The sequence below is a fragment of the Paenibacillus sp. UMB7766-LJ446 genome, assembly GCF_030226665.1.
Classification (GTDB): domain Bacteria; phylum Bacillota; class Bacilli; order Paenibacillales; family Paenibacillaceae; genus Paenibacillus; species Paenibacillus vandeheii.
In genome coordinates, this window is sequence record NZ_JASOYM010000009.1 from 1 (window position 1) to 115343 (window position 115343).

The 115343-nt window shown below is 44.7% G+C and carries 104 protein-coding genes and 2 pseudogenes (1 of these 106 running past the window's edge); 23 read left to right on the forward strand and 83 right to left on the reverse strand.

Annotated elements, in window-relative coordinates:
• Nucleotides 1-180: 180 nt before the first annotated feature.
• The 4 genes and pseudogenes from QP794_RS20955 to QP794_RS20970 all read right to left on the reverse strand — a co-directional run bounded on the left by QP794_RS20955 (nt 181) and on the right by QP794_RS20970 (nt 4757).
• Nucleotides 181-1212 carry a cysteine peptidase family C39 domain-containing protein gene (locus QP794_RS20955; RefSeq protein ID WP_285078717.1) on the reverse strand — a complete coding sequence of 344 codons (1032 nt, stop codon included), beginning with the start codon at nt 1210-1212 and terminating at the stop codon, nt 181-183.
• Nucleotides 1213-1507: 295 nt separating this feature from the next.
• Nucleotides 1508-2462: pseudogene (locus tag QP794_RS20960) on the reverse strand (IS30 family transposase).
• Between the two features lie 242 nt (nt 2463-2704).
• Nucleotides 2705-3655: a methyl-accepting chemotaxis protein gene (locus QP794_RS20965; protein WP_285078718.1), complete on the reverse strand. Its 951-nt coding sequence runs from the start codon at nt 3653-3655 to the stop codon at nt 2705-2707.
• Nucleotides 3639-4757, reverse strand: coding sequence for a cache domain-containing protein (locus QP794_RS20970; RefSeq protein WP_285078719.1), 1119 nt, complete (start codon nt 4755-4757; stop codon nt 3639-3641). The genes QP794_RS20965 and QP794_RS20970 overlap by 17 nt, the downstream gene beginning before the upstream one ends.
• A gap of 295 nt (nt 4758-5052) precedes the next feature.
• Between QP794_RS20970 and QP794_RS20975 the strand changes: the two genes are divergently transcribed.
• Both QP794_RS20975 and QP794_RS20980 read left to right on the forward strand, forming a co-directional pair.
• Nucleotides 5053-6153 (forward strand): hypothetical protein, encoded by a 1101-nt coding sequence (locus tag QP794_RS20975; protein ID WP_285078720.1) that lies wholly within the window; start codon nt 5053-5055, stop codon nt 6151-6153.
• A gap of 21 nt (nt 6154-6174) precedes the next feature.
• Nucleotides 6175-7131: a phosphotransferase gene (locus QP794_RS20980; RefSeq protein WP_285078721.1), complete on the forward strand. Its 957-nt coding sequence runs from the start codon at nt 6175-6177 to the stop codon at nt 7129-7131.
• A gap of 160 nt (nt 7132-7291) precedes the next feature.
• Here QP794_RS20980 and QP794_RS20985 read toward each other — a convergent pair whose 3' ends face one another.
• The 5 genes from QP794_RS20985 to QP794_RS21005 form a co-directional block, all read right to left on the reverse strand.
• Entirely contained in the window at nt 7292-8170 is an 879-nt protein-coding gene (locus QP794_RS20985; protein WP_024628672.1) for an amidohydrolase family protein, read from the reverse strand.
• Between the two features lies 1 nt (nt 8171).
• Nucleotides 8172-11324 carry a GNAT family N-acetyltransferase gene (locus QP794_RS20990; RefSeq protein ID WP_285078722.1) on the reverse strand — a complete coding sequence of 1051 codons (3153 nt, stop codon included), beginning with the start codon at nt 11322-11324 and terminating at the stop codon, nt 8172-8174.
• 410 nt (nt 11325-11734) lie between these two features.
• Nucleotides 11735-12052: an AbrB/MazE/SpoVT family DNA-binding domain-containing protein gene (locus tag QP794_RS20995; RefSeq protein ID WP_285078723.1), complete on the reverse strand. Its 318-nt coding sequence runs from the start codon at nt 12050-12052 to the stop codon at nt 11735-11737.
• Between the two features lie 21 nt (nt 12053-12073).
• On the reverse strand, nt 12074-12952 hold the full coding sequence (gene rarD / locus QP794_RS21000) for an EamA family transporter RarD (protein ID WP_285078724.1): 879 nt from the start codon (nt 12950-12952) through the stop codon (nt 12074-12076).
• Between the two features lie 128 nt (nt 12953-13080).
• Nucleotides 13081-13524 (reverse strand): GNAT family N-acetyltransferase, encoded by a 444-nt coding sequence (locus QP794_RS21005; protein WP_285078725.1) that lies wholly within the window; start codon nt 13522-13524, stop codon nt 13081-13083.
• Between the two features lie 196 nt (nt 13525-13720).
• Here QP794_RS21005 and QP794_RS21010 point away from each other — a divergent pair, with 196 nt between their 5' ends.
• Nucleotides 13721-14275, forward strand: coding sequence for a stalk domain-containing protein (locus tag QP794_RS21010; protein ID WP_285078726.1), 555 nt, complete (start codon nt 13721-13723; stop codon nt 14273-14275).
• Nucleotides 14276-14392: 117 nt separating this feature from the next.
• On the opposite strand, the gene QP794_RS21015 is transcribed toward QP794_RS21010, so the two are convergent.
• From QP794_RS21015 to QP794_RS21040, 6 genes are all read right to left on the reverse strand, one after another.
• On the reverse strand, nt 14393-14848 hold the full coding sequence (locus tag QP794_RS21015) for a DinB family protein (protein WP_285078727.1): 456 nt from the start codon (nt 14846-14848) through the stop codon (nt 14393-14395).
• 132 nt (nt 14849-14980) lie between these two features.
• Nucleotides 14981-15601, reverse strand: coding sequence for a hypothetical protein (locus tag QP794_RS21020; protein ID WP_285078728.1), 621 nt, complete (start codon nt 15599-15601; stop codon nt 14981-14983).
• Entirely contained in the window at nt 15598-16329 is a 732-nt protein-coding gene (locus tag QP794_RS21025) for a hypothetical protein (protein ID WP_285078729.1), read from the reverse strand. The genes QP794_RS21020 and QP794_RS21025 overlap by 4 nt, the downstream gene beginning before the upstream one ends.
• Nucleotides 16330-16943: 614 nt before the next feature.
• Entirely contained in the window at nt 16944-17918 is a 975-nt protein-coding gene (locus QP794_RS21030) for a phosphotransferase enzyme family protein (RefSeq protein ID WP_285078730.1), read from the reverse strand.
• Nucleotides 17919-18119: 201 nt separating this feature from the next.
• Nucleotides 18120-19112, reverse strand: a complete 993-nt coding sequence (locus QP794_RS21035) for a phosphotransferase enzyme family protein (protein ID WP_285078731.1) — start codon at nt 19110-19112, stop codon at nt 18120-18122.
• Between the two features lie 352 nt (nt 19113-19464).
• On the reverse strand, nt 19465-19914 hold the full coding sequence (locus QP794_RS21040; protein WP_285078732.1) for a MerR family transcriptional regulator: 450 nt from the start codon (nt 19912-19914) through the stop codon (nt 19465-19467).
• A gap of 171 nt (nt 19915-20085) precedes the next feature.
• Here QP794_RS21040 and QP794_RS21045 point away from each other — a divergent pair, with 171 nt between their 5' ends.
• Nucleotides 20086-20937 (forward strand): aldo/keto reductase, encoded by an 852-nt coding sequence (locus tag QP794_RS21045; RefSeq protein WP_285078733.1) that lies wholly within the window; start codon nt 20086-20088, stop codon nt 20935-20937.
• Nucleotides 20938-21658: 721 nt separating this feature from the next.
• On the opposite strand, the gene QP794_RS21050 is transcribed toward QP794_RS21045, so the two are convergent.
• From QP794_RS21050 to QP794_RS21065, 4 genes are all read right to left on the reverse strand, one after another.
• Complete coding sequence (locus tag QP794_RS21050) at nt 21659-22147, reverse strand: NUDIX hydrolase (protein WP_285078734.1); 489 nt, start codon at nt 22145-22147, stop codon at nt 21659-21661.
• A 232-nt stretch (nt 22148-22379) separates the two neighbouring features.
• Nucleotides 22380-23276 carry an AraC family transcriptional regulator gene (locus QP794_RS21055; RefSeq protein ID WP_285078735.1) on the reverse strand — a complete coding sequence of 299 codons (897 nt, stop codon included), beginning with the start codon at nt 23274-23276 and terminating at the stop codon, nt 22380-22382.
• 244 nt (nt 23277-23520) lie between these two features.
• Entirely contained in the window at nt 23521-23748 is a 228-nt protein-coding gene (locus tag QP794_RS21060) for an XRE family transcriptional regulator (RefSeq protein WP_285078736.1), read from the reverse strand.
• Between the two features lie 78 nt (nt 23749-23826).
• Nucleotides 23827-24678, reverse strand: a complete 852-nt coding sequence (locus tag QP794_RS21065) for an aldo/keto reductase (RefSeq protein WP_285078737.1) — start codon at nt 24676-24678, stop codon at nt 23827-23829.
• Between the two features lie 269 nt (nt 24679-24947).
• Between QP794_RS21065 and QP794_RS21070 the strand changes: the two genes are divergently transcribed.
• Nucleotides 24948-26708 (forward strand): methyl-accepting chemotaxis protein, encoded by a 1761-nt coding sequence (locus QP794_RS21070; protein ID WP_483311934.1) that lies wholly within the window; start codon nt 24948-24950, stop codon nt 26706-26708.
• Nucleotides 26709-26941: 233 nt separating this feature from the next.
• Here the strand turns inward: QP794_RS21070 and QP794_RS21075 are convergent, their stop codons facing one another.
• Together QP794_RS21075 and murD are read right to left on the reverse strand one after the other, a co-directional pair.
• Entirely contained in the window at nt 26942-27175 is a 234-nt protein-coding gene (locus QP794_RS21075) for a DUF3953 domain-containing protein (protein ID WP_285078738.1), read from the reverse strand.
• Nucleotides 27176-27436: 261 nt separating this feature from the next.
• On the reverse strand, nt 27437-28768 hold the full coding sequence (gene murD / locus QP794_RS21080; protein WP_285078739.1) for a UDP-N-acetylmuramoyl-L-alanine--D-glutamate ligase: 1332 nt from the start codon (nt 28766-28768) through the stop codon (nt 27437-27439).
• A gap of 382 nt (nt 28769-29150) precedes the next feature.
• On the opposite strand from murD, the gene QP794_RS21085 reads away from it, so the two are divergent.
• Both QP794_RS21085 and QP794_RS21090 read left to right on the forward strand, forming a co-directional pair.
• Nucleotides 29151-29351 (forward strand): BlaI/MecI/CopY family transcriptional regulator, encoded by a 201-nt coding sequence (locus QP794_RS21085; RefSeq protein WP_285078740.1) that lies wholly within the window; start codon nt 29151-29153, stop codon nt 29349-29351.
• Nucleotides 29352-29366: 15 nt separating this feature from the next.
• The gene (locus tag QP794_RS21090) at nt 29367-30536 is read left to right on the forward strand and encodes a peptidase M56 (protein ID WP_285078741.1); all 1170 of its coding nucleotides are present in this window, start codon (nt 29367-29369) and stop codon (nt 30534-30536) included.
• Between the two features lie 122 nt (nt 30537-30658).
• On the opposite strand, the gene QP794_RS21095 is transcribed toward QP794_RS21090, so the two are convergent.
• Both QP794_RS21095 and QP794_RS21100 read right to left on the reverse strand, forming a co-directional pair.
• Complete coding sequence (locus QP794_RS21095; protein WP_285078742.1) at nt 30659-31339, reverse strand: DUF4367 domain-containing protein; 681 nt, start codon at nt 31337-31339, stop codon at nt 30659-30661.
• A gap of 76 nt (nt 31340-31415) precedes the next feature.
• A complete protein-coding gene (locus tag QP794_RS21100) occupies nt 31416-31817 on the reverse strand; it encodes a hypothetical protein (protein ID WP_285078743.1) in 402 nt (133 codons plus the stop codon).
• Between the two features lie 961 nt (nt 31818-32778).
• Here QP794_RS21100 and QP794_RS21105 point away from each other — a divergent pair.
• The 3 genes from QP794_RS21105 to QP794_RS21115 all read left to right on the forward strand — a co-directional run bounded on the left by QP794_RS21105 (nt 32779) and on the right by QP794_RS21115 (nt 36059).
• Nucleotides 32779-33453 carry a response regulator transcription factor gene (locus tag QP794_RS21105; RefSeq protein ID WP_285078918.1) on the forward strand — a complete coding sequence of 225 codons (675 nt, stop codon included), beginning with the start codon at nt 32779-32781 and terminating at the stop codon, nt 33451-33453.
• Nucleotides 33438-34532 carry a HAMP domain-containing sensor histidine kinase gene (locus QP794_RS21110; protein ID WP_285078744.1) on the forward strand — a complete coding sequence of 365 codons (1095 nt, stop codon included), beginning with the start codon at nt 33438-33440 and terminating at the stop codon, nt 34530-34532. Before QP794_RS21105 ends, QP794_RS21110 begins: the two co-directional genes overlap by 16 nt.
• Nucleotides 34533-34604: 72 nt before the next feature.
• Nucleotides 34605-36059, forward strand: coding sequence for a serine hydrolase domain-containing protein (locus QP794_RS21115; RefSeq protein ID WP_285078919.1), 1455 nt, complete (start codon nt 34605-34607; stop codon nt 36057-36059).
• A 590-nt stretch (nt 36060-36649) separates the two neighbouring features.
• Here QP794_RS21115 and QP794_RS21120 read toward each other — a convergent pair.
• From QP794_RS21120 to QP794_RS21130, 3 genes are all read right to left on the reverse strand, one after another.
• On the reverse strand, nt 36650-37849 hold the full coding sequence (locus QP794_RS21120) for an MFS transporter (protein WP_285078920.1): 1200 nt from the start codon (nt 37847-37849) through the stop codon (nt 36650-36652).
• Between the two features lie 166 nt (nt 37850-38015).
• Nucleotides 38016-39050, reverse strand: coding sequence for an ROK family protein (locus tag QP794_RS21125; RefSeq protein ID WP_285078745.1), 1035 nt, complete (start codon nt 39048-39050; stop codon nt 38016-38018).
• A 203-nt stretch (nt 39051-39253) separates the two neighbouring features.
• Nucleotides 39254-39523: a hypothetical protein gene (locus QP794_RS21130; protein ID WP_285078746.1), complete on the reverse strand. Its 270-nt coding sequence runs from the start codon at nt 39521-39523 to the stop codon at nt 39254-39256.
• Between the two features lie 109 nt (nt 39524-39632).
• On the opposite strand from QP794_RS21130, the gene QP794_RS21135 reads away from it, so the two are divergent.
• Nucleotides 39633-39848 carry a helix-turn-helix domain-containing protein gene (locus QP794_RS21135; protein WP_285078747.1) on the forward strand — a complete coding sequence of 72 codons (216 nt, stop codon included), beginning with the start codon at nt 39633-39635 and terminating at the stop codon, nt 39846-39848.
• Between the two features lie 7 nt (nt 39849-39855).
• On the opposite strand, the gene QP794_RS21140 is transcribed toward QP794_RS21135, so the two are convergent.
• The 3 genes from QP794_RS21140 to QP794_RS21150 are packed head-to-tail and all read right to left on the reverse strand — an operon-like array spanning nt 39856 to nt 43334.
• Nucleotides 39856-41721 carry an AAA family ATPase gene (locus QP794_RS21140; protein WP_285078748.1) on the reverse strand — a complete coding sequence of 622 codons (1866 nt, stop codon included), beginning with the start codon at nt 41719-41721 and terminating at the stop codon, nt 39856-39858.
• Entirely contained in the window at nt 41718-42227 is a 510-nt protein-coding gene (locus QP794_RS21145) for an ABC-three component system middle component 2 (RefSeq protein ID WP_285078749.1), read from the reverse strand. The genes QP794_RS21140 and QP794_RS21145 overlap by 4 nt, the downstream gene beginning before the upstream one ends.
• Before the next feature lie 3 nt (nt 42228-42230).
• Entirely contained in the window at nt 42231-43334 is a 1104-nt protein-coding gene (locus tag QP794_RS21150) for an ABC-three component system protein (protein WP_285078921.1), read from the reverse strand.
• 141 nt (nt 43335-43475) lie between these two features.
• On the opposite strand from QP794_RS21150, the gene QP794_RS21155 reads away from it, so the two are divergent.
• The 4 genes from QP794_RS21155 to QP794_RS21170 all read left to right on the forward strand — a co-directional run bounded on the left by QP794_RS21155 (nt 43476) and on the right by QP794_RS21170 (nt 46630).
• The gene (locus QP794_RS21155) at nt 43476-44087 is read left to right on the forward strand and encodes a TetR/AcrR family transcriptional regulator (RefSeq protein WP_285078750.1); all 612 of its coding nucleotides are present in this window, start codon (nt 43476-43478) and stop codon (nt 44085-44087) included.
• 289 nt (nt 44088-44376) lie between these two features.
• A complete protein-coding gene (locus tag QP794_RS21160; protein WP_285078751.1) occupies nt 44377-45699 on the forward strand; it encodes an amidohydrolase family protein in 1323 nt (440 codons plus the stop codon).
• A 37-nt stretch (nt 45700-45736) separates the two neighbouring features.
• Entirely contained in the window at nt 45737-46027 is a 291-nt protein-coding gene (locus QP794_RS33205; RefSeq protein WP_350338888.1) for a DUF554 family protein, read from the forward strand.
• Between the two features lie 192 nt (nt 46028-46219).
• Nucleotides 46220-46630, forward strand: a complete 411-nt coding sequence (locus QP794_RS21170) for a hypothetical protein (protein ID WP_079350555.1) — start codon at nt 46220-46222, stop codon at nt 46628-46630.
• Nucleotides 46631-46681: 51 nt separating this feature from the next.
• Here QP794_RS21170 and QP794_RS21175 read toward each other — a convergent pair whose 3' ends face one another.
• The gene (locus QP794_RS21175; protein WP_285078753.1) at nt 46682-50170 is read right to left on the reverse strand and encodes an S-layer homology domain-containing protein; all 3489 of its coding nucleotides are present in this window, start codon (nt 50168-50170) and stop codon (nt 46682-46684) included.
• 623 nt (nt 50171-50793) lie between these two features.
• Here QP794_RS21175 and QP794_RS33355 point away from each other — a divergent pair.
• Nucleotides 50794-51870 (forward strand): annotated as a pseudogene (locus tag QP794_RS33355) (DJ-1/PfpI family protein); the annotation flags it as partial.
• Between the two features lie 422 nt (nt 51871-52292).
• On the opposite strand, the gene QP794_RS21195 reads toward QP794_RS33355, so the two are convergent.
• Both QP794_RS21195 and QP794_RS21200 read right to left on the reverse strand, forming a co-directional pair.
• Complete coding sequence (locus tag QP794_RS21195; RefSeq protein WP_024628709.1) at nt 52293-52640, reverse strand: winged helix-turn-helix transcriptional regulator; 348 nt, start codon at nt 52638-52640, stop codon at nt 52293-52295.
• A gap of 159 nt (nt 52641-52799) precedes the next feature.
• Nucleotides 52800-53546: an SDR family NAD(P)-dependent oxidoreductase gene (locus tag QP794_RS21200; protein WP_285078757.1), complete on the reverse strand. Its 747-nt coding sequence runs from the start codon at nt 53544-53546 to the stop codon at nt 52800-52802.
• 508 nt (nt 53547-54054) lie between these two features.
• Here QP794_RS21200 and QP794_RS21205 point away from each other — a divergent pair.
• Nucleotides 54055-55011, forward strand: a complete 957-nt coding sequence (locus QP794_RS21205) for an MORN repeat-containing protein (RefSeq protein ID WP_285078758.1) — start codon at nt 54055-54057, stop codon at nt 55009-55011.
• 76 nt (nt 55012-55087) lie between these two features.
• On the opposite strand, the gene pstB is transcribed toward QP794_RS21205, so the two are convergent.
• From pstB to QP794_RS21285, 16 genes are all read right to left on the reverse strand, one after another.
• Complete coding sequence (gene pstB / locus QP794_RS21210) at nt 55088-55843, reverse strand: phosphate ABC transporter ATP-binding protein PstB (RefSeq protein ID WP_024628714.1); 756 nt, start codon at nt 55841-55843, stop codon at nt 55088-55090.
• A gap of 140 nt (nt 55844-55983) precedes the next feature.
• On the reverse strand, nt 55984-56892 hold the full coding sequence (pstA, locus tag QP794_RS21215) for a phosphate ABC transporter permease PstA (RefSeq protein WP_285078759.1): 909 nt from the start codon (nt 56890-56892) through the stop codon (nt 55984-55986).
• A complete protein-coding gene (pstC, locus tag QP794_RS21220; RefSeq protein ID WP_094938354.1) occupies nt 56889-57857 on the reverse strand; it encodes a phosphate ABC transporter permease subunit PstC in 969 nt (322 codons plus the stop codon). Before pstC ends, pstA begins: the two co-directional genes overlap by 4 nt.
• Nucleotides 57858-57963: 106 nt before the next feature.
• Complete coding sequence (locus tag QP794_RS21225) at nt 57964-58827, reverse strand: phosphate ABC transporter substrate-binding protein (RefSeq protein ID WP_079350563.1); 864 nt, start codon at nt 58825-58827, stop codon at nt 57964-57966.
• Nucleotides 58828-58882: 55 nt separating this feature from the next.
• Nucleotides 58883-60277 carry a stalk domain-containing protein gene (locus QP794_RS21230; RefSeq protein WP_285078760.1) on the reverse strand — a complete coding sequence of 465 codons (1395 nt, stop codon included), beginning with the start codon at nt 60275-60277 and terminating at the stop codon, nt 58883-58885.
• A 283-nt stretch (nt 60278-60560) separates the two neighbouring features.
• On the reverse strand, nt 60561-61427 hold the full coding sequence (locus QP794_RS21235) for an aldo/keto reductase (RefSeq protein ID WP_285078761.1): 867 nt from the start codon (nt 61425-61427) through the stop codon (nt 60561-60563).
• Nucleotides 61428-61502: 75 nt separating this feature from the next.
• Nucleotides 61503-61934 carry an RrF2 family transcriptional regulator gene (locus QP794_RS21240; protein ID WP_179132919.1) on the reverse strand — a complete coding sequence of 144 codons (432 nt, stop codon included), beginning with the start codon at nt 61932-61934 and terminating at the stop codon, nt 61503-61505.
• 96 nt (nt 61935-62030) lie between these two features.
• Nucleotides 62031-62909 carry an AraC family transcriptional regulator gene (locus tag QP794_RS21245; RefSeq protein ID WP_285078762.1) on the reverse strand — a complete coding sequence of 293 codons (879 nt, stop codon included), beginning with the start codon at nt 62907-62909 and terminating at the stop codon, nt 62031-62033.
• Nucleotides 62910-62944: 35 nt separating this feature from the next.
• Nucleotides 62945-63772 carry a sugar phosphate isomerase/epimerase family protein gene (locus tag QP794_RS21250; RefSeq protein WP_285078763.1) on the reverse strand — a complete coding sequence of 276 codons (828 nt, stop codon included), beginning with the start codon at nt 63770-63772 and terminating at the stop codon, nt 62945-62947.
• A 12-nt stretch (nt 63773-63784) separates the two neighbouring features.
• Nucleotides 63785-64792, reverse strand: a complete 1008-nt coding sequence (locus QP794_RS21255) for a zinc-dependent alcohol dehydrogenase (protein WP_285078764.1) — start codon at nt 64790-64792, stop codon at nt 63785-63787.
• Between the two features lie 325 nt (nt 64793-65117).
• A complete protein-coding gene (locus QP794_RS21260) occupies nt 65118-67775 on the reverse strand; it encodes an endo-beta-N-acetylglucosaminidase (RefSeq protein ID WP_285078765.1) in 2658 nt (885 codons plus the stop codon).
• A gap of 98 nt (nt 67776-67873) precedes the next feature.
• Entirely contained in the window at nt 67874-69373 is a 1500-nt protein-coding gene (locus tag QP794_RS21265; protein ID WP_285078766.1) for an ABC transporter substrate-binding protein, read from the reverse strand.
• 58 nt (nt 69374-69431) lie between these two features.
• Nucleotides 69432-70388, reverse strand: a complete 957-nt coding sequence (locus QP794_RS21270) for a carbohydrate ABC transporter permease (protein WP_285078767.1) — start codon at nt 70386-70388, stop codon at nt 69432-69434.
• A 24-nt stretch (nt 70389-70412) separates the two neighbouring features.
• The gene (locus QP794_RS21275) at nt 70413-71318 is read right to left on the reverse strand and encodes an ABC transporter permease (RefSeq protein WP_373456334.1); all 906 of its coding nucleotides are present in this window, start codon (nt 71316-71318) and stop codon (nt 70413-70415) included.
• Between the two features lie 283 nt (nt 71319-71601).
• Complete coding sequence (locus tag QP794_RS21280; RefSeq protein WP_285078768.1) at nt 71602-73161, reverse strand: response regulator transcription factor; 1560 nt, start codon at nt 73159-73161, stop codon at nt 71602-71604.
• On the reverse strand, nt 73158-74945 hold the full coding sequence (locus QP794_RS21285) for a cache domain-containing sensor histidine kinase (RefSeq protein WP_285078769.1): 1788 nt from the start codon (nt 74943-74945) through the stop codon (nt 73158-73160). Before QP794_RS21285 ends, QP794_RS21280 begins: the two co-directional genes overlap by 4 nt.
• Nucleotides 74946-75220: 275 nt before the next feature.
• On the opposite strand from QP794_RS21285, the gene QP794_RS21290 reads away from it, so the two are divergent.
• Nucleotides 75221-78370 carry an alpha-mannosidase gene (locus tag QP794_RS21290; protein WP_285078922.1) on the forward strand — a complete coding sequence of 1050 codons (3150 nt, stop codon included), beginning with the start codon at nt 75221-75223 and terminating at the stop codon, nt 78368-78370.
• Between the two features lie 153 nt (nt 78371-78523).
• Here the strand turns inward: QP794_RS21290 and QP794_RS21295 are convergent, their stop codons facing one another.
• From QP794_RS21295 to QP794_RS21340, 10 genes are all read right to left on the reverse strand, one after another.
• Complete coding sequence (locus QP794_RS21295; RefSeq protein WP_285078770.1) at nt 78524-79846, reverse strand: LLM class flavin-dependent oxidoreductase; 1323 nt, start codon at nt 79844-79846, stop codon at nt 78524-78526.
• A gap of 72 nt (nt 79847-79918) precedes the next feature.
• Nucleotides 79919-81166 carry an MFS transporter gene (locus QP794_RS21300; protein WP_285078771.1) on the reverse strand — a complete coding sequence of 416 codons (1248 nt, stop codon included), beginning with the start codon at nt 81164-81166 and terminating at the stop codon, nt 79919-79921.
• Between the two features lie 142 nt (nt 81167-81308).
• Complete coding sequence (locus QP794_RS21305) at nt 81309-81749, reverse strand: GNAT family N-acetyltransferase (protein ID WP_285078772.1); 441 nt, start codon at nt 81747-81749, stop codon at nt 81309-81311.
• A 45-nt stretch (nt 81750-81794) separates the two neighbouring features.
• Nucleotides 81795-82334 (reverse strand): SMI1/KNR4 family protein, encoded by a 540-nt coding sequence (locus QP794_RS21310; RefSeq protein ID WP_285078773.1) that lies wholly within the window; start codon nt 82332-82334, stop codon nt 81795-81797.
• A gap of 253 nt (nt 82335-82587) precedes the next feature.
• On the reverse strand, nt 82588-83511 hold the full coding sequence (locus QP794_RS21315; protein WP_285078774.1) for a DUF7638 domain-containing protein: 924 nt from the start codon (nt 83509-83511) through the stop codon (nt 82588-82590).
• Between the two features lie 59 nt (nt 83512-83570).
• A complete protein-coding gene (locus tag QP794_RS21320) occupies nt 83571-83900 on the reverse strand; it encodes a GRAM domain-containing protein (RefSeq protein ID WP_285078775.1) in 330 nt (109 codons plus the stop codon).
• Nucleotides 83901-84092: 192 nt separating this feature from the next.
• A complete protein-coding gene (locus QP794_RS21325; protein WP_285078776.1) occupies nt 84093-84908 on the reverse strand; it encodes a purine-nucleoside phosphorylase in 816 nt (271 codons plus the stop codon).
• 128 nt (nt 84909-85036) lie between these two features.
• A complete protein-coding gene (locus QP794_RS21330) occupies nt 85037-85300 on the reverse strand; it encodes a hypothetical protein (protein WP_285078777.1) in 264 nt (87 codons plus the stop codon).
• Nucleotides 85301-85448: 148 nt separating this feature from the next.
• The gene (locus QP794_RS21335; protein WP_285078778.1) at nt 85449-85625 is read right to left on the reverse strand and encodes a hypothetical protein; all 177 of its coding nucleotides are present in this window, start codon (nt 85623-85625) and stop codon (nt 85449-85451) included.
• Nucleotides 85626-85725: 100 nt separating this feature from the next.
• Nucleotides 85726-86901 (reverse strand): serine hydrolase domain-containing protein, encoded by a 1176-nt coding sequence (locus tag QP794_RS21340; protein WP_285078779.1) that lies wholly within the window; start codon nt 86899-86901, stop codon nt 85726-85728.
• A gap of 170 nt (nt 86902-87071) precedes the next feature.
• Between QP794_RS21340 and QP794_RS21345 the strand changes: the two genes are divergently transcribed.
• Nucleotides 87072-87512, forward strand: coding sequence for an Lrp/AsnC family transcriptional regulator (locus QP794_RS21345; protein WP_285078780.1), 441 nt, complete (start codon nt 87072-87074; stop codon nt 87510-87512).
• A 138-nt stretch (nt 87513-87650) separates the two neighbouring features.
• Here the strand turns inward: QP794_RS21345 and QP794_RS21350 are convergent, their stop codons facing one another.
• The 12 genes from QP794_RS21350 to QP794_RS21405 form a co-directional block, all read right to left on the reverse strand.
• On the reverse strand, nt 87651-88811 hold the full coding sequence (locus QP794_RS21350) for an MFS transporter (RefSeq protein ID WP_285078923.1): 1161 nt from the start codon (nt 88809-88811) through the stop codon (nt 87651-87653).
• 318 nt (nt 88812-89129) lie between these two features.
• The gene (locus QP794_RS21355; RefSeq protein WP_285078781.1) at nt 89130-89678 is read right to left on the reverse strand and encodes a hypothetical protein; all 549 of its coding nucleotides are present in this window, start codon (nt 89676-89678) and stop codon (nt 89130-89132) included.
• Nucleotides 89679-89702: 24 nt separating this feature from the next.
• Nucleotides 89703-89963, reverse strand: a complete 261-nt coding sequence (locus QP794_RS21360; protein WP_285078782.1) for a hypothetical protein — start codon at nt 89961-89963, stop codon at nt 89703-89705.
• Between the two features lie 469 nt (nt 89964-90432).
• A complete protein-coding gene (locus tag QP794_RS21365; RefSeq protein ID WP_285078783.1) occupies nt 90433-90780 on the reverse strand; it encodes a hypothetical protein in 348 nt (115 codons plus the stop codon).
• A gap of 65 nt (nt 90781-90845) precedes the next feature.
• Nucleotides 90846-91730 (reverse strand): phosphotransferase family protein, encoded by an 885-nt coding sequence (locus tag QP794_RS21370; RefSeq protein WP_285078784.1) that lies wholly within the window; start codon nt 91728-91730, stop codon nt 90846-90848.
• A 57-nt stretch (nt 91731-91787) separates the two neighbouring features.
• The gene (locus QP794_RS21375) at nt 91788-92270 is read right to left on the reverse strand and encodes a DinB family protein (RefSeq protein ID WP_285078785.1); all 483 of its coding nucleotides are present in this window, start codon (nt 92268-92270) and stop codon (nt 91788-91790) included.
• A 203-nt stretch (nt 92271-92473) separates the two neighbouring features.
• Nucleotides 92474-93025: a GNAT family N-acetyltransferase gene (locus QP794_RS21380; RefSeq protein ID WP_285078786.1), complete on the reverse strand. Its 552-nt coding sequence runs from the start codon at nt 93023-93025 to the stop codon at nt 92474-92476.
• A gap of 372 nt (nt 93026-93397) precedes the next feature.
• Nucleotides 93398-93925: a cysteine hydrolase family protein gene (locus tag QP794_RS21385; RefSeq protein WP_285078787.1), complete on the reverse strand. Its 528-nt coding sequence runs from the start codon at nt 93923-93925 to the stop codon at nt 93398-93400.
• Nucleotides 93926-93971: 46 nt separating this feature from the next.
• Complete coding sequence (locus QP794_RS21390; protein WP_285078788.1) at nt 93972-94394, reverse strand: hypothetical protein; 423 nt, start codon at nt 94392-94394, stop codon at nt 93972-93974.
• Between the two features lie 41 nt (nt 94395-94435).
• Nucleotides 94436-94981: a GrpB family protein gene (locus tag QP794_RS21395; protein WP_285078789.1), complete on the reverse strand. Its 546-nt coding sequence runs from the start codon at nt 94979-94981 to the stop codon at nt 94436-94438.
• A 40-nt stretch (nt 94982-95021) separates the two neighbouring features.
• The gene (locus tag QP794_RS21400; protein WP_285078790.1) at nt 95022-95894 is read right to left on the reverse strand and encodes a GNAT family N-acetyltransferase; all 873 of its coding nucleotides are present in this window, start codon (nt 95892-95894) and stop codon (nt 95022-95024) included.
• A gap of 182 nt (nt 95895-96076) precedes the next feature.
• Nucleotides 96077-97570, reverse strand: coding sequence for a glycoside hydrolase family 43 protein (locus QP794_RS21405; protein WP_285078791.1), 1494 nt, complete (start codon nt 97568-97570; stop codon nt 96077-96079).
• 177 nt (nt 97571-97747) lie between these two features.
• Between QP794_RS21405 and QP794_RS21410 the strand changes: the two genes are divergently transcribed.
• The gene (locus tag QP794_RS21410) at nt 97748-98650 is read left to right on the forward strand and encodes an ArsR/SmtB family transcription factor (RefSeq protein ID WP_285078792.1); all 903 of its coding nucleotides are present in this window, start codon (nt 97748-97750) and stop codon (nt 98648-98650) included.
• Nucleotides 98651-98736: 86 nt separating this feature from the next.
• On the opposite strand, the gene QP794_RS21415 is transcribed toward QP794_RS21410, so the two are convergent.
• From QP794_RS21415 to QP794_RS21445, 7 genes are all read right to left on the reverse strand, one after another.
• Nucleotides 98737-99198 carry a DUF6896 domain-containing protein gene (locus QP794_RS21415; protein ID WP_285078793.1) on the reverse strand — a complete coding sequence of 154 codons (462 nt, stop codon included), beginning with the start codon at nt 99196-99198 and terminating at the stop codon, nt 98737-98739.
• A gap of 86 nt (nt 99199-99284) precedes the next feature.
• Complete coding sequence (locus QP794_RS21420) at nt 99285-99695, reverse strand: DUF6157 family protein (RefSeq protein ID WP_285078794.1); 411 nt, start codon at nt 99693-99695, stop codon at nt 99285-99287.
• Between the two features lie 62 nt (nt 99696-99757).
• A complete protein-coding gene (locus tag QP794_RS21425; protein ID WP_285078795.1) occupies nt 99758-100186 on the reverse strand; it encodes a GNAT family N-acetyltransferase in 429 nt (142 codons plus the stop codon).
• A 221-nt stretch (nt 100187-100407) separates the two neighbouring features.
• Nucleotides 100408-101628 (reverse strand): amidohydrolase family protein, encoded by a 1221-nt coding sequence (locus QP794_RS21430; RefSeq protein WP_285078796.1) that lies wholly within the window; start codon nt 101626-101628, stop codon nt 100408-100410.
• Between the two features lie 102 nt (nt 101629-101730).
• Nucleotides 101731-102432: a DUF1361 domain-containing protein gene (locus QP794_RS21435; protein ID WP_350338889.1), complete on the reverse strand. Its 702-nt coding sequence runs from the start codon at nt 102430-102432 to the stop codon at nt 101731-101733.
• Nucleotides 102433-102837: 405 nt separating this feature from the next.
• Nucleotides 102838-103392 (reverse strand): methylated-DNA--[protein]-cysteine S-methyltransferase, encoded by a 555-nt coding sequence (locus QP794_RS21440; RefSeq protein WP_285078797.1) that lies wholly within the window; start codon nt 103390-103392, stop codon nt 102838-102840.
• Between the two features lie 62 nt (nt 103393-103454).
• Nucleotides 103455-104159: a DNA alkylation repair protein gene (locus QP794_RS21445; protein WP_285078798.1), complete on the reverse strand. Its 705-nt coding sequence runs from the start codon at nt 104157-104159 to the stop codon at nt 103455-103457.
• A gap of 176 nt (nt 104160-104335) precedes the next feature.
• Between QP794_RS21445 and mgtE the strand changes: the two genes are divergently transcribed.
• Nucleotides 104336-105706: a magnesium transporter gene (gene mgtE, locus QP794_RS21450; protein WP_285078799.1), complete on the forward strand. Its 1371-nt coding sequence runs from the start codon at nt 104336-104338 to the stop codon at nt 105704-105706.
• A gap of 159 nt (nt 105707-105865) precedes the next feature.
• On the opposite strand, the gene mmsB is transcribed toward mgtE, so the two are convergent.
• The 6 genes from mmsB to QP794_RS21480 all read right to left on the reverse strand — a co-directional run bounded on the left by mmsB (nt 105866) and on the right by QP794_RS21480 (nt 114231).
• Entirely contained in the window at nt 105866-107029 is a 1164-nt protein-coding gene (gene mmsB / locus QP794_RS21455; protein ID WP_024633156.1) for a multiple monosaccharide ABC transporter permease, read from the reverse strand.
• Nucleotides 107013-108563 (reverse strand): multiple monosaccharide ABC transporter ATP-binding protein, encoded by a 1551-nt coding sequence (gene mmsA / locus QP794_RS21460; protein WP_079350612.1) that lies wholly within the window; start codon nt 108561-108563, stop codon nt 107013-107015. The genes mmsB and mmsA overlap by 17 nt, the downstream gene beginning before the upstream one ends.
• A gap of 22 nt (nt 108564-108585) precedes the next feature.
• Nucleotides 108586-109671, reverse strand: coding sequence for a multiple monosaccharide ABC transporter substrate-binding protein (gene chvE, locus QP794_RS21465; protein WP_079350613.1), 1086 nt, complete (start codon nt 109669-109671; stop codon nt 108586-108588).
• Nucleotides 109672-109965: 294 nt separating this feature from the next.
• Entirely contained in the window at nt 109966-111282 is a 1317-nt protein-coding gene (locus tag QP794_RS21470) for a response regulator transcription factor (RefSeq protein ID WP_285078800.1), read from the reverse strand.
• Nucleotides 111279-113174 (reverse strand): cache domain-containing sensor histidine kinase, encoded by a 1896-nt coding sequence (locus QP794_RS21475; protein WP_483311938.1) that lies wholly within the window; start codon nt 113172-113174, stop codon nt 111279-111281. The genes QP794_RS21470 and QP794_RS21475 overlap by 4 nt, the downstream gene beginning before the upstream one ends.
• A gap of 49 nt (nt 113175-113223) precedes the next feature.
• Entirely contained in the window at nt 113224-114231 is a 1008-nt protein-coding gene (locus tag QP794_RS21480; protein ID WP_285078801.1) for a substrate-binding domain-containing protein, read from the reverse strand.
• 207 nt (nt 114232-114438) lie between these two features.
• Between QP794_RS21480 and QP794_RS21485 the strand changes: the two genes are divergently transcribed.
• Nucleotides 114439-115020, forward strand: a complete 582-nt coding sequence (locus QP794_RS21485; protein WP_024633150.1) for a LysE family translocator — start codon at nt 114439-114441, stop codon at nt 115018-115020.
• A gap of 21 nt (nt 115021-115041) precedes the next feature.
• Nucleotides 115042-115343: the 5' end (the start) of an AraC family transcriptional regulator gene (locus QP794_RS21490; RefSeq protein WP_285078802.1), read on the forward strand. It continues 484 nt past the right edge of the window; the window shows 302 of its 786 coding nt (coding positions 1-302); its start codon is at nt 115042-115044; the stop codon falls past the right edge of the window.

Sequence of the window (115343 nt, forward strand, 5' to 3'; positions counted from 1 at the left end):
TGAAAAGCTACATGATCTATTACAATCATTATCGAGGTCAATGGAACTTAAAGAAGCTGCCGCCTGCGCGTTACAGGTAGTAGCTTGAAGTGGCCTAACCTTTTTTTAATTGTCCTTTACAAGGGGTACATTTTAAATGACAGAGTTCACCTTTTTTAATTTTTTGAGAAAATGACTAATTCAATCTACTTTAGCTAGTTTTTTCTCTACTTCCTCAAGATCTGATAACAGTTCCTGTACTGCATTCCGTTCCTCGTTCTCAATCTTTTCGATCAATTCAATTATATTTTTTATATGATTTGTTTTTTCTGAAATACTGTGCTTTATACACAAATTTCTAAGAATTAAGCATTGCTGTTTAATTTCTTCGTAAGCCTTTTCATGAAAATCAAATCTAGTAATATATTTTTTCTCATCGAGAAAAACCAAACTCCTTAACATCGCTTCTTTATGATCAAAGAGCAAATGCAGAGATCTAATCAGACTAAATTCAAATAAAGCATTTTCTGTAATATATTTTCTTAAAAAACTATAAACCCCTATTCCCCAAGCGTCTGTATCTTTGCCAGGTTCTTCAATCAATTTATAATCGTTAGAGGATTTTTTTTCATGCAAATACTCATGCAACTGTTTAATCAGATAAGCTAGATCAAACTTGAATTTACTTTTTCGTTCATTGAATTGTAAAAGCTGAACTCCTCTGAACCATTCGCCCTCAGAATGAGGACTTAAAAATGCTCTGTTAATGCTATTAAAAGATGCTTTCGAGAAGGAATATTTAGAATTAAAAAAATCAGCTACGTCAAACATTTGGTTTTCTTTGTTATATCCATATATTAGCATATCATGTGGCGTATGCACTTTTCTAAAATTATCATAGGCTGCAATGTAGTATTGATCTATGCTTAAATATACATAATTTTCTTCATCAATTGCATCAATAATAAACTGTGTTATATTATTACACCACTTTACCAAAACGTTCTTATGATAGTGGTGCAATACAAATAATCTATAGTGTTCTCTAAAAGCAGGAGTATAAAATTGTATGTAAACCTCTGGCGTCTCCCATGCTACTAACTGCACATGATTATGACAAAACCACGGAAAAAAAATATCTTCATGAGTACTAAGAATGGCAGTCATGTTTGCATACGCAGGAAGTGAGGTAATCATAGGAGTTTTAATCGGTAGTTCTTTTTCTGTTGGCATCCTTATCTTTCTCTCCTAATCATTATAGTATTTCTAAGAGCTCACTTACAAAAAAAAAAAATTTTCTTCCAATTTTCATTTCTATTATACCAGAATCCAGTCGTGAATGAAAAGGCTTTCACACTTAAACAAAATATCTTTTCTGTAGCTAGGGAGAATCTTCAAACCCAAGCAAGCTACACGATAATGAAAGCCAAGAGGAGTTTCAAGCACACTTGGAATTCCGGAACTGCTCACAAAATATGATCTAGATTAAACGGTTGAATGCACAAGAGATTATGTAATAGACAGATTGTCAAACCAAGTGCGACAGTTCCTCTGTGAAAGATTCGTGAGCCGTTCTCCAACCCAAGCATTTTCGTGGTCTGTGGTTAATTAGATCTATTGAAACGGTGAGATCTTCATCCTCAACTTGAGGGAGATCGGTTTTTTTCGGGAAAAACTCTCGAAGCAAGCCATTCGCATTTTCATTGGAACCGCATTGCCAAGACGAATATGGATCAGCAAAATAAATGTGCAGGTCATGGTTTGTTTCCACGTTGGCATAGGATGCAAACTCCTTTCCCCGGTCAGCCGTGGCTGTGAGGAAAGTGGCTGGGGAATACTGTGAGATGGCTACACCAAGCGCAATTTCCATGGACAAAGCGGTGCGATCGGGCATGAGAATAGCCGTATACAAACGGGTTTTACGTTCAATGAGCGTGGCTACGCATCCTTACTTTTCCCAAGACTCGATACGACGGTATCCAGTTCCCAGTGCCCAAACGTTTCCCGGGAACGAACCTCTTTGGGGCGATCCGAAATCGATCTGCCAATAGCAAATTTACCGCGAGTTTCTGTGGACTTCTGACGCTTCCCTTTGTGCCGAAGGACCTGTAACGTACCTCGAACCAAACGCACGGTGTAGAGCCAGCGATAGATGGTTTTAAAGGAGATCGACGGCAGGCCTTGGATGCGAAAACATTCCGTGATTTGCTCAGGAGACCAGGTGGCCAGCAGTTTTTCCTCCAAGGAAATTGCTAAGTCTTCGGACCATTTACCAGATGAGATAGAAGCTGTACGACGCTCCTTATAAGCGCTCTGAGCCTGCTCTGCATAATAGGGTTGCGATGGAGTAGCACGATCCAATTCACGACAAATCGTCGAGAGATGCCTTCCTATTCTTTTGCGATGGCTCTTGAACTTCGGCCTTGTCGATGGAGGATTTCTAGCTTGCTGCGCTCAATTATGCTAAGATGTGTGTAGCTCATGTTGGATTCTCCTTGTGTGAGTGTGGTGTAGGATCCTTCATTCTACACGAATCCGGCCATGGGCCCTTTTTTATTTATTTCCAGTAGGTGTCGCACTTCATATTACAATTCGTCATAAAAAAACAAACCTCCTCGCCCTTAACTAAACAGGGTTTGGAGGTTCAGTTGTGTGCTAGTTCGAAATGAACCACAAACGTTACAGTTTTAACAGCTATGTGCTACATTTTGTCATGTTCTTGTTTCTATTTTATTTTGAACCGAGATGATTCTTCGGCAAGTTGTTTGGTCAATCCATTAATGGTCTGCACCATATCTGCCAAATGTTCGGTCATGCCGGACTGTTCCTGCATTGTAGCCGTCACTTCCTCTACAGACGCAGATACTTCTTCCCCTGATGCTGACAAATTCTGTGCTGCTCCAATAACGTCATCCTTATCACGTTCAATGGATTCAATCTCGGAAGCGATAGCCTGAACCTGATCCATCATATCATTCATGTTTTGGGTGACAAAAGTAAAGGTCTCTTTGGTCTGGTTAACACTGCTCTTCTGCTGTAGTGTAATCGCCTCGATCGCTTGTACACTGCTATTGTTCTGATCAACATGTTCAATCGTTCTGCCTACAATTCGCTTGATGTCCTCGGACTGTGACGTTGTCTGCTCAGCAAGCTTGCGAATCTCGGAAGCAACCACAGCGAAACCACGCCCATGCTCCCCTGCTCTTGCAGCCTCAATGGAAGCATTCAGGGCAAGCAGCTTGGTCTGATTCGCAATCTCGGCGATGGTGCCTGTGATCTGATGAATGTCGGAAGAGCTCTCAGCGAGTTGTAGAGTAGTTTGCGAGATATTGCGAACTTCGCTCTCGTTCTGATCATTCACCGCGATAAGTGCATCAATAACGGCTTGATTGTTTTTGAATGCTTCGGTAATTCCATCCGCCCTTTGCTTGACCGCCTGGGACATCTCGTTCACATTCTCAATCTTGTTGCCCACGTTCATGAATTTATCCACAATGGCTTCCGTATCATTCGCCTGGGATTCCATCGCCCGTGATATTTCCATTGCGGTCGTCGTTGTATCCGCAATAGATGCCGACGTCTGCTGTGTGGACCTGTCCAGCTCGGTTGTACTTGCATTCAGAACACCGATAGAGTGGTTCATGCTGGAGATCAATTGTTTATTGTCTTCTGCCATTGAAACTCTCCACCAGTTGCTTGAATTCCCCGCTATATGTTCCCTCAGCCTGTACTGTGAGATCTCCGCTAGCAAGTTGTCTGAACAATACAGTCAGTTTCGAGATTGGTTTGGTGACAAGTAGCGAGATTAGTATGCCTGCAATGACAGATACCGCAATGGCACTGAACAATACAATATACATTTTATTGGCCATAGCAACCAAGGGTTTCCGTACATCACTTAACTTATCTTCAACAATAATCGTCCAGTCCGCTCTCGGGATTTTGGAATAGAATACAACTTTATCCTCCGTGCTAATTTCACCTTGTTGCAGCTCTCCATTTGAAGGCAGATCAACCAGTGATTGATATTCACCGGATTCCAGCTTCTGTCCCTCCGTCTTTTCATCTGAGGAATTAAACATCACGGTGCCTACACGATCCAGAATAATGACCTTGCCTTCTTCATTAATTTTGATGTCCTGCAGCTGGTTCACGAAAAATGAGGTCGAGGCCGTAGATGCGAGCACGCCTTCCACTTCCTTGTTATCATTATAGATCGGCATGGCAGAGACGGTCCCCAGTGTCCCCAACGATTCAGAGATCACACCTTCGCTGATGAAGTTCTGCCCTTGCATGGCCTGTTGGAAATACGTACGGCTGGTGCGTTCCTCACCGAGTATTTCAGGATTGTTTGCTGCGACAACGGTGCCTTTTTGGTCCAACAAAATAAGAACGCTGTTGCCCTTCATCCCGGCCAGGCTGTCTCCTAAAATTCCGTTGGCCTTATCCACCAGTTCACTATTTTCCGAGAAAAATGTTTCGTCACTCTGTCCTTCCGTATTTCGAATCTCCAGTAAATCCCGGAAAGTGCGATGCGCTGTAATCAGAAACGTCGATTGTTCTTCCAGCGTTAGTGAGGTAAGCAAACCTGCACCAATCCGGTCAGAAGTTGCTTTAATTTCATCCTTACTTTTGTCCAGCGTAATGATAGCCGCTACGCTGTAAGAGAGTACCGCTGTTACCACCAATACGATTGTTACCAGCAAACTGATCATCAGCGGTAATTTGACTCTGAACGACATGTTGATCATGCGTTCTCTCGCCTTCGCGATTAACAATAAATCCACCTTCCGTTTCTACGATGTTAGTGTCCAATTTTGTATGGGATAACTTTATATCGGTAGATAGTATCTAATCTTTCAGTAAGAAAAACGTTTGCAGAAAATATTTTTTTCTAGAGAAGGCAACGAACATTCCTTATGGCCATTTATTCTTGATTTTTTCATTTAAAATGGTCTTTTTCTCTTTTATTTAAAGACTGACACTCCTACATGGTTAAAAAAAATATATTATAAAGAAGACGATTTTACGTCGCCTTCTAGTATCTTCCCTGATGAAAAGGATGATGAGATCATGAAAAGCAAATTTTTCCTAGCAAAATTCATTTTGGTTATAATTGTTCTACTTCTTCTTGAGGGATGTAGTTCAGGAAAATATCAAGTGAAAGAAGTGAACCCACTTGAAATGACAACTATTGAGCCACAAGTCAATGAATATATTTCGATTACGAACACGGAATATGTGAATGGAACAGATACCAGTGACGGCATGATCATGAATGTATACACCTATGACTTTCTTACTAAATCTATAACTAAAACGGCGGAACTACCTTATAACTCCCAATACCCCTTAACCGTAGCTTCTTTAGCCGATGAAACCATTTACTATTCAGGAAGTGGAGAAGGTAAGGGTGATGAGTTATTTTCTTATGATCTAAAGACAAAAACGACTCAGCAGATGAGCTCAGGCTTATTTGCAATCAATACGATTATTCCGAATACCGTTGACAATACATTAGTACTAGCTGCAGTAAAGAAGGGAGAACGTCCCGTCAAAGTCATGTTCTTTGATAAAGAAAGTCATGAAATAACTATATTAAATGACAATGACTCGGATACAACCACATGGGAAATTACATATAATCCGGAAACGAGCAAAACCTATGCCATTCAGTTCTCAGAAGAAGAGCAATTTCATCAGATGGAAGAGTCTAATAAAAACCAAACGCCTATGGTTCCTCCAAAACATACCATCATCGAGATTGATGGAATTTCGAAACAGACACGTAAGGTTGTTGAACTGGACAAGGAACAAATTCTAACTCTATCCGCAAGGGGAGATCAGATTCTGATTGCCACGGCAAAACATATTAACAAATATCCAATTGAATACAGTATCGTTGATATTAAAACAGGACTACGAAAGAAGATTGACCTCCCGATTAAGGCTAGCCGTGGATTGTTCTTGTCTAAAGACGGACAAGGTTTCTATTTCCTAGGGGAAAATATTCAAGCAGATGCAGGTACAGATCCGAAACGAGGAATCTATTATTATGATATGAACACTCAAAAAATGGAAGCCATATTCCTTCAGAAAGATGGATTTATTAATAACTTTATGCTTATGGCAGAGCCAGTCCTCTATAATAATATTAAAAATGCTACTAACTGACCGACAGAAAGGAGATCACAGATGAGTATGGAACCTATTACAATACAACCATTAATAGAACAAACGATTAATAAGTATGTATTCTCGGATGCTCACATCCTAAGCATGGAAAGTAACTCTATCCAAGCAGGATTTCAGGCCGTAGAATTGCTTCGACATCATATTGAGCTCATAGTAAATGGAGTAAAAACAGATCTTTCTCTCGTTACGAAGAAGGCTACGTTCATTGAACGCTCCGCCTTGTCCAGATTATTTTCACAAGGGGCTAATGTGCCCTTTAGTCTATCAAATGAACCTCATACTGAAGATCCCAGCTTGATCTGCATTCAGGATGTGGACTACCAAACCGATTATAGCCATCTGGATATGGATCTGCTTCAGAATAAAGAATTACGAGCGCTGGCTTACATACATGGAACGAATATGGGGTCGAAAAAAGAACTGCCCTGGATACCCACTGTGGATCGAAATCATATCATCGACATGATGGAAAATCGTTGGAGACCTTCGTGGAACACCGCTATAGAAAGTCCGGCATTCATTGAGGAATTTGGATTACCGATCATATCAGATATTGAAGCTGTAGCCAGTAGCATCGTTGATGATCTTGAAGTTCTAATCAAAGATGAACATATGCATACGATGCTCCATAATGATCTGAATCCCGGAAACGTACTGGTACATAACAATGAGAATGTTTATTTTATCGATTGGGAGGAAGCAAGGTATGGCTCCCTGTTCTTCGATATTCCTTTACGCTGTAGCCACTTAAAACAAGTAGTGATATATCGGGAGGCTCTAAGTTCCCACGGATACGATATTCCACAAGAGCAATTCGAAAAATACTTCTCCCTGGCGTCCCGTTATCTTGGCATCCGTTATATGAGTTGGAGCCTTGGGATATGGGAGCAACACTCACATGCAAAAGACGACTTAAAAAAATATATGAAGATGGTAACTCAACCTTTGTTCTCCTGATCCTTTACTCATTCCAAGTTAGCCGTTCACTGTTTCTGGATAAAAAAGCTCCTGCCACCGGAAGTGTCAGGAGCTTACATGATAGGAATCCAGCATCAACATCGTATGCCTCCATGACATACACGGCATACATTCCCCTTAGATTCTAAAGATCTGGTGCCTAACCCAGATCTGCAATTCGCTGTTTAATACGCGGAAATAGTCCAAAAGCATTCTCGTAGAATACCTTCTCATGATGCTGCTCCGGCACAAGTCGGCGGACGAATTCGGCATACAGATCGATCGGAGCAAGCGGCCAGTCGGTTCCGAACAGCATTTTCTCGTAATGATCTGAATACACCAGCGCCCGGCGGAAATGATCCATGAACAAGGGTTCGTTCATAAACCGTTCAAATTGGGGCCGATCACCGACCACAAGACCAGACAAATCTGCGTAAACGTTCGGGTTCTTCGCCACTACTTCAGCAGCATCCATCACCCAAGGATCTCCCAAATGACAGATCATAAAATTCACACCGCGCTGTTGAAAGGCTAATTCGTCTACGGTCAGTGGATGAGCATACTTGAGCAAACCATTCATGGAGTACGTATCCCCTGTATGAATAACCACCGGCACGTTATACTTGGCTGCCAGTTCATAGACTGGAGTGTAAATCTTGTCATATACGTAGTGATGATAGTACCCCGCATATAGTTTGATTCCGGCTACCTCAGGAGCTTGCAATCGTGCTTCAATCCGGTCCAGCTCGTCCTGAGCGTGTTCACCACCAAGCTGGTTTGGATTAATGCCGACGCATTCCATGAGGAATGACGGAACCGTTTCTTCCAAATCAAGTCCCATCGGATTGGGAGAACTGGAATCCGGGAATGCTCCCTTCGTCTGCTCCGTAACCCCCATGCCGATGCCAAGAATAACGTCGTTCTTATCAAACTCCGCCTTGAGGCCAGCGGCAGAGTAATCCACTTTCGACAGATCGATCGCCGTACGATGAAAGCTGTCGATGTCCGACAAATGAATATGAATATCAATAATCGGCATGTTAAGCCTCCTTTTCACCTTTTGAAGTTGCAAAGTTTAGCTGCAGAAGGCCACGTACATCCTCTGGATTTAGAGGAATTTGCCCCAAGATCAGATAGGTCGGCTCTGTCCAGACCGTTTCTCCGTTCAGCAGTGGCAGATTGTGATACACACTGTGACCAAGCACCACATTGTTCACAAATCCCGCAGCGTTCTGATTAGGATAACGATTCACTGCATGCAGCATGTCTTTGCGCGAAACTGCACCCATTCGCAAGAAACCCTTAGACTGAAGATATCCGTCTACCTTTCCGAGAGGGTACCGCCCTTGCTCGGGGTGTTCCAGCCAACCATCAGCAAAGACAGGCGAAGGTTTGAAGAAATGCTCCTCCGCTAGGGAGTAATCCAGGGCCAAGCCACTATCGTTTGTAACTGAATGCATCTCACAGAGAACAGGAACGCCGGGCAGCATGAGATAATGCTGCTGTACCGTGATTCCCCGATTCGCTTCATGCTTCTCGATGCGAGTCGTGATCTGAATCCCTTTCCAGACGTTACCGTATTCATCCTTCCGCTCCGTCCAAGCCGCGCTTCTTTGTTCCAACTGACGGCTGAAACCGTTCATACCAGGGATACCCACACCAAGTCCGCCGTACCATGGATTCCACCATGAACGTGGAGCTGCTTCCGGATACGTACTGTCCAGCCATTCTTCACCCTGGTACTTCAAGGAATGCACGACACTTCCGAAGCCAGGGGCAGCTGCCAACGAAAGAACTCCGTTGCTCACCGTGTACACAGGACCTGCTGGACCTTCTTCAATCACGCAATCAACGGCTGTTCCTATCTGCGGATACCAAAGGGCGGTCCGTTCATGAATCCGATCCTCACCTCGATATATGGCCCGAACCTTCCAGCCAAGATCGCGTTCTTCGGTCGTACTCTTTTCCTTAGGGGAGAACTCCAATTTAGCAGAGTGCAGATCCTGCTCTCGATTTAATTCCATATCACCAGCTAAATGCTCCCTTGCGCCACCATTCTGCACGTACAGTTCCAGCTGTCCGGCGAGCGGAACCATTTTCCGTTCGATCAATTCTGCTGTCAGCACATCCTGGGCGAACGGATTACCACCACCCAATTCCAGCTCAAGATGGTTGTCCAGCGCCGGTACAACAGTGATCGGCTGTTTACGAGCGAAAGCTCGGAAATCATGCCATTTGGCAAAGGTGTTCAGAGCAAATACGGTCGCCTTTGTTCGTACAACGGCTCCTGCTGGAATTCGTCCAAACTCATGCTGCAACCCCAGTGTCTGTTCCGGACGAAGCAGCTTCAGGGAAGGGTCCCAATAGATACCGCAAGCACCGTACTCTTCCTTACAGAACAGCCAGTTCTCTGTAATTTGGGAGCTGTCCCAATGGCTCGGATCTCCAGAGTATGCATCGCCCATATCCACATAACGGCCTTGGTACGGGAGAATAAGCCGATTGCCGAAGAAACCGAAGTTCGTCATCAAGAACATATCTTCTTCCAGCTCTGTGCTGCGAGTATTCCCAATCTCGTGGTGAAATTCAGCGATTCCATTGGCAGACAGCTTGGCGACGGACTTGATCTCCAAACCAGGGAAGTCTTCCGATACATAAAGTGCTTCAAGAACCTGATTTTCTCCTTCGGAGTAAATCTTCACTTCTCTAGGCTTCTTCTTGGAAAACTCTTCTGCAAATGGCTTACCCAGCTTCGGATAGGTCCACCAGAACGTGTGAACCGAGCCAGGGTATTCAATCCACATGTTGTTCTCTTGCTTACTCATATGGAGGGAGAATGCACCGTTCACGGCCACCCACTGATCTCCGTTTTCCCCGCCATAACGTCCTTGTGTACCTTTCATCAGAACAGACAGCTTGGTTGTGAAAGAGACCGCCTGTCTATCCGTCGGAACAGCCGTTACCTCTACTTCTCTCGAATAGAGACCATACGAACGCAAGATGAAGGTTACCGGTACAGATGCTTTGCCTTTTGCAGGGACCGTGAAGCGCACCGAACGTTCTGGCCATTCCAGAAAATCATCCTCCGGCAGGTCAAAAGTAAACTCCGCTTCGGAATCAAAATTATTCTCTACGTTCAGGTACAGCTCGGCCGGGATGCCTGTATAGAGCTCTTTTGCGGGCAACGCCGTGTTGATCTTGGCCGGGAATTTCGGGGCAACGCCCATACGAAACTCGGCCTTTTTGCCACCGATCAGCCATGTGCTCGTGACAACGGGATGCGTCTTATTCTGGCTTTGCTCCTCTTGAACCGGATCAAGGTGGAACTCACCCTCCACAATTACCGTTTCTCCCGAAGCAACCGTTCTTGCAACGTCCAACGCAAAACGAATATTTTTGTTGTCCTGGCCCTTGATCTCGAATTTCAACTCTGAAGTTGAGCGGTTCGTGATCCGGTAGCGAACCTTGTATGCGGAACCAAATACGAGATCATGATCGTCGATCTCTGTGGAGATTTCGTAATCTGGTGTTTCGAGAGCCGTCAGCCCGCGACCAGACTTCTCGAATTCGGCTCGCAAGGAGATATCTCCCTTTTTCCAGGAATAATCAAAGAAATCGAAACCGCGCTCCCGTCGGCCATCCGGCTCAATGACGAGTTCACGCGTGCTGTCTGCGTACCAATCCAGCTCCTCAAAATAAGGAGCAAGTGCTTCCGTCTGCAAGATGGTCGGGATGAAGTTCATCAGATGCACGTTATCATCTTTTTTCTCCCAGAAGAATCCGCATTTCTTGTACATCGGTACAGCCTTGGTGTTGCCGGCCCATGTGAACAGATCCAGGCGAGGCCATCCCGCTTCCACGGTCTTGCGAACAGCGTTCAGGATCAGATTACGGCCTACCTTATAGCCGTGATAATCGGGGCGGACATTCAATAGCGGTACATACAGGGCATTCTCGTCATAACGGTAGTGGGCAAAGCTGCAGAAGCCAACAACTTCTGTCTCATGAACGGCAAGAAATACATGAAGATTGGACGAAGTCTCCATCTCCCGGCGAACAGTATCTTCTGTTCTCTGGTTGGTGCCGCCTCCCCAACTTTCGTTACTGCGGTTCCACATATCAGCGACTGCGGCAGCATAGGAGGGATCGTATTCAATAATTCGGATTTGTTCCATGATCGAAGTTACTGTCATATTTGGATCTCCTTATCTTTATCTATAGGATGGTCTTCGTGGTCATTCGATATGGCCTTTGCCCGTTAGCCGCAGAGATAATATAGGCCATGTTTGAAGAAGCTAACGATAGTCTTATCATACTATAATTGGAAAGAATTTCAGAGGATTAAAAATCTTTCTTTTCAACTTATAAGTGCATTTCGGCTCTTGTTCGAAGCGTCAAGGATAGACGAATCTATTTAGGTATGTAAAAAAATCCACGTCTCTGAGTTAGACGTGAATTTTGGTAAACGAACAGCTAATAATCTTAAATTATGCCAAAATAGAACGGACATTGCGTAGAACTGATTTCATAGGGATTGGCTCATTAAGCGACATACAACAGCAAGACCCGTTACTTCATCGGTGGGTCGCCTCGCTGGGAATGATTAAAGTAGCTCGTTCCCTTCCGTGCCAAAGTCTATTACTTTATGTCTTGTATCCTGTTTCACTTTAGAGAGCAAATTCTTTAGATGGTTACGTAGTTCCTCATTGGACTCTTCAGGCTTGGTTTTTGGACGTAACAACAATTCATTATCTGCTGTCACCAAAATTTCAATTTCCGAGCCTTCTTCCAGATTAAGATGCTTAAGTAATTGGTTAGGAATGCGAATTGCACTGCTATTTCCCCATTTGCTAAGTGTGGCTGTAATCATGGTAATCCCACACCTTTCATTTGATTGATGCTCCAGGGCTTTCCACTTCATCCCTACTAAGGTCCTTTATCATCAGCTCGCCTTCGCGAGTTTCGTGCCGCGAATCGATGCTGTAGCGTATACAACAAGCGCCGTCCAGATGAGCGCAAAGCCAACGAGCAGAACCGGCGAGACCGATTCCTTGAATACGAATATGCTCAGTAACAACATGATCGTCGGCCCGATGTATTGAACGAAGCCGAGGGTTGACAGCGACATCCGGGCGGCTGCACGCGCAAAAAAGAGCAGCGGCAGCGCCGTGACTACGCCGGAAAGAAGCAATTCGATGAACGTCGGTGCAGGCAGCGTCCATGCCGTCGTTTTCCCCACGACGGCCAAATAGATCCAGTAGCCGAGCGCGACAGGCAGGACTACAGCCGTCTCCGAAAATAAACCGATAGAAGCGTCTTGCTTGATCTTCTTCTTCGCCAGGCCGTACAAGCCAAATGACGCGGCCAGCGAGATAGCGACCCAGGGAAATCGTCCATAGTCAATCGCGATGATGAGTACCGCAACGCCAGCGATGGCAATCGCAAACCATTGGCCGCGATTTGGCTTCTCACGAAGGAAGAAGACTGCTAACAACACGTTCAGTAACGGATTCAAATAATAGCCAAGGCTTGTCTCGACGACATGGCCGTTGTTGACTGCCCAGATGAAGATGAGCCAATTGGCAGCAATCAGCAGTCCGCTCGCGGCGAGCGACAGCAGGAGCGAGCGATTAGTCGCAACTCGCTTTATATCACCCCAGCGGCGCTGGGCGGCGACCAGAATACCCATGAAAACGAATGACCAGACAACCCGATGCGATAGAATCTCGCCTGCCGGCACTTCGCTAAACAACTTCCAATAAAGCGGGAGAACCCCCCACATAATATACGCGATAATAGCGTTGATCAACCCGTTGTTCATAATCATTTTCCCCTCTTCTTACTCTGGTGTCTGAACGGATTATACGTCTCGATCTCCTCTTAAGTAAAGGAAAAATAGTTTCTAAACTAATTATATATTCAAAATTAGTTTGATTTAACTATTACTTACTAGTCCAGGTTAATACTCTTATCAAAGCAGTATGAATCCTTGTCATAACCATTATGCTCATAAAAAGCATGAGCGTCGGTTCGCTTGAATCCGCTGCATAAAATAATACTAGATATCCCGAGTTCTTTAGCATAATTTTCAGTGTGTCTTAATAGTTTTGTACCTACCCCACGATGCTGAAATTCCTTTTTTACGGCAAGAGCTTGTATATGTAAATAACCAATCGAAACCCCTATAGCTAATGCCTGAACTACAGTTACAAAACCAACCACATCATTTTCAAATAATGCAACAAATGTTTTGTAATTCCCGTCCTCATTCATTTTTTCTGTAGTAACTCGAAAGTTTTCATCATTAACATTGCGAATCTCAAGGACATCGTTCCATAAGAAAACAACTTCAGTATAATCATTCGCTACAATTTCTCGTATCTTAATTTCCATGCCTAACCCCCTTAATAGAAATGTTCATTAAAGCATTCGATAATTGATAAAGCAATCCTGCCCATTAGAATAATGGATAATTTTTCGTTTTGGAAAAAAAAGATATCACCGTCATAAAATTGGACTTTAAAGGAAACCTTTTTCTGGCTTGTAGCGTTTATGTTACGTGAATAACAATACTTAAGGAGGAATCAAGATGAAACGATTAGTTTCTCTATTGTTGATGTCATCTTTAGTTGTGGGTGTAGTGTCGGTTGCATCTGCTAAGGACCAACCTTTAAAAGATCTGCCTTTTAAGGAACGTGCCGCGTATACATATAATCCTTCATTAAAAAAGATAGAACTAAATATCACAAAGAACCACAAGTTGACTACAACGACGTATAACTCCATTTATGTTCCAGTGAAGGATGTCTTTAAAGCATCCGGAGCAACAATTAAATGGGATGGAAAGAACAAACTGACTACGATTAAAAATCAAGAACAGGAATTGATTCTTAATTTCTCTGGTAAGAGCATCGCAGTGGGTAAGAACCAAGTAGCTCTTCCCCAAGATTGGGTACAATTGATAAACGGAGTCTCGAGTATCGATGCCTTTGTTCTAGCATATATTTTTGAAGTAGCTGCTGATGAGTCCGACCAAGAAAGAGTGGACTGGGAAGAAAAACTTAAATTTTTGGATATCAAAGAAACGACCGGTCTTCCAGGATTAGATAAGTATATGCATGTGTTTGTTGAGTTTAATGATTAATTGAAATCTATATTTGCTAATCCTCTTTCGGTTATCCTCGGGATAGGTTTCTTTTCCTCTTATTAAGAAACCTATCTATGAATATCCAGTCCTCTATAGGCCACGCTATCCTGCCCGTTAGAGCCTCGCGAACGTGATGTAATCGATTTGGACAGGCTCTGCCGATTCGACCCGAAGTGCCTGGTTGATCTGTCCCCGGTGATATTGTCCATGTAAGAGGACCTGCAACAGGATGTCCCGGACGGATGTTCGGAACGGAACACCACTCTGATTCGCATAGTCGATCATTTCGTCCAACTCAGATTCCTCAAGCCCTTCAATATAGACGCGATATTGCTCAGCGTTTTCTTCGAACATCGTCCGGATAGCCGTCAGGTCTTCCGATTCCTCCCACAACGAATATTGCGCACTTCCCTTGCCCTGCAATCGAGACAGCCAGACTCGTTCCGCGACCACAACGTGCCGAACGAGTTTCAGAAGGTCCTTGTTCTTCGTCTCACTCTCTTCCAGCGCGTCCAGGATACGTCCATCTGCCCAGTACAGGTGGTCCATCATACACTTGATCGTCTTCATTTCGATTTCCCCCTCTTCGTCTCATTGATTAATTTAACCTGCTGCCATCCGATGGTTTCATCAATGAAGCTTTTCATTTGATTTAACTGATATTTGACCAAATGCCGTACTGTCTTGGTTGAACGCCATTGTTTAACGTAAATCCGTAAGGACTCGTTTCGCATAAGCATCCCAGTCTGCTTCAACCGTGTTAATCTCTAAAGTTGGAATCGATGATTGTTTCGTAGCCATTCGAAGGTTTTCTTGATTATCTAAAAACGTTTCACATACTTGGGGAGCAGTAGACTTTCCCATCACATATGACTTCCAAGCTTCACCGCGACTTTCAATAAACCTAGTCTCAACAGCATCCTTGTTCAAGGTTAAGAGTACACAATGTGCATTCATCCTGGATAAACGTTTCTCAAGCAACTCGATCTCAGGAGAGGCTTTAAATGCGGCTCTATGATTTACATGAAACCTCTCTAAAAGAAAAAATATACCTTTTGATGGTTTGGAATGACCAAGAGAGTTAATCCAATCGTATTGTTGTTCAAGATAATCAACATGTCGATTTAGAAGTGAGATATGTTCATCCTTATTCATTGACCTTAAAACACCTTGGTATGAATGCAATACTTGTGAATAGTGTTCACTTATTGCAATTATAGTTTTTTCACTATTCGGTGTTTGACTATGTAGTCTCTTTATAGCAGAAAATAATGATGTTTTTCCTACAGTAGACATCCCTTCAATAATTACACCCCGAATCATCTTCCTACTCCTCCTAAGCTTCGTGGTATTCTGTCCGTTAGTTGAACAAAAAGCAGCCGATCACGTTGGTCAGCTGCTTTCTTGGTTTTACCCGTTAGCTTATGGATTACAATGAGTCTTGCCCATATTCGTTCCAATATTTTTTTTAAATGCTTTTGTAGCGCAAAATCAAGATCAACATTATCATATTTCACTTCAACTTCGGCAGACATAATTGCCGTTCCCAAAGGTCCGCTGAGTCCTCTAGAACCTCCACTCATGCCAAGCTCAGGTAGCAATTCAGCTTGGGAGTACCAGCGTTCTGCGTAATCCTTGGTACCGCCTGCATTTCTAACGATATATAGTCGATGCAGAATGTTAACATCATCCCGATAGCTATAGTAAAAATAACCTTTTTCCTTAAGAGCATCCGTAATATTGATTTCTTCACTGTTGACACTTACAATGAGCTGTTCCGAGGACTCTTTGACTACCCAATCGCCATCGTTTTCGCTACCCATGGCGTCTGTATGGTTTTCTGCAACTTCATAGTGCAGGGAGGTTCCATTAGCAAAGACAACAGTCTGTCCTCTACCTTTGAAAAACCTCGCATAATCAGTAGCGGTTGCATTTTCATATGCTTGACCTTGTTCGCTTGATAATTGTTCACCATCTTTTGTAACAGAACAAGCAACAAGGGTTAACACTAAAGTTGATAGTATAGTTATTTGTAACACTTTTTTCATCATGACTCGGTTCTTTATCTCCCTTTTTCTTCTGATTGCTTAAATTATAATCTAGCATTAAACATCGGTATTGTATATCCTATAACTTACCTAACCTGCCTATTAACTTAACAAAACAGCCGTTCACAATGATCGACTATAAAGGTATTAATCAAACCGTGACGAATAAGATTAGGTTAATAATTCATTGTTTCAGGAGGGCACATGCTTAAAAAATATTTATCGAAGTATCCTCTATGGTTTACAGTTATATGGTGTTTGACTGCCTTAACTGTACTTTTAAATTTGCTGTTTTGGAGAAACGTTTTAATAATTCTCTTTTCAGTGATTGTTTTATATGTGGCTAACGGATTTCGAGCGTGGAATAGTGATCGAAAGTTATCTCTTGTATCGTTTGTATTGACATTCGTTTTCTCTTATATCTTTTATCGATTTTTGACTTTGTAGACGCTGCGGAAAAGCAATATTGCTTCCCAAAAAAATTGCCAAAAATTTTGATATTCGGTACAAAGGCTTCTTTTTTCTGGATATTTGACTATCCTGCCTATTATTTGAACAAAAGCAGCCGATCACATTGATCTGCTGCTTTCTTCATATTATTGAACTATCGTTTCCCGTTAGTTTAACAAAAAATTTTCTCCTTTAAGATATTTCCTAAAATAGTTTTGAATAACTGATGGAAAATTTTTCGCTAAGGATTGTTGTTCATTTGAATTTAGAGAATGGAATGCGAAAGTCCTAATTATTGACCAAATAAAAAATGCTTCTAATAACTCGAAATAATTCTCTTGTAGTTGATTTACTTTGCTATACGATGAAATAAATACTTTCCTATTCTCAGATGAAAGATGCATAAATGTTTCAGCCATATCAAATAAATAAAAGCCATAGCCACAATTCGAAAAATCTATAGGTCGAGGAGTATCTTCATAAAAAACATAGTTACTCTCATGAAGGTCAGAATGAATAATTCCCCAGTTACTCGGCACTCGTTTATGATTTTGTATCACATTTGCTATTTTATGTGCTGACTCTTCCACATGAACAAACGCTTTGCTTGAGATAAGCTCTAAATTTACTAACTGTTTTAATTGATTAAGTGTTGAATATAAATGATCGGAATTGTATATTGGTCTATTAAAGCCTTCAGGTGCACTCCACTGCATAGAATGTTTATGTAGAGCCGCCATTAAGAGAGCCAAATTTTCAGTTTCATTACTTGTTGGCTCTCTTTTAAGCACGCTTCCATTAATCCAATGATGAATAGTCACCATGAATGTATTTTCGCTATGATCAGTTGATATTTCTGTTACCAGATCACCTTGAAGATTTCTGACAGGTGCAGGTACAACGAGATTTGTATCTTTAACCAAAGCTTCAAGCCAAATAAGCTCTGATGCGATATTACCTTTTGATTGAATGGAAATCGTTGCGATATGGATTTTGATAAGAAACTTTTGATTATCATCGTTGGTCTGAACTCGAAATGTAACATTATCACTCTTTCCGAGATACACAAGTTTTTCCCAAATAATTGGGTATTGACGTAAAGCTTCTTTCGCCACCTTCGCATAATCTTTTTCAGAAAGCATAGTATCCACTCCAGTTAATGTGATTTTCACTTCACAATTTTACCCAGTAAACGTTATTTTATGGTGACAAAAGTTGATTATAACTAAACTTTACTGCCGGGTAGTTGAATAAAGGCCGCCGATCCTGTTGATCGGCGGCCTCCTTTGGTTTAATGGAACTATTGTTTCCCGTAGCTCAATGAGTACCCTCCATTTAGTGGTTCAAAACTCATCGATCAACGAGATACCTTTAGTAATCCTCATTCTACTATCTTGCAAGAAATCGCGGGTCCAATCATCTGGTTTGCTTAAATTCCAGCTCCGATGCATACCGACAATCACAATGATTTCACGAAGTCTAAGGAAAAGCTTCAACAAATCCTTCCAGTTGTCTGGCATTCGTCGGCCATCCTCTGTATAGCCTAGCTCGAAGTGCTTTATGAAAAGTTCATACTGGTCCTTTCGTTCGAACTTCGAATCTTCTCCGAATACATATAGCAAGTAATACAGCTGGATAGCAATATCCTCGACATACCAACTGTACTGGCACTCATCGAAGTCAAAGAGAGTTAATCCCCCAGCTTCATCGATCGTGAAGTTTCCCACATTAATATCTCCGTGGATCAAACCAAAATTATCCGCATTAACAGGCAGACTCGCTAATTGTCCTTTAAGTTCATCAAGGGCAATAAGGATTGGTCGAAATTCTGACGGCAAATAATCCTCGGCTCGTAAAAGGTATTCATTAAACTCCCAAGTGTGCCTTTTGGCTTTGATAGGCTTGTAAAGCTTCGCTAATTTATGAAGACGGCCCGTTATACGTCCACACTCTTCATAAAGTATAGAATTGCCTAGACATTCTGGATATCCGATTTTACAGCCTGGTGCATATTTAAAGGAGGTTACGTAAAAATCAATTGTATTTCCTTGAATTAATTCGTAATACTCTCCATTAATTGAATAAATCGGTTCTGACACTGATATACCACTCTCTGAAAGATAACGAATCCAATCTATTTCTGCTACAAGTACTTCCGACGTGCGAAGAGTGCTCGGAGTGAAACGGAGAATATATTTGAATTCATCGCGATCATAGGAATAAATAAAGTTTTGAAAGCCTCCAATGAAAGTGAGTTCCTTTTGGCTGACTCCATAACGCGCGGCGCCTTCTGCGGCATGTTCGTCCAAGAACAATAATTTTATTTTTGGGTCCATTAGTTCTCCTTAGTAAAAAAGATTAAATTATGGCCTACTCACTGCTGTTGCCTAAATTTAATGAATGCCTGGTGACATGCGAAAGCCCCACTTTCAGATTTTTCTATTCCATAGCAATCATACTAATCCAACTTTTTACAGTCAACCAAAATGGTTGATCTATTGCGTTAACCTGCCCGTTAACTTAATAAAAAGAGCAGGGTACCGAAGTACCTGCTCATTAATGTATATTATTCCACTAACGTTTCCCTTTAGTTCAATCTGGACTGACATGAATCTTGTTCATTGCAAGCCAATCAAGAGTTTTAAACCGAGGGTTTTCTCTAAACCTGTTGATGTGCTTGAATATCGCTCACACCTTATGAACAGAGGGCGAGTAAAATACATCCGCATGCATATGTTGAATTTTGTCCCAGTTACCAGGATTGGTTGTGTCTGGAGTGCGTTGGTCCAAAATGGCCTGATATAGCACGGTCTTTTGTTCTAAGTGTGCAATATGCCGTTTGGCTTCTTCTAGCTGAACGAGGGCCGCTTCTTTATGCTCCATCATGAGTGCGAAGCGTTGCGGGATGGTCGAGTCCCCTTCGAGACATAGATCTATATACTTTTTGATAAATTCAATTGGCATCCCGGATTGCTTGAGACATTTTACGCCATGCAACCAGTTGATCGATTCATCGTTGAACATCCGAATGTTGTTTTGATTGCGCTGTACGCTCGGCACCAGGCCCTTATCCGTGTAAAAACGCACGGCGTGCTCAGTGAGTCCCGTTATCTTGGCGGCTTCTTTAACCGTATGCATGTGAAACCCTCCTTGAAAAAAAATTTATAAGACGCTTGCCTTCGTGTAGCACGAAGGTTCTAAGCTTATTGTAATGCAAATTCAGCCGTATGTGGAATTAGCGTTGCAGTGCCCGATTCCCGGGATACGCGCCGTTTGCTGTTTTACACTTAAACCCTAGGAGGAATTACAATGCAAATCGTAACATTAAACAATGGTGTGAAAATGCCGATCATCGGCTTTGGTGTCTACCAAGTTCCAGATGCTGAAGAATGTGAGAACTCCGTATATGAAGCGCTGATGGCCGGTTACCGTCTGATCGACACCGCCTCCGGTTATCTGAATGAGGAAGCGGTCGGACGCGCGATCAAGCGCAGCGGCATACCGCGTGAGGAGCTGTTCATTACGACCAAGCTCTGGGTTCAGGATGCCGACTACGAGCGCGCCAAGCTGGCTTTTTCCAAATCCTTAAAAAAGCTACAGCTCGACTATCTCGATCTATATCTTATTCACCAGCCGTTCGGCGATTACTACGGCGCTTGGCGTGCGATGGAAGACCTGTACCGCGAAGGTAAAATCAAGGCGATCGGTGTCAGCAACTTCCTACCCGACCGTCTTATGGACCTTATCGTGCATAATCAAATCGTGCCTGCCGTTAACCAGGTCGAAACGCACCCGTTTTATCAACAGATTGAGAATGGTGCTTTTATGAAGGAGCAGGGAGTGCAGCACCAGTCGTGGGCACCATTCGCAGAAGGAAGGGGCAACCTGTTCGGCAACGAAGTGCTGACATCGATCGCGTCAAAACACAATAAGTCTGTCGCCCAGGTCGTGTTGCGTTGGCTGGTTCAGCATGAAGTCGTTGTAATTCCAAAATCGGTAAAAAAAGAGCGGATCGTCGAAAACTTCAACATTTTTGATTTTGAGTTGAGCGCGGACGATATCGAACAAATTTCCACCCTCGATACGCGGGAAAGTCTTTTCTTATCGTACCGCGATCCCGAAGTCGCCAAGATGATGGGAAACTGGAAAATCGATTTGTAAACCTTGATCGACCGAAACTCATCACGTTTTAAACTCTTTTATTAAGAAAGAAAGGACAACTTTCTGCCCCTTAGTTTAACAAAAAGCAGCCGATTACATAAATCGGCTGCTTTCGCGTTTTTATTTAACTACCCTTTCCCGTAAGCGTAATGATGTATTAATTCATCAATGGGAATTGAACCATCATTATAACGATAAGAGTAGAAATAAAGCTTAGTATTGCAAGGAGAATATGAAGACAACTGAATGAGATTTTTTCTAGAAAAATTCTTTCTTTTCTTTGAATGAAGTATGAGTAAATTAACACAGTGATCACAATGGGGAAATATTGATGAAGATCCGGTCCATCCTTACTCGGTAATACTTTATTAATATATCCACCTATTGTTTCATCAATGATCATAAATGTATATATAACTCCGATTAACGCTGAAATAAAAAACTGAAATGCTATCTGAATTATTCTATTCTTCAAAAGGAATGGACCACGTTTCCGGTATAGGTCATTGAACATTATATATTTGTTGCCTCCTCAATATTTTTGAATACTTCTCCTATATTTTACCACACAGTTCGTTCTAGTGATCTAGCGCAGTGAAATCACATTCGAACTAACCTGCCAGTTAGCTTAAAAAAGGCAACTGATCGCTCTGACCAGATGCCTTCTCTTCTTTATTCAACTCTCGTCACCCGTTAGTTCAATACACGATCCCTTGTACAACTAAACACTCCTTTGAAGCTTGACATTAAATTCTGTTGTTGACGCAGTGACATACTCCATATAATTCACAGAGCCGTTAAAGTTCAAATAAGCTTCATAACGCATGCGGATTCCAGGTAAAGTAATCAAATCCAGAACATTTTCCTTTGGAACCCACCTGCATTCGCTCGTTTCATTAGAAGTAGCTAACTCTCCACCCACAGCTTTACACACGAAATCAAACATGACCTTCGTAGGGACATCAGTCACACCGTCGTACCACTTATGGATTGCTGTATTCGAAACAACACTAATTAAATGGCTAACCGTGGCGTCTATTCCACTTTCCTCTTTGATTTCACGAATCACACCATCAATCAGGTTTTCTCCCACTTCAGTTATCCCACCAGGATATACCCAACCATCGTCATGGGCTTTTACTAAAAGGATATTTCCAGTTCCATCTTCAACAATTCCGCCTGCAGATACAATATGTGTCGGAAACGCCATTTTACAACCTCCAAAAAAGATAAAGTTGTATATTTATTCCACATGATTTGCATCCTTTCCTGCCTTTGTGAGTTACTATGAGGTACTCTCGACATGATTGAACTAACCTGCCCGTTAACATAATGAAGCTGCCGGTCCAACACAGGCAGCTTCATTTTCGTCGTTTAATCAATTATAGTTTCCCGTTAGCTGAAAAAAATTTTGATTTAATTAATTAAAAAAGAAGACGTTCTTATACAATCACCTTATTTATTTTCCTTACTGCAAACCATAGCTCAACAAAATTAAGCCCGTCTTTACCTCCTGTAATCTCAAATTCCATTCCATCGACCTGTTCGTATCCAGCAGTAGGAAGCCATTCGGAGAAGAAGCGTTTATATAATGTCTCAATTGTTTCATCAAATTTATTCCATGTGAACAGATCAGATGGGAAAATCGCCCATGTTTGAGCTGGTATTGTTATACTTGTGTACCCATCAGTTTTACTTGAATCCCCTTTAAATGCGGACAGCATATACAAAAAACTATTCTCATCTGTTTTTTTGCAACTACAAACAGCATGCACTTTATGATAGTCCTGATTTAAAAACGCTGGTAAATCGCCTGCATTGTCCGAAAGCCTTTCAACCTCGCCGTTAGCATGGCTTTGCTTCCATAATTCTGCTGGAGTATCTACTCCGCTTAGTTGAAACACTTTTTCAATTCCGAATACTTGAAAGGATTCTTTTGTCTCGATACGGTAGTTCATAGCCTTTTCCCCTTTAATTGAAATAAGGAAGGAAAGCCGAGGATAGGCTTTGAGAGCTGTCCCTTCTTCTCGAGCCGTTGCTGGGTTAACACCGTGCAACGATTGAAAAGCCCTTGCGAAAGAAACTGGAGATTCATAACCATACTTTATAGCAATGTCAACAACTCTTATATCACTATTCTGCAATTCAATTGCAGCGAGTGTAAGCCGTCTTCTCCTTATATATTCCGCAAGAGACACCTCAGTAATGAATGAGAACATTCTCTGGAACTGATGTGAAGAACAACAAGCACATTGAGCAACTTCCTTCAATTCGATCTTTTCGGTTAGATTCAATTCGATGTAATCCAACGCCCGATTCATCCTCATAAGCCAATCCATCCTATCCCTCCTCTTAACAGAAGTATAGTTATGCTACGTTTTCATTTCGCAACTATTTGTGCACAATTAAGTTTCCTTGGAGAATTCATGTCGATTCCAATAATTAATTACAATATAACGCAAAGATGTACTTATTGAAGGTAATTCTGAACGTTAAGATAATCTTTTATGCTAACCTGCCCGTTAGCTTAATGAATCACATATGTAGCCTTAATGCTTGCAACCTACCACTATTCCATTAATCTCACCTTACTTCATAATCATTCGGAATTAACTCATACAAGGCACGAACATCACAACCGACGGAATCGGCGATCGATATGGCAATTTTGAGTGGCATCACTCTTTTGTTTTCAATAAAGTCGTAAACTCGTTCCGGTTTAAAAAGTAATTCTTTTGCCAGCCATTCTGCTGACTTTCCGGATTCCATCAATCGTTCATTCAGTAAGCAACGTCCTAGTTCAAATTTCAAAAAGCGATGCCCTCCTTCATAAGATCACATTTAACCTTAAGCGTAGTCCATTAACAGCATGAATATACTTCCTTTTTTTCAAAATGGGAAGTGATTCTCAATCTGGTCAATATCATCTTTTTCTAATTCCCATCCTAAGGCATTTAGATTATCAACGATGTGTTCCTTGTTCGCAGCTTTCGGGATCGTAACTAATCCTTGCTTTCTTAAAACCCAGTTTAATGCAACTTGATATGCTGTTTTACTGTACTTGTCCCCTATTGTGTTCAATATATTTCTTTCTATTGAGCCCACTTCAGGGAAGCCTTTCATACCAAATGTGTGTATATGAGGAGCAAATCCAAAGGGTGAATATCCCATAATTGTGATCCCATTCTCTTCTGCAAAGGGTAAAATCTGATTCTCTATGCTTCTATCGTTTAAATGGTACGGTACTTGATTACATATTAAAGGCACCGTTCCTAAATGGTACTGAGCTTCATTCATTAATTGAATGCTAAAGTTACTCACACCAACATATTTGACTAATCCCTTATTGACTAATTCAGCCATAGCACCCATCGTCTCTGAAACATCATGTTGTTGACTAGGCCAATGCTGTAAATACAAATCAATATGGCTTGTTTTTAAGCGTTCTAAACTTGCCTCTGCCGCTCTAAGGACACCTTTGTAAGAACAATTTTTTGCAGAGACTTTAGTCACAAGAAAAACATCATCTCTAATACCATGGATGGCTTGACCAACAATTTTCTCTGCTCCTCCATCCCCATATTCTTCAGCAGTGTCAATCAGATTAAGTCCATTCCTAAAACCAAAACGCAACGCCTCAACTTCCTCTTTTTCTTTCTGCTTATCTTCACCATATTTCCAAGTCCCTTGACCTATAACAGGAATGCTTACTTCCGTGTTACCTAGCTTACGATATAGCATCTACAAAACCTCCTAACAATAATGATAACTTATTCATATCCTAACATTTTTTTGCTATTACTTATTGCTATACAAAAAACAAAAACTAACACAAACTCCCAGTCGTAATGTTTTTAGTAGGTCAAGTGGATTTAGAAAGAGGAAAGGCATAGATCAAGGACTTCATTTTACAGTATATTTTTTCGATATATTATGTACAGACTTTTACTTTAAATTTTAACTATTGAAGTTATGGGAGCTGTAAATTGTTGTGTTGAGGGGGAAATACAGTGAAAACAAAGATTGTATCCATACTAAAAATGAGATCTTTGAGAACAAAGTTAGTCACTCTATGCTTGGCTATACTAATTGTGCCCACGATCGTGATAGGGTTCACTTCGTATACGGTTTCGAAAAATGAAATGAATGAATCAGGCAAGGCAGCACTTGAAAATAGTGTGAATATGGTTATTGGCATGATTAGCCTCCTCAATGAGCAAGTAGAGAGCGGAGATTTAACATTGGAGCAAGCACAGGAAAAACTCCGCGTCGAACTGCTCGGTGAAAAAAATGCAGATAATAAGCGGCCTGTAAAAAGTGAATATACTGTAGGGGAAACAGGATATCCATGGGCAGTTGATAAGGGTGCTCATTCCGTGATGAATCCTTCCAATGAAGGTCAGGATTTGACAGATGTCGTAACGGAAGATGGCGTGTATTTGGGAAAAGAGCTTGTTAAGGTTGGATCAGCCGGAGGGGGATTTGTCACCTACAAGTGGGCTCTACCCGATACAGGTGAAGTAGAAACGAAAGTTTCATATGTTGAAATGGATCCACATTGGGGCTGGATCATCGGTTCAGGTGCATATTTAAGTGAGTTCAACAGCGGTGCAACGCAAGTTCTTTATCTTGTAATAATGGTTACGGCAATTGCAGTTGTTCTCGGATCAGTTATCGTCAGCATCGTCTCAGGGCGTCTAACGAAGCCTATCCTTATGATCGCAAAGCGACTGAAGTCAGTTGCGGACGGTGATCTGACCGTTGAAGAAGTCAAAATGAAGTCCAAAGATGAAATAGGTGAGCTGTCTAAAGACTTTAATGAAATGATTAAAAACATGAGATATCTTATTAAACAAGTCGATCTCTCCACAAAGCAAGTAGCTTCATCCTCCAAAGAATTGAACCTTGGAGCAGAGCACACCAGTCAAGCAACTGAGAATATCACCATTTCGATCCAAGAATCAGCAGTCGTTGCACAAGAGCAACAAATGATGCTTCAAAGAACAACCAACTCACTCGAGGAAATATCAATTGGTATCCAGCGAATAGCGGAAAGTTCATCAACTATTGCTGATTCTTCTGTCGATGCGATGGAATTAGCGAATATAGGTAGTACTGCCATAGAACACACAGCGAAGCAAATGAACCTGATTAACCATTCCGTTAATGAAACCGATGTAGTCATGAGGATGCTTGATGAACGCAGCCAGCAGATCGGTACAATGCTACATGCCATTACGGATATCGCAAACCAGACTAACCTTCTGGCTTTAAATGCTTCGATTGAGGCTGCCCGTGCAGGAGAAGAAGGCCGCGGTTTCTCCGTAGTTGCTTCAGAAGTAAGAAAACTTGCTGAACAATCGAATCAGTCATCCGGGCAGATTTCCACGTTGATTCATGATATGCGTACAGATATAGAACAATCTCTTAAAACATTGGAACGAGTTAAACAGGACGTCGACTCAGGCATACAGATTGCTAGTGAGACAGAACAACAGTTCAACAAAATTGTGGGGTCCACAAACTTTATCGCGCAACAAACGGAAGAACTCGCCAGTGTTACACAGCAGATAACTGCAAGTGTACAGGAAATAACAGCGGGTCAAGAGAAAGTCTCCAATCTTGCGCTTCAAGCTGCAGACAATTCACAAAATATAGCTGCATCTTCAGAAGAACAACTGGCTTCAATGGAGCAAATTACGAGTCTAGCCACAACCTTGTCGGATATGTCACAGAAGTTAGAGCGTTTGACAATCCAATTTAAATATTAAACTCTACAATTTGCAACTGCAGATTCAATATTTAACAGGAACTTCATTTTAAGCTCCCAATGCAGTAAACTTGCAGTTATGAACTAACCTGAGTTAGTTGAACAAAGGCAGCCGATCACGTAAACTGCACCCCCATTGCTAGATGGTATCTTACAACAGGGGTGCAGTTTACAATTGATTAGCTGCTTTCTTATTTTAATTTCCCTTTTACTGAACTTCTCTACTGAAATTCTCTAAAACATCATAAAACCTCGTATAGATACGAATAGAGAAAATGCAAATATGATCATCATTAACCAACCTTGCCGCTTTTTATTTTGCTTAAATTCTTGTAGCCCCATCACTAACATTGATAACCCTAAAGCTAGAATCATAAATGGTTGAAAATCAAAATTGTTTGACATTATTCCATAACCTGCTATTGCTACTGCGATAATTGAAAATAGTATCCGCAAAAAAATTAACAAAGCCTATGCCCCCTTTAATGTTAAGCGCTCATTTCTTGCTTTGGTAAGCAGTTATCTTAATTATACCAAACGATTACTTACTGGTAATGTTGACAAGCGATTAGCTGCTATAGCTTAATGGTGGCACGTTAGAAGACAAAGTTGCCAACACTATCTCACTAACGAGTTATCTCCTTGCATTTAATAAACTAATGTTTCTCGTTATTAAATGAATAATTGTTAGAGGCAAACAGGATTTCCCCGAAGGCCCCTGTGTCTTGTTTAATCTTTTCCCTCTGACCGGTGCAACGCCTCAACCAAATCTACAAAGTGACGCCCGCGCTCTTCAAAGTTACGGTACTGGTCAAACGCAGTGCATGAAGGACTAAGCAGCACAGTGTCTCCCGGGGAGGCCAGCTTGTGCGCTTGCGCCACTGCTTCGCCCAGGCCTTCACAGTAGATAATAGGCGGGTAGCCCGGCACTTTACGCGCTGCAGCCTCGATTTGACTTGCCGCTTCGCCGATCAACAGCAACACCTTAACATGATCAGGCAGTAGCCTAGCTACCTCGTCAAACGGTACTTTCTTGTCTCGTCCGCCGGCGATCAGCAATACTCGGCCCTCATGAGCGTGCAGCGTGGCGACGGTGCGAGCGGGGCTGGAACCGATTGAATTGTTGTAATATTGGATACCGCACACCGTTGCCACCCACTGGTTTCGATGCTCCACGCCCGCAAAGTTGCGCACCGTCTCCAGTATTGCCTCATCTGACACGGTCCCCCGCACAGCACTCATGGCAGCCATCACGTTTTCTACGTTGTACCACCCCGGTAAACGGATGTCACTGATAGGTAAAAGACCGTCGATCACCCCGTCGTGAACAGTATGCCCGCCGAAATACTTGGTCCGCCCCCGTCCGCGCAGTGCAGCAGTCGCCGGATTATCCCCGTTTAAGACGGCAAAGTCAGCAGCAGTCTGAAAATCCAATAGGCGGCGCTTCGCGGCGGTATATTCATCCATGTCGTGGTGCCAGTCAAGGTGATTGGGCGAAAGGTTGGTTATCACCGCTACATGGGGTGAGCGAGTCATGCCCATCAGCTGAAAACTGGACAGCTCAACCGCGCACGCATCCAGAGGTGACATCTCACCCACGCGCGTCAGCAGTGGCGTGCCAATGTTGCCGCCCAGATGTACTGTACGTCCTCCGTCAGCCAACATGTCTGCAATCAGGGACGTGGTGGTGGTCTTCCCATCCGAACCGGTCACACCGAAAATGGGGCATGGACACAGCGCGAAGAACTCCTCCATCTCGCTGGTCACACGGCTGCCGCCCGCGCGGGCCGAATCCAGCGCCGGATGGTCTGGGCGCATGCCCGGTGTACGGAACACTATGTCTCCCCCGACGAGATCCAGGTAATTCTCCCCTAAATGCAACATAACCCCCAGATCATCCCACTCCTCTCGGAGAAGGTCCTGGTTCCTATCACGCACTGTGACGCGCGCCCCGGCCAAGCAAAGCATACGGATCAGCGGTGCGTTACTGACGCCGGCGCCGACGACTGTCACGTCCCGACCGGCCATTGATTGGATATAGGTGTCAAACGCAGGATTCATAATATAAGCACCTCCTCTTAGGAATTTTCAATACATGAAATATACCACAAATTGGAACCAACCTATCCAATAATTGAATAAAGGCAGCCGATCACGTTGATCGGCTGCCTTCATTCAATTATTGAGTTATCATTTCCGTTAGTTCAGGGCGGTTATGATACGGTTTAGCTTAACGGATCTATCAGTAAAAATAAGTTTTAATTTAAGGTTTTCCTTATTAGGAAATAAATCCATACCACTTTCCTTTCTGCAACTGTGACTGTGAAGGACACTTCTTATGTATCGGAGAGTTCGATTTACTCTTTGACATGTTACGTTTACAATCGTAAACTTTACATACCGTTCACAAGGGTAACAAAGAAAAATTAGGAAGGTGAATTCGATGCATGAGTCTCCACACATTTCCGAGACCGAAAGCGAAGTGATGAAGCTCCTCTGGCAAAAGGAGCCTTTGTTCATCAATGAGATCATTTCCGAATTAACCCATAATATGCAATGGTCAGATCAGACAATTAAATTAAAACCTATTCTCAACAAGCCTCTCCTCAAATCAGCCTATTTCATTTGGGGGACAACAATATGAAGCGAAACGGGAACGATGATGATCACCAAGTTTAAGAAAGGTTCATACAAGCTATCCGTCGTTACTATTCTCTTGGTTATTGTCTTGAGCGCCATCTTGCTCAATAATGCGTCGGATGCTAGGAAGAGTGCCGAGCTAGATACTGCTCCCCAAGCAGCTAACCATAATTTAGGGTTTTCCCCTGGGTACAGCGATTCGTTTAGATGGTTTAGTAGTCTCGATCGGGCACTCGATTTTCCGAAGTATAACTATAAAGTACCCGATTATCTTCCTGAAGGTTATCAGTTTGAGAATATATTATATGATAAAAATTTCTCCAAACCCAACGATGTCGATCTTATTGATGTAGCATCCATTACTTTCGTTGCTAACTTTGGCACGGAAAATGAACAAAGCATAGAGGTGAAAGCCTCCAAAGGCAATGGCAATTTGTTGGAGCACAATCAATTGCGGGGGGCTAACGACACTTCTGAATACCTGCTGGAAGCTGTTACGATTGGCAATGTCAAAGGCACTTTATTCACGGATAAAAGACGCTATAAACAAAGGCCAGAAACAGGGAAAAGCTTTTACTGGCAGGATGACAGTTTTTGGTACGCAATCAATTATTATAGCGAGCACATCTCGCAAGAAGAGCTCACAAAAATGGTGCAATCCTTTGTTTTACCGCAGCAAGTTCAGCATGTCCGCTACGACGGAGATGGAAATTCATTTCCTCTTTATGACGAAAAGGATTTGCTTGCAGCGAAGAACATTCTCGGCTTTAAGGTGAAAATCCCTTCCGAATTGCCCGGGCTTAATCTGAATAGTTCAATACTGCTTAAAGCCGACGATCAGAATACCAGGTATGCGTTCAGACAAGCGACGGACGCTCTATGGACAGACTATTACGCACCGCTTAATTCTTCAATCTATGAGGTAAACGATAATTTCTCACTTTATCAGAGCAAGGAGCCGCTTTTTGACACGTCCAAGCTCTCGCTCACTCGGTTGCTGAAGATTAATGGCGTCGAAATTTCCGCATATGAAGACAAGAACCATGTTTACTTCGCATCCAGAAAAGAAGTGAAATTGCCTTATTACTTGTGGAAACAAGACGATATTTATTACACTGCCATTTTCTCTAGCATGGACAAGTACCAGGAAGACAACCTGAAAGCTATAATTTCAGCTCCTGTGCAATAGGTCCGAGGGGAGAACGTTACTCGGAAATAGACTGAATACGCAAGCCCCTCTCTATCATTTTTCGAGAGGGACTTTTCATGTAATCTTCTGCAATATAGTTCGCCGTTACTTTGTGATATGGTTCAATTCAACATTGATTTTGCTAACGCGATCATTTCCTCTTTAGTTAACTCTCCGCTGTCGATTTCAATGAAAGTATCCTTTTGTACCCATCGTAGGTATCCTCCTGGTATATGGTTAGCCCAGGGTTCAAATCGCCCTTCGATTCCGTTTATGTTAATTTTCTCTCCACGTTCATTAAATTTAAATTCTTCGACTATAGTTCTTGTTGTACTTGTTCGATTACGAACATCGATGTTAGTGACAACTCGGTTTATTTTATATCCAACCGCCTTATGTTCTTCAATTCCAAACAAATAGGTCTGTCCTGATTTATCAAAGAAATGAAGTCTAACTTTTGAAACTGCTTGATTAAGAACAAACGGATATGGTTCCTTAATTTCTAATTTGTAGCTTTGAACTGAGTAAGACGGTGCAAGTAATTTGAAATCTGCAACAGTTTTCAGCTTTTCCAATTCAACATTTGAAAAAGCTGGCGTATGTTTAGCTGATGCGATGAGTAGGTCATTGTTAATTCCAACAGAAAGCGTAAAGATAAAAATTAATGAAACAATCCATCTAGGCAAAGGCATTCCCTCCAAATTTTTTGGTAATATTATGTCATTGTTTAATTCAACTATTCTTCCTTTTACCTTAATAAAGTAAATCAGTGAAAGTAATTCCTTCTTGACTAACCTATCCATAAACAAAAAAAATCCCAGAGTCGGTTACTCTGAGATCTCCGCCATCATTCGAGTTGATCAGCTTAAATGTTATTCTCTAACTCTCTCCAGCGTCATCATCTACTCTGAGGTATACCGATCCAAACATAGGAATCATTAATTGTTTAGTCTTATCGTTGATTTGATTTAATTCAAGGGCTATTTCGGATTCGTTGAAAATTGTCTGTTTTTCTGCCCATGCAAAAGTACCATGTTCTGTAGATATCTGAGCATTAAATCTGAATTTATCCGGATCTAAGTGTGGACTTAGATCCGGATCTTGTACTGGTTTGCTAGAACTTGTTGATTTTAGTTCCAAGTCATTTTTAGCCTCTGTAGGTTTTAATATCGGAGTTAATGGATGAGATTGAACATGATGTTCTTCAAATAAATTTGTAGGCTGCGTTATTCCTGTGATCAGCATTATTACAGCAACATTTAAAAATATTTTTAGTAACATACTTATTCACCTCCAGGTTAGACTACTAAAACAAATTATTTCCATCTAGCTCTTAGATATCCATGAAATTGGTCACACAGGTCAAATTATTCCTGAATAAGTTGCAAAAAAGATACGAAAATTCGAAGTGATTTTCGGATCAGTTTAGTAGGGCAGATGAGCATCTAGCCGACCACAAATGAACTACACTCCAATTGTTGTTAGATACCACTTGGCAATCGGAGATGCAGTCCAACATTGATCGGCTGCCTTTTTGTTTTAATTCAACTACCCTTTCCCGTAAGCGTATTGATGTATTAATTCATCAATGGGAATTGAACCATCAATATAACGATAAAAGAAGAAATAAAGCTTAGTATTGCAATGAAAATATGAAGACAGCTGAATGAGATTTTTTCCAGAACATATCTTTGTTTCTTTTGAATGAAGCACGAGTAAATGAACACAGTAATCACAATGGGCAAATATTGATGAAGATCAGGTCCATCGTTACTCGGCAATATTTTTTGAATATATTCATTAATAGTTTCATTAACAATCATCAATGCATATATAACCCCGATGGTCGCTGAAACCAAAAACTGAAATGCTAACTGAATTATTCTATTCTTCAAAAAGAAAGGACCCATTTTTCGGTATAGGTCATTAACCATAATATATTTGTTGCCTCCTTAATTGTATTGATATTCCCCCTGTATTTTACCACATATATCCATTCATACAGCTCATTTTTTTCTAAATAGGAAGATGGCAAGAAGTAAAGCTATGCTTACAGCGGCAAAACCCAACCAATTCAATTGGATTGCCATTGATCCTTTCACCCCAACCGCATGTGCCGTTAGAATATCGGTATCCCAACGTCCTCTCCCTTTGTTAGATCCCTCAATCTGATTGAGATTTTAATTTTTGTAGATCTTTGCTATGCTGAGTTAAATATTTGGATACGGGAGACTGAGCATTGATGCATAAAATACTGATTGTCGACGATGAAGTAGACCTTCGAAAGTTGTTGTCCGATTATTTTGAAATTAACGGATATTCCGTCCTAACGGCCAAGGATAGCAGAGAAGCGCTGAGGAAAGTGGAACAACAACCTGATCTTGTTTTGCTAGATATCAACATGCCTAATCAGAACGGCCTTCAATTATGCGAGAGGATCCGAGACTTTGTATCGTGTCCAATTTTATTTTTAACAGCTAGAATTGAAGATAACGATAAAATAGCTGGATTTCGGGCCGGGGGCGATGACTATATCCTAAAGCCATTCAGCATTCACGAGCTGGGGGCCAGAGTCGAAGCGCATTTGCGCAGGGAGCAGCGAATTCACACCAAATCTTCGGTAAGGTTTAATAATGATTTGGTTATTGACTACACAGCCCGGGAGCTTTATTACCTAGATAAGCAAATTCCACTGGCTAAAAAAGAGTTCGACATTATCGAGTTGCTGTCCACTCATCCCAATATCGTGTTCGAAAAGGAACGCATGTACGAAAAAATTTGGGGGTTGAACAACCAAGGAGACGCAAGTGTAATCGCAGAACATATTCGTCGGATTCGCTCTAAGTTAAAGGAACACGGCTGTGATGACCGAATCGAGACCGTTTGGGGAGTAGGATACAAATGGCCAAGCTCATGAATGGACTTCTGCTCAAGCGATTTACCTTACGGCAATCTTTTATTCTGTTATGCGTAGTTACGCTTATTGCCGTGCTTGCTGTTATAACTCTGGAGTTCACCTGGGCGGAAAAGCTACGGTTGCATTTCGGTGAATCGGATTGGGTGCTTCCCTCTCTCGTCGCGGCGGTTATGCTAACCGTGGCAACCGGAATTCTCACCATGGCCATTCTATTTTACAGATGGAAACTAAAACGTCCGCTGGAGCTGTTAAAGCAAGCCTCCGAGAAAATTTCGGCTAACGATCTCGACTTCAGTATCTCCTATGACAGCCGGGACGAGATGGGCGAGCTGATCACGGCATTTGAAAACATGCGCTCAACATTGGAGAAAAACGTAAGGTCACTATGGCGTTCAGCTGAAGATCGCAAAAAAATCAATGCAATTTTCGCCCATGACTTGAGAACGCCGCTGTCCGTGTTGAAAGGAAACACCGAGCTTCTCGCCGCCTATCTGCCCGAGAAAAAATTGTCAGAAGAAAAGGTGCTGGAGCTTATCCATACCATGAATCTTCACATCGTGCGTCTGGAGAGCTATGCGGAGGCCATGAACTCGATTCAGAAATTGGAAGACGTCCCAGTACATCGCCAGCTGACAGATATCATCTCGTTGACAACTCTGCTAAACGGCAGTGCCGAACAAATCGCAAGGCAATCCGGCAAAACCTTCGTATCATCTATGGAATATGATAATGCAGCAATTAACGTGGACTCCTATATCGTCATGCAAATTTTCGAAAATATGGTGGCCAACGGGGTTCGATACGCTAACAGTCAAGTGACCGTTCACTATGACATTCAGAAAAACTTCATGAAAATTACCGTCTTAGACGACGGGCATGGTTTCTCAGATGAAGCACTTCACAAGGCTGTGCTCCCTTTTTACCGCGGCGAGGTGTGGGATGCGACTGAACATCGCGGGCTGGGCCTTTACATTTGCAAGATGTTTTGCGAAAAACATGCTGGGAGCCTGCAGATCGAAAACGGCCCCTACGGCGGCGGGAGTGTTACTGCAAGTTTTGGGATCCAAGTTGATAAATAGTTGAAAAAGTTCTGATAGCATTTCCTTATCTTGAATTCTAGGAGTGCTATGATGCTAAAATTGAAAAAAAGAATGTTTATTGGAATCAACTGTTTACTATTGTTATGTGCTCTTTGGCCAAATCCTGTATCCGCCGCGGGAGCCCTTGACAGGTCACAAATTCTGCAAGACATTGACGAATACATGAATCGGAGCATGAAGGCCAATCACATCAAGGCTGCTTCACTGTCTATAGTCAAGGGCGATGGGGTCTACTACGCAAAAGGCTATGGAACATTCGAAGATGACCAGAGCGTTATGAACGACACTCCTTTCCCCATTGCTTCGTTAAGCAAATCCTTTACCGCATTGGCTGTGCTGCAGCTAGCGGACAAGGGACAGATTGACCTGGATGCGGCTTACGATTCTTACTTTCCAGCGCAATCTCCACAGGATCCTCGCGTTCATGACATCACAGTCCGCCAGTTATTGAATCAAACCAGTGGCCTCAATGACAAAATAAATCCCGATATGACGAGATTACCGCAATTCCAAACCTTGCATGAAGTGAACCGGTTGTTAACCGAGGTGCAACTTGCCCATAACCCTGGAACAGTCTACAGCTATCATAATCCCAATTATGTGCTGCTGGCGAACCTCGTAGAAGGCGTAAGCGGAGAGCGCTTTTCGGATTATCTGAGCAGCCATATTTTCAAACCGCTAGGAATGGACCATACCTTCAGTGTCAGCACGACGCAGCAATTCTATGGGAATGGAACTATTCCGCTAGGACATTACTTGATTTTGGGACGTGAAGTAGGCCAAACGGAACCGCTCTGGTTCATTGACGGCCCGGCCGGTATTGTTTCAACTGCGGAGGACATGTCCTTATGGATGCTTGCCCAATATCACAGCCCCCTACTTTCTCCGACCCTATTGAAACAATATCACGCAGCTGGCGCCATCGGTCCCTACGGCATGGGCTGGCTTGCAGACCAAGACGAATCCGGGGGCCGAATGATCTCCCATAGCGGCATTCTCTGGACATACAAGTCCGAAGAAAAGATTTATTTGGATGAGCAGATGGGTATTGCGGTAATGTTTAATTCTGGTTTAAACGCTTTTGTGGATTACTCGACTTTTATCAATGAAATCGCGAATATTATGAGGGGGAAGAAGATTGAAACCTCATTTGTGAATGGTCAGAACTTGGAAATGATCATGATTGCGCTGATCTGCGCTACGCTCGTATGGGGCGGTTATGCCTATTTTCGTATCCGCCGGAGGAACACAAGCCTAACGATCAGCAAAATGATTCTGATAACCGTCGGAAAGATGATCCCGCTCCTAATTCTCTTGTCACTCTCCCCATTGATGACATTTATCGGCGGAGGACGCGTGCTGCCTTGGTTCGGCATCTGGACGACTCTGTCGTCTCCAATCTTATGGCTTGTTGTATGGTCGCTTGTCAATGTTGTGCATTTGACTTGCTATTATTACGTTTATGTTCAAAATAAAAAGAACGATCGTCATGACCTACCTCAGTAGACTATGTCATCAAACGCTAGGATAACAAACTCATTGCCTGTTTGTTGAACGAAAGCAGCCGATTACGTTGATCGGCTGCTTCCTTAAATACTCATTTTTGTTTCCATATTATCAAGTGATCACCCACATTACTAAAAATCCGGTTATCGGCATTGATTTTTCCAGAATAGGTTATTTTGTAGACAGCTTAGCGATAAGCAAGTTCCTGACACAAAGGGAGATGTGTTTTAATGGCAACTACTTATATTGTAGTTTCATCTTAAAACTGCATAGTAGGCATATGCGAAAAAAGCGGGATAACGTCCGTAGTATTTGGTATGCCATCCAAATTAACCTTTCGTGAATATTGCTGTTTGCAGATACGATGAAGGTCGTATCTTTTTTGGTCCTGATGCCGCGTGACAGCAGCTTCTTTAGAGGCTGCTGTCACGCTCCAAAAAGTCTATGAAATGAAAACCAGCCCGCTGGGTTAACCCTAAAAAAAGAACCCCCCGATAACCCTTGAATCTAGTGGGTTTTCGGGAGTTCTTTTTCATACTCTTTTACCATCCTGCTCATCAACGACATTATTCACCTATCTAAAAAGAGATCTAAATCAGTTCCTGCTTCCGCTTCAAATACCCATACAACACCACTCCAGATGCCGCACAGATCACAGCGCATATGCCGATAAATCCATACCCCGCCTGAAGTCCGCGCAATAGCCCCAGCTGAGTGGTTGCACCATACGCCTTCTTCACGCCCTCAATCACCCAGCCAATGGCATAGTTGCCAATAACGCTGCCAATCCCCATCAGGGTAACCGCGAACGTAATAGCAGTGTCACTGCCATTCGGATATCTGCGTGCGATAAATGCCATGACTGTTGGATAGATCATCGCAATACCCGCTCCCGATACAGCAAAGAAAAATGCCAGCCCCTCTCCGCCCGCGATCGCGATGAACGTGCATACTGCGGAAAAAGCAGAGAACAGAATCAGTGACAATACGAATCCGATCCGGTCCGTAAGCGGCCCTAGCAACAGTCTGCCCAACGAGAAACTGAGGAAGAACGCAGACAGCAGCCCAGATGCTTTGACCGTGTCCCACGTATAGGCTTTCTCCAGAAAGTTAACAAGCCAACCCCCAACCGCCAGTTCCGATACCACGCCAAAAGAAAGAATGAGCACCATCAGCCAGATGGCTGGATCACGTGTTAATGTCTTGAGTGAAGTCCGATCTTCATGAGGAAGATCATCCCCTGGAAATTTGCTGCGGAGCGCCGCGATGATCGGCAGCAGACAGAGGGACAACATGACCAGATACATGCCGCGCCAATCCAGTACATGTCCGAACACGCTCAACGACATCACACCTGTCGCCAACAAAGGCGCTACCGTTGAACTCAACCCATAGAAGAAATGGGACAGGTTCATCATCGTACCTGTGTTTTTCACAAAGATCCGTGCACCCAGAATTGCCAAGGCAATTTCCAGCATGCCGTTACCGATATACATGAAGAAGTATGATGAAGCAAAGAGTGGATATGTATGAGACACATAAATGAACACACCCGAGAGGATCATCGATGCAAACGATATGATGCTAACCGCTTTGATTCCCCATTTACGCACCAGGATGGCGGTGAAGGAGCAGGCGATCAGATACCCCAGTGCGTTCAGGGACAATAACGTTCCGAGCTGTTTCTCATCCAGATTGAAGTCAAACTGAATGCGCGGAATGGCTGGTCCCTTAATATTTTCCGATATGCCGAATACGATAAAACCAATAAAGATCGTCGCCAGTTGCATGGCATACAATTTGTTGAACTTTTTCTTGTTTCCTTCTGTACCTGCTTGCTGATTCAAAATAAGTACCTCCTGTTAGTTCAGAAAAAAATATCACACTTTACCACTACGATTGCCGTCCCTCTTCCGATCGCTTGTACGTATAAACCCAGGTTCATTTATGCCTCTCCTACCATTTTTTCTCGATCAGTTGGATACGGTAGGTCAGGCTCTCCAACGTGACAGCGATCAACCCGGCAAGATATTCGCGCCGTGTGTCATTCTGAATGATGAGTTCCGGCATATGCTCCTGTGGTATGGTATCCAGACAACCCCGGGTCAGATCATCCAGCATGGAAGGGTCCATCGTGTCCCCTGTAATGACGATTGCTGCCGGGTTAATAATCACCATGATGGACACCAGCGTCTTGACCACAAGATGATGCAGTCCCTCAGAAGTTTGTAGCAGCTGAAGCTGTTCTTCTGATGACACACCAAATGGCAGATAGGACACCTCACCGCTAAAATGCGTGTTCCCTTTCAAAGGATGGCCGTCAATGATGAAACCTGCTCCGGGAAAGTGATTTTTCGGAAAAGTGACAACCGCAAAGTTCTTCTCTTCCTCAAAATGCTGCTCGTTGTACAATCCGTACACCGTCAGATTCATGTCGTTGTCAATGATGAGTTCCACGTCATCAAAGCGCTCCTTGAGCCTCGGCCCTAGCGGCTGTCCTGCCAGCCCCGGCAAATCGCAGATACCAATAGTTCCGTTGTGCGCCACTCCCGGTATCCCGATGCCAATGGCCTGCACATTGTTGTACTGCTCGATCAGCGTTGCAGTCAAATCTTCCACCGTTGCCACAGTAATCTCATCCAAAGTAAGCGTCTGTTCATTATTGATCTCGCCATTCAGATTGGCCTGTATATGCGTGATCGAGTGAACGCTGCCCTCTGTTCGAACAATCAGACAGAGCACACTGGCGAAATCGGCATTGAATTGATAGCGGCTGGCAGGTCTCCCCCCGCTCGATTCATCCGGACCCAGATCAATAATCTCTCCTGTCTGAAGCAACTCGTTCAGGATGGTGCCACACGTAGCCACACTGAGCTTCGTCAGGTTCGCAATGGAAGACTTCGTGCCCACACCCGTTGATCTGAGTGTGTTCTTCACCAGTTCCACATTGATTCGCTTGACCTGCTGGGTGTTGTGTGATGTAGGTAACATTCTGAGATTTACGCCTCCTTCCATATTGGTTTAGAACAATTCCTGATTGTTTTTAAAAGTATTTTAATAATTGAAGTGTAGGGGGATTAGTGGGGAAAGTCAATGCTTATTTAGGGGTGGAAATAGTGCTGGTGAAAACGTAAAGGGACAGTCTTAAGATCACCCTAAAATGGTCCTAAGCTGTCCCTTATTCAAATGTGATTTTATGTAGATTGGCTCATTCGGTGCGCTAAGATGCTCTTCTCCAGTCGGACTTTAAATAACTTTCGGTTCAGATCCTGTTCCATGGCATGAAGGTGATAAGCAGCCTGTTTCACCGTATCCATCTCAAGCACACCTGCCTGCTTCGCGATGATGTCCATGGCGTCTAGGATGAGTTTGTTGCATGTGACCAGTTGGTCTACATAATCGTCTTCTTGTTGAACGAGTTGTGCGTACTGCGAAGATAGGTCTTCGCTGTTGGTACTTGTCATGTCACCACTCCTAAAATTGGTACGCATAAGAGTACCAGATATACAAAAAGTATATGGTACGCTCATGCGTAACGTCAAGACCATATGGAAATTTTAGGAGTGATTCGAGATGGCAAAGAAAGTCGTTGTTAATATTCATAAACTCACGGAAAAACATAATATCTCACTGCGCGAACTGGCACGATTGTCTGATATCCGTCACGCTGCGTTAAGTGAGTTGCAGTCCGGTAAACGAGAGAACATTAACTTTGCTCATATTGAGCGGATTGCTGAGGCGCTGGGTATTGATGATATACGGGAGATTATTGAGATTCGCAATTCCTAATCTGATTCTACTCACTATAATTCCCCTCTATAAAACCATATCTACCTTTATTTTTAATTTTCGAAAATTCAATATAATTAATTTTTTCTATTACTTGTTTTGGAGGAGTTTTGTTCTCAAAGATAATAACTTGTTTTGAAGTAACATCTTCTGATATAAATTCAAAAAATTTAGTCTGAAGATCCTCAGATGTTTTATCTTCAGCTTCGTCTTCTTCCTTGTAAGAAGTTACTGGTGAATCAAGCACCACTATTCCCGGATGTGGAAGACCTTTAATATTACAATATCGCATTAACCCTAATATAAAAGCACTGTAAGATATTGAACGATAGCCTTTACCAAATAACCTTCTGGGCTTACCGGAAATTAGTATATCTTTCTCTTTCATATCAAAGCTAATTTCTTCGTAGCCTGGATACTCCCATCCGGCTAAATAATGTTTAATACACTTTGAAAGCTCCTCATAATTGTTATTGTGATCAATTAATGTTGGCACAGTTGATTTTCTATCTGAGTCAAATTCAACATCTGTTCCTAGTATATTTTGTATTTTCTCTTTCTCATCTAATAATCTCGTTAATATAACATGCTTTTGTTTCAGATCGTTGATATCTTTCTGCATTTTTAGAACGCTTCGCAATTCTTCTTCTAGTATATAATTTTGAGGTGCTAATTGCTCATCTAGTATTCTACTTAATTTTTGATAGCTAGCTTCTTTTTCGTACAATTCCTTTTTTAAAATCTCTAATTCCTCATTCATTGTACTAATTGTATTTTTTAGATCCTCAAGATGAATCAATATTTTATTAAGCTCAATTTTATAAGATTCTTTCCTCTGCTCAACTTCAAAATGGGAACAATCTAGTTCAGATTTGTTCGTCTGTTGGCTGCAAAGTGGACATCTCTCAACACTTAATAAAGAGAAATAATGATCTCCTTCTATTAGAAAGTGTATTCTATCTATATCTGTCTCATACTGTTTTTTTAGCAAATAAAACCTATTTAATAATTCTGTCGTTGACAATATTTTTGAATTAACTTGTTGAATCTCCCTCCACAAAGTAATCCTTGAATCAGATAACTCTTCAATCTCAGAGCTAATTCCACTTCTTTTTGAAATTAATTTTTTTATTTTTTCTTCTAAGTTTATCTCTGTTTCTTCTGGGACTCTCGGTATATCCAATTCCAAATCATCAACTAATTTTTCTAATAGCCCAATCTGTACTAAATGCGTTGAATCTAATCTGTTTAGATCTTTATCTTCTGTCAAACTACTATCATCTTTTCCAGTTAGAATCAACCTGAAAGCAGATTCCTCTGATGTTTTAGTTTTATTATTATCTGAATGAACTGGCGACTGTTTAGAGATTATATCAATTTCATCTATTAGGATGAAATCATTATAATTTCTATATGTAAATCTATTTAATTTATTTAATTTGTTTTTCTTAATAAATAAATCGGTGTTTTGATAACCCGATAAAGACATAAGGAAATTTGAAATACTTTCCTTATTCTTACTATGTCTAGTGGAGAGGATTTCAGGTTCTACCCCATAATGTATTTCATCTATAGAACAATTGTATTTTTTTACACTTTTCCCTTTTATATCTCTTTCTATTGTATAATTACGTCCCTCTGTGTTTTCTAATTCTAAAAGAATAAGATCATAGTCATTTGTTACAACTTCTTCAATTGGATCAGGTACATCTTTACCGCCAAACATAAAGTTAATACATTCAAATATAAAAGATTTCCCCGTGTTAGTAGGTCCAACAATGACATTCAAGCCCTTTTTAAACTCAATCTCTGAAAATAATCCATTCTTATTGATTAGACGCAATCTACTAATAAAAAAGCCTTTAGTAGTCATTCAACACCACTCCTGACATATGCCTCATACATAAACTCTCCGCCCCATTTTTCAATGTTGCTTTCAATGAAAATCTTGAGTTCTTCTTCTGAATATTCTGAGAAATGATTCATAACCCATAAAGCATTTTTTCTAAGTTTATGGCTGTAATTAGAAATAATTAAATCAAGAAATGGTTCTGTTAAATGAGAAGCTGCGTATGATACTCCCTCATTATTAAATATGATATCTATAAGGCTCTTACTATACATTAAATCTAAACCGACTTGCATTGCTTGTCTTCTAACAACTAGGCCACCTGATCTATGAGGAATATCAGGATGTAACGAAGGTGGACAATTTTTTACACCAACATCATTAGAGTGCAGAATTAAGTAATCATAATAAATAAGCCTTTGAAGATTAAGACTTCTTGGTGAATTTACAACAACGATTGCTAAAGTCCTTAATCCAACCTCAAATGGAGAATTATATCCCTCACCATATCTTATTTCCTCATTAATCATTATTCAGTCCACCCAACTTATTTTATCTTCATTCGCTAAGTGATGACATAATCCGTTTAAGTCATTTCCTTTAATTGAGGTATATAATGGATAACTCGGCATATTAAGATTTCTGGCAGATTTGCATACCTCTTTAACTCTCACAAACCCATTAGAATGGTCTGACTCAACGATATCAATTATCCCGTCATAAACCTCTTGTTTTAAATCTTCGAAAGCATCTACTCCTGGCGGAAGAGTGTCTCTTTCAAACTTCATTAACGACTCCGCAGAGTAAAAACATTTACGTTGCCTATTAAAATGATTAATATAATTAGAATGAGCTGATAGATGAGAAATATCTTGAATGACAGATTTATGGTGATCAGAGTACGCTTCAAGTAATTTCTTGACATAGAGTAATTCATCAGGAAATATCTTATCTGGAGGCTCAATAGCTTCTGGGCGTGTCCTATGAATCCCCCCGAATCTATAGTAATAATATTTTGTTTTTGAATGTTGTTCAATCAGTTCTTGAGGATCGATATCATTAATAATTGAAAAATCGAAGTTTTCAACGTATGTAAGAAAATCATCAATTAATTCTATCTTTTTTCCTGATGTAATGTTATTTTGACATTTATTTACCCATTCTTTGATCAGCCCTTCTTTTAATTTATCTGGATTATCAATTAAATTTGAGAGCTTTGTTGATATACCTTTAGGCGTTACAAAGTAGTATTTTCTTGGAACTGGATATTGTTTTTCGAAAGTATAATAACACAGTTTTCCCAATTCTATCCAAACTGCACTTGGAGACAATGGTGAATTATAGTGTTTACATTGATAGTTGTCCCATACTAAGTTCTTCCCTTTTTCATTATTCACATAGGCAATAACGTCTCTGCCCATATCCCCAGCTCCACCGCACCGCTTTACTTTTACATATGTATCTTTTAAATAACCACACGACCACTCTCTAACTAAATCTTCAAAATCAGTGTCGGAAATAACTTGAAGTCTATTAATAGGTTCAATAGGCTTACCCAATAATAGATCGGTATTCGACAATTTAGTTTGTAATATTGGTTCATCAATATCAAATATATTTTCCCCTTCTTCTATCATTCCATTCACCCACACTCAATGATTTTATGTAACCAAATGATAACACAAAATCTATTTTCCATATATGGGAATTTGACACCCCCCACAAAAAGGTCTATCCTAATAACGAATCATCCATTCACTATTAAGGAGTCGTTCCCGATGGTGCAAGCCAAGAAAGACGAAGTAAGGAAAGAAATTGAATACGCGGCGCTCAAAGTCTTTTTTGAAAAGGGCTATGTAGATGCCAAAATGAGCGATATCGCGAATGAGATCAACATTTCGGTGGGCAATATCTACACCTATTTCAAGAACAAGAAAGAACTATTCTACGCCGTCGTGCCGTCGGATCTGGTGGATTATTTGAAAAACGTGCTGGTGGAGACGATTCACTTCGATAACCAGACCTTGTTCGAGGAAACGGATAGCGAGCGAAAGTCGGCGCTGTTGCAGGAACAGGTGGATGTACTACGGAAGTACCGGAATCAGATCGTGATCATTTTCGAAAAAAATAAAGGTACGATCTACACCAACGCCAAGAATGAACTTGTCGAGCTGATGATCGAAACCAAGAAGGCCTATCTGAAGAATCAATATAAACGATACGAGATTGGGACCGAGGAGAACTTGATCTTACTGAACATTCTCGCACACAATGTAATCGACATGAACCTGGATCTGTTGAAGCGGGATATGAGCGAGGACAGCCGCAAGCAAATATTTGAAGCGTTGTATGTATACCGACTGTACGGCATGAAGAGTTTGAATGAATAATGCTCGAAGGCCCACAAGCCCATTTCCTACGAAAGATCACCAGTCGTCGCACAGCGTGCAGATCAGATGAATTTCGACTTGGTTTGCACGCAAAAAATAAGCACAACGATTCACTCTATTTTTTTGTCCCAAAAATGAATTTATAATTCACTTTTAGGACAAGAAACTGCTCTCTACCATTTACCAACCTATACAAGCTACTGTCCTATCCAAACTAGATGAGTTGAACCTACATGTACAAGATAAAGGACTTATATAGCCTCACCCACATCCAAAGGAGGAACACTATATGAACACCGCTTATGCATTGAAAAACGTAAATCTGATCCATGGCGACTCAAGCCGCAATCTGCAAAAAAACATGACCATACTAGTCAATGAACAAGGACTTATCCAGGATATAGACCGAGATCATGATCTGAATATCCCAAGTCACTACACAACCATCGACCTCTCAGGGAAATACGTGATGCCTGGATTGATTAATGCCCACGTGCACCTCTTTGCAGATGGTAAACCGTTCAGTCTCTCGGTCAGTGAAGGCATGTTAAAGTTCGCATATGACCGAATCCTGAATACCAAATTCGGCAGAAACGTTTTGAAAAAACGGATGAAACGCAATGCGCTAACCGCACTCCATGCGGGTATAACCACGATGCGTAGTGTCGGCGAATTCTTTTACACCGATGTCCAGCTGCGGGATGAGATTAATAGCGGTGAATTCGTTGGTCCAAATCTGCTTGTCTCTGGATTTTTCCTAAGTGTAACGGGAGGACATGGTGCTCCATTCCTGGCTCTGGTTGGCGATTCCCCTTGGGAAGCCAGAAAAAATGTACGGATCAATGTGAAACACGGCGTGGATTGGATCAAAATCTGTGTGACGGGCGGTGTGACGGATGCAAAAATGGTCGGCGAAGCTGGCCGTTTACAGATGACAGTGGAGGAAGTTGCAGCGATCTGCGATGAGGCGCATAAAATCGGTTTGCGGGTGGCTGCACATGTGGAAAGCACGGAAGGCGTAAGGGTCGCGTTAAAAGGCGGCGTCGATACGATTGAGCACGGCTCCGAGATGGATGATGAGATTATCGGCTTGTTCAAAAACAATCCAAATGCCCTGAACGGCTATACTGCGCTTATTCCTACCTTTCTAGCTGCTTTTCCATCTGCTTTACTCGATACCAGCGTAACGAAGGTGAGCGCAACCGTGAAAGAAAACTCCAGACTGGTGTATACCTCCATGTTAAAAGGTGCCCAACAAGCCATCGAAAACGACATTACTATCGGTCTTGGCACCGATGCCGCGATGTCGTATGTGACTCACTATGATATGTGGAGAGAGATGGACTACTACATTAAACAGGCTAACCTTAACAACAAGCAGCTGATCGACATGGTCACACGTAACAACGCGAAAATCTTGGGTGTTGAGGACGTTACAGGTACGGTCGATATCGGAAAACAGGCAGATCTGATCGTGCTGGACCACAATCCGTTAGAACACATTGAAGCTTTATCCAATGTACATATGGTTATGGTCAAAGGAAATCTAATTCAAACACCATCTGTGACGAGAATAAAAGAAGTAGACGATGTTCTAAACTCAGTTTGGTGAGAGTTCAGAATTGAGAATAGGGATCAGAAGTGAAATCATGCTAGGAATATTAGTCAATTGCTTTTCCATTATATGCGGAAGTACCCTTGGAGCCATCTCCAAAAGGTTCATGAATGACGGATACAAAACCATACTCAATCAAGTAATTGGGATCAGCGCGCTCATCATAGGCATAAGTACAACCACGAGCAGCATCTCCACCAGTCAATATCAGATTATGTTTATCATTTTCCTAACCTTAGGCGGGATCATTGGGCAATTTATTAATTTCGAAAATATCTTATCCAACATGATGAATAAGTTCTCGTCCAATGGATTACAGGATTAACTGTAGCCATATCCTTGTTGTCGTGCCTGCCTTATTTGTTCCTATCTTTTTGTTATAGAATTAATTATTCAATCCCTTGCCCCCAGGATTGGCTGCATATATTTCTCTATTCGTGACACTTTCGTTTTGGATTGCTTTCACTTACATAATAAATGCTACATACTGCAAGTACATTGAGGAAGGATGAAAAGATTGAAAGCAAAAAAAATTGGGCCCTTTGTCTGGATAAGCAGCTTTGTCGTGATGCTTCTGGTAGTTGTCTATTTTGTATTTTTTTCGGATTTTATGAAAGGATGGCCTTCACCAGCAAAGGAACAACAATATTACACAGGCACCGTCGTTGAAATAAAAGAGCAAAACAGTAAAGTAGACGGAGACAAGGTACTTTACTCCATCGTCCTGGATAATGGGGAATATCTGAATGTAACGAAAAATTCGAGGTTTTATGTTACTTCGAGTGACTTCTATCAAGCAGATGCAAAATTCAGTAAAATGCGAATCGAAGCTGATTTCAACGATGTTAATGTAGGTGATAAAATTGAAAGTTGGACGAGACAAGTAAATAATCATTTATTTGAAATATATGAGTTAACTATAAAATAAACAAAGGCCATCCCTCTCAGGTGGCCTTTGTTTTTCATTCTTTTATTAAAATTACACGTACATCGCCATCAACAATTTATAGATCATTGCTGCGGCTTCCGCACGGGTCGTCATATTTCCAGCACGAACCGTATTGTCGGTATATCCGTTCACAATCTTGGCCTGAACGGCTGTATTCAGTGCTTCTTGTGCCCAAGACGGCGTTTGCGTCGCATCAGTGAAGCTTGGTTTTACAGTATCTCCACTCGCTCCCGACTGTGCATCTGCACTTAACTTCAGCGCATTCGCCATCATCACAGCCATCTCGGCACGAGTGATCGTCTGATTAGGCTTGAATGTGTTATCTCCATAGCCCTTCACGATTCCGGCTTGTACTGCTGCGGCGATGTCGCTCTTCGCCCAGTCTGGCAGATTGCTTTGGTCTGCAAATGTCGTATCCGACTGCACAGACTTCAAGGCCAGTGCCTTACTGATCAACGTAACAAACTCTGCCCGTGTAATCTTTTTGGATGGTTGGAATGTACCATCTGTGTACCCCTGGATTACGTCCATGCCAATCAAACGATCTGCATAGTCGGATGCCCAGTGTCCGTTCAGATCGGACAAATTGGCTGGTACGTAACTAGACACCACGAAGGTTCCCAGATGATTCACATTCGTCGTTACCGATCCTGCTGCGTCTGTCTTCCCGCCAACAAATACCCAGCTCTGACGAGCTTCATTATAATAGTAGATTGCTGGCTGTGTTCCTTGAGGTAGTTTGGAAGCATCATATTGCAAGCTAAGTGCTGCCTGCTCATTCAATGTCCGTCCGCCAGTGCGGCTGATTTGTACCGCTTGACTCAATACGTTCAGCGAAGCTGCATTCTGCAATTGGTTCTTGGACACGACAGATAGCTGCAATGTATCTTTTTCCCCAATGGCTCCAGCCGGAGCGTTGAATTGCACGATGTCTTTGAGACCCGTTTGTACAGGTTGATTCGCTCCTACCTCTACTTTCACTTCAGTTGATGAATCTGACCCCGTATCCGGGTTGGTTGGTGTGGTTGGAACGGTAGGCGTTGTTGGCTCACTTGGTGTGCTTCCCCCAGAATTCCCGCCTGAGTTGCCCCCATTACCATCGCCCTTGCCCGAACGGGCTTGCACGGTAACCGTACGTGTCACTTCTTGTGCCGCATTTCCAGCAATATCTTTCACGTTATAACGAAGGGTGTAGATCCCCACTGCTTGTGTGTTCACTGTGCCGGCAATCTGCACGGAACCACGGATGCCCACATTATCGGCAGCCTGTGCTCCAGGCTCGTTATACGTATCTCCCACCGTTAATGTCATCTGGCTGCTGCCTTGCAGGGTGATGACAGGGGTTTCGCGGTCTATTTTGACCACCAAAGGTAAAGTATACGTTTCGTTCAAATCGTCTGTCGCTCTGAATAACAGCTTATGCTCTCCAGCCTCGGTTATCTCCAAAGGTGTATTCTCCGTATACGGCTCATACGTCTGACCTCCGTCAAGAGACAGCTCGATCGTCGCCGAAGTGGCTGGCGCGTATACTGCGCTGGTTACACTAACCGTTACGGACTGGTTTGTCCATGTATCCGTATGATACGGCTGGCCGTCAGCAGTGGTCATGTTGCTTTTTAACACTAATACCTGATTATTTGTTCCTTCCACAATGACAGTGAACGTTCTGGTATCCGTTTCGCTGCCACGTTGTACCGTTGCCGTCAATTCCAGTCGCTCATTATTCTCAGGCTGTGTAAGTAGTTTCCCCTGTGCATCCATCAATTCCGGGTTGGAGCTGGACCAGCTAATCGTGGCTCCATGTTTTCCTTCAACAGGAAGGGTAAGGTCGGAAGTGACCGCGTTCAGATCGCCCAGATCAATCGCTTGAAGCGTATCCGTTACCGCCTGTGCATCACTGTAAGGTGTGGCACTCACGAAGATCGGATTGGAGTAGAACCACAGATCGCGATAGTTCTGATCATTGATCTCGTTGAAGCGAGTCTCTGCATCAGCTGTTGTGATTTTGGGATCAAGCTGCGGTTCACCGTTTACGGTCTCACCAATAACGTCCATTCCCAGGTTCGTACCGCGCAGGCGGTAATATTTATCCTGGTCTGTGGCTTTGATCTTGTACGTGATGACATTGTAACCTTCGGCATCTGTTGTCCAATCGTTGGACGTGAAGGTTGCCAGCACTTTGGTGGAGTCGTTAGTGTCTTTGGAATAGGCAGCAGTGCCCTTCTCCGCCTTGCCCGTCACATCTCCCGCGATGAGATCTACGTGATCGACCACCGGAATTTGTCCAGCGGACGTGCCGCTGTTGATAGGTTTTTCATAGTTGTTGCTCGTGGTTGGACTCTTGAAACGGATTTTCAGTTCCACTTCGTCGCCTTGGGTCACACCCAGGTCTCCGCCCATTTCAGCCTGAGTGCCCGCGCCGGAAGCCGTGAAGTCCAGTGCGTTGATCAGATCACCGAATACGGAAAATGATTTTCCCGAACGCAGTCCTTCCAGCACGGCTTGCATTCCTGTACCATCAACCCACGAATAGGTCTTGGCATACTCGCCCGGAAAATAACCGCTGGAATTCGTGCCAATCGTCTTGAAATGGTAGTCCGAATTGCCGTAGTTCCAGAAGTGACGCCCTTCTCCCAGCAATGCATCCCACAGACCGCCCACCTTGGCGACCATATAGTCCACACCGCCGTATGTGCGGTATTTGTATCCATCATCTGCTGTTGGATTAGCAACGTTGTATGTTGTGTTATACCCGCCGCGATCCGGTTCCATTTGGTTGCCCAGCATGCCTTCGATCCCGAATACAACTTGCGGGGCCAGATCGTTGAACTCACGGAAGTCCGCGATAGTATATTTGTTTTTGCCGCGTGAAGGATGGTTGATCATCGCATAACTTGTCGTTGGATACTTGGTTGCCAGCCAATTGATAGCAGCCAGTGCATCCTGATGAGTCGTATAGGCACGTCCCCCCGTCAGATTCCAATTCGCTACGTCAGCCGCATCGAACAGATTCGCATCCCGATTGGTAAAACGATACTCAAATTCGTTTGCAGCTTCCAGCGCTTCGGTCGAATTCGGCTCATCCGTCAGAATCCCCACCCCAACGTGTTCATGCGTCGGCATGTCCCATTCGAAACCGGAGAAAATCGTCTTGCCTGCGTATTTGCCTGCTTCCTGAAGTGCTTTGATCTGTGGCACCTGATATTCGTTCATCCCTTGGGACATCGGAATCGATCCGCCTGGAATGTCTACTCCGTTGTGATCCCGCTTGGATAACCGCAAATGATCCGTAAGCGCGATCCAGTCCAGACCATACTTCGTCAGACCCGCGTCGAGTACATTTTCCAGCGAATTCTGCGCATCATCGGACTCAAAGGTATGTACGTGCAAATCTCCCGTTTGCCATGATCCCGTACCCGAGCTGCTTGTCAGCAAGTTATTTCCCGGATCCGCATACGTTACTGCAGCAGGAAAAGCACCCATAACCAGGCCTGTAGCCAGTGGTATAAGCGTAAGCATAGCGAGCATTTTCTTTCCTTTATTAGTGAACAAAATCATCCCACCACCCGTTCTGAGTTGTTGTGTCGGAGTAAATATAAGAGACTTTGGGGGCAAGGTCAACGCAATGAAAGCGCCTATTAAAAATTTGACATATATCTGCATGGCTTTACATTTCGTTAACGATGTCTTTTGTTTTGTATATGAAGATTATGCTCAGTCTTACTCCATATTAAGGTCTTGAAATGTGCTAGAGAGAAGTTGCAAGGGGGTGAAGAAAAATTCAGAATTTGTTCACCATTCAGGAAATTTCCACCACTGCTAGCGGACGATTAGGAAGATAACTGACTGGCGTATACATACTGTCCGAGGACAAGAACTTGTACCGATTAACGCGTCCTTTATACAATCATTCATCCCAATAGAGAAAGACCGAAGTCATCAAATTGAAAAACCTTTAGCACGGCGGAATATGAATGTAGCCCTATCGGGTCTTGATTATAAAAGGGAATAGACCAAAGTCCAGTACTCCCCTCCTGCGGTAGCCAAGTCCCCCACCCGACCGCAGTCCAGGTGTGTAGTTGATTCTGAATTGGTATATCTTTTGAGGTAATGATTTTAAATTTGGGAAGGGGAACTGGTAAGTGAAAGTTGTACTACGAATCTTGATGTATGTCCTCGTTTTTATCATCATTGTGGGAGGGGCAGGCGCCGTCGGTTTCACCCATACAACGAATGCTGGAATGTCGCTCTATAACAAGAATACTCCTGCATTGGATCATGTAAAGATACCTACATATGATGCTGACAAACCAACCGTAGCTGTTTTGCTGGCAAACGAGGTAACAGAAGTTTTTGATTTTTTTGTCCCGTACGAAATGTTTGCCCTAACGGGAGCTTACAATGTGTTCAGCGTGGCACCTGATCACAAGATTAAATCTTTAACCGGAGGACTGGATGTTGTCCCGCATTATTCGTTTGCTGATATGGACCTGATGCTTGGCAAAAGTCCAGATATTATCGTCATACCGTTTATGCCTATTTTAGATGAGAAGAAATATGCACCAGTCCGTGAATGGATCCGCAAGCATTCGAGTGATAAAACCATTCTTCTTTGTATATGTAACGGCGCGGAAAATTTGGCGGATACCGGCTTGCTGAACGGAAAAATGGCTGCGACTCACTGGGGAGATATCAATCGTCTAATCAAAAATTATCCTGAGATTCAGTGGGTGAATGAAAGATCAGCGTTATGTTTCCCAAGGTAATATCATCTCCTCTGCCGGCCTTACATCGGGAATTGACGCGACCCTTCACGTGATTTCCCAGCAGTTGGGCGAGTCAGCTGCGAAGAAAGTGGCAAGTGAAATTAATTATCCCTCTTATCATTATGTAACACAGCCTAAAATGGAACCATTCACGGCAGGGTTGAGTGATATCACGTATATTTTAAATCAAGCTTATCAATGGAAGAAGGACAAAGCAGGGGTACTGCTATATCCAGGTGCAGATGAATTAGATTTGTCCGCTGCCTTACCTATGCCGCTTCTGGAACGACGACTACATTAACTGTGTCTCGTGAAAATAAACCGATTGTAACCAAGCACGGCCTGAATTTGGTTGCACGTTATCAGATGGAAGAGGTCCCCGCATTATCAAAGATGATTATCGTCGGTACTCAAGCCGAGTCTGTAGCTGCTGAAGATATCCAACAGCAAAATTTGCTGCCAAGCGACTCGAATATCGCGCTACCGACATATCGAATGAACTCTATAGCGGAACCATCTGTTCAATCCGGAATGAAACAGGCTATCACATTGAATGTCTTATATTGATGTCCACCTATTTGCGGCACCTCGGATTCCACCTACTGGTTATGACCATTCTAACGTTACATAAATTCCTAGTAAAATGAGGAAAATTCTTCGCCTTAGTGAACTCCCAGCGCCTGTATATATTGCTGCGAAGTTGGTCAATCTACTTATCCACATTTTCGAGAGATTCTATGGTTTTCGGCTAAGCTCTCTAATCTCTACGTTAGTCATATTTCTCTACATGACTTCTCCTCTCATTTACACATCTTATTTCAGATAGAGTGGGGAAACCGGGCACACAAGCGCCTCATTAATCCGCTCCGAGAGACTTAATCTAGATACAAAATCTCAATCTCGCCCGGAGCATAGGATTGCCCTGCGTAGTTCCCCCCCCAATCACAAAGCGATCTCAAAATGGGTTCAAGTGATTGACCCAGTTCCGTTGTTGAATATTCCACCTTAGGCGGTACTTGATTGTACATTTTTCTGCGAATTAATCCGTCTGTTTCCAGTTCCCGAAGTGTTTGAATCAGCATCTTTTGCGATATATTATTAACGAGTCTCTTAAGCTCCCCGGTCCGTTTAGGTCCTTTTATTAAATAGTACAGAACAAGCCCCTTCCACTTTCCTCCGATAACCTCTAATGTAACTTCCAGTTCACAGTAAAAAGTTTTCATATCAATGCACCATCTCCCAACCTGAGAATATCCCCTTCATGTATCGCTTAATCCTTCAAGAATCACTGACGGAAAAATTGTATGTTACATGGAGGGGATAATGCAAGCGCGTTAAATTTATTTATAAATCTTTGTCGTTTAATAATTATTATGTCCTGGTTAAACTTGAGCCACTCCGCCATCTACGAATAATTCAACGCCGTTCATATAACTGCTTTCATCAGAGGCTAGGAACATGACCGCATTTGAGATCTCTTCAACCTGTCCGACTCTGCCGAGCGGAATATCATTTTTTGCCTGTTCCAGGAAATAATCTAGTTCGGAGCCAAATAACTCATCGTACGCCGGCGTTACGACTGTTCCCGGACTAAGGATGTTCATACGAAGTTCGGTCCCTTTCATATCAAGAATCCAGCTGCGGACGAGCTGTCTGATCGCTGCCTTTGAGGCACCATAGATACTAAACGCTGGCATCCCCGTCGAGCCGGCAGTGGATCCCGTTAGTATAATCGAACCTTTTTTATTTGGAAACAAAGGTAATGCCTTTTGTACTGTAAAGATGGTTCCTTTCACGTTGACATCGAAAGTCTTGTAGTATTGTGCTTCTGTAATTTCTCCTAATGGAAGCAATGACCCTAGTCCGGCATTTGCAAAGAGAATGTCCAAGTGTCCCTTCTCTCGCTCTACTGTTTCGAACAATTTATCTAGATCTTCTGACTTTGATATGTCACCTGGAACACCTGTAACATTCTTACCGATCTGCTTTACTGCTTCATCTAGTTCACGTTGTCTGCGTCCCGTGATAAAAACGTAAGCTCCTTCTCGTACGAACTGCTGTGCCGACGCGAGACCGATACCGCTTGTACCTCCGGTTATAACTGCTACTTTTCCGTCAAATTTCCCCATTCTATAACACTCCTATTATAAATTTTTATATTGTATAGGATGCTCTGTCTACCTCATGAACTTCCTATGAACGATAGTATGGAGGAAAAGTTACAAGAAAAACAGTACCCACTTTTTAGTGATATAGTCACCAAAAAGTAATAATTGAGGCGGCACAAGCGTTTGTTTTATCCGCCTAGTAGATGGAAGTAAACTCCGTTAAGTTTGATATGGTATATGTTCTTTTAATTTCTGCCGGAATTTTCTACCTCTACAAGTCACCTATTAGTTGTTATTTATTTCTAATATGGCTAATGTAGTTCATAAAGCAGGTACTCTGGGTTTGACTGGATTTTGATTTAGCTTTACATGTTTACTTCTGTGAAGGGGAAGTAAATGGTTTATCAAATATAGGGTAATCTCTACTTTATATTTAAACTAGAAAAATTCTCCCAATAAACCGATAATGATGAAGATGGCTCTGGCTCATTATACATAGATCATAATACATAGAAGGAGTTGCACACTTTTGAGAAGATTATTTCAAGGTTTGGGGCTAACTATTATAGCTTTAATTTTACTATTACTAAGTTCTACTACAGCAGAAGCAGCATCGAAGAAAGTAAATTTAAAATTGTCAGATGGAGCGACGTTTTATGGTGAAGTTTTAAACGGGAAACCTCATGGTAAAGGGACAGAGAGATGGGGAGAAACCGAAGTGTACTCTGGGGATTGGGTGAATGGTAAGCGGCAAGGAAAAGGCAAGTATACATATAAATTAGTCGAAGGTGCGGGTGTACCCTTTGATGATTATGATGAATCTAACATGGGTAAAGGAACAGGTGAATTCACCACAAAAACCTACACCGGATCGTGGAATAATGATACATATCATGGAAAAGGAAAAGAAATTACGCAATGGTTAGAAGTACAGTATCTTACTTCTGATGACAAGGTTTATCCTATACCTGGGAGTTACATAAACACCATTAACGATGGAACATTCAATCAAGGCAAGATGTCTCAGGGTTATTACGCAATCCACTCCTCAGATATTGTCTCACTAAGATATACAGATTACACGACGACACTCACCCTCGAAAACTATTATTTCAATGGAAAGTTAACCGGGGACCAGTACTTTTTTGACACGATTATCAATTATAAAAAGAAAGACGGCTCTTCAGAAAAATATATTGGAATTAAACCTTCCGAATTCTCCAAAGGTACATTAACTAGTGGCAAATTCACGGGGTTTACGCATCTAATCGATTATGGTAATTCAGTTAGTTATTCTAAACAAGTTGTAAAGAGCGATAATGTATTAAAAGAGAATTACATAACATCAGCTGCCTTTGATAAAGATCGCAAGAAAATTCTTAATGAATTCATTCAAGCGATTAGACCTTATTCAGTAAAACTCAAATACATATCCAACGAGATCATGTCATTAAAAGACATGAACTATATGGGGATGATTCCCTAGGTAGTGGAGATCACAAAATGAGAAAAAAGCCTTCCAGATAACAATCTGAAAGACTTCACCTCTTATCAATCCACCCTCAACCAAATCGGCCACTAATATAGTCCTGCGTACGCGAATCAACGGGCTCGGCGAACATGTCTTGGGTAGCGGAGTATTCCACGACCTCCCCATTCAGGAAAAACACCGTCTGCTGGGAAACCCGAGCTGCTTGCTGCATATTGTGCGTAACCATCACGATGGTATAGCGTTCCTTCAATTCATGCGTCAGTTCCTCAATTTTGAACGTCGAAACGGGATCAAGCGATGCGGTAGCTTCATCCATCAGTAGAATGTCCGGCTCGACCGCGAGTGCACGTGCGATGCAGAGGCGCTGCTGCTGCCCTCCGGACAGGCTTAGTGCTGAACGCTTCAGGTTATCCTTCACTTCGTCCCACAGGACAGCGGATCGAAGGCTCTGCTCCACAATTTCATCCAGCTTCTTTTTGCCATGAATACCGTGCTGTTTTGGGCCAAAGGCTACATTTTCATAGATGGATTTCGGAAAAGGATTCGGTTGTTGAAACACCATTCCGATTTTCTTGCGTAAGGATTCCACGTGCACTTCACCATTGTAGATATCCGTTCCGCCCACAGCCACCTTACCTTCGATCCGTGTTCCAGGGATCCGGTCATTCATGCGGTTGAGTGTACGCAGCAGCGTGGATTTCCCACACCCGGACGGCCCGATAAAAGCGGTAATAGCCCGCTCCGGGATTTCAATGGAAACATTCTTAAGCGCTTGAAACTCGCCGTAATATAAATTCAGTTTGTTGATTTCAATGATTGGCTGCACAACGTGCCCTCCCGGTGTTGAATTAGAATATATTGCTGGATGAATACGGTGAGCTCCACATGATTCTTATATTCTGTTGGTATGATGCGTCTATTGAATGCGATGCACCCGATAGGTCTGATCCGTACGCCTCTGACGTCTTAAACCTGTGTTTTGCGTGCATTCAGCCAAAGGGGCACACGGAACAAAATATTAATGAGCAAGGCCACAAAAATCAGCACTGCCGTAGCCTTCTGGGCAATTTCCTCCGCATCCGGCACAATCGCTTCCGATTGGATATACCATAGATGCACGGCAAGGGTTCCGCCCGGCGACAACAGATTAAAGTCCCACATCTCCCCGGAAGTCGATACCCCCGCAGTCAAAATGATGACGGCACTCTCTCCGAACGCTCGACCAGCGGTCAGGCAGATGCCCGTCATAATGCCGTTAAGGGCGACCGGCAGCAATACATGGCGGATGGTCTGAAGATGCGTTGAGCCTAACGCAAACGATCCATTACGAAGTTCAACCGGAACCGCACGGACCGACTCCTCCGTAACCCGGGTCAACACAGGCAGATTCAGAAAGGCAAGACTGACCGCTGCGCCCAGAATCGTAAGACCAATCTCAAAATACTCGACAAACAGCGCAATCCCAAACAATCCGAAGATGATTGAGGGCACCGAAGACAGACCCTCCACGCAAATTCTAACGATCTCCATGAGCTTGTTGTTTGGCGCAAATTCCGCCAGATAAATCCCGGCTGCCATACCAATCGGAATGGAGATGAGCAGGGAGAGAATCAACACATAGAACGAGTTGAACAGCGCCGGGCCAATTCCGCCCCCTTCTTCAATCTCGCTCGGCACCCCGTACAGGAAATCCCAGCTCAGCAAAGGCAGCCCCTTTTCCAGAAGCAAGAACAACAAGCCGACGATAAATAAAATGACGATAATGCCTATACCCCATACCAAACCTGTAAAAAGCTTGTCCATGAACATGGAACTGCTCCGCCGTTTGGCAAATGGATAGGTGGGGACCGGAGTTGCCTGCTTTTTTATACTCATGAGGAGTGTCCCCCTTTCTTCTGAAGCATTCTCACTGCTACGATCATCAAGATGGAAATGGCGAGCAGGATAAAGCCCATCATGTACAGGCCATGATTCCAGGTCGAATCGAATTCCACACTAGAAATCTGCATGACAATATTGCTGGTCAGCACTGCGGTGGGCGTGAACAGACTGTTTGCAAGCTGTGCCGTATTTCCGATAACCATTACTACAGCCATCGTCTCCCCAATGGCGCGGGTCATTCCGAGAATGACAGCATACATAATCCCGCTTCTCGCAGCAGGCAGAACCACACGGATTACAGTTTGAAACCGGTTGGCACCGAGTGCATATGCAGCATCCCGGTACTTGTTCGGTACAGCGGATATGGCATCATCACTGATCCGGCTGATTGTGGGCAGCACCATGATCGTAAGAACGATGGACGCCGCAAGTAAACCGTCCGCCAAGTCATGCCCACTGAGATTCCGGAGCCAGGGAATGAGGATTGTCAGTCCCAAGAAACCGTACACCACGGAAGGAATACCAACCAGCAAATCCAGGACAGGACGCAGCGTTTGGCGAAGCCATTTTGGCGTCATCTCGGCCAAAAATACGGCAATAATGACGGAGATCGGAACGGCAAACAGCATGGTAAGACCGGTCAAGGCCAGCGTTCCCAGGATAAAGATTAGCGCCCCGTAATGTTCATTTTCCGGGTCCCAGTTGGTGGAGAAGAAGAACTCGGTCAGTGAAACGTCCGCAAAGGTGAGCACACCTGTGCGAAGCATAAGAACCAGAATGCATAACAGGACCAGGCAAACAAACAGTGTACTGCCGATGCAGACCATACGAAACAGTTTGTTGGACCACCTTAAACGGGCCTTGCGGTCGAACCTTGTTCCCGAACCGGGAGCCTTGCCAAGGCTCGAGCCGAGCTCACTCGGAGCAGCGCTGTTCGAGGATGGATTTAAATCGATCATGAAGGACTCTTCCTTTCACATAGAGAAGCCAGCTTGGCGACCGTGCGCAGAAGCTGGCTATCCCTTTCCTTATGAAATACACAAATGGCGAACGTTCGCAGCCTAGTTATTTAACAGCAGCAAGCGGAATGAATTTCAGCTTTTTCAGGGAACCGTTCTGGAACTTGCTGCTTTGGATGTACTGGATGAACGCTTTGGTTGCTCCCGTAGGTTGACCTTTGGTCATGTAATATCCAATACCCCATACTTTATATGTTTTGTTCAGGACGTTTTTCTCAGTTGGTGCCACGCCATTGATCGATACAGCCTTCATTTTGCTAGTTACATAAGGAAGGTCAATATAACCAATCGCATTAGGTGTCGTTTCAATCGTTGTTTTCATATCACCGCTGGAGCCAACTTCTTTGTAGTTATCTCCTTTGCTCATGAAGTCCTTACCATCCAGTGCTTTTTGTTGGAAGTTAACTCGTGTGCCGGAACCAAACTTACGGTTAACCACAACGATGTTGGCATCCGATCCGCCAACTTCCTTCCAGTTTGTCACTTTGCCGGAGAAGATGTCCTGCAGTTGTTTGGTTGTCAGATTGCTTACACCCACATTGCTGTTCACAACAGCCGTGAACACTGTTACAGCTACCGGATTGGCTACCAAGCCATCAAATTTCTTGAAGCCAGGTACATCTTTGGATGCATCCCAGTCCACTGCACCAATGTCTGCGATCCCTTTACGAACGGATTGAGGACCTGTGATGGAACCTGCTGCGGAAGCGGAGATTTTGACTTTTGGATTATCTTTCTTGAATTCACTGGCAGCCTGAAGCGTGAGCGGAAGCAGCGCTGAGGAACCGTTAATGACAATTTTGCCTTTCTCTGTGCTCTTGGCAGCAGATGCCGTCGTTGCGCCACCAAGTCCACCAATTAGAGATACAGCCATAAGCATTGCTGTGAAGGGTTTGATCCATTTTTTCATGTTAATTAAACTCCTCTCGAATTAAAAAAGCTTTAATGTTACTTCATGTCAAACCTTACTTCGTAACAGCTCTCCAGCTGCCGCCAGCTTGTACCAGAACTCGGCCGTTCTCCACCACTGAGATTTGCGATCCGGCAACGGAAATGGAGGATACGTCAGAAGATACGGTGTACAGCTTGGTTTGTTTGCCAGTTACCGGGTCAATCGAAAGGATCACACTATTGCTGTCATCCTGGGCAGCAAGTACATACAAGATGCCACCCGACAGAATCGCTTGTTCTACATCGTACTCGGCATACACCGACGTAGACTTTTGAGATGAATCCACAGACAGCAATGATGCTTTACCATCTTCGGAAGGTACACTCACGTAGTAAGCTTTTTGTCCGTCAGCAGACCATACAAACACCTTATCATCGGTTGATGTTGTAAGCTTCACAGCCTCTGGTTTCGAACTATCTGTGTTATACGAAAATATTTGCTGTTGGTTGGATGAAAAGTCAATGGAGACATTGTCTTCATCTACATTGGTTGTATCCGAAGTTACTGTACCAAGCGTCGTTACCGTATAGATGAATTTCTTGCCATCAGCAGAAACATTCAGGTTTTCCTTATAGTCCACCTTGTCTTCGACCACTTTCGCAATCGCGCCATCGGCCAAATTCAGCTTAGCAATGACGGAACCTTTATCCCCTTGCAGGAAGTAAATTGCATTCCCGTCAGCAGACCATACCAGTTCCGGCTTAATGCTGTTGTCGCTCGTGATCAGTTTGGAAGACTTGGTCTTCAGATCAATGACGTATACGGCTCCTTCGGCATTCGTATAAGCCGCTTGATCACCGCTCGGAGAAGTGACGAGATCTGATCCACCATCTGTAGTTAACAACAGATCGTATTTACCGCTTGTCGTATTCACGAGATAATCCGTTCTGCCATCGTTGTTGCTCTTGGAAACAATCAACTTGTCCGCTCCGGCAAAACGTGGATTCTCAACTTCTTCGAGCAAGGATACCGTGCTGATTTCAAGCAGTCCGTTTCGTTTGACGATCGTACCGCCAACGCCCGACACCAGTGGACGAAGTGCAACGTAACTTGTACCACCAATAATGGTAACTGGTTGATTCAAATTTACTTTGGCGCCATCTACAACGATTTGTTTGCTTTTGTTTTGCAGTGTTACGGTGTGATCATTCAACTTGATCACTGTCGTTCCACTATTTACTTCTGCTTGCGCGCCAATGGCTTTGATCACATCACGAAGTGACACGAGAGTCTCGCCATTTTTAACGATGGAACGGACGATGATACTGCTACCGTTTATTGTAAGCGTGGAATTTTGTACCTGGGCTGCACTAGCCGCAGGTTTGACTGCAGGAGCAGCCGATACTGCACTAACCACAGAAGTTCCTAACACTGTGGCTACCATGGACACTACTAACGCCTTTTTCATTGACATTATCTCTTGTCACCCTTCTCTATTCCATTTAATTTGACTTGTTTTGTCGTGCCCTGCTGTCTGGTATTCAATGCATGTATCGTCTTTATGAGAGCTTGTCCGGCTCATCCCCCCAAACTTCCACGTTCATAGTAAAAATTACCTATCACGATTGTAATTATAGGAGAGATTTGTAAACGGGAAATCCTGGAATTGTTAACGAATTGTCAATGTTTTCATAACACACAAAAAAGAGTCGCTGGAATACGACCCACGACTCGTTTTTTGTCTTATTTTCCTAGATAAAAAGTTTCATTAATGTATTAAAAACCGGATTCACAATATAACCTGTCGGTTGGATCGAATACCTCTTGCCCGAATTCAGACGACTAATCTTCTCCATTTCCTCGACCGACAGTTCAAAATCAAAGATCTCACTATTTTCTCTGATCCGCTTTGGATTGGATGATTTGGGAATCAAGATGACGCCCCGTTCCAGATGCCAGCGCAAAATGACCTGAGCCACCGTTTTGTGGTGATGATCAGCGATTTCCTTCAATACAGGATGCTGCAACAATACCTTGTTCCCCTGCCCCAACGGACCCCACGCCTCATGTAAAATCTGATGTTTGTCCATATAGGCACGCAGTTCGTTTTGCGGAAATTCCGGATGCGTCTCGATCTGATTGATCATCGGCAAGATTTTCGTGTGCTTCCTTAATTCCTCCAGATGCTGAATCTCAAAGTTGGCGACCCCAATGACTTTGATCTTGCCTTCCTCGTATAATTCCTCCATCGCTTTCCACGTTTCAATATACTTTGGCGAGGCAAAATGGATTAAGTACATGTCAAGGTAATCCACACCCAGTTTGTTTATCGTTTTCTGGAAAGCGTTCTTGGTCGCTTCATAGCCATGATCCGTATTCCAGACTTTCGACGTAATAAAGAATTGCTCACGCGGGATCTGGCTATGCCGGATCTCTGCCCCCAGCGCTTTCTCATTCCCATAGATTCGGGCAGTATCAAAATGTCGGTACCCGACCTGAATGGCCTCGCGAATCGCTGTTGTAAATTCTGCTTCTTTCGTTATTTTGTATACCCCAAAACCCAGTTGGGGAATGGCAACCCCATTTTTGGCTTCAACCACTTTGGTATGCAAATTCATTTTGACCGCTCCTCTCAAAAATAAATCGTAATATACTTGATATATATTATATCTAGTTAAATCCAAAAAAAGAGGTTAACCCTTTTTCTCTTCATGGAACAGATCGGTTAACCGTATTTCTTTTAAATAATTGTGCATTGCGATCTCCGCACCTTCAAGATGATGAATGACCTTTCGTTTCACGTCGTCCACGTCTTGTCCCTGGAGCTTTACATCGGTATGAATTTTAAACAAGTCTTTGCCGGGTTCAACTGCCAGGAATACATCCAACATTGTGATTTCCGATAAAGGCTGAGCAAGCAGTATGCCGCCCTTGGCACCTTCTTTGGCCATCGTCAGTTTGGCGTTATTCAGGTTGCGAATGACTTTAACCGTCGTAGGAACCGGAATATTTAGCTGCTCCGATATCACTTTGGTCGATAGATAATTGTAACAGTTCTTCTCGGTATAGGAGTGAACGTAGAGAAGAATAGAGATTCCCTGTGATAAGGCTGTAGAATATGCCACTTTGATTCATCCTTACTATTTCTTTTCTGAATATACTATATATCTTTTATGTTTAGTTAGCAACTACGGGATCTCCATCCCTTAACTTTACTGAGTTTACTCTACCCTCGATTTCATCGCTGCATATTTACTGGGCGTGATGCCTACAGCAGCCTTGAAAGACCGACTAAACAGATGAATACTCGAAAAGCCAACCTCCTCGGCTATCCGGGTTAAATTATGTGTTCCTTCTATAATTCTTTTCTGGGATTGCTCTATTCTGATATGTGTAACATATTTGTGAAGGGTAATCCCCAGCTTGCTTTTGAACAAATGCGATAAATGGTTCGTCGATACACCGACATGTCTACTGATGGCAGCATTATTTAATTGAGGGTCGGCGTAGCATTCATGAATATAACGAATCGACTTTTCAATGAATGCCCACCCCTTGGTCATGTTCCCCTCTTGGTCCTGATCTTCGGATTGATTTTTGAAGAACAGATGCAGCAACTCCAAACATATGGATTTCGTGATTAACGAAGATCCTCCCCGCTGCTCCTGAAATTCCTTATGCATGAGCGCAAATCTCTTTTTCCATTCGATTCGATCGGCTAGCTGCAAATGAGAGATGGGACGTATGGAAGCCAGCTTCATTTCCCTATCCGCCATATCGGGTCTATCCTCATGGGTCGCACTCGTGTTCTTCAATAAACTTCGCTCTTCATCATAATACAGATCAAAATGAAAAATATATTGAATCAATGGCTGCGTGGAGGTGGACCGAATGATATGAGACATGAATGGATGCATCAGCACCATATCGCCTTCTTGGACCAGGTATTTCACACCACTCAAGAAGAACTCTGCTTCCCCTTGTTCAATGTATGTATACACATGATCGTGGTCTATCCATTCCCCTGCCAAAGAAAATGATTCCGTCATTCTCGCCGCCCTTACGAATGGCGAAATGTTATTCATCCATGGCTCATACACATGTATTCCTCCCTACTGCCTTCTCGCTGTCTGATTTATATCTTGGCAAATACGCTATCAAAGCCTGCTTTGGACTTGGCAAACAATTCACTTGTATCAAGGGTTGAAGCTGGTGCCAGCACCTCTTGCGATACGACGCCTGTGTAACCAATCGCTTGCAGGTTCTTCAAGAACCCCGGCAGATCTATTACTCCCTCTCCAGGGTATAAACGCTCATAATCCAGCAATTCTTCAATGGGCAGATCATAGGCATCATTAATATGGACGTGCACAACTTGTTCCTTCTTTAGATTCAACACTTCTTCGATCGCTAAACCGTTCGTATGCCAATGGTAGGAATCCACCAACAAACCTACATTGGGAGCATGGATCGTTTCGATCCAGTCCAGCGTATCCCCCACACTCCAAATAAATGGATTCTTCCATTGGGTTCGCAGATGATGGCAACCGACAAACTCCAATCCCAGTCGAATTCCATATGCGTCCAGAATATCTGCACACAGTCTCAATCGTCTGGTAGCTGCCGCCATAAACGATGCTGCTGGCTGATCCGTGGAAGGTAAAATATAGGTACAGCAGCTGTAACAGTTCAACGAAGCAGCGGCTTCTGCCATTTGAACCAGAGATTGAAGTCCTTCGCGGAATTGTTCATCTGTGGTTCTCCAATCTACGGTCAGATCGGATGAACCGATGATCACCTGATTGCTTTCCAACAGATGTTTGGCCTGTTCCTGACCCACCTCTTGAATCAATGAGAGCGGATTCAAATCTACAGACTGAAATCCGTATTTTGCAGCATTCGTAATATATTGTTCATTGGACTCGATATTCCCCAACCCAGCTCTTGTTAACCCTCTAATCATTCCAATCTCCTCCTAGGACCAGTCAAACAGTACACCGTTATACTGGTCTTTATTTATTCTTAGGCCTTCGTATGCTTCTTGCGCTTGATCCGGCTTCATCACATGACTGATCAATGGCTCGATATGCAGCTTGTTCTTTAACATCAGTTCAAATACAATGTTCGAATTTCTCACCAGGGAATGCTTAACGAATTCGTTCGGTTCCACCGGGAAGCGCCATTCATGTGCCCCCTTAAACGTAATGCAGCCTCGTCCATACAGGTGGCAGTAGTTCAATATATCGGTGACATCCGTGTTATATTCGCCTCGTGGACTGCCCAGGAAAATAATCTCCCCCAGCTTTGCGATCCACTCCAGACTTTGAACACCTACACTGGGCACACCCGTCGCCTCAATGTGGGTAGAGACACCTGTTCCATTGGTGATGGCGTGTATCTTGTCTTTTACTTTATCTTCTCCGCCATGAAGCGTATAGTCAACCCCACATGCCTGAGCTGTACGGATTCGTTCCGGTGACAGGTCCACACCAATCACCGTTGCACCTTGCAGGCGCGCCAATTGAGCAGCCAAGTTCCCTACCAATCCGAGCCCCGTCACGCCGACAACATCCCCAAGTTCAATATTGGATACACGAACCGAGGTGAACGCCACGGTTGCCATACGGGTGAAGGGAACCCACTTCAAATCCAGCTTTTCAGGTACCTTGATGAAAACGTGCTCTGTGGATACCACTTGATATTCAGCATGTTGACCATAATGGAACACAGCGTCCCCAGGCTGAACATGGTGTACACCATGCCCCACCTCGATCACTTCACTTACACTCGCATACCCCGGACATACGGGAAGCTTGGCCCACTCTTCTTTTCCCGATAACATCGCCAGCTCCGTTCCTGGACTGATAAGGGAGTAGATCATTTTTACCAATACTTCCTTCTCACCTAGGGCTGGCAAAATAAAGTCCCCTTCTACCGTCTCCACTTGGAGCGGACGAGCAAACATGATCTTTCTATTCTTCATCACCTTCACTCCCTTCTTATCATTTTAACTTCAATATAAGACTTTTCATTAGCCATGTCTTTGATTGCAAAACCGATTTTTTATCTAAAACAACGATTTTAAAACCTTTGTAAGTGAATCCAGCATAAACGTAAAAAGACTCACAAGATCCAATGATCTGTGAGCCTCAAGTTCAATCCTATTCAGCCGTGGTGTGATGCGGTGCCGTACACTCATTAGAAGACAGGATACTTCAGGGATATCCAGCCGTCATTGAAACCGTATTGGCCGCATGGTTCCTTTTTTGCTAATTTCACAGCTACACTTGTCACTTCTCAACCGCCAACTACGGCTGCAACCCTCGAATCTCAAACTCATAGATTCGGGCTGCCGTATCGCCGCCCTGCGTTGGTTTCACCACATTCAGCTTCACATAACGAGCCTTAACCAGCGCAATCGCGTCCGACGTTTCGGCTGCCGTGTTCCCCCGTACTTGAACTACATCGGACCAGTTCACACCATCAGCACTGACCTGGATGGAATAGTCGCTCGTATTAAAACCGGACCACTCCCCACCACTCTCCGCATGCTTGATGACAAAACCACTGATCTGATGTTCATTGCCGAGATCAACCTGCAACCAATGCTGCTGATTCCCCAGTGCGCACCACTTGCTGTTGTCTGTCACCTTGCCGTCGATCGCCTTTCCCGCGCCTTCAGCAGGTCCGCAGGCATGGTCCGCAGTCGCCGTTTTGCCAAGTGCGACATTCTTGACCCCGGAAGCGCCCTTGCTGACGGTGATCAAAGCTTGCTTCGTTACCGTATCCTGCCCCGAGCTGTTGGTAGCTGTAAGTGTCACACGGTACGTGCCTTCCTTGTCATACGTTACCACTGGATGCTGCTCCGTGCTGATCCCTGGACTGCCGTTCTCGAAAGTCCATGACCAGCCTTCCGTCACCTCGGAAGAGAGATCGGTGAAATGCACCTGCTGACCCGGTCCGATAAGTGTTGCATCGGCCTTGAATCCTGCTTCCGGCTTCGGATACGCTGGCCACTGGATGGTCACGCTGGCAGCTTGGCCGCGCTCATATTTTGCATTCACTGCCACGACTTTCAGTACAGTCGCCTGTTCCGCATTGATTCTCTTCAGCTCAGGCACATAGAACACGTTATTCGCGGTTGCACCAACCCAAGTCTCTTTGCCGTCGGGCAGCACGCGGTAAATCTCATATTGTTGAACTTCCTCGTCCAACGCTTTCCATTGCAACCTGGCATCGCCGTAAATGCCCCCGCGGAAGTCGGATTGGATGACATTTAATTCTTGAACTGCTTCAAGTGGCTTCACTGGATTAGAATTGTTATGAATGGAAATCTGACCGATATGGATGTCATAATCCGATATGATTTCCTTGCTGTCAAAATACAAAGACAGTGCCACAATCCGCTTTCCTTTGTAAGGCGTCAGATTCAAGATGTCCGTCGTCCAACCCGATGCCATTTTGTCTTTTACATCCAGAAAGACGAACTGGTCAGGATGGTCTGCAAAAGCTAGGCCAACCTTCATGCTCGGCTTGTTCTGTGTTTTGTACGTGATCGACAGCTTGGTAGCTGGCTCAATCTTCAGATCGGTTTGATACAGCTTTAGATGGGTGGTATTTGCTGAACTTAGCGTACCCGCTACCTTGAGGGAACTGCCGCCATAGTAGGCATCCGACCAATCGAGAGAAGGCTTCAACGCCGTGCCTTTACTCTCTGCTAACCAGCGCCATGTCGGAAGCACATCCTGCAAACTGCGGTTATTCCATCCGGTCTCCCGCACCTGCGTGCCATCCACATAAAATTTCTCGCCACCGCCCGTATTGAAGCTGGTGGTGAATGGCAGCTGATCTATCGGCGATGATTCAACCACATTGTTCGCAATCCCTTTCCAAGCCTGGCTTGTCGCCGTATTGGCCGGGTTGCCGTTCTGTCCTACCCAGAATTTATTTTCACGGGCAAAGAAATCAGTCATGCTGTCCGCGCTGTTGAACGACCAATCCGGTCGGTAAATGCCGAGGGAAGTCACAGCCGGTTTCCCCTCAGGAAACAGCGAATTCCATTTCAGACTGGTATCGTATCCTTTAGCTTCGACATCGATGCCTGCGAACAGTTCGAATGGTGATCTGCCCAGGCTCTTGGCTTTGGCAGCTGAACTGCCAAGGTCATTCCACCAAAAGTTCAGGAACATGCTGTCTGATACCTTGTTCCCGTTATCCTGAAGGAACATCGCGTTCCGGTCCGTCAGCGCATTCTGCCAGGAAATATTGCCTTCCTTCGTCATGGAATCATACCAGATGATCTCCATACCCGCGGGCTTATGATCCTGAAGATAACGGAGGAATGCCTTCATCAACTGTGCGTCTGCGGCTGTTCCACCCTCGGTTTCCTGGTTGATAAACCAGCCGTCAAAACCGTAGTACTCAGCGACCTCGATCAGTTTATCCGCCGCCGGGAAGGAACCGTCGCTGCTTTGCTGAAGCATTTGCTTCACCCACTCATATTTGCCACCGTACACCGATGGCGGGAAGAACACCGTGCCCATGATCGGCACTCCGTTCCGGTGTGCCGCATCAATCGTATCAGCGCTTGGCGGCACAATAATACCTTCTCCCGCCGAGCCGCCCCAATATACGAGCTTGTCGACATACTGCCAGTAAGAGAACGTATTCGCAGAGAATGTATCCGAGCCCTGCGATGGAACGCCGCTGGTTCCCTGGTTCAGCGCAGACAACGCCATTACTTTCGCATCTTTCGTTGCATTCGGGTTAACCCCCTCCCCCGTGAAACGGCTCTGGAGCGGAACAGTGCTCCGGTTGAAGGCCGCATCCGGGTCAGAAACCGGATTCCATTGGAGCAATTGATCCGGCAACCAATACGATGAATAAGGTTGCTTCGCCAATGCCGCTGAGGAAAGAGCAGCGCATACCATTATGACCAATATGAGACTAGCACCAAGCTTTTTCATGCCATACCCTCCAATCCAATTTTGGCAATCCAATCAGGGTAAAAAGAAACGCCTGTCAAACCGGACAGACGTTTCCATGTCTACGTTATAATTCAGGCTTATTTTGGATTTGCAGCTTGCCATTCATCGTATTGCTTTTGTGCTTCTGCAATCACTTTATCCAAACCTGCCGCTTTCAACTTCTCGATCGCTTTCGGCAGATGCTCATCCGGATCAACCGCACCCGTCATGATGGATGGGTAGAATTCCTTCACGATGGCGGAGATGGAAGCTACTTCCGTCTTCACCGGGTCAGGATTGAAGTTGAAACCAAAGCTTGGAGCAACCGTCGCGGAATTGTTGAACTCTTTGAACGCTTCCCATTTATCGGCTGGATCTTCCTTGTGCATGTAGGTCAGGAACAGGTTACCCAAGGCAAAGCCAGGCATCTGGAATCCGTCCTTCATCGCTGGCAGGTCCTCAATGACGTTATCCGAAATCTTTTTGTAATGTGTACCTTCAATGCCGTAGTTGATCAGGTTCCGCAGATACGGATCGGTATTCAGCAAGTTCAGGAACATCATGGCCCGTTCCGGGTTCTTGGAGTTCGCCGAAATCGCATGCATAGCGCCTGTTGCCGAGCCGGTGAAAATAACCGGATCCTGCATCGGTGTAGTCACGATATCATAGCCCGCGCTTCTGGACCATCCCAGTTCGGCGTAAGGCTGAGTCTGTTCACGGTCAACAAACCATTTACCCGTCTTGATGTTGTCGATGCCTTCCAATGTCGCTACATCCTTGCGCAGATAACCAGCTTGATAGTATTTGCGGATGGTTTTCAAGGAACTCTTCAGCTCTTCGGATTCCAGCACATTAACGTATTTACTAGTGTCACCGTTCATATTGATGCCGACTGGGAATTCGTCACCCAACAGGAAGTCGAATGCCAGATAAGGCTTAAAGCCCTTCGGAACAGCCAACGGAGTGATGTCGGCCGGCTCATTGTCCTTGATTTCCTTCAGGTAAGGCTCCAGATCCTCTAATGTACGAATCTTGGTGATGTCCATGTTGTATTTATCCACGTACTGCTTGTTGAAGCGCCATACCCATTGCGAAGCCAACTCTTTGTTAACTGGCACGGCATAGTTTTGACCACCGATCTGTGAGCCTGTAAGGAAGCGTGGATCAAGCTGTTCTTTAATGCCCTGACCATACTTATCCAACAGATCATTGATTGGCAGGAATGCTCCTCTAGTAGCATTTGGCAGATAGTCATAAGCCCACGAAGACGTGAAAGCGATATCATAATTTTCGCCCGAAGCGGTAATGACCGGCATCCGTTTGGAATAATCACCCCAGTCAATCATCGTGATGTCGACGGTTGTATTTATTTTCTCCATTAAGTATTTGTTCATTTCTTCCTGTACCATTGGCAGATCGCGTTGTGGACCACCAATCAGATATACCTTGAGCTTCACTGTGTCCTTATCGCCGGATTCTCCCCCGGATGCCGCATTCCCGCTTGTATCATTGGTATTACTGCCACCGCAGCCTGCAAGCATCGTAGCAAAAGCAAGCATCAAAGCAGCCATGAGCAGAGCGATTTTTCTTGTCTTCATGTGTATCCCCCTTATTAATGTTATTGTTACTGCCCTTTGGGGGCAGGCATAACCAGACTTATTCTTTGACCGAACCAATGGTCAAACCCTGTATAAAATACTTTTGGAAAAACGGATACGCCAGTGCAACAGGCAGTGTAGCCAAGACAACCATCGCCATGCGGACGGTCTCCGTTGGCAGTGTCGAGGCAATGTCGTAGGACACGACCCGGCTGCTGTTTTGCACAACAAAATCCATATTGTTCTGTATTCGAATCAACAATGTCTGGAGCGGAATCAATTTCGCATTGTCGATATAGAGCAGCGCATTGAACCAATCATTCCAGAATCCTAACGTACTGAACAATCCGATAGTCGCAATGCCCGGCAACGAAATCGGCAGTACGATGCGCGTATAGATACCGAATTCAGTAGCTCCGTCGATTTTGGCCGACTCAATAACTGCATCCGGCACGGTGGTCGTGAAAAATGTACGCATAACGATAATGTAAAAAGCGTTCATGATCGACGGCAGGATCAGCGCCCATATCGAATCCCGCAAGTGCAGCACCTGCGTAACCACAATGTAACTGGGAACGAGACCGCCGGAAAATAGCATGGTAAAGAAGGCCAAAAAGCTGAAAAACCGACGCTGTGCAAAATTTTTGCGCGAGATGGCATACGCATACGTAGTGACCAAATACAGTGTCAGCGCGGTTCCGACAACCGTCACCGTTAAGGTAACCCCAAATGATTGTGCCATCTGCTGCCCGGATTCCATAAGGAATCGGTAGGCATCCAGCGTCCAGACTTCAGGGAACAACTTAAATCCATTGATCGCCAGCGTCTTCTCATCGGTAAATGAGATGATGATGATGAACAGAAATGGAAAGATACAAGATAAGGCAAACAGACCGATGGCTATATTAAAAATCACATTGGATAACGGTGAAATGGCATTCAGATCTTTTGGTTTCTTTCTACTCCTCTTCGCAGGGGCAGATACCCGCTTTATCGGTTCGCTTAAGTTACTCATGGATAGCACCTCCCTTGCCGCAGCCTAGAATACGGCATAATCCTTCTCAATTTTACGCACAGCATAATTAGCCAGCAGGACAAGAATCAAACCAACAACCGATTGATACAATCCTGTAGCCGTACTCATTCCCGTATCGCCCATAATGGTTAAGCCGCGGTATACAAACGTGTCGATGACATTGGTGACCGGATACAGTGCACCGGAATCTCGCGGAACCTGATAGAACAATCCAAAGTCGGAACGGAAGATACCGCCAATCGCCAGAATGGTCAGAATGATCATTAGCGGCCTGAGCAGTGGCAGCGTAATGTACCTGATCTGTTTCCACTTGGTAGCGCCGTCGATCATCGCTGCCTCATAATAAGAGCGGTCGATACCCGCGATTGCTGCCAGATAGACTACGCTGCCATAACCTGCACCTTTCCACAGGCCGAGCAGAATGAGAAAATACGGCCAATACCCTGTCTCGCTGTACCAACTGACCGGATCTCCTCCGAAATAGGTAATGATCTGGTTGAACACACCCTTTTCCACACTCAGAAACGAAAAGACGAAATAACTGATAATAACCCAGGACAAGAAATAAGGCATAAACATCGCGGTTTGGTAGATCTTCGCCAGCCGTTTATTCAGCAGTTCGTTCATAATGATCGCAAGCGTCACTGCGAGCACCAATCCGAGAAAGATGAGACCCAGGTTATACAGAATGGTATTACGTGTGATGATATAGGCGTCACTGGTTGAGAACAGAAACTCAAAGTTCTTGAACCCGACCCAATCGCTTTTTAGAACGCTTTCAAGAAATCCGCCCGGATGAATCCGGAAGTCCTTAAAAGCAATAATCGTTCCGAACATTGGCAAATAGGCAAAAATGATAAACCACGCTGCTCCCGGCAGTACCAGCAGAAGAAACGCCTTGTTCTTCATCAGACTTTTGAAGATGCCCAGCACGGCTGTCCCTCCTTATAATCGCATTCACTGTCGCTTAGCTGCACCCAGTATTAATCCCCTATAACCAACACTGGCGATCTAAGCCCTCTTGGTGCTTTGGATTCCTCGTTCACTCCTTCCTCCATTATGCAAGCGCTACCAATTTGGGGATAGTTGAAAAACCCAATAAATTGATGGATTAATTAAAGATCCAACCTTTCTTCCGCAACAAAAAACACACCCGCACGGGGTGTGTCTTCATTCTGCCGGCAAGCCCGGCTTATTTTTTCATGTAGATGGAGCGCAGTTCCGTGGGAGAAACACCCGCATATTTCTTGAACTGTCTGTAAAAATAAGTGGAGTCCCAGTAACCCACCTCGCCCGCGATTTCTGCCGTCTTTTTGTCCGAATATAACAGCAAATGAGTGGCGCGCTCAATTCGGTACTGGTTCACATAATCGGAAAAAGTGGTGCCGACCTCTTGCTGAAATAATTGGCCGAGGTAGTTCGGATGGAGCTCCAGCCGCTGACTGAGCGTCTTTAGTGAAAGCTCATCCTGATAGTGATTCTTCACTACCTCCAAGACAGCCATGATATGCGGGCTGTACGTTTTCTCGGCGGTATGATATGTATTCAGCGTACGATGAACGGTTTTTCTCACCAATTGTTTCAGTTTGCTGAGCGTATGAATTCTGGACAATGGTCCGAAGATTTCCCCGTAGTCAGGTGTTTTCTCCAATTCCTTGGCAGCCAGCATCAGCTGGATGGCAGAATTAAAGAACGGTGTTCTCGGGAAGCAGCGTTCCTTACCCTCAACCATGAAGAATTCGTCGATGAACCGATCCACCTCTGTACTTTCCCCATCCCGCAGCAGCTTGTGGAACTGCTCCATCGCTGGCCCAGGCTTCTCCTGATGCGGATTGGCATCTTCTTCGCTCTCCACTCGCATGATGAAGGTATCACCATCCATAAACAAATGATTCTGAAGCCACAGCTTTACAGACTTGCAGCTCTTCGGAAAACCCAGATAGGTCGACTCCGATTGGCCGATGATCCCCCATGCACGTGCACCTGTGTCCTCGGCGACCACTTGCTTCATCCTGCTGAGTGCCTGAAGCTGCCATTCATCACGATCTTCCGTACGGGCTGAAACGAACAGCACCATGATATCTCCTTCTTGATCGGGAAAGCAGATTACCCCGCAGCCATCCGGAAGGCCTTGATTTCCGAGCAGCTCGCACTTCTCAGCGATTCCCGCAAGGTGTATCTGTGGATCATTCCCTTCGTCATCCCCTACAATCCGCAGAGCGGCTGCACAATAACTGGACTTGTTCATGGGAATCTCCAGCAGCTGCGCACGCTCCCGAAATTCTTTGGCGTCAATGGTCTCGTTCGCCCACCGCTGCAAAATATTGTTGCGCAGAATTTTCCAGCTCTGATCCATCTGAATCTGGCGGATTTCCTCCTGCTCCCAGTCGCGCTGCATATGCTTGATGGTTGCTTCCAATTCGTCCATATTGACTGGCTTCAGCAGGTAGTTCTCTACCCCCAGCGAGATGCCTTCCCGCACATATTTGAATTCTTCGTAACCGCTCAAAATAATGAATTTGGTATACGGATTGCGCTCTTTGATCTCCCGGATCAGCTCAAGTCCGGTCATTTGCGGCATCATGATATCCGTAATAATCAGATCGACATGGCCTTCGTCCATCATTGCTAGCGCTTCCAACCCATTGCAAGCCGTACCCGCAATCTGCATATTATTCTGATCCCAATCAATGATGGCTTGCATTCCTTTTACAATGAGCGGCTCATCATCGACCAACATTACACTTCTCATCCCGCTTCCTCCCTTGTGACTGGAATACTGATCGTCACCTCACATCCTTCGCCCTCCACACTGTTCAGGTGAAGACCATAATCACTGCCATAATTCAGACGTATGCGGTCGTGGACATTCTTAAGACCCAAAGATTGATCGGATGTCCCAGAAGTTTCATCGCCCGTGTGCAGCGCGTCTTGCAGTTCAAGCAACCTCTCCGCAGAGATCCCCTTTCCGTTATCCTTTACACGAATACGGATCACACCATCTGCTTCTGCGGCGGTGATGGTAATCCGGTTATCATCATCATTCGTACGAAAACCATGCACAATGTAATTTTCAATGATTGGCTGGATTAACAACTTGACGATCATGCTTCCCGCCGCTGCATTTTCAATATGAGTCTCCACTTCCAACTTGTCCTCATACCTGTACTGAACCAAAGCCAGGTACATGCCGCACAGCTCGATTTCCTCTGCCAAGGTTACATGCGTCTGCTTTTTGATCAAATGCCGGAACATCGTGGCAAGAATATAAATCATCTGTCCAACATCCCTGGCTCCCATGCTGATGGCTTTCATACGGATGCTTTCCAACGTGTTGTACAGAAAATGGGGATTGATCTGGGCTTGCAAAGCCACGAGCTGCGCATTCTTTTGCTTGATCTCCGACACATATACCGTCTCTATGTAAGACTCCAGTCGATCACACATATGGTTAAATCTCTGCGAAATCTGCTGTAATTCATCTTCACCCTCCATCTCGATCCGCTTACTCAGATCCCCCTCCTGCCAGCGCCGCATATAAAGGACGAGCCTGTGAATTTTTTTGGAATATCGGCGGATGATGGTGAACGTTACCGCAAAACTAACAATGATGCACAGGATAACAATCCCGATAAGACTGAGACGAATCGCTTGAAGGCTCTGTTTAATGTGCGACTCCGGAATAATAGCAGCCACGACCATTCCTGTATTTCCGATATTCAGCAGCTGCACCTTGGAGCGTTCCTCCAGATTCACCCAATCTTCCGGTAAATTCATCTGCCCCCAATAAGGGTAGACGGTGTTATCATACTTGCCCTGCGAATCGAAAATCACCTGACCTTCCCCGGTCATCAGCATGATCCTGTTGTCTTTGCCGTCGAGTCTGTCTCGCAGCAGCCCTTTGATCCGATCTGTATTCAGTTCAAACATAATTGCACCATACTGCTTCAATGTCACGGAGTCCTTGAGCACATTGGCGTAGCTGTATGGGGTAGGGACATCATCTATTTTCCCTTCGAAAAGCGGTTCACTGCCCATGTACTGCCACGGTGCACTTCGCAGCCGCTGGAACCAGTCCTTATGCCCTGCTGACAGCTTGGGTTGATAATAAAAGTGCTGGGTCTCCCGATTGAGAACATAGAAGAAATCCTGATCCGTGCTGTATAACATGACATTTGCAATCGAGGCTTCATCCTTTAGCAGCAGACGCAATTGATAATCAAAGTTCCCACGCTCCGTACGGTAGCTGTAAGCATATTGATTCAGGCGCCAATTGAGAAAATCCTCATATTCATGAGTCAGAAAATACTTCAAATCGTCGCCGATCATAGCGTCGGTATAAATCTGCTGCACGGCGTTATACAGTCGTTCGTACTGCTGGTTCAGATTAATACTGACAATATCCAGTTCCTGCAGACTGGCATCCATCTGTTCCTGTACAACCCGTTGCTCATAGTACCGGTAGGCCAGCACGGAGACACTGATGAACAACAGGACCATGACCATGGAATAAAACAACAGAATTTTGTTAAACATTTTTTTCTTCAGGTAATTTCTATACATGGTTCGTATCCTGGACATTCGTGCCTGAACACCTCCTTCAGACCCATTTCCAACTCAGTGTATCACCGTTTGGTTAAATTCGACAATCACCTGCTCCCAGGTATGTAATCCATATTTTGGTTTGTCAAAAGCGAATGGAAGCGCTATAATGGGCGCATTCCCCTATGAATATATGTAATACATACTCGCTTTGGATGCTCTCTAACTATGGATCACTCCCCGATAAAATGTACTGGGGGTTCTTAATGATGTTTCTTACTGAAAACAAACTTCAAGCACGTATCAATGAATTATCCGATCTCCGTTACCGGGATCGTTTACCTTTACATGCTTTTCTAGCCTGCGAAGACCGTAGAGAAGAGATTAACCCTGCCCTTCCGGGGGACGATAGCGATTGGAAGCCTATGCATACAGGAGAGAACTGGACTGGTCGAGATCTCTATTTGTGGCTGAGAACAAAAGCCGAGTTCCCTTCCTCTTGGAAGGATAAACGAATTGTCGGCCTGTTTGATTTTGGCGATACCGGCGGTGGTAACAATTCCGGCTTTGAGTCGCTGTTCTACTGGGATGGCAAGCCTTATCAAGGCGTGGATTCCAACCACAAGGAAGTGTTCTTTCCAGCCTCTGCAGCAGGCAGCACCAGCGAGTTGGTCTTCCGATTATGGTCTGGTCTGGAAGGTGGCGGTCAGCCCCGCAATCAGACACATACGTTCAGACAGGCTGAACTGTGCTGGCTGGATGAAGCTGTGGATGATCTTGTATTTACAGGGTCAGCGATTCTGGAAACGGTCCGAATTCTGGATGCCCATGCACCGGAACGTACGAAGCTGCTTCATGCGCTCCAGCAATCCTTCCGCCTCATTGACTGGTCGCAGCCTAAGTCCGATGTCTTCTATACTTCTGTGCATGAGGCAAGGGATGACCTGAGTGCCCGATTGAGTACGATGGACAAAGCCTCTGATGTGACTGTCACCTGTATCGGCCATACTCATATTGACGTCGCCTGGTTGTGGCGGCTGAAGCATACGCGTGAGAAATGCGCTCGCTCCTTCTCCACCGTTATGCGCCTGATGGAAATGTTCCCGGAGTACGTTTTCCTCCAAACACAGCCTCAGTTGTACGAATATGTGAAAGAGGACTACCCGGAACTGTACGAATCCATCAAGGAACGTGTCGCTGAAGGTCGCTGGGAAGCGGGCGGCGGCATGTGGCTGGAGGCTGACTGTAACCTGACCTCGGGCGAATCCCTGGTCCGACAATTGCTGATTGGCACTCGTTTTCTTAAAGAAGAATTCGGGACGGATTGCCGATATCTCTGGTTGCCCGATGTATTCGGCTACAGCTGGTCTCTGCCGCAAATTCTGAAAAAATCCGGCATTCATACGTTCATGACGACCAAAATCAGCTGGAACCAATACAACCGCATGCCATTCGATACATTCCACTGGCGCGGAATTGACGGCTCAGAGGTGCTGACCCACTTCATTACTACACCCGAGCCTTGGTCCGAGCCGGGGTCATGGTTCTATACCTATAACGGAAAAATCATTCCGAAGACGGTCAAGGGTATTTGGGATGCCTACCGCGATAAGGAGATGAACCAGGATCTGCTGCTGTCATATGGATATGGCGATGGCGGAGGCGGAGTTAACCGCGAAATGCTGGAGATGAGACGGCGGCTGGATCAACTGCCCGGACTGCCCAAAGTCAAGACAGGGCGCGCGGATGATTATTTTGAGAAGCTGCAGGAGACGGTGGAGAAGACCGATTCGTACATCCATACATGGGATGGCGAGCTGTATCTGGAATATCACCGCGGAACGTATACCAGCCAGGCGTACAACAAACGGATGAACCGCAAGCTCGAGCTGGCTTACCGTGAAGCGGAATGGCTGAATGCATTGCAAAGTATTGTGCACAATGACTGGAATCTGTATCAAGCGAAGTCCTTGACCGAGGGATGGAAAATCATTTTGCGCAACCAGTTCCATGACATCATTCCCGGTTCCTCCATCACGGAGGTGTATGAGGACAGTAGAATTGAATATGCAGAAGCTGAGCAGATTGGCAGTCACGTAGACACGCAGGCTCGGATGGCTATCGCTGGCAGCGGAGAATCTCCGCATACGTATACCATTTGGAACTCCTCCCCATGGGTCGTTACAGAGATCGTGAGCATTCCTGCGGCTTCAGGCGAACCGGAAACAGGGGCTTGGCTGAGCGATTCCGGCGCAATCCTGAACGCTCAATACCAGGATGGAGATTGGTCCGTTGAGGTGAAGGATATCCCTTCGCTGGGGTATACCACAATTCACTTCCAGAACAGTACGGTAAACGACAGCTTTGTGCATTCTTCATTCACCCATACAACGAATGGGATCGAGACACCGTTCTATCAGCTCGAGTGGAACGAGGATGGACAGTTGACCCGCCTTTACGATAAAGAGTCACAACGTGAGGTGCTTGCCAAAAATGCAAGAGGCAATGTGCTTCAGGTATTCGAGGATAAACCGCTGGCCCATGAGGCCTGGGATATTGATATCTTCTATCAGGAAAACATGCGAGAGATTACGAAATGCACCAGCATTGAAGTCATAGAGACTGGACCGCTTCAGGCCGTGATCCGCTTCGCTTGGGCATACCTTGGCTCGACCATTACGCAGAACATGACTTTATATGCCGGGCATCGGCGGATTGATTATGACACTGAGGTGGATTGGCATGAACAACAGCAACTGCTGAAGGTTGCCTTCCCTGTCGGTATCCGCTCCACCGAAGCCACCTATGACATTCAGTTCGGCAACGTTAAACGGCCAACGCACTGGAACACAAGCTGGGACTGGGCGCGTTTCGAATCCGTTGGCCATCAATGGGCCGATCTGTCTGACAGAGGTTATGGCGTCAGCTTGCTGAATGATTCCAAATACGGTTATGACATTAAAGATAACGTGATGCGGTTAACCCTGATGAAGAGTGCGACTCATCCTGATCCACATGCCGATCAAGGACTGCACTGCTTCACCTATGCTCTTCTTCCGCACCAAGGGGATTGGCTGGTGGGTGGAACCGTGCAGCAGGCCTGGCTTCTGAATGCTCCACTTCGATATACACAAGGCCAATCAGAGCAGCCAAGTCGCTCCATGTTCACCTTGTCCGGCAGCACAGCCATGATCTCGGCGGTCAAGAAGGCCGAGGATTCCAATTGTGTCATCGTACGCGTTCATGATTATTCCGGCAGCATGAATACGCTGGAATTGACAAGCGATCTGCGGATTCACGCGTGGAGAGAATGCAATCTAATGGAAGTGCCGGATGGCGAACTCCTGCATGATACGCCGGTAACTTTTACACTTGAGCCGTATGAGATCAAGACGTTTGAGATTGATCTGAGAGTATAATCGTATAACTACAACAGCTTAACCAAAGAAACCAGCAAGTCCCCGATGATGGGCGACTTGCTGGTTTCTTCGTACTGTCGTTATGATAGGGTCTCTATGGATCGCCTTTAAAGCATTCTGAACTGGAAGCAAGTTCGATGAGCCATGATTGATTTATTTTACCGTCTCCAATGAATAACGATTGCGTGGAATCTCAAGACCCAGATTACCCCGCAGTGTCTCATGCTCATACACGGTACGGAACAGCCCGCGCTCTTGTAAGACAGGCACGACCAGATCCACGAAGTCCGCCAGTCCGTTCGGTACGACCGTACGGATATTGAAACCGTCTGCGGCTTCGCCTTCGAACCACTCCTGAATCTGATCTGCGATCTGATCCGGTGTACCGATAAAGGATGTGCGAGGCGTCGATGCAAGCAATGCGACTTGGCGGAGGGTCAATCCCTGATCTCGTGCCTGCTGCTTGATCTTGTCCGTTGTACTGCGGAAGCTGTTACTGCCCAAATCACCAATCTTCGGGAAAGGCTCATCCAATGGGAATTGGGAGAAGTCATAATGATCGAAGTAACGGCCCAAATAATTCAATGCCTGATCGATGCTGACCAGCTCCGCGATCTCCTGATACTTACGCTCGGCTTCTTCCTCCGTTCTGCCCACGATGGGACCGATGCCAGGGAAAATCAAGATATCTTCTGCCTTACGCCCATAAGCCACCGCTCTTGCCTTCACATCACGATAGAACTCCTTAGCTTCCTCCAGCGTCTCATGCCCCGTGTACACAGCATCCGCTGATCGGGCTGCCAGATCCTTGCCGGATTCAGAAGAACCTGCCTGGAAAACGACCGGGTGTCCCTGCTCCGAGCGCGCCACATTTAGTGGCCCCTGAACGGAGAAATGCTCTCCTTTGTGGTTCAGCGTATGTAACTTGGATGGGTCGAAGAAAACGCCGTTCTCTTTATCTCCAATAAACGCGTCATCCTCCCAGGAGTCCCACAGCCCTTTGACCACATTCAGATGTTCTTCTGCAATTTCGTAACGCAGCGAGTGGTTCGGATGTTCGCCTTTGCCAAAATTCAGTGCCGAGCCTTCCAGTGGTGAAGTCACTACATTCCATCCGGCTCGTCCTCCACTAATCTGATCCAGAGAGGCGAATTGTCTTGCGACTGTAAACGGTTCACTATATGAGGTGGACAACGTCGCAACCAGCCCGATGTGTGAGGTTGCCCCCGCGAGAACGGAGAGCAGGGTCAAAGGCTCAAAACGATTTAGAAAATGCGGATTGGATTTCTCGTTAATAAAGAGGCCATCCGCAATAAAGAGCAGATCGAATTCCCCCTCCTCGGCCTTACGCGCCTGCTTCTTGTAGAAATCCAGATTAACACTGGCATTGATCGGAATATCCGGGTGTCGCCAAAAAGAGATGCTATTGCCGACTCCATTCAAGTTTGCTCCCAATCTCAATTTTCGTTGTGACATATGAATTCCTCCCTAAGTTATGGTGATGACCCATTCAGTCCGAGTATCCTTTTTTCACTGAGAGTCGTTTCATCATTTCTTCATGCTGTTTCCGCCTGCTTCTACTGGTGCCATGCCTAATCCCATTTTATTCGCCTGGTTCCTACCGCTTACTCGGACTGTCCAAGCTGCTCCCAGAAGGACAATGCCTGTTAAGAGAAAAACAAAAGGAATCCCCGTCCACCCGCCCAGAAAACCGCCGAGTAACGGGCCGAGTACAATACCGAATTGATTCGCGGTCTGACTCAGACTGACAGCCCTTCCCCGAAAATCACGATCCGCATATTGGATAATCAACGCATTTAAGGCTGGATACACTGCAGCGAAGAACAGGCCATAGACAAATCGCAGACTTCCAAAATAAATGAGGTTATACGCCGTCAATTGCAGCAAACTGCCAATGCCGCCGCCCAGCAGACCGATAAACAGCGTTTTCTCGTAGCCGATCTTCCCGCCAATTCGTCCCCAGCGTGGACCCATAATGACCGTTGCCACGCCAATGGCCGAGAAAACGATTCCTGCACTAAGTGTTGCACTACTGACGTCTCCGCCAATCTGAACCACATAAAGCGTCAGCACAGGTTCGATAATGAGCACGGAAGTCGAAACGAGTAAAATCAAACCATAGATTCGCATTAATCCGGGAGTGGAGGCTGCTTTTTTCAGATCACCAAGAATACTTGTGCGAACCACAGCACGGGGACCACGGGCTTCTTTTACCCATATCACCATCACGGCTGAGAGCAGTGTAATGATTCCCGAGGCGATAAAACAACCGCGCAGCCCAATCCAATGACTTAGAACACCACCCACAAGCGGTCCCAGAATTCCCCCGGCAGCCGTGGATGTGGAGATGACGCCAAGCGCATAACCTACATGCTTTTCCGGTGTATTGGTGCCGACCAACGTAATGGAGGCGGGATTGAAGCCGGCCATGAGTCCCTGAAATATCCGCACAGCAATAAACGTGTAAGGATCATAAACGAAATAATTAGCCAGGTGAGCAATGGCGAGACCCACACCCGAACGAATCAGCATCAGTTTGCTGCCGTATCTGTCAGCCAGCGATCCCCAGAAGGGAGCACATAGTCCACTGATCAGGAAGCTGATTGAGATCGAAATGCCAGACCAGACTTCTAACCCGCTCTGAATACCGAGATCATTTTGCAGAAACAGCGGAAAGAACGGAACAGACAAGGTGTAAGACATATGATTGAAAAACAGGCCAAACCACAAAATGTACAGATTTCGCTTCCAATGCGGCATCTTGGCATTCTCCATACTATATAATTCCTATATTAAAAGTAGGTTATTCTCCATATTAGGATACCGTCACTGGAAAGTATAATAGAAAAGTTCAATAGACCCATTCAACAATTAAATGAATGGATCTGTCTTATGTTTATTATTTGGACCGTAACGATTATTGTACTTGAACGGACATGTACACATCCACCTCATCTTCACTGTCCACCACAAATCCAAAGCGTTCATACAAACGCCGAGCAGGACTGCCCTGTAATACATTTAAAATAACACGTTTGCCCCGGACCACATCCCTTTTCAGCAGCATGTTCAGCACTTGGGTGCCTATTTGCTGACCCTGAGCATCGGGATGGATATAGAAATGTTCCAGTAGCAGCTCCTCCGACTTGGGCTTCAGAGCTACACAACCTACAAAAGAACCCCCAAACTCAATAATCCACGTGTGGACAGGGTCGAATGTATTACGGAAACGTTCGCGAACTCTCACCTCATCGTACCTTCCCAGCCTGTGTAGATCATCATACAGAACCAGGGCTCGCAACTCAGCAAGACTCTCCTGATCTGCCTGCTCGGATTGACGCATCGTGATCTGGATCATTGGATGACCTCCTTTTCCAAATTGATATACTCTGGATTCGACTACCTACGTTGCTTCGTCTTCATCCTCTTCTTCCATGCACTTCTGAATAAATTCAAATAAACCCGCAGCCTCAACCGACCGATGTCCCCAATCATGCCAAAAATATAGTACCTGTCCCACCGTCCCCGTTCCTGACGGATCGGTATCCAGACACAGATAATCCCCACCGCCATTTTCAGCAACAGGTATCCATTTGGGGTTCCACAGCTCGGGCTTAATGGCAGCATCGTCAATCTCGGGTTCCATCTCGTCCGGGTCGAATTCCTCCTGCAAAAACACCCAGTTCTCCTTCACCTGATCCAGAGGTGACAATGTCAGGTTACGAACAAATGGAGCTACGCCTATATTCCAGGCTTGTCCGTTATGCACACGATAAAGAGCCTTCATCTCTTCAGGCAATGTCACACCAAGTTGATTTTCCACGGATTGAATATCTTCATCCGTCGCACCCGGCTGGAGATTGAGCGTAACTCTACCATCTGCATTTGCTCCCGTCCCTTTTGCAATAATACGTTCCCACAGCAGTTCTGCTTGCTTGATCATTCTCCATCCTCCTTCTTGTGCGCTTTATAGATTGTCTATATCAATTGAACTAAAGAATATTTACACTTGCCACTCCGATGACAGAACAACCTTCCGATCGCTGTTATCCCCAGATTTTTTTGAAATCCCTTATATAAAGGGGAAAATCCGGTGATAAAGGCGAACGTTCCGCTTCTTCAGGTTATTTCTGTCCTCTCCGTTATCGTGTATATGTTTAGTTCAATTTTTTATATAGTCTAATAATATAGAAAATCTAGACTTCACGTTTTTCCTCCGGGGTATAGATAATTCGCTGATAATCCATGTCCTTGGTATCCATATCGCCCAGGTACATCCGTTGATGTTCAGGCACCTGTTCATATTTCTCCTTCAGCTGAGCCCGGTTAAACTCACTAGGGTCTTCCAAAAACATATGGTAGGCGTGGCGGCACTCCTCCAACGTCGTTTGTGCTCCACTCAGTTTCTTGTACATATCCAGTAGCTCCAGATACTTGTCATCCACATTTTCTGCGTAGCTTTCCTCCGAGAATGTAACCTCTCCCAAATCCAAAATATTGATAACTATTGGGCGTTCGATGGTTGTAAAAAAGGTTCCGTTCTTGAACCAAACCGCTAGGTCATCGATTGAAGCCATCACTGGATTTGGCAAGTTATAGATGGCCACCTGACCATCCTCATACACAACCAGAAGGACCAGGTAGTGCTGACCTTCGTACGTCATGAAAATGGAGAATCCATCCCCTTGTATCGTTTTATAGAACAATTCGCTCACAACTGCAAAATCAATCGCTTTAGGCGAATGTGAAATTCTTCTTGTCTCCATCAGTTGCTGCTGACGTGGTGTGATTTCAGCTATATTTCGGAATTCCGGATTGAGCATTCTGATCTTACACTGTATATGTTCGTAGTAGTCATTTTCGTTATACGCCCAGTTCGCGTGTTCGACTAGGTAGGCACCCAACCCATGGATGGAAAGCAACTCTCCATTCGGTATATGTGAGCCTAACCAGTAATCGTCAATCTTCCGCTTCAATCCCTTCAAATCAACCAGTTCCCAGCAATTAATCATCCCGTCTTCATAGATCTGCACCGGAATGAGAAAATGCTGGCCGCCATTATGTATGATGCCAGGGGTCGTTGTGCCCTCAATCTGTTTTGTTCTTCTAATCTTTTGCATCCATGGCACCTCACTTTATTACCCCACATTTTTTGGTTTATGTACTTCATCTCAAACTCTTACATTATTTCGTTATTAATTCTCTTGGCTTGTACAATCTCCTTGATAATCTTAGAACGATTCCATACAACAAACTTGAAGACATGTCCACTGTCTAATGTAATAGTAATTCCATTCGGGATTAGTCCCCATGTCGCACTTTTCTCAATCTTAGTCATAGCCCAAATCTCGATTTGAACCCATTCCGTCTGAAAATTAAGGCCATGAGGAATAAAAACTAATCGTTCATTAGTTAGAAAAAGCTTTCCTCCGACTCCTTCAAAACCTCTTAACCAGTTTGCATGAATCCTTTCAAAAATGACGTGTTCATGAGGGCCCAATTCTTCCATTTCTATCAGTCTCCTTCTTCAGTTTATAGCCGATCCTTTTTGCTTGAATCTCTATTATTATAGGTCGTTTTGACCGATATAGGAATATTTTGCACATGTTCATTTGTAAAAAAAGCACTGCCCAACGGAAATACTCCGTTATGGACAATGCCTCATACACGACTGCTTTGAAAGCACCCTCTCGATTACATATTACATCTCTTTCAAAATACCTTTGACCAGTCCGATGAAGGTTGTTTTCACTTTTGCCGCGACTTCAATCACTTCATCATGACTTAACGGCTGGTCCAGAATGCCGCAGGCCATATTGGTCAGACAGGAAATGCCCAGTACCTTCATGCCGCCATGAATGGCTACAATCGCTTCAGGTACCGTCGACATGCCCACAGCATCCGCGCCCATCGTCCGAATCATGCGAATCTCCGCTGGGGTCTCATACGCCGGTCCGCTCCACCATGCATACACACCTTGCTGCAAACTTACATTCTGCTCTTCTGCAACCTTCAAGGCAATGCTGCGCAGCTCACGGTTATATACATGTGATACATCCGGGAAACGCACTCCCAGCTCGGCGTTATTCGGCATCAGCGGATTATTGCCTACCAGATTGATATGATCGGTGATCAACATGAGCTGTCCAGGTTCGAAGCTGGTATTGATCGCTCCACACGCATTAGTGATAATCAGCTGCTCCACACCCAGTGCTTTCATAAACCGAACCGGGAACGTTACTTCATCCAGCGTAAACCCTTCATAATAATGAAGGCGGCCTTTCATAGCAACGACGGTCTTGCCCATCAGTTCTCCGATAACCAATTCGTTGGCATGACCGATAGCTTCGGATTGAGCGAAATACGGAATGTCCGTGTATGGAATGACGGTAGCATTCTCGATTTCTTCCGCGAGCGCTCCCAGACCTGAACCCAGAATCATGCCCACGACAGGTTTGGCGTTAATCCGGTTTAATATGTAATCTCTGGCTTCCTGAATATGTGCGGATTGATGCATGAATATATTCCCCCTGATAATCCGAGTTTGGATTTAAGTAGTAGCTATAAACCAAGTGTAATGAACAATAGACATGATGTAAACGGGAGCCGGATAAAGGAGGACTCTGGCTTGCTACCATAAGCCGATTAAGCTTTTAGTCCGGACTGTAACACCTCGAAATATTCTCTCAAAATCTCATCAAAAACAGACTCGTCATATTCCATTTGTTTTGATGCCCATACAGTCACCTGACCGATAGCATACTCGGACTCATGAACAAATCCGGTTGAAGGATCAGGGATAAGTTGTTCATCGACGTCCCCCTGTTTGGCCTGCTCCGTTGAGATACCCAACGATTGCAATCGTTCCGCCTGAAGCTCTGCCCATTGATTAAATTGGTTTCGAATCATATGAAAAGCTTCCCCACCTTCTGACTTGACCAACCTTCAGATCATTCATGCTTCAACATTACACAAAAAACCGATCCTCTGTCGAGAATCGGTTTCATTCATTAAAATAGACAAGGTATTTCGCACCAAAATGTAATGGCAAGCTGGCTCACTGCTGCTCAAGCGAATGCTGATTTTTGCTTTTCATGAAATCCATCCCCATACTCAGCAACAGCATCAGTGCAGCGAATATTATAGATTTTCCAATAGTTCTTTCAGGAAAGATCATATAGGCAACTGCAACGTTGCCTGCAATAACAAACAGGTAACTGCGGACGCGATCCATTTTCTCATCTCATTTCGGAATCAAATTCAGGACTCACTGTAACCTACTGAACCTACTGCTCTACCTTATCATATTTTTCCATATTAATCCAGAGTTCAACTTACTGCTTTCCACCGATTCCCTCATAGACAGCCTCGCATAGTTCAGTTGTGAACCTGCCCGACATGCCCTCCAGAGCCGTATTTGTGAACGCGACAACGCTCAGTTCTTTTGCAGGATCAACAAACCACGAGTGACCATAGGTTCCGCCCATGCGCCATGTTCCGGGGGACTCTGATGTGTTGGCGGCGACCGGATCTTTCAGCAACGTGAACCCCAGGCCAAATCCTCTGCCCGGCCAATAAGGCATCGTAAGATCGCCAATCTGATTGGTCGTCATATCGGTGACCAGCGCTTTGGGAAGAAGCGAACCTCCACCTTGACGCAGCGTTTCAAGCAATACAAGAAAGTCTCCTGCACTTCCTATCATCCCCGCACCACCTGAGAGATAGGCCGATGAATCAAGGTATCTTTCTGGAGCAAGACGGAAGCCCGCCGTTCCTTCAATAAAAGGAACATGGTCCTCATCACGCAAGCGACGTGGTTGCCCAGAACTGTCGGCATTGTCTGCATAGGCAGCTGTTATTCTCTTCGAATCTACAGCAACAAAATCCGTGTCCTTCATGCCCAATGGATGAGTCACGAGCAATTGTACCGCCTCTCGCAGCGATATCCCGGTCACCTTCTCAATGACTGCTCCGAGTATATCCGTTGCAATCGAATATCTCCACAGGGTCCCGGGCTCATATAGCAGCGGAGCAGAGGCAATCCTCAACACATTTTGTTCTAGCGTAATCCCAGCGAGATCCATCCCATCCGATACTCCCGCAAGTTCATAGGCTCCCCCGTTCTCCTGAAAGAAACGATATGTCAGGCCTGCGGTATGCGTCATCAGATGACGTACCGTTATCGAAGCAACCTCGCCATCGGGCTGTTTGGGGCGAAATTCTGGCAGCCATTTGGCGACCAGATCATCAAGCTTTAATTTACCTTGGGATATCAGCACCATGGCAGTTGTGGATACAATCGGTTTAGTTACGGATGCATATCTGAATAATGCATTTTGCTCCATGGATCTGTTTTTCTCCCGGTCAGCAAGGCCCGCAGCGCTGTTATAAACTAGCTCCCCTTTCCAGACAATCTGAACAACAGAACCTACAATTCTTTTTTCTTCCAATGTACGGTGGATCACTTCATCTACAGATGAAGGATTAAACTTCATTTCTTTGTCTGACATACTTCTCTTCCTCTCCAGGCGCTATCCGCTTGATTATTTATAGTAAGTGTGTTTATTATATAAGTGATTTCATCGTTGTTACATAAGGCGATTAAGTTATGCGGATCAATTCCCAATGAATATAAAGGTATTTACACACCATATCCTATAATTTAAAAGGAGGTCGTCTCTTGGACCAAATCGATACCAATATCCTCTTCCATTTGCAAAACCAGGCAAGGCTATCCATGACCGAATTGGGCAAATTGGTAGGATTGTCTCAACCAGCCGTAACGGAACGCGTGAAACGAATGGAAGAAAGCGGAGTGATTGAGGCTTACCGTACAGTCATTTCTCCACAAAATGTGGGGAGGTCGAGTACATCCTATCTTCTGTTTCGGACAAGGGAATGTCATGCCTTTCTTGATTTTTGCCGCTCCTCACCCGAAGTGGTGGAATGTCATCGTGTGAGTGGAGAGCATAATTACTTATTGAAGGTGATGACGGATTCAATCGCAGGTCTGGAAGCCTTTGGAGATCGATGCGATCAATACGGCACCTATACCACCCTCATCGCGATGTCTTCACCTATTGCACATAAGAACTGGATCGAGGGAACGAATATGCTGTAAACGGGTGTACTGTAGACGAACGAACAGCTGATCCTCTAAGCCATTTAAAAAAGGCTGTGCCTTACGAAGAATTACTTCTTCATGGCACAGCCTCTTTCATAATCTCCTTATTGGCGCTCACCATGTAACAGCCGGCTCTTAACCAGACTTAGGAAAACCATGCTTTCTGGCGCACCAAGCAACGATCAGAGCCAGAACCAGCAACAGGATTAAGGAAATCGGCAGAAAACGAGCACCCATCTGATCCAAAAGGACAGCTCCGACGATCCCGCCTCCCCCAATTCCCAGATTCCACGCTGTCACCAGCATGGATTGAGCGATATCGGCACTCTTGCCCCCGGCCTGTGCCATGGCAGTCTGCAGCAACGTCGCCGCCCCTCCAAATGTAAGCCCCCAGGCGATCACTCCAAGGATGATGATGAATGGTTGATGAATGAATATCCCCATGGCCAGAGATGCCAGTGCAAATATGACTAGACTGAACAGGACCAATACCCTCATATAACGGTCAATCAACAGCCCAGTCAACCATATACCGATCACCGAAGTCACTCCAAAGATCATCAGCACGAGATCCACCCGTTTGGACAGCATCGTCTCGCCCAGATAAGGTGAGATATACGTATACAGAATGTTATGGGCCAATACCCAGGTCAGAACGACAAACAATATGGGACGGACTCCCGGTATAACAAAAATCCGATGAAGCGCAAGCTGATGACGGGCAGGCTCCCCTTCATAGTCAGGCACTTTCCAAAGCACCCACAATACAAGCACTACCGTTAATAATGAGACAGTTCCGAAAATAAGACGCCATCCTGCATAATTGCCCAAAAAGGTTCCCAATGGAACGCCCAATGCAAGCGCGAGCGGTGTGCCTACCATAGCGACAGCCATCGCTTTTCCCTTTAAGGAGTCTGAAACCAACAGACGTGCGTAACCCGCAGTAATTCCCCACAATACCCCAGCAGATACACCCGCCATAAAACGGGCAGCAAGTGTCAAACCATATACCGAAGATACAGCCGTAATCGTGTTGAAAATCAGAAAACCAAGAATACATAAAAGCAACAGCGGCCTGCGTCTCCATCCACGTGTAGCTGTCGTCAAGGGAATCGCTGCCAGAAGAGATCCCACCGCATATAATGTGACGAGCTGGCCAGCCAAACCTTCCCTGATCTCCAGATCTTGTGCTATTTGCGGCAGCAGCCCCGCTGGCAAGCTTTCTGTAAGAATGCATATAAATCCAGCCATGGCCAAAGCGAGCAGTGCCGACCAGGGCAGGCGTTCTTTCGCCATTGTGTTAGGGTTCACGAAAACTCTCCTTTATCCTTTATTTTGGTATAGTCCAAAAGCCTGCGGTCTACAGAATAAGCTTATAAAATCGAGTCCACATTTGGCATACTTAATCAACGGCAGATCGATCATTTTAAGAGGATAATTCAGTTAATTTCGACGTTTCACTTTGAATTTCAATGTAAACGCTATTAAACATTCATCATGAGATGCAAAATCACTAGAGATTTGCAGCAAAAATAAAAAAACAGGCATGTCATTTACACAAGGAGATAGCGATCCACCTCCAAGGTAAAGACTTGCCTGTTTTATTTAATTTTTTCATTTTAATGTATAGCCCCCGAGATAGGTTTCCATCAGTTCATTAGAGAGCTGAATGGCTTCGGAACGATTCGTTGCGGGCATGGATAGCATAAGACCATCTTCGGAGCTCCAGCTTTTACTGTTCTGCTCTCCGTTCGAATCCTCCTCCGAAATGGCGATGGTGAGTTTGCTGAATGCTCGATCTACGAATAGTGTTCCGTATACGAAGATATCCGTTTTCTCATTTTCAGAAATGATGTATTCCATCAATCCGTATCCTTTATGAAAACGAATTTCGAGCCTCTTTTGATCTTCAGGTACGGGTAAAGGTTCACCTTCAATATCAATGGTTCCTCTGAATATGTAATCACCCGAGGTCGTTAGATAACGCTTTCCATCCATGTTGATATGAACCGTTTGCTCTGGTTCCTTGTTGTCTTCTCCCAACCGATATTTTACAGCCTCTCCATCAAGATGAATCGTTCTGGGCAGAAATAGCAGAACCACACTGATCACAATCATCAATACCCAGATGGCAAGTATAATCGAAATGATTTTTTTCTTCATGGTCCATCTCCTCAACTCATCGTTCTACAACTTTTGAAGATATACAGTCTCTTTCTGATCTTCATTCCATTGAATATGGACAGGGATAGGGAAGTCTTCATTCTCCAGATATTTCGGACCCGAGGATTGCTTAATATCCCGGAAAGGCGTACCCAGATTTTCTACCAATCCGCTGGCTGTTAGATCTTTACCGCCAAATTGATAACCAACATCTTGCACCATATTTTCATCACCGATGTATCTGATCGTAAATTCAACCATACCGGTTTGAAACCTGTTGGTCACCTCAACTTTCCAATGATCACTTTCCCCTTTCAGAGATATTATCCTGTCAGAACATCCTGTTAGGATAAACAAGAGCGTAACAAAAGCCAAGTACTTAATCTTCATTTTCTCCCCTCCTTATCGAAGATGGTACATGAATTAATTACAGATTATAACATATAAACTACTTGCATAACGGTTTAAAGCAATTCGCTTACTTTCATTACGGCACTAAATCAGGCCTATGCTTACAGATGCCTTAAAACGCCCGGCTGAAATTGGCACACAATTTTGCATACAACAAAAAAACCGGCCACATCGTGACCGATTCAATCAGCTCCTCGGGGAGCGTTGGTGTATATGTGTAAATGAAGTAGTAGTCTATGATTGATACTGCTTATAATGATGTGCCAAAACGACTCCTTGGGCTGTAGTTGCTGATCGAACATAAAGACCAGTTTTTGCGTCCACGCACGGGGAAATTCTCCGGTTACAACTTGTCCACCTGTAATATAGTTACCGGCTTCACCGTACAAGCTGGACTAATCTGCTCTTCCGTCAGTATGTTCAGCTTGATCAGGCTTTTCAGCTTATGACTGTCCACCTTGGACAGCAGTCGCCAGATGTCAGGATCGGGAAGAGAAGCGTACAGCTTCTGATCATCATATTCCTTGCGGTGCTGAAGCACCGTTTTGACGGCGTATTCCCCAACCTTCGTCTCATAGACCCCCTGCTCCTCACAATACCCTACAATCTCATCTCGTAGTACAGAGAGCTGTTGTTCAATTTCTTTTTGCTGCTGCTTTAATTCAAAATAGGTTTGCACTTTCTGTTCCATACCTATCACACTCCTCTATACCATAGGTATGCTAATGAGGACGATTTAGGACAGGACCTTGAGGTTTATTTCAATGACTCTTGATGAAATAAAAGTGCTTCATTTAAATAGGGATTATTTTCAAGGATTGTTCTAATTCGCTTTATTACACCTGGTCCATCAGGGACATATGCCACTCGCTTCAAAAGAATCCAGCGCAAACAGGCCATAGCTTCAAAAATCTCCGCATCGTCTGGTGTGTATTCCGTCAGACTCTTGAATAGAGCACTGTACATCTTACCGTTTCGTTCCCCCGTATAGATCGTCATCAAAAAAATGGACCACGCCATATCGTATCTGGGATCACCGCGCTGCCCGTTTGTCCAATCGATGATCGTATATTGATCACCTGCCTCCAGAACATTCCCCAGGTTATAATCACCGTGGATCAACGTATCCTGTCTAAGCTTAATCCGTTGAAGAAGGCTTGTCAGAATCAGATGCATATCCTCATGAAGTTCAATGGAGGGAAAGAAATAGCCAACAAAATCATATTGTGGTATGAAATTTGCATCCGCGTTACCCGTATCATTTACATCATAACCATGGACTTGAATTAACTTTTGAGCCAATTGCTTCAGCTTGGCTTTGCTTAACTTGGCTATAGGCTCACCGTCATAACTGGTTAGTAAAACTTGATTCTGATCTTTGTCAGTACCCCAACCGTAGGGCTTGGAAACGTGTATTCCACTTTGATAAAGTTCAGATAAAAGTCTGTATTGATTGCCAATATCGGGTCTGGAGTCCTTATTCCATACCTTTAACACGTAAGAGCGGTCAGCACATTCGATCTTCACAACGTCTGCTTCAAGCCCTGGTGACAGGGGTAGCATCTTGTATGGTTTTTCTAGCAGGAAGCGAATCTCTTCATTCAAATCAACCCAACGGATACTTTCCAGAGCTACAATCATTTTGCCCGACCCTTCTTTGTAAATTTAGAATTTGGATCATACTGTTTCCTCTTCACTCTAGTTATAAGGAGCAATAAGTCCTTTACCAATGAAATTGGCAGATACGGGCTTCTTGTCCAATTCTCTGGACCATACCGATAATTGCCCCATATGGTGAATTTCATGAGCAATCACGTGACGCATCACTTCTCCCCACGATTCCTTGACGACGGCGCTATCCAATTCGGGATCGATGAAAGGTCTCTTTTCCATGCTGGGGACCCAGGATAGAACAAATGCTTCCACATCAGGTCGCAGCTTGCGATCGAATTGTCGTACGGCCTCCAGTGTTTTATAATTATCAAAATTCTCCATACCATCCGGTTTGCCCTGCAATAATTGAAGCCAGCTCCACTCTATATCGATGATATGAAAAAACGTTTGCAATATATTGCCTACTCCGCCCGTCCGAGGCCGAAGCAGCTCTTCAAGCGGCACATCCTCACACCACTGAAACCACTGCTCACGCACGATCCAGTTATAACGAAAGAAAGATTCCATTTAGCCATTCTCCTTTACTACATAATTGAACTAAAGAATATTTACACTTGCCACTCCGATGACAGAACAACCTTCCGATCGCTGTTATCCCCAGATTTTTTTGATCCCTTTTTCAACGGGGAAAATCCGGGGATAAAGGCGAACGCTCCGCTTCTTCAGATTATTTCTGTCCTCTCCGTTCTCGTGTAAATGTTTAGTTCAATTTATATATCATGCGTTTTAAGAGCTTTGATCAGTTCCATATTGGCAAAAGTTTTGTCCGAATGTTCAAGGTCTCCGTATATCCTGCTAATCTGATCAAATCCCGATTTGGTCCAAAATCGTAATGCAGGCCAATTTTTGAGTGCCACGTTGATTCGGATTTCCATATAACCAAGCTCAGAAAATAATTGGGTCAATGCATGCATCATTTCTTGTCCATAACCTTGCTTCTGAGTCTCACTATGGATATACAAAAATTCGAGGTAAACGGAATCCTCTTTGGGGTAGCCATGGTACAGGCTCAGCACACCTATACTTTTGTTTTCCTTACTCGTACGAATGGTCTGAATTCGGTAGTTTTCCAACCTTCCCCCAGGAGGCAGATCGCCTTTCTCAAAGCACGTTCTCACATAATCCGGCTCATGATCTCGTCCGTCCCATTCCTGCACATAGCTACTCGTTCCAACAATGTATTGAATATCAAAAATCTCAGATTCTTTCAAATCGGACATGAAGAGTCGGTCTGAATTCCATGCTGCTGGAATCTGTTTCATATCATCACTCCACTCTATTCGTGCCTTCTATCATAACCCATGATATGGTAAAAACAAAAGAGCCGCGATCCTCGCATCTCCCTACTCTTTTGGCGTCGTCATTCTCTTCTTTACATAGAGTAAAACATGAATTCCAGCGTAAATAAACAGGACATTAAATAAATACATAAGAGCATTCACATGTACATTAGAAAGGAACCATATTGTATCATCAGGTTCCTTATAGTGATAATCAGTAAAGAATCGCAATGGAAAACCATACTCTGTTCGTAAAGGCCCCTCCGTATAGGCTGTTCCGGGAATAAAAATGACTGCCAACACTGCAAGCCAGGCTGAAAGATTAAATATTCTTTTATTAAACGTCAATTCATCTCATCCATTCATGACATTTTCGCTATCCACCACATTCGCAAACATGCTCAGAACCGAATTGTGGTGTTCTATTATCTGCTCAGCTTGAAGAATGTTGGAATTCCATGTACTATGAGCATCTCGAACCAAGGTTACTGCATAGCCAAGGCTGCTTGCTCTGCGACAAGTCGTATCCACGCATATCTCCGTCTGCATGCCAGTCAGAATAAGATCCTTCACTTCGTTTTCTTGTAATTTCAGATCCAGATCTGTTTCGTGAAACGAGTCCGGTGTCTGCTTTTCAATAACAAGGTCACCAGTAATCGGCGCAATGGACGGGTGAATCGCCCAACCTGCCGTTCCACGTTCAAGGGGACTCCCAGCTCCTTCACTATGCTGAATGTAGATGACGGAGTGACCTTTTTGCCGAGCCTTGGAAATGATGTGTTGTATTCTCTGAAGCAATAAGTCCCCTTGATATACGGGATCTACTTCATCGAACATGGCTACCTGAACATCGATTACAAGAAGTGCACAGTGGGTTGGCATCTAATATTCCTCCTGACAAATGATATTACTCCAGCACTTGATATAACTACGTCTTCCGTTTTCGTACCTTTAACAAACTTTCCAAACCCAGATCGACCAGTACAAACAGTATAGCAGCCATGACGCCAAATAAGGTCAAATTTAATGACTCTCTAAAATTTAAAATCTCTTCGCCAGCGCCCATGAGCAAATAATAGATATACATCCCTAGTACTCCAGCACATCCATAGCCAAGTATCCTCGTAGTTAGATACAAGACATAATTGGCGAATTGAATTCGGCTCAACAAATAATCCAGCAATAGGGATAAAGGTAGCCCGATAAATAAGATCAGGGGAGTCGCGTATACAAAATAAGCAATAATATAAAAATCAAAGCTGTAGGAATCATTCATGGATATTATACTTGCAATTAAAGTAAAACTAATGATGGTTAACACGGTCGTCAGCAGCTTTCTTCCAATATTCATCTCACCACTCCCATTAGGTTACTTGTATTCGTGGAATATTCCTATGCATCAGATTTTGCCGGTTGCCATCCGATTTCTTGGGACCATATATGAGCCTTCTCTAATATGTTCCACACCATCGGTCCTTTGCCTTCCATGTACTTGGTCCGCTGGTCTTTGTATAATGACATAAGCCTGTGCTTCTCTTCTGCATATTTCAATCGATCCTCTGGATGTACTCTCAAATAATCTCTAAAAAGCAAGTTCATCTGCTCAGAGAAACTCCCGGCTTGTCTTACATGTACATGCGTTCTCCTGCATCCGGGTACTTCGCGAAAATATCGCTTGGTTTTATCCGGATTTTCTCCTCTGAATATGAAGCCGACCGCTTCGATTTCATGCTTGTAATTTAGCAAATCATCATAATTAGATACGGAAATTTGTATATCTATGATCGGCTTGGCATCCATTCCAACGATGGAAGTTGATCCAACATGATCAATCCGCAAAGCCTTTTCACCCAACGCTTCTCTTAATGTCATCCCGGCTACAAGGAACAACTGCCTCCAAGCAGGATCATATGATGCAATTCTCCATTGATCTTCCATGTAATCCTCCCTTCAATTCCATTAAGTATAGTTTCTATCATCATCTCTCTGCACGATCTCTATAAACCAAGTGAGATGTTTCCTCTCCTGAAAGAAAACCTAATTTGGTATATAAATACTCAGCCTTATTTCCTATAGTAACGAACAAACGAATGGTTGGAGAGAAACCTTCCAGAATAGAAATCGCCTTGTATAACATATATCTGCCCAAACCCTGATTACTATAACCCGGCTTAACCGATATATCATACACAAGAGGCATATCCTCCCACGTCGAAATCAAACAAAATCCAACGACCTCGTTCGTCTTTTTATCTACTAAAACCGATGATGCATTCAACAGCTCATCCTGACGGTTATGTTCAAAATAATAACTCACGTCATTCCGATATGTATCCAGGCTTCCTTCATCCATTCCTCCACGATATGATTCGTTCATGACTTGAACCATGCTTGGCAAATGCTCCAATTTGGGTTTAATAGAAATAAAATCAGTATGGAGATTATTTTCAATCTTCTCTGTAGGTCTAATCATACATTTTCTTGTGTTTAACACTTCAAAACCAGCCGACTTCAACACATCAATATGTTCAGCCAGAACATTGTACGCATCTACCTTTGACTGATTCCCTGAATTTTGAATGGCATAATTCTTTAAGAAATGAACCATATCTACAGTCAATGTAGACGGAGGAATCATGAAGAAAGATCCGAGCTCACTGCTCGTCAAAGAAATCCCGCCCACTCGTTGATTGTCTTGATAGATCCAATAACAATCTCTTGCGTCTAGTATCATTTCTTGAAGTGATGCCCAGCTGGGTCTAAACCAGATATTCTTTCTATACGTCGCAAAGTACTTGGCATAGCTAGTTGGATTCGCTGCGACTAACGAATATGAAGTATTATCATTCATTGCTTTCTCCCTCTCATTACAACTTAAACATTCTCGGTGGTTTATCCAAATGCAGTGTATTATGTATTCTATTCTTAGCATACGGCTACATAATACTAAACAAGTGCTACTACACTTTTGTTTGAGAAATCACGAGAATTCACAAAAAAAGAGAAGGAACAAAAGTCCCTCCCCTTACATTTTCAAAGATAATCGCACTTAAATTTAGAAAACTCAGCTACAGAACCTGCACCACTCGCGTACAGACCAATGAGCACCCCTGTAAATCCTCCAGCAACTTCCGAGGAAAGGTATTTCGTCTGAGCTGTACCTAAGAGGATGTCCTTGCCATCTGCATGAATAAGGAAGCTGTAACGTTCATGACTTGCCTGTATAACCAATGTGGCATGATGATCACTTCCCAGTTCCACTTCATTTTCTACTGATTTGATATCCCCAATATTCAGACGCTCAATCACCTTATACCCACCCTGCTCTTCTTTACGAATGGCCAAGTCATAATGGTGCTGTTCATCCATGTAGATGGTGATGCCTGCCTCTCCGTTCGTAAGACTAACATCAACAGAGATGGTCACGTCAAAGTCTTTTTGACGTAAGCCAATAAATGTCGGGGATGCTGGAACATCCAGTGTCACTTCGGTTCCTTTTAACTTTATGTTGCCTTGCTCTAACAAATAATTTTCTGTATTGGGATGACGAAGATAACACCAGTCCAGATTCCAATCTGTGTTCTCAAATGTATAGCTTTTCTTCTCTTGTTGAATGACTTTGTCAGAAATACGATCGGTTTCAAAACTCATAAGCGTCGTACCTTTATGTCCTGCCGTAAACCAGCCTTCCTCGTCAAAGGTAACTGGCGTAAGGAATACTTCTCGTCCGAGATGATGATACGTAAGCCATTGCCCACTCTGACGGAATCCCAAATGGAAGATCCACCAACTGCCTTCCTCGTCTTGAATCAGGTCGCCATGTCCAACCCCTTGTAGTTCATAACCGCCCAGATTACGGTTGGTCAGAACAGGATTCTTGGTATAGGGCTCGAAAGGACCGGAAGGAGAATTTCCACGAGCATATGTGACCATATGACCGTATTCAGTTCCGCCTTCAGATGCCATGAGGTAATAGTATCCATTGATTTTATACAAATGTGGGCTTTCCAGATAACGTCCGCCTGATCCTTGCCATACTGAACGACTGGGGGTCTTTTTGCCACCTGTTTCAATGTCAATCTCACACTGAACGATCCCCCCAATTCCTTCATCGTCAGTCCCATTGCTCATAAAGAATGCCTTATCGTCTTCAAAATACAAATCCGGATCGATTCCCCCTTGATCCACAATAATTGGTTCTGACCACTCGCCGTATATATCATCAGTCCATATGTAGAAATTCTGACGCGTGGTATCATTGGTCGTGGTCATATAGAATCGTCCGTTGTTGTATCGTATTGTAGGGGCAAAGACGCCACCTGAGCTGCTCACCGTCTCCAGATGAATCTGGCTTTTTCGAGTTAAACAATGACCGATTTGGGTCCAATTCAATAAATCCTTGCTTTCAAAAAGCGGGACACCCGGAAAATACTGGAATGAACTGCACACTAGATAATAAGTGTCATCCACCTTGCAGATGCTCGGATCTGGATAGAATCCTTTAATGACCGGATTATTGTATTTCATTTGAGCCACCCCATTTTCTATAATTCACATATTTAAGAATCCAGCTTCATAAGCAGATAAAAAAATTAAACACTATCGCAAACATACTTTCAATGCGTTAGAGTTGAAGGATCAAGTTAATTTTATTAAATGAATATATATATGATTTCAATAGATCCGGTTAGGAGATTGTTCAAGATGATCAAAGCGAACGGAGAAGCAAAATTCATACCGTTATATGAAGCACTGGCAAGCGAGGTTAGATGGAGAATCATGGATTTGATTGCAGATAGCGAAATGAATGTAAAGGACATTGCCGCTGCGTTAGAACTTAGCCCCTCCATCGTCACGATGCACATACGGAAGCTTGAGCAAGCTGGACTGATCGATAGCCGCAGGATACGCCTGAATGGAGGCACGCACAAATTATGTTTCCTCAAACAAAACAACATCGAAATTGAGCTTCCATCCGCCAACCGGACAGCAAGGATTAGAGAGCAGACAATTTCAGTGGGTCACTATACTGCATTTGAAGTCCATCCTACCTGCGGTCTTGGAACGCATGAGAAAGAAATCGGTGTTTGGGACGACCCACGCTACTTTCTCGATCCTGAGCTGGTTCACGCTGCCATCCTCTGGTTTGGAAGGGGGTATGTCGAATACAAAACGCCTAACTATATGCTTCCTGATGAGACTGCCAGTACCATTGAAATTTCAGTGGAAATAGCTTCTGAGGCTCCGGGTTTACGAGATCATTGGCCATCGGATATCTTATTTACGTTTAACGGAATTTCGCTTGGAACCTGGACAAGTCCCGCTGATTTCGGACGAGCTGCTCGTGGCAAATATACGCCAACATGGTGGCACCGAAATGTGAATCAATATGGATTATTAAAGACGATTCGTGTTGATGACTCGGGTACGTATATGGATGGAGAACGAATGTCAGACGTGACGATCGAGGATATCAAACTGGAGGAACCGTTCTGGACACTTCGTTTCACGGTTGACGAGGAGGGGGCTAACGTCGGTGGATTAACACTCTATGGTTCCGGGTTCGGCAATCATGACCAGGATATTGTCATACGCGTACAACGCTAATCTTTCTTTATGTATTAAAGAATAAGCCCGTTCTTCGCTTCAAAATATATACCCCATTTGAATGAACGGGATACTGCTTAACGTAGTTAAAGACGCTTTCTATACTCGACCCCATGAACATGAATTAGCACGTTCTGTGCTGCCAACTTTTCAAAAAAATCCAACATATCCCCAAAGGGATTTTCAAAATACGTAATCAGGTGTTCATAGTTTGTAGTGGATTTCAAAAAGTTATAAAAAAAATAAGGGTCCATGTTTCCCACATCATCTTTACTGCCGAGAGAAACCTCCAACGTTTGCCCTGTTACTGCATTCTCGAACATGCAATGCTCTCCATGAACATCAAAATGCCATTTACCACTCAGATGGTCTTCACCGTTCAAGACTTCCTCATTGGAAAGCAAGTAGTAGGCTCCATCGATGATCTCTGATTTCTCAGCCTGGCTGGTTTCCGAGATCAATTTGTCGATCAGTTCTTGTGCAATTCTTTTGTACGTGTCCATCGCTTCCAATAATGTATCTGTTGTTTCTTTGGTTAAAGCGTGCATTTCTTACCTCCTGCCTGTAACGGTTGTCTTGAAATCCCTTCAATATAGCCATATCACTTCTAGGCATTGAAAGTTAAATGATAGAGCTATTGACGGCTCGAACGCATCGCCTTTACATGTTTTAAACTACTATCATTTAAAAAGTCTTTATATTCTTCCGATTCAACAGCGTAGATCGCCACTTTTCCTTGTGAATTATGATGAAGGCCCCAACCATAACGTTTACCCAACGAAGAAGTGCGAAGACAGGGTTGTCCCTTGGAGAAAAACTTGGTTCTCTCTATAGATCTTTGTTCGTCTGGAATATCATTGCGCTGCGCGAATACTTCAAACATAACATCCTCTTGTGTGTATTGATAAGGATGGTTTGCAATCATTTCATACTGTAGAACTGGAACGGTTTTGCCGCCATTTTTGGCTTTGGGGATCTCTGCCACTTTAACAGGACAATCTTCTGCTACTGCAATAAAAGTTTCATAATAGTTCATGTCTTTCATCTATATATCCTCCCATCTTCATTAAAATATTGACACGAATATACAATTAAGCTTGAGCTGTTTTATAAATATTTCTTAAAAGCCTTGCTGGATTCCCCATGGTACCCTAACTTCGTATAAAAGCCATGTGCCTCGTATCTGGATGAACCACTGGTGAGAAATACCTTTATACAATTTTTCTGTATGCATACATTTTCTATATACTTCATAAGGTCAGATCCATATCCCTTGCTCTGCACATGCTCCGTAATGATAACCCGCTCAACTACGCCAAACGGTCTATTCTCCACCAATGCATCCAGACAAATATGTAAATGCGCAGTCCCGATCACCTGATTACCAACTTCGTAAACAAATAAGAAGCTGTTGGGATTATTCCTTACTTCTTCAATCCGCTCAGCCAGTACCTTCGTATTCAGGTTGTTCGGTAATAATTCATTGTATAGCCTTTCAATTACCTCGACATCTTTGGCTTCGGCCTCTCTGATCATCAGGTACCACTCCTCAACTTAAATCGTAACTTAATATGCTATTACCATTGTCCTCGAACCAACTCACGCTCAAATGCTGACTACGTCCATCATAACCCAAAAAGTGGTATATGCGAACAGTTCCTTCCTCTTTTCTCACCTGCTGATTAGTGCTCTTTCCTTACAGACCCAGAACAAAAAACCACGGTTTCCCGTGGTCCATCATTCCATTATGTTCTATCCTATACCGACCCACTTACCAGATTCCCTTCAAACCATACCGCTTGACGCGCAGACCTTCTGGCAACCGCCTCTGCCGAGCAGCTGGCTTCTACCAGTACAAAACTAGCCGTGTCCCCTACCTTCGGCCATACCTGTTGCCCCTCTGAATCCAGTGGGGTGATGCCATTTGTTACAAATGCAAGCGATTGAGACAAGGACCGTTCATCGCTATATCCGTACAGTTCGGCGAAACGGCCCGCTTTTTCCAGTTGATCTCCATTACCAAAAGGAGACCAATGATCCGTCAAACTGTCTGTCGCCAGCTTCACGTTCACCCCATGTTGATGGAGCATCGGAAGGGGCATCATCATTTTACCGATAGGCACGGTCGAAGCCACGCTCATACCAAGGGAGGCCATTCGCTTGGCCATGTCTTCCGCGTCCTGCTGCTCCGCATGAGCAAACCAGAACGCATGGCTTACGGTAACTTTACCCTGAAGTCCTGCTTCTTCGGTCAGATCAGCCAATTGCAGCAACGTTTGTTTACCCGGTTCTCCCGCATCATGCAAATGAATATCGATGCCTGCCTGATACTGAACAGCCAGTTCGACCATTACATTTAGTGATTTCTCGATATGCTCGTCCACAGTGTGAGGATCAAGTCCACCTACATGAGTGGCCCCTTCTGCCATGGCTTGACGCATCAGTTCTACCGATTTAGAGCGGAGCAGCCCATGCTGCGGAAAAGCGACGATTTCAGAGGAGATTTTGCCCGAAAATGTTTCCAATGCCTGCTTCGTCGCTTCCAGCCGTTTTAACCCGCTGACCGGCTCAATATTGCAATGAGTGCGCACATGGGTGGACCCATACCCCTGAATCAAGGTCAGAATACTTTCCGCTTGACGCTTCGCATCGGGTAACAGCTTGGGCAGCAATATTTTCTCTTCTTCGATACGTTCGAAAATGCTGGAGATGCGTCGAACCGCTTTCCATGGTGCATCGTAATACGTTTTATCCAAATGAATATGGGCTTCCTCGAACGAAGGCAGCAGCAGAAGTCCTTTACCATCAACCTGCGGCAACTCGCTTGTTAATTCCGAATCCCCATCCATAATAGCTGCAATGACTCCATCTTCAATCCGCAGATGACCAAGGTTTGTTCGGGTGCCAGTTACCTGCCCGTCTTCCATTACATAATCTTGCTCCAATGCTACGTTGGTTAACCAATATTTCTGCTTCAACCTGGTCACTCCCTCTTTCCACTCGGTCTATGTGGTCAATGGTACCATAGGACTTCATTCAGCAAAAATAGTTAAAACGTTGGTAACCCATACGATTATCGTTTAGATATTATTGGACTTCCCCATTAGCATACGAAGTGTAATATATCCAAAAATTTGAATCACAAATACCATAGCCACAAATTCAACCAGAATGCTGTTGCCTGCACTTAAGTCAGTCATGATATCCTTCAAAATGAGGCCAGGCTGCTTCAGGACATCCCAACTATTCCACCGATTAAATCTGCCGATGTACACCCCTAAACTGCTCAGGAGTAAAGTAACACCTACAACGACCATGCAGCTAAATTGGCTTAGCCGTCTATTTAATAATCCATGGATTTGATGTATCGAACAAATGGACAGAACTAAACCTAGTATAGCTACGACAAACGTCAGGGTGAGACTATACCAAAAATCAATATTAACCCAAAACTTAGCTTCCCCTTGAGGATCAAAGTATCTGAATGCATGCAGAATTTCTGTGAAAAGATATGCTGAATTCGGTAGAAAGAACAGCCAGCCTGTACACATCACTCCAACCAATGCGATACTCATTCTTGTAAGTTTTTTATGGCATACATAACGAATCGTAGATGAAATGATGAATGGAACCCATGCCAAGAATATGTCCCACGTTAAAAATTGATACATGTTCGTGTTTGTTTTGGTACGCAAGTATAGAGCAACAAGTAGACAACCTATGGTAGCAACGATTAAAACACTACTCATTTTTAAATATATTGTATTTTTATTATTGTTCATTTCTCCGCTTCGATTTCCCTTTCCTTGTTGGTATGCCTGAGCAGTCCCAATCAACTGATCATCGATTTTATAAAAGAACCGTCAATACGCCTTCCTAGTAATCCACGTACATCATAACCCAAAATGTGGTATATGCGTAAAATTTATAATCAGGTTCTCACTGTATTAAGGCTGCTGATGTTCATTAGGTTTTACATGTCACGTTATTCCTCACAATAAGGTGTAGGAGATTCGTTAGCGCCGTGACCCAGAAGGAAAAGACCAACCTCCGCGATATTTCCGTTTATCCTCCATTCTTCTATCAATAGAGAATGCAAAAACAGGCACTAGAGAGTGCCTGTACATATTTAGAATTGAGCGAAGCCTTGGCCGCAGGAGTCTACCGCTTCGTTTTCATATAATTAATCAAAAATTAAAACGCGCATGCCCGCCATCGGTCACGCCTTCAATCTGTTCAATGTCCAGCAGTCTTCGCTTCATTTCCAGTCCTCCGCGAAAACCGGTCAGCTTGCGGTTGGCACCGATGATGCGGTGACACGGCAGCAGTACCGGAATGGGGTTGGCTCCATTGGCGGCCCCAACAGCTCGCACCGCAGAAGGTCTTCCCACCGCAGCAGCAATGTCGCCATAGGTTCTTGTCTCACCATAAGGAACACGACCCAGTTCGGTCCATACCTGCTGTTGGAATGTTGTTCCGATCAGATCAAGCGGTATTTCATCGGTAAAGGCTACTCTATCTCCGGCAAAATAGGATTGCAGCCAATCCATCATACCTGTCTGCTTCAACGCTGCTTCATTCTCTTCGAGCTCCGCGCCAGGTGCAATTCGACCAATCCAGCTGCCCCAATCCTCCAGGGTTTCATTGGGCATAATAACCCGGCATAACCCTTTTTCGGTGCCAAGCAATACCCACGGACGACCGTCCAGTTCCATTTTTGTCCACATGATGCTCTTTCTCATACGTCTATCGTCCTTTCCCTCGTAGGTTTATATCTGATTTCTTTTCACGTTATGCACACATACTACACACGAACCGGTTTCTTCGATTTTCGTTTCATACTGCGGATGATCTGTTTGGTCTCCGAATCAACACGATAGGACTCCGTTATTTTCTGAAGAGCCTTATTATACGTAAAGTCGTCCAAGGTATTGTCCTGCAAATAACGCAGCGTGGCTTCGGGCTGTTTCACATAAGCGATGGAGATGGCCCAGGCCACTGCCATTTTCACATAATAACCATCATGACGAATGCGATCTAATGAGATAAGAACTTCGCTGATATATTTTTCTTCCATATAAAAGTTCAACAGCATCACAACACCGAAGCGAATGTCATACTCCTGATTGGATACCAAATAGGGCTGCAAGAATTGCCACACCTGATCCAGATGTGCCTTCGTATATTTCAATCCACCGCAGAAGCTGTCGCATACGGACCAGTTATCTATTTTGGGGACAAACCAGGCGATATGTTGCAGCAATTCTTCAATATCTGCTTGAGCATGACCGATGACCATCGCTTGCAGCATGACTTCTTCAAAATAATCATCATCAGCGGTTTTTAGATAGGCTCGCCAGTCCTCTTTGACAATTTGTTTCGCCATCTTGCGTATTTCAGGGAGTCTCACACCTAACAGATTCGTGATATTCGGAATGAGCGCAGCCGAGAATTTCTGATATTCCGGTTCGACCAGAGATAACAATTGTGTTCTTACAACCGTTTCCACATGTCTCCTCCTCATCGGGTTTTCTACATCAAGTATATCCCGGCAGCTTTCATTTGTAAGCCCATATCGAATGCATTAGCAAGATTACAATATCCATTTCCCGTGGTCGCTGTTTAACTTCCATCCCATTTCGTTTAAGAATACGGAGTTGAACCCATCTAGAAAGGAGACTGCATATGAACCCATCCCATCACAAAAAAGATTTTTCGGTTGAAGAGATTACGGAGCTCCTTGTGCAATTTGTGCAAACCCAAAACCTGACCGAATTTTATAAATGGGCCAAAGAGCTGCATCCATACGACCTTTCTCTCATATATAAAAAGTTCCCTGAACAAGAGACGAAACGCTTCTTGCTTTTATTCAAGCCTGACGTTCTCGCCGATATGGCAGAAGCGCTCACGCTTCAAGAACAGGTACATCTATTCGAACAATTAGGCCCGGAACGCACCCTTGAAGTCATGCAGCAGATGGACAAAAGTGATCTGATTCGCTTCATGCATGATCTACCTCTCAAACGCAGGGAAGAACTCTTGTCTACGATGAACCTGGATCACTCTTCGATTATCCGCGCCGTGTTGAACTATCCACCGGAGACGGCAGGGCGAATCATGACCGATCGTTACCGCACCCTGTTATCACATGAAACAGCAAAAGAAGCACTAAGAGAATCGCAGGCATCGCTGCTCATTCCAGCGACCAGTTACCTGTATGTCACGGATGTTGAAAGCAAACTGGTCGGAGTCGTGAGTTATCAATCCCTTGCTGAGGCAGATGATAAGACCAAAGTGGAAGAGCTGATGACGCGGCGTGTCATCCATGCAACCGTCGATATGGACCAGGAAGAAGCTGCACAGCTGTTGCAGCGTTATGAGTTTATGGCTCTGCCTGTCGTGGATGAGAATCACAGATTATGCGGCGTGATCCAAATGGATGATGTCATTGATATTATTATGGACGAGGCCAGTGAAGACATCGCCAAAATGGGTGGCGGCAGCAAAGACATCGATTTTGATACCAAACCGCTGGTTGCTGTCAGACGTCGCCTTCCTTGGCTGATTTTACTGTTATTCATCGGACTGATCTCGGGAAGCATTGTGGATTTTTTCGAGGACACACTGAATCAGGTTGTGGCCCTGGCGTTCTTCATGCCCATGATAGCCGGCATGACGGGGAATACGGGGACACAATCCCTCGCTGTCGTTGTGCGTGGACTGATTGGACGCAAGCTGGACAAGGCCACAGTGCTCGCGCTGATTGGCCGGGAGATTAAGGTAGGCCTAATGATTGGACTTATATGCGGCTTGATGATTACGGTCATCGCCTATTTCTGGCAAGGTGACTGGCTGCTTGGAGCGATTATCGGCGTATCGCTCTTCTTCACTCTCGTCATCGGAACACTGACCGGCACTTGCATTCCCCTTCTGCTCAGTCGTTTCAAAGTAGACCCTGCGGTCGCCTCCGGTCCATTAATTACAACACTGAATGATATTTTGTCGTTGTTTATCTATTTCGGCATCGCTACCCGTTTTCTGGATGCCTTGATGTGAATATCGAAAAAAACAGAAAACAGACCTAATCCTGCGGATGATGGTCTGTTTCTGCTTTTTCATTTGTTGTTTCAAAGTATCCTTTTCATCTAGCCTTCCGATGCATCCAAAGGATGTATTACGGAGAACTCTGCCTCTATCCAGCATTACAACACCGGCTTATGCCGATCTTTTGTTTTTGTTATAAATGTCAAACGCCACCGCCAGCAGAAGTACCAATCCCTTGATCCCTTGCTGCCAGTCAATACCCAGACCAATGAGGGACATTCCGTTATTCAGGACCCCCATGACCAGCCCGCCGATAATGGCGCCAAATACCGTTCCGATGCCGCCAGAAGCGGAAGCGCCGCCAATAAAGCAGGCTGCAATGGCATCCAGCTCGAAGTTGGTACCGGCTCTTGGCGTCGCTGCATTCAACCGGGCCGCAAAGATCAGTCCGGAAATGGCGGCCATCACGCCCATGTTGACGAATACCCAGAACGTCACTTTTTTCGTTTTGACCCCGGATAAGCCTGCAGCCTTCTCATTGCCTCCGAGCGCGTAAACATGACGACCCATGACAGTACGATTCATGACAAAGGAGTAAACGATGATCAGTACAAACAGCAGAATCAGAATATTCGGAATGCCTGCGTAGCTCGCCAGCATAAACGTAAACAGATTCGTAACCGCAGCCACCACCACCAGCTTGAGTAGGAACAGCCCCTGAGACACCACCTCAAAACCGTATTTTCGCTGGGAACGTCGTTCGCGCAATTCATTCACAATATACCAGACCGTGAGCACAAGACCGACGATGATGGAAACAAGACTGAGGCCTGAAAATTGGATATCCGGCAGGAAGCCTGAGCTAATTTTCTGGAATCCGCCCGGAAAAGGTGAGATGGACTGACCTTCCAGCACAATCATCGTCAAACCGCGGAAGAGCAGCATGCCCGCCAGGGTCACAATAAATGCCGGAATTCGCACGTACGCGATCCAGAAACCCTGCCACGCCCCGATTAATGCCCCAACCACGAGTGAGGCAATGACCGCCAGCCAGGCCGGAAGCTGCCAATCAACCATCATAATCGCGGCAACCGCCCCGACAAAGGCGGCGATTGAACCTACCGACAGATCGATATGTCCGGTAATAATGACCAGCACCATCCCAATGGCCAGTACCAGAATGTAGCTGTTTTGCAAAATCAGATTGGTAATGTTGATCGGCTTGAGCAGCAGCCCGCCCGTCAACACCTCGAACAACAGCATAATTACGACCAGCGCGATAATCATGCCATACTGGCGTATATTGTTTTTGAACAGTCTAGTTAACATTTCCATGCTTCCCGCCTCCTGACTTGGTCATATATCTCATCAACGTTTCCTGCGACGCCTCTTCCCGGTTGACCTCCCCCGTAATTCGCCCGGCATTCATCACGTAGATTCGGTCGCACAGGCCCAGTACCTCCGGCAGTTCGGACGAAATCACCAGGACACCCTTGCCTTCTGCGGCAAGCCGATGAATAATCGTATAGATTTCGAATTTGGCGCCGACATCGATGCCGCGCGTTGGTTCATCCAAAATAAGAATATCCGGCCCGGCAAATATCCATTTGCTGAGCACTACCTTCTGCTGGTTACCGCCGCTAAGATTGCCGGTTTTCTGCAAAATGCTCGGCGCTTTGATATTCATGCTTTTTTTCATCTCTTCGGCAACAACTACTTCTTCACGCTCGTTTACTACGACGCCTCGAGTCAGCTTGTTAAGACCCGTCAGCGAAATATTGCGCTTGATATCATCCATTAAAATGAGGCCATACTCCTTGCGATCCTCTGTCACGTAGGCAAAGCCATTCTGAATGGCTTCTGTAACGCTGTTGTTCTGAATGGGTTTGCCATCTTTGATGAGCTGTCCCGTGATGTTGCGTCCATAGGATTTGCCAAAAATACTCATGGCCAGCTCTGTGCGTCCCGCCCCCATCAGACCGGCAATGCCTACGATCTCTCCTCGTCTGATGTTCATGTTGACCTGATTCAGCACCTTGCGATCAGCATGATGCTCGTGATAGACCGTCCAGTCCTTCACCTCCAGGATGACTTCACCGATGTTCGCATGGCGCTCCGGATAACGGCTGGTGAGATCACGGCCTACCATTCCACTAATGATCCGGTCTTCAGTTACGTTGTCCTTCCTCATATCCAGCGTCTCAATCGTCTTGCCGTCCCGTAAAATGGTTACTGAATCCGACACCTTCGACACCTCATTCAGCTTGTGAGAAATCAGGATACAGGCAATGCCCTGCTTCTTGAATTCCAGCATTAATTGAAGCAGATTCTCGCTGTCATCCTCATTCAAGGCAGCGGTGGGCTCATCCAGAATGAGCAGCCGCACCTTTTTGGAGAGCGCTTTCGCTATTTCGACTAGCTGCTGCTTGCCTACACCGATATTGGATACAAGCGTATTCGGATTTTCGGTCAGCCCTACCTTGCCCAGCAATTCCCGGGTACCCACATACGTTTCCTTCCAGTCAATGATGCCCTTGCTGGCACGTTCGTTGCCCAGATAGATGTTTTCTGCAATGGAGAGGTAGGGAATAAGAGCCAACTCCTGATGGATAATGACAATTCCCAGTTCCTCGCTCTGCTTAATGTCCCTGAATTCACATGTCTTTCCCTCAAACAAAATGTCCCCGTCGTATGTTCCATGCGGATATACACCGCTCAGCACCTTCATCAGCGTCGATTTGCCTGCACCGTTTTCACCGCATAGCGAATGAATTTCGCCTTCTCTGACCTTGAGATTGACGTTTTCCAGCGCTTTGACGCCAGGGAAGGTTTTGGTGATTCCTTTCATCTCCAGAATAATTCCGGCCATGGGACCCGCTCCTTTCACTCGGTTATTTCAGTCCAATTTCTTCTTTGGTGTAATATTGACTGCCCACAATATCCTTCTCCACATTGGTTCGGTCCACTGAAATGGGATCAAGCAGATAAGCCGGTATGATCTTAATTCCGTTGTTATATGATTTATCATCATTCACTTCTGCCGGTTTCCCTTGCAAAATGCTGTTGGCCATCTCTACCGTCTGTTCCGCCAGCTTGCGGGTATCCTTGAATACAGTCTGGGTCTGTTCCCCCGCCACAATCGATTTGATTGATGCCAGCTCGGCATCCTGACCCGTGATCACCGGCAGCGGCTTGTTCGCTTTACCATATCCCACGCCTTTTAACGATGAGATGATCCCGATACTGATCCCATCATACGGGGATAACACCGCATCCAGATTGTCTCCCGAGTAATAGGCACTGAGCAGATTATCCATTCGTGATTGGGCCAAAGCGCCGTCCCAACGCAGCGTCGCAATCTGGGCCATCGTCATCTGCTTGCTTCGCACGACCAGCTTGCCGGAATCCATGTATGGCTTCAGGACAGACATAGCGCCGTCAAAGAAGAAATATGCGTTATTGTCATCTGGTGATCCCCCAAATAGCTCAATGTTGTAAGGTCCCTTGCCTTCTTTAAGCCCAAGTTTCTGCTCAATGTAAGAGGCTTGAAGCACACCCACCTTGAAATTGTCGAACGTGGCGTAATACGTTAAGTAAGGGGTGTTGCGAATCAGGCGATCGTACGAAATGATCTGTATGCCCTGATCATGCGCCTTCTTGATCACGTCCGTCAGTGTATTGCCGTCCACGGAAGCAACCACCATGACATCCACACCCTTGGTAATCATGTTCTCAATCTGAGAGATTTGATTTTCGACGACGTCCTCAGCGTACTGTAAATCAGTCTTGTACCCCTGTTCCTGGAACAGGCGGACCATGTTTTCCCCGTCCCCTACCCAACGTTCGGAGGATTTGGTTGGCATTGAAATGCCGACATACCCTTTGGCCTTGCTGCCTGTCTCACTCTCGGCCAGATTGCAGGCAGAGAGGACCAAAGTCATCACCAGAAGCCAGATGAACAGTGCTCCTTTTTTCATATGAAGTTCCCCTTTCCTCAAATCATACAGACTTGAACGAATTATAAGATAACGCTTACAATATGTCGGGTACATCCAAGCTGTAAATCCTGTCTGAACCCATCGTAGCATTCGGGAACAGTATGGTCTTTGCTGCATTTGAACTTTTTTTATAAAATTTCAACTTTTGAATACGCTCAATTAAAGCTCCCAGCTAACCTGGTTTGTAAGACATCTGTAAACAAAAAAAGGATAGTCCTCCTTCATGGAAGTAGGACATATCCTCTTGATCCAATTGTATCTCTCTGTCTTTTCCTAAGATTGATTAGCTGTATCGTTGCTGCTGCCTGTTCCCCCGCTTTTGCGATATTGTACAGGCGACATGCCCATCGTTTTTTTGAATGCGGTGCTGAAATAATGCTGCGTATCGTACCCTACCTGCTCTGCAATGTCGTGGATAGACCATGCTGTAGCGTCGAGCAGTTGTACCGCCTTGCGGATGCGGGCGTGTGTAACCAGAGTAACAAAGGAATCGTTCAGTTCTTTCTTGAGCACCCGGCCCAAATAGACCGCAGATACATTCAGACGGACAGCGAGCGATTCCAATGTCAGCTCCCGATCCGCATAATTCTCTTGAATGAGCTGACGTGCCCGGCGAACCAGCGGAGACAACCGGGCTTCTCCAAATACTTTCTCACGGCATCGTCGATATGTGTCCGGCGCCTCCTCCAACGTCCCTGCGTGTTGCTCCATATAGGCATGAACAGCGATATTCAGGCAAGAACTGATTTTCTGCTCCATTGTGGACTCAATCCCTTCCGGCGCCTTCTGCCATAGACATATGCCAATCAATCCATTCACTTCCCTGAACAGGACATGTGGAAGCTGTCCCAGCAATTCGTCAACAATATTTTCTGCTGCAAAAAGAAACAATTGGCGGTCACTCTCATGCATCACCGTCTGACGTGCTTCTGCAGCAGGCCAGCGGACGATTCCAATCTGTACAGGCGGCGCAGGTGGCAGACGCAAAAACGCGAGTTGTCCCGTCAACTCCGTCCCCCTGACTGAACCTTCCAGCCAATCCAGGCAAAAACGCTGGCGTAGCAGCGGGATATTCCGTTCAATCTGGTCGGCAGCCTGTTGCACATACGTGGTTCGCATATGTTCTTCATCCATATGCTGGCGCAGTCGCGCAAGGGCAGCATACAGCTGTTCTGCCTGAACAGGCTTCAATATATAATCCTCTACCCCAAGCCGAACGGCTTCTTGGGCATAAGCAAATTCATCATGTCCGGATATGATGAGACAGCGGCAATTCGGGCAATCGTCCTGAAGACGACGAATCAGCTCGATTCCGTTCAGAAAAGGCATATTCATATCAACCAGTACGATATCCACATTCAGGCTGGCAGCCAGTTCCAGCGCTTCCTCCCCATCCTCTGCTTCTCCGGCAACCTCCATGCCCAGGGCCACCCAGTCGATTGAATCCCGAATGCCCTCACGAATGATCGGCTCGTCATCGGCAATCAGTACCTGGTAAAGCTTCTCCGCAAGCCTGTCCTCCGTCGCAGTTAACGGAGCCGACCTTTTATCCTCTGCGGTGTTTGTTGTCGTTGATATGAATTTCTTCATTCGCTCTCCTGCCCCCTTTCCCTATCAAATGACTGTCCTGCCGGAAGCTCTCTCAACAGCGGAAGAATGACCTGCACACAGGTACCCACACCTTCCCTGCTGTCCAGCACAATGCCATATTCGATACCATAAACCAACTGTATACGTGCCTGTACGTTCAACATGCCGTAGCTTTTGCCAGCCTTTCCGGACAAGGATGCCGTTTCAAGACTTTCCAAGGGTGCTGCCAACAGCCCTTCCATCTCTGCAAGCCGCTCACTCGACATGCCCGCTCCATCGTCCTGAATCCGCAGCAGCAGTCTTCCCTGCTCTGTTTTGGCCTCCACCCGAATCTTGCCTGGCCCTCGTCTTCCCTTGATGCCATGATAAATCGCATTTTCAACAAGGGGCTGAAGCAGCAGCTTGAGTACGAACAAATCACGCAGATCGTCCGGAACGATTAGCTCGTATTGCAGTCGGTCACGGTACCGGGTCTGTTGAATTTGCAGATAACTGGTTATGTGCTCAAGCTCGGAATGCAGAGGAATGAAATCATCCCCTTTGCTGAGTCCGATGCGAAACAGTCTGGAAAGAGCGCCAACCATGTTCGATACATCGTCCGCTCCTTCCTTACGGGCCATCCAATGAATTGTATCCAGTGTATTGTATAGAAAATGGGGTTTGATATGCTCTTGCAAGCTGCGCATTTCAGCCTCACGCTTCTGCCGTTCCTTTAATTCATTCAGGGAGATGAGCTGACGGATCTGTGCAAGCATCCGGTTAAAACTTCTGCCTAGCATGCCAATTTCATCCGCCCTGTCGCTCCAGCGGCCCGCCCTGAGATTTCCCGTCTCCGCCCTGCGCATATAAGACATCAGCCGAAAGATGGGCTGCGCGATGGAACGCGAGAACCAAGAGGAGGCGCTCAGACCGAACAAACATACCACGAACACAAAGCTGACCACATAAAACTGGATCTGCCGCACTTCCGTGATCGATTCCCGTGCAGGAAATACACCCACCGTTCTCCAGCCCGTAAACGTAGAGGACTGGTACATGAATAAAAGCTCCTTTCCACCCGCCTCAGCATTGAACGTTCCGCTGTCGCCGGATTGGAACCATTCCGCCGGAATCTGTTCTACCAAAGGGTGTTCAGGCATATATACGCTCCTCCCTTCCTCATCGGTTACCATCACATAACCTGATTTACCCAGGGTTACATTTCTGGCAGCCTGAGAGACAGACCGAAGCTTGAGATCAATCATAACAACGCCAAGTATACGTCCCGATGCTTCATCCGTTATGGAACGCGCAACAGATACAATCTCATTATCCTTGTACCTCACATGTGTGGTTATATTCCGATCCAGCGGCTGCCCCAGCACCGTAAAAATGCCTGGATTTTGAGAAGCCTTCACATACCAGTTTTCCTGGGTGAGGCTCTGCTTCGATCGGGGGTACATCTCATTGCTGATATAGTCACCGCTTCCATTGACGAGAACGATTCCGGCGATCTCCGGATAAAGCGTCGTAAAACCCTGCAAGGTTTGCTTGATCCCATACAGCTGATCTTGTTCCGCTTCCGAATTTCCTTCCTGGCTCGATGAATCTGTGCGTGTATCTTTATCCGATGCCGTTTTTCCTTGCATAAAAGCATCCACGTTCCGATCAAACGCAATCAGATACGTCATGTTTTGCAGGTTCTCCATCTTGCTGTCGAGCGCTTCATTCACTTTGCCAATGAGCTGCATCGTATGCCCCTCAACCTGCCGCTCTACAATCCGTTCCACGGTCCAGTTCACCAGCACGCCCAGTCCTACGGAAGGCACGATGGCAAATAGTAAAAACAGCAGCATTAACTGATAACGCAGCGGCATATTGCGCAAACGCAAACGTTGCAGTCTCCCCATCATTCGAATGCGTCTTGCTTCCCTGCCCCGGAAATTCTCCTGTGGATCAGCGTTATTTGGCATAATAATCATCCACATTCGTTCGGGTCACCACGGAAATTCCGGTATCCACCGTGACCGGAAGTGGTGCATTCTCATCCAGAGAGGATGGAGCGGGTACCGTCAACTGGTGATGCAGATGGAACAAATATTGAAGTGACCAATATCCCATGTTCCAGGTTCCCTGTGCGATGGTTGCGGAAATCGTGCCTCCCTTGATCATGTCCAGTGTGGCTTTATTGGTATCGAAGGATATAAGTGCGAGCGAACGAGCCCCCTTCAAATTCTGTACCGCTTCACCCGCACCTGCTCCTCCGGTCGCTTCGGTCACGAAAATGCCAGCCAGCTTCGGATGAGCCTTCAGCAGCCTGATCGTTTCGTCTCTTGATACCATTGCGTCTCCATGTCCATCGGCGACTTCAACAATTTTCATTAAAGGATAACGCTGCTGAATCGTATCGCGGAACCCCTTTGTTCGCTCTTCATGATTCTGCTGGTCAGGAAGGGTCAGTACTGCAACTTCCCCTTCCCGAGCCATCAGTTCAGCCATTTTGTCAGCAGCCGTTACGCCTGCCTTGTAATTGTCCGTCCCGAGAAAAGAATAGGCCTGACTTCCTGGTGCATCGGCATCGAACAACACGACAGGTATGCCCGCGTCCATTGCTTTGCTAATCACCGGAATCAGCGATTGCGGGTCGATGGCTGATATGGCCATTCCTGCTGGCTTGCGAGCAATGGCCTGCTCGATAACCGTCGTCTGTTCCTTCGCATCATACCGGGTAGCTCCTCGGTATTCCACGGTTACACCAAGCGCATCCCCTGCATCTTCGAAGCCTTTCAGGGGACTCTTCCAATATTCCAGTCCGGACTGGAAAGTAATCATCATGTAAGTTTCGCCAATATCTCCACGCAGCCCCCGGTCTTCCCAGGTACCATTCACCTGACCGGCGTATTCAAACCGAAACACATACAACACAAACGCTGAGATTAACAAAATATAGACCAGCAGCATTTTTTTCATCCGTTCACTTCCTCAAGTGGTCTGTCAGCTATAACATTCTGCTTAAATTGTAAACGCAATCATATAAAAAGGAAACCGTTTTACCTATTCCGAATTCATCATTTTTTTCCTGCTCTAATGTTAACTGCTGCAATAATGTACTATAAGATCATCCCTTCGCATCGTATCATTCATGGAATAAGACGAGTCAGAAAAGAGGCGTTCACCATGAATTTTACTTCATTTTTGATCTATTGCATTGTCGTTACCTTCACACCAGGCCCCAGCAATATTGTGATTCTTTCTTCTTCGCAACAGGTTGGTGCTAAAAAAACAATGAAATATGTGTGGGGAGCCACACTTGCATTCGGGCTGCTGCTTGCCGCTTCAGCTTTTCTCAATCATGTTCTTGCTGGCATTTTGCCTGGCATTCTCCGTGTGATGCAGATTGTTGGCGGTCTATATATGGTGTATCTGGCGTATCAGGTCTACAAAATGGGTTCTACCGAAACAGCAACGAAGCAAGTTACCGGATTTTGGAACGGTTTACTCATGCAATTTTTGAATCCAAAAGTGGTTCTGTTCACGTTTACGGTCATCCCCAGCTATGTACTGCCCTATTACGACAGTTCGCTATCATCGTCACTATTCGTGCTGCTCATCACCCTCATCGGTTTTCTGGCATACTCTAGTTGGGCCGTCTTTGGCTCCATGTTCAGAACGCTGCTGAATCGTCATCAAAAAGTACTGAGTATCCTTATGGCCCTCTTTTTGTTATACTCAGCCATTATGGTATCGGGAATCATTTAAGGTATGGGAGGTGCATAGCGCGTGGAATGTTTCAACTATAAAAAATCACAGGATGTACTGGCTCTATCCGCCAGCTTTACGGATTTCGCCTATAAAAAGCATTGTCACGAGGAATATGCGGTTGGAGTAACCCTGCGTGGTATTCAGCAATACCATCTGGACGGTCATTATCAAGCCTCCCACAAAAACGGCGTGATGTTATTCAACCGGGAACAGTCCCACGATGGAAGCTCCTATGACAAAGATGGTATAGACTATGTGATGCTTTACCTGAAGCCGGATTTGGTCGAAGAGATTCTCGGGAAGAAGGAATTGCGGTTTAC

Excerpts from the sequence above, each read along its gene's own strand:
- QP794_RS21415 (WP_285078793.1), bottom strand. The coding sequence starts at position 99,198 with ATGCACGCTTTAACCAAAGAAACAACAGATACATTATTGGAAGCGATG.
- QP794_RS21485 (WP_024633150.1), top strand. The coding sequence starts at position 114,439 with ATGAATTTTACTTCATTTTTGATCTATTGCATTGTCGTTACCTTCACA.
- QP794_RS21250 (WP_285078763.1), bottom strand. The coding sequence starts at position 63,772 with ATGATTAGAGGGTTAACAAGAGCTGGGTTGGGGAATATCGAGTCCAAT.
- QP794_RS21395 (WP_285078789.1), bottom strand. The coding sequence starts at position 94,981 with ATGGAAGATCAATGGAGAATTGCATCATATGATCCTGCTTGGAGGCAG.
- QP794_RS21310 (WP_285078773.1), bottom strand. The coding sequence starts at position 82,334 with ATGATCAAGCAAGCAGAACTGCTGTGGGAACGTATTATTGCAAAAGGG.
- QP794_RS21030 (WP_285078730.1), bottom strand. The coding sequence starts at position 17,918 with ATGCTTTCTGAAAAAGATTATGCGAAGGTGGCGAAAGAAGCTTTACGT.
- QP794_RS20955 (WP_285078717.1), bottom strand. The coding sequence starts at position 1,212 with ATGCCAACAGAAAAAGAACTACCGATTAAAACTCCTATGATTACCTCA.
- QP794_RS21295 (WP_285078770.1), bottom strand. The coding sequence starts at position 79,846 with ATGTCACAACGAAAATTGAGATTGGGAGCAAACTTGAATGGAGTCGGC.
- QP794_RS21380 (WP_285078786.1), bottom strand. The coding sequence starts at position 93,025 with ATGAAACAGATTCCAGCAGCATGGAATTCAGACCGACTCTTCATGTCC.
- QP794_RS21150 (WP_285078921.1), bottom strand. The coding sequence starts at position 43,334 with ATGATAGAAGAAGGGGAAAATATATTTGATATTGATGAACCAATATTA.
- QP794_RS21145 (WP_285078749.1), bottom strand. The coding sequence starts at position 42,227 with ATGATTAATGAGGAAATAAGATATGGTGAGGGATATAATTCTCCATTT.
- QP794_RS21335 (WP_285078778.1), bottom strand. The coding sequence starts at position 85,625 with ATGGATCGCGTCCGCAGTTACCTGTTTGTTATTGCAGGCAACGTTGCA.
- QP794_RS21300 (WP_285078771.1), bottom strand. The coding sequence starts at position 81,166 with ATGGAGAATGCCAAGATGCCGCATTGGAAGCGAAATCTGTACATTTTG.
- QP794_RS21175 (WP_285078753.1), bottom strand. The coding sequence starts at position 50,170 with ATGCTTACGCTTATACCACTGGCTACAGGCCTGGTTATGGGTGCTTTT.
- QP794_RS21105 (WP_285078918.1), top strand. The coding sequence starts at position 32,779 with ATGCATAAAATACTGATTGTCGACGATGAAGTAGACCTTCGAAAGTTG.
- QP794_RS20980 (WP_285078721.1), top strand. The coding sequence starts at position 6,175 with ATGAGTATGGAACCTATTACAATACAACCATTAATAGAACAAACGATT.
- QP794_RS21280 (WP_285078768.1), bottom strand. The coding sequence starts at position 73,161 with ATGAGAAGTGTAATGTTGGTCGATGATGAGCCGCTCATTGTAAAAGGA.
- QP794_RS21110 (WP_285078744.1), top strand. The coding sequence starts at position 33,438 with ATGGCCAAGCTCATGAATGGACTTCTGCTCAAGCGATTTACCTTACGG.
- QP794_RS21095 (WP_285078742.1), bottom strand. The coding sequence starts at position 31,339 with ATGGATAGGTTAGTCAAGAAGGAATTACTTTCACTGATTTACTTTATT.
- QP794_RS21375 (WP_285078785.1), bottom strand. The coding sequence starts at position 92,270 with ATGGAATCTTTCTTTCGTTATAACTGGATCGTGCGTGAGCAGTGGTTT.
- QP794_RS21475 (WP_483311938.1), bottom strand. The coding sequence starts at position 113,174 with ATGATGGGGAGACTGCAACGTTTGCGTTTGCGCAATATGCCGCTGCGT.
- QP794_RS20990 (WP_285078722.1), bottom strand. The coding sequence starts at position 11,324 with ATGACAGTAACTTCGATCATGGAACAAATCCGAATTATTGAATACGAT.
- mgtE (WP_285078799.1), top strand. The coding sequence starts at position 104,336 with ATGAACCCATCCCATCACAAAAAAGATTTTTCGGTTGAAGAGATTACG.
- QP794_RS21195 (WP_024628709.1), bottom strand. The coding sequence starts at position 52,640 with ATGAAAACTTTTTACTGTGAACTGGAAGTTACATTAGAGGTTATCGGA.
- QP794_RS21040 (WP_285078732.1), bottom strand. The coding sequence starts at position 19,914 with ATGCATACGGTTAAAGAAGCCGCCAAGATAACGGGACTCACTGAGCAC.
- QP794_RS21115 (WP_285078919.1), top strand. The coding sequence starts at position 34,605 with ATGTTTATTGGAATCAACTGTTTACTATTGTTATGTGCTCTTTGGCCA.
- QP794_RS21045 (WP_285078733.1), top strand. The coding sequence starts at position 20,086 with ATGCAAATCGTAACATTAAACAATGGTGTGAAAATGCCGATCATCGGC.
- QP794_RS21135 (WP_285078747.1), top strand. The coding sequence starts at position 39,633 with ATGGCAAAGAAAGTCGTTGTTAATATTCATAAACTCACGGAAAAACAT.
- QP794_RS21100 (WP_285078743.1), bottom strand. The coding sequence starts at position 31,817 with ATGTTACTAAAAATATTTTTAAATGTTGCTGTAATAATGCTGATCACA.
- QP794_RS21010 (WP_285078726.1), top strand. The coding sequence starts at position 13,721 with ATGAAACGATTAGTTTCTCTATTGTTGATGTCATCTTTAGTTGTGGGT.
- QP794_RS21410 (WP_285078792.1), top strand. The coding sequence starts at position 97,748 with ATGATCAAAGCGAACGGAGAAGCAAAATTCATACCGTTATATGAAGCA.
- QP794_RS21065 (WP_285078737.1), bottom strand. The coding sequence starts at position 24,678 with ATGCTATATCGTAAGCTAGGTAACACGGAAGTAAGCATTCCTGTTATA.
- QP794_RS21420 (WP_285078794.1), bottom strand. The coding sequence starts at position 99,695 with ATGAAAGACATGAACTATTATGAAACTTTTATTGCAGTAGCAGAAGAT.
- QP794_RS20965 (WP_285078718.1), bottom strand. The coding sequence starts at position 3,655 with ATGGCAGAAGACAATAAACAATTGATCTCCAGCATGAACCACTCTATC.
- QP794_RS21315 (WP_285078774.1), bottom strand. The coding sequence starts at position 83,511 with ATGCAAAAGATTAGAAGAACAAAACAGATTGAGGGCACAACGACCCCT.
- QP794_RS21440 (WP_285078797.1), bottom strand. The coding sequence starts at position 103,392 with ATGAGAAAGAGCATCATGTGGACAAAAATGGAACTGGACGGTCGTCCG.
- QP794_RS21330 (WP_285078777.1), bottom strand. The coding sequence starts at position 85,300 with ATGATTCGAAACCAATTTAATCAATGGGCAGAGCTTCAGGCGGAACGA.
- QP794_RS21470 (WP_285078800.1), bottom strand. The coding sequence starts at position 111,282 with ATGAAGAAATTCATATCAACGACAACAAACACCGCAGAGGATAAAAGG.
- chvE (WP_079350613.1), bottom strand. The coding sequence starts at position 109,671 with ATGAAAAAAGGAGCACTGTTCATCTGGCTTCTGGTGATGACTTTGGTC.
- QP794_RS21120 (WP_285078920.1), bottom strand. The coding sequence starts at position 37,849 with ATGCAACTGGCGACGATCTTTATTGGTTTTATCGTATTCGGCATATCG.
- pstA (WP_285078759.1), bottom strand. The coding sequence starts at position 56,892 with ATGAGTATAAAAAAGCAGGCAACTCCGGTCCCCACCTATCCATTTGCC.
- QP794_RS21275 (WP_373456334.1), bottom strand. The coding sequence starts at position 71,318 with ATGAAGAACAAGGCGTTTCTTCTGCTGGTACTGCCGGGAGCAGCGTGG.
- QP794_RS21390 (WP_285078788.1), bottom strand. The coding sequence starts at position 94,394 with ATGAATATTGGAAGAAAGCTGCTGACGACCGTGTTAACCATCATTAGT.
- QP794_RS21155 (WP_285078750.1), top strand. The coding sequence starts at position 43,476 with ATGGTGCAAGCCAAGAAAGACGAAGTAAGGAAAGAAATTGAATACGCG.
- pstC (WP_094938354.1), bottom strand. The coding sequence starts at position 57,857 with ATGATCGATTTAAATCCATCCTCGAACAGCGCTGCTCCGAGTGAGCTC.
- QP794_RS21225 (WP_079350563.1), bottom strand. The coding sequence starts at position 58,827 with ATGAAAAAATGGATCAAACCCTTCACAGCAATGCTTATGGCTGTATCT.
- QP794_RS21365 (WP_285078783.1), bottom strand. The coding sequence starts at position 90,780 with ATGGAACAGAAAGTGCAAACCTATTTTGAATTAAAGCAGCAGCAAAAA.
- QP794_RS21400 (WP_285078790.1), bottom strand. The coding sequence starts at position 95,894 with ATGAATGATAATACTTCATATTCGTTAGTCGCAGCGAATCCAACTAGC.
- murD (WP_285078739.1), bottom strand. The coding sequence starts at position 28,768 with ATGAATCCTGCGTTTGACACCTATATCCAATCAATGGCCGGTCGGGAC.
- QP794_RS21140 (WP_285078748.1), bottom strand. The coding sequence starts at position 41,721 with ATGACTACTAAAGGCTTTTTTATTAGTAGATTGCGTCTAATCAATAAG.
- QP794_RS21425 (WP_285078795.1), bottom strand. The coding sequence starts at position 100,186 with ATGATCAGAGAGGCCGAAGCCAAAGATGTCGAGGTAATTGAAAGGCTA.
- QP794_RS21305 (WP_285078772.1), bottom strand. The coding sequence starts at position 81,749 with ATGATCCAGATCACGATGCGTCAATCCGAGCAGGCAGATCAGGAGAGT.
- QP794_RS20985 (WP_024628672.1), bottom strand. The coding sequence starts at position 8,170 with ATGCCGATTATTGATATTCATATTCATTTGTCGGACATCGACAGCTTT.
- QP794_RS21270 (WP_285078767.1), bottom strand. The coding sequence starts at position 70,388 with ATGAGTAACTTAAGCGAACCGATAAAGCGGGTATCTGCCCCTGCGAAG.
- QP794_RS21090 (WP_285078741.1), top strand. The coding sequence starts at position 29,367 with ATGATGATCACCAAGTTTAAGAAAGGTTCATACAAGCTATCCGTCGTT.
- QP794_RS21085 (WP_285078740.1), top strand. The coding sequence starts at position 29,151 with ATGCATGAGTCTCCACACATTTCCGAGACCGAAAGCGAAGTGATGAAG.
- QP794_RS20995 (WP_285078723.1), bottom strand. The coding sequence starts at position 12,052 with ATGAAGTGGAAAGCCCTGGAGCATCAATCAAATGAAAGGTGTGGGATT.
- QP794_RS21260 (WP_285078765.1), bottom strand. The coding sequence starts at position 67,775 with ATGAAAAAGCTTGGTGCTAGTCTCATATTGGTCATAATGGTATGCGCT.
- rarD (WP_285078724.1), bottom strand. The coding sequence starts at position 12,952 with ATGAACAACGGGTTGATCAACGCTATTATCGCGTATATTATGTGGGGG.
- mmsA (WP_079350612.1), bottom strand. The coding sequence starts at position 108,563 with ATGGCCGGAATTATTCTGGAGATGAAAGGAATCACCAAAACCTTCCCT.
- QP794_RS21025 (WP_285078729.1), bottom strand. The coding sequence starts at position 16,329 with ATGATGAAAAAAGTGTTACAAATAACTATACTATCAACTTTAGTGTTA.
- QP794_RS21055 (WP_285078735.1), bottom strand. The coding sequence starts at position 23,276 with ATGGATTGGCTTATGAGGATGAATCGGGCGTTGGATTACATCGAATTG.
- QP794_RS20975 (WP_285078720.1), top strand. The coding sequence starts at position 5,053 with ATGAAAAGCAAATTTTTCCTAGCAAAATTCATTTTGGTTATAATTGTT.
- QP794_RS21325 (WP_285078776.1), bottom strand. The coding sequence starts at position 84,908 with ATGCATCAATCCGCACATATTCAGGAAGCCAGAGATTACATATTAAAC.
- QP794_RS21160 (WP_285078751.1), top strand. The coding sequence starts at position 44,377 with ATGAACACCGCTTATGCATTGAAAAACGTAAATCTGATCCATGGCGAC.
- QP794_RS21480 (WP_285078801.1), bottom strand. The coding sequence starts at position 114,231 with ATGAAAAAAATGCTGCTGGTCTATATTTTGTTAATCTCAGCGTTTGTG.
- QP794_RS21320 (WP_285078775.1), bottom strand. The coding sequence starts at position 83,900 with ATGGAAGAATTGGGCCCTCATGAACACGTCATTTTTGAAAGGATTCAT.
- QP794_RS21385 (WP_285078787.1), bottom strand. The coding sequence starts at position 93,925 with ATGCCAACCCACTGTGCACTTCTTGTAATCGATGTTCAGGTAGCCATG.
- QP794_RS21255 (WP_285078764.1), bottom strand. The coding sequence starts at position 64,792 with ATGAAGAATAGAAAGATCATGTTTGCTCGTCCGCTCCAAGTGGAGACG.
- QP794_RS21020 (WP_285078728.1), bottom strand. The coding sequence starts at position 15,601 with ATGATTCGGGGTGTAATTATTGAAGGGATGTCTACTGTAGGAAAAACA.
- QP794_RS21435 (WP_350338889.1), bottom strand. The coding sequence starts at position 102,432 with ATGAACAATAATAAAAATACAATATATTTAAAAATGAGTAGTGTTTTA.
- QP794_RS21015 (WP_285078727.1), bottom strand. The coding sequence starts at position 14,848 with ATGAAGACGATCAAGTGTATGATGGACCACCTGTACTGGGCAGATGGA.
- QP794_RS33205 (WP_350338888.1), top strand. The coding sequence starts at position 45,737 with ATGCTAGGAATATTAGTCAATTGCTTTTCCATTATATGCGGAAGTACC.
- QP794_RS21405 (WP_285078791.1), bottom strand. The coding sequence starts at position 97,570 with ATGAAATACAATAATCCGGTCATTAAAGGATTCTATCCAGATCCGAGC.
- QP794_RS21235 (WP_285078761.1), bottom strand. The coding sequence starts at position 61,427 with ATGAATTTGCATACCAAAGTGGTTGAAGCCAAAAATGGGGTTGCCATT.
- QP794_RS21290 (WP_285078922.1), top strand. The coding sequence starts at position 75,221 with ATGTTTCTTACTGAAAACAAACTTCAAGCACGTATCAATGAATTATCC.
- QP794_RS21050 (WP_285078734.1), bottom strand. The coding sequence starts at position 22,147 with ATGGCGTTTCCGACACATATTGTATCTGCAGGCGGAATTGTTGAAGAT.
- QP794_RS21350 (WP_285078923.1), bottom strand. The coding sequence starts at position 88,811 with ATGGCGAAAGAACGCCTGCCCTGGTCGGCACTGCTCGCTTTGGCCATG.
- QP794_RS21005 (WP_285078725.1), bottom strand. The coding sequence starts at position 13,524 with ATGGAAATTAAGATACGAGAAATTGTAGCGAATGATTATACTGAAGTT.
- QP794_RS21285 (WP_285078769.1), bottom strand. The coding sequence starts at position 74,945 with ATGTTTAACAAAATTCTGTTGTTTTATTCCATGGTCATGGTCCTGTTG.
- QP794_RS21200 (WP_285078757.1), bottom strand. The coding sequence starts at position 53,546 with ATGGGGAAATTTGACGGAAAAGTAGCAGTTATAACCGGAGGTACAAGC.
- mmsB (WP_024633156.1), bottom strand. The coding sequence starts at position 107,029 with ATGGAAATGTTAACTAGACTGTTCAAAAACAATATACGCCAGTATGGC.
- QP794_RS21035 (WP_285078731.1), bottom strand. The coding sequence starts at position 19,112 with ATGGACCCAAAAATAAAATTATTGTTCTTGGACGAACATGCCGCAGAA.
- QP794_RS21230 (WP_285078760.1), bottom strand. The coding sequence starts at position 60,277 with ATGAAAAAGGCGTTAGTAGTGTCCATGGTAGCCACAGTGTTAGGAACT.
- QP794_RS21340 (WP_285078779.1), bottom strand. The coding sequence starts at position 86,901 with ATGTCAGACAAAGAAATGAAGTTTAATCCTTCATCTGTAGATGAAGTG.
- QP794_RS21125 (WP_285078745.1), bottom strand. The coding sequence starts at position 39,050 with ATGTTACCTACATCACACAACACCCAGCAGGTCAAGCGAATCAATGTG.
- QP794_RS21355 (WP_285078781.1), bottom strand. The coding sequence starts at position 89,678 with ATGAAGAAAAAAATCATTTCGATTATACTTGCCATCTGGGTATTGATG.
- QP794_RS21370 (WP_285078784.1), bottom strand. The coding sequence starts at position 91,730 with ATGATTGTAGCTCTGGAAAGTATCCGTTGGGTTGATTTGAATGAAGAG.
- QP794_RS21265 (WP_285078766.1), bottom strand. The coding sequence starts at position 69,373 with ATGAAGACAAGAAAAATCGCTCTGCTCATGGCTGCTTTGATGCTTGCT.
- QP794_RS21130 (WP_285078746.1), bottom strand. The coding sequence starts at position 39,523 with ATGACAAGTACCAACAGCGAAGACCTATCTTCGCAGTACGCACAACTC.